This is a genomic window from Pseudomonas sp. Leaf59 (assembly GCF_920984685.1).
Taxonomy (GTDB): domain Bacteria; phylum Pseudomonadota; class Gammaproteobacteria; order Pseudomonadales; family Pseudomonadaceae; genus Aquipseudomonas.
This window is the reverse complement of the sequence record NZ_CAKLBR010000005.1, coordinates 226,609-335,671: the sequence shown is the minus strand read 5'-3', so window position 1 is coordinate 335,671 and position 109,063 is coordinate 226,609. Positions and strand designations below refer to the sequence as shown.

Genomic DNA, 109,063 nt, shown 5'->3' with positions numbered 1-109,063 from the left:
GTGGATGAGTCGGTGCTGATCTACAACGGGGAGCGGCCGCACTTATCCCTGAAATACAAAACGCCCGATGCGGTGCATCAGGCGTTTTGAGACTGAAACAGGTGTAAACCTATTTCAGGACTAGACACAGGCATGAAAAAGCCCGCAGCGACGGCGGGCTTTTTCCTACAGGCAGGTAGCTGACCTCAGATAGGTCGGCTGCCGTACTTGTTATCCGGTTTTTTCGGCGGATCCGCTACGACATTGGGCTCGACCTCGACCACTTTGCCGCCTTTGGCGAGGAACTCTTCCATCGCACGGGCCAGGGCATCGCGCTCTTTGTTCTTGGCTTCAACGCTCGGCAACTCGTCTACCGACACGGCAGCCTTGGCTTTGCCTTTGGCCTTGGGCGCCGCATCATCGCCACCGCCATCATCGGCCTCGTCGGCAACGTCTTCAGCCGCTGCCTCAAGACCTTCTTCGGTGTCGTCTTCATCACCTACTTCGAGGTCGTCTTGTTCCAGATCATCGTCGCTCATGTTCTACCTCATGACTTGCGAAAAGCAGATTAGTTATAGCCCAGCTTTATCCTCTGTCGAGGTCGCCGGAAAAAAATCACATCCACCGGATAACCAGTGGCTTACGCCTCGTCACCGTACAACGTGGCGAGGACTTTTCGAGCACCGCCTTGATCACGGTGCTCGCCCAGATAAACACCTTGCCAGGTCCCCATCGCCAAGCGGCCGGCGCTTACCGGCAGACTCAACTGGCAGCCCAGCAGACTGGCCTTGAAGTGCGCAGGCAGATCATCCGGTCCTTCGTCATTGTGTTCGAACCCGGAACGACCTTGCGGCACCAGCGAGTTGAAAAACCGTTCGAAGTCACGACGTACCGCCGGGTCGGCATTCTCGTTGACCGTCAACGAGGCCGAGGTGTGCTGCAGCCACAGATGCAACAGGCCCACGCGACACGACTTCAGCTCAGGCAAGCCGGCAAGCAGCTCGTCGGTCACCAGGTGAAAGCCCCGAGGCTTGGCCCGCAGGGTAATCAGGGTCTGTTGCCACATACAGTTCTCCGCCCATCGGCGCGCATTCTAGCGCGCTCTGGGAAAAAACAAAGTGCCGAATACGCCTACATGCCTGTAAGACTTTCGCACCCTTGAAAGCACCGAGTGCGCCCCATTACAAACTCGGCGCAAAAACCGGTACAGCATGTTATGACTGACAAACGCCAGACAAAAAAATGCCCGGCAAGCCGGGCAGTTTTTTTCGCATGCTTACAAGTTGTAACCACGCTCGTTGTGTTGCGCCAGGTCAAGGCCCACCGCCTCTTCTTCTTCGGTAACCCGCAGGCCCATGACCATGTCGAGTACCTTGAGGATGACGAAGGTCACAATGGCTGTGTAGATCACCGTGAAACCGACGCCTTTGCACTGAATCCAGACCTGTGCAGCGATGTCGGTCACAGTGCCGAAGCCGCCCAATGCAGGGGCTGCGAATACACCGGTGAGGATCGCACCAACGATACCGCCGATACCGTGCACGCCGAAGGCGTCCAGGGAGTCGTCGTAGCCCAGTTTGCGCTTGAGCGTGGTGGCGCAGAAGAAGCAGATGACACCGGCCGCCAGGCCGATGATCAGCGCGCCCATCGGGCCCACGGTACCGGCAGCCGGCGTAACGGCAACCAGACCGGCGACAACACCCGAGGCAATACCCAGTGCGCTTGGCTTACCGTGCGCGATCCACTCGGCGAACATCCAGCCCAGCGCCGCGGCAGCGGTAGCGATCTGGGTCACCAGCATCGCCATGCCAGCGGTGCCATTGGCCGCAGCCGCGGAACCGGCGTTGAAACCGAACCAGCCGATCCACAGCATCGCCGCGCCCACCAGCGTGTAACCCAGGTTGTGCGGAGCCATCGGGGTGGTCGGGAAACCTTTACGCTTGCCGAGCACGATGCACGCCACCAGGCCAGCCACACCGGCGTTGATGTGCACCACGGTGCCGCCGGCGAAGTCCAGCACGCCCCAGTCCCACAGCAGGCCGCCATTACCACTCCAGACCATGTGCGCAATCGGCGCATAGACCAGGGTGAACCAGATGGCCATGAAGATCAGCATCGCGGAGAATTTCATGCGCTCGGCGAATGCACCGACGATCAGCGCCGGGGTGATGATGGCGAAGGTCATCTGGAAGGTGATGAACACTGCTTCGGGGAACAGCGCCGCAGGCCCGGTGATGCTGGCCGGGGTCACGCCCGCCAGGAACGCCTTGCCCATGCCGCCGAAGAAGGAGTTGAAGTTGACCACGCCCTGTTCCATACCGGTGGTATCGAACGCGATGCTGTAGCCGTAGACGACCCACAGGATGCTGATCAGGCCAGTGATGGCAAAGCACTGCATCATCACCGACAGAATATTTTTGGAGCGGACCATGCCGCCGTAGAACAGCGCAAGGCCCGGGATGGTCATGAACAGCACCAGGGCGGTGGCGGTCAGCATCCAGGCGGTGTCGCCGGAGTTGAGGACTGGAGCCGCCACTTCGTCTGCCGCCATGGCCAGGCTTGGCATTACGATGGACAACAGGGCTCCGAGCCCTGCGAGTTTACGCAGAGTCATATTGTTTTCTCCTGGGGCGTTGGGGTTTGGCGGCTTAGATTGCGTCGGTATCGGTTTCGCCGGTACGGATGCGAATAGCCTGTTCCAGATTGACCACGAAGATCTTGCCGTCACCGATCTTGCCGGTGTTGGCGGCCTTGGTTATCGCTTCGATAACCCGGTCAAGATCCTTGTCGTCAATGGCGACATCAATCTTCACCTTCGGCAGGAAATCCACCACGTATTCCGCGCCGCGATACAGCTCGGTGTGACCCTTCTGCCGACCGAAGCCTTTGACCTCAGTAACGGTAATGCCCTGCACGCCGATCTCGGACAATGACTCGCGGACATCGTCCAACTTGAACGGCTTGATGATGGCAGTGACTAGCTTCATGAAAACTCTCTCCCGAATTGGTGGACTTGCCCCAGGAAAACAAACCCGACTCAAGTCTAAGCGCAGTGCCTGGCTTTGTAACGCATCGTTGCCTCGGCATTCACCGTTGCAACGCAAGCAAACCACTGGTGACGAAACCTGTACCCCTGATCCATCGGCGCACTGCATTCGTCACAACGACTGCATCAGTGCATGGGTCATGATCGACTAAGCAGAAACCTTGCCAGCTCCGTAAAAACCACTTAAATCAGCCATTTGCCCGTTTATGCCGCAACGCACGTGAGCCTGGCGGTCGCAATGCGCACAAAAACAGTGCGCAGCCGCCCGGCGCGATGCGCGAAAAGCGTGCGTCTGCGCGTTTGAAAAAGACTATAGACGCTGCGTGATACACTGCCGGCCAACAGTTATTCCGGAATATTTCCCATGCTCGCGCCCAAAGACTTCCTCGACGCCCTGAGCGGCCACGCCTCTCGCCTGTTCAGCGGCGACACCCCGCTGCCCCGCAATGAAATCGAAAGCCAGTTCAAGGCATTGCTGCAAAGTGGCTTCAGCAAACTCGACCTGGTAAGCCGCGAAGAATTTGACAGCCAGATGGTGGTATTGGCCCGCACGCGTGCGCGGTTGGAGAGCCTGGAGGCGAAGGTGGCGGAGCTGGAGGCGCGGCTGACACCCACTGCCGCTGAATAACCGCGAAAATTGCGGGAGGGCTGGCTCCCAATATCGGCGTGTCATACACCCCATAGACGCCTGACACACTGCCATCGGGAGCCAGCCCCTCCCACATTTATCCTGTGTCGTGCACCGGATACGTTCTGTAAAACCTCCTCGCCTCGCTCTGTCCAGTCTCGTCTACCCTTGAAAAACCCGCACAAAGCGGCCATCCATTTCAAGGAACGAGCATGTCCCTCGCCATCGTCCACAGCCGCGCCCAGGTTGGCGTCGAAGCGCCTGCCGTCACCGTCGAGGTGCATATGGCCAATGGTTTGCCGTCCCTGACGCTGGTGGGGTTGCCCGAAACCGCCGTCAAGGAAAGCAAGGACCGCGTACGCAGCGCCATTCTCAATTCGGCCCTGCAATACCCGTCGCGCCGCATCACCCTCAACCTCGCGCCCGCCGACCTGCCCAAGGACGGCGGGCGTTTTGATTTAGCGATTGCGCTGGGCATTCTGGCGGCCAGTGTGCAGGTGCCGACGTTGATGCTCGATGACGTGGAGTGCCTCGGGGAATTGGCGTTGTCCGGCGAGGTGCGCGCCGTCAAAGGCGTGCTGCCGGCGGCGCTGGCTGCGCGCAAGGCCGGGCGCACCTTGATAGTGCCGCGGGCGAATGCCGAGGAGGCCTGCCTGGCATCGGGGTTGAAGGTCATAGCGGTGGATCACCTGTTGCAGGTGGTCGCGCACCTGAATGGGCATGTGCCGATTGAGCCCTACAAGTCAGACGGCTTGCAGTACCTGAACAAGCCGTATCCGGACCTGAGCGAAGTGCAGGGCCAGCTCTCGGCCAAGCGCGCCTTGCTGATCGCGGCGGCGGGCGCGCATAACCTGCTGCTCAGCGGCCCGCCCGGCACCGGCAAGACCTTGCTCGCCAGTCGCCTGCCCGGTCTGTTACCCCCGCTGAGTGAGCAGGAGGCGCTGGAAGTCGCGGCGATTCAATCGGTCGTCAGCCTGGCGCCCTTGAGCCATTGGCCCAATCGCCCGTTTCGCCAACCCCATCACTCTGCATCCGGCCCGGCGCTGGTGGGCGGCGGGTCAAAACCGCAACCGGGTGAAATCACCCTGGCGCACCATGGCGTGCTGTTCCTTGATGAATTGCCGGAGTTTGATCGCAAGGTGCTGGAGGTGCTGCGCGAACCTTTGGAGTCGGGACACATCGTGATCTCCCGTGCCCGCGACCGCGTGAGCTTCCCGGCGCGCTTTCAACTGGTGGCGGCGATGAACCCGTGCCCCTGCGGGTATATGGGTGAGCCCAGTGGTCGCTGTCGCTGTACGCCGGAACAGGTTCAGCGCTATCGCAACAAGCTCTCCGGACCGTTGCTGGACCGGATCGACCTGCACCTGACAGTGGCACGGGAGACCACAGCGCTCAACCCCATTCAACACGGCGGTGACACAACAGCCACCGCCTCGGCGCGAGTAGCCGAGGCCCGTGAGCGTCAACAGCAACGCCAGGGGTGTGCAAATGCCTTTCTGGACCTGCCGGGATTGCGCGAGCATTGCACGCTGGCAAAGGTCGACGAGCGCTGGCTGGAGACGGCCTGCGAACGGCTGACGTTGTCCCTGCGTGCGGCGCATCGGCTGCTCAAGGTGGCGCGCACGCTGGCGGACCTGGAACAACAAGACGCCATCGCGCGTCACCATCTGCAAGAGGCACTGCAATACCGCCCGGCAGCACTCACTTGAGCCTTGGCGCAGGCTCAACTGTGGGAGCGGGCTTGCCCGCGGAGACGTCGGCCCAGCCAACATTGACGTTGACTGATCCACCGCTGTCGCGGGCAAGCCCGCTCCTACAGGGGGCATTAGGGCAAGCCCCCTCCCACAGTTGATTGTGTCTGTAAGGTCTTAGCGGAACCGGTCCACTTCATGGCGCAAGCCTGCCGCCAACGTCTCCAGCTCCTTGGCGGTAATCGCCAGGTTCGACACCACTTCGCGCTGCTCGCTGTTGGCCATCGCAATGCTCTGCAGATTGCTGCTGAGCAGCGTCGCAGTGCTGCTCTGCTCTTGGGTAGCCGTGGTGATGGCGGCAAACTGCTGACCGGCCGAGCGGCTTTGCTCGTCGATACGCGCCAGGGCCGAGGCCACGTCGGCGTTGCGCGACAGGCCTTCCTGCATCAGGACATTGCCTTGTTCCATGGTGCTGATGGCGTTACCGGTTTCCTGCTGGATGCTCTGGATCATCACGGAAATTTCATCGGTGGCCTGGCGGGTGCGCGAGGCCAGGTTGCGCACCTCGTCGGCGACCACGGCGAAGCCACGGCCTTGCTCACCGGCGCGGGCAGCTTCGATGGCCGCGTTGAGCGCCAGCAGGTTGGTCTGTTCGGCGATGGCGGTGATCACACCGACAATGCCGCCGATTTCCTCGGAGCGCTGGCCGAGGGTATTGATCACCGTGGCGGTGCTGTTCAGGGCGGTGGCGATATGTTCCAGAGACGACGACGCCTCTTGCATCGAGGTACGGCCGATGCGGGTTTGCTGGGCGTTTTCCTGGGCGAGACGCTCGGTGTTGCCCATGTTGTCGGCGATGTTCAGGGAGGTGGCGCTGAACTCCTCCACCGCGCCGGCCATGCTGGTGATCTCACCCGACTGCTGCTCCATGCCTTCATAGGCACTGCCCGACAACCCGGACAACGCCTGGGCACGGCTGTTGACCTCTTCGGCCGCCTTGCGGATCTGCGACACCATGGTCGACAGCGCTTCGCCCATCTGGTTGAAGCTGCGCGCCAACTGGCCGATCTCGTCATGGCTGGAGACGTTGAGGCGTGCGCTCAAATCGCCCGCACCCAAGGCTTCGGCCTGACGCACCAGGTCGCTCAGCGGCGCCAGCTTGCTGCGCAACAGCCACACGATTGCGCCCACCGCCAGCAACATCGCCAGCACACTGCCGATCACCAGCCGCATGCCGACTTCCCAGGTCACGGCACGAATTTCGGCTTTCGGCATGCTCGCCACCACGGCCCAGGGGCCGCCTTCGAAGGGCACCGACACGCTGTAGAAATCTTCGTTTTTGTCACTCCAGAAGCGGCCGGCGCCAGGCTTTTTCGCCAGGTCCAGCATCACCGGCACGGCTTGATCCGGCGCCTGCACGCCAGCGGGCGGCACCAGCCAGTGCTTCTGTTCGTCGAGCAGGGCCAGGGAACCGGTCTGGCCGATGCGGAAGCGCTTGAGGTTTTCGAACTGCGCGGCCTGCGCATCGGTGTAGTCAAAGCCGATGAACAGCACGGCGATGACCTTGCCGCTGCTGTCGCGCACCGGGCTGTACTGAGTCATGTAGGAGCGGTCGAACAACACGGCGCGGCCGATATAGACCTGGCCATTGAGCACTCGCTGATAGGCCGGGCCCTGGCGGTCCAGCACGGTGCCGATGGCGCGGCTGCCGTCCTGCTTGGTCAGGGAGGTGCTGACGCGGATGAAGTCGTCGCCGCTGCGCACGAACACCGTGGCCACACCGCCGGACATCTGCTTGAACTCATCCACTTCCGTGAAGTTGTTGTTGAGCACATCGCTGCCCAGCAACAGGCTCGGGGTCTGCACGCCGCCCACGGCGATCATCTGATCGGCGCGCACGCTCAACCCGGCGCTGAAGCGCTGTTCAAACAGGCCGGTGAGGCGCTGCGTGCTCTCGCGCAGGGTGCTGTGGAAGGTATTGAGCTGATCGGCGAGCAATCGCGCCTCGCTGGCCAGATGCTCCTCGCGGGTGGCAAGGTTGGCGGAGTCGAGAGAACGCAAGGCGAAAACGGTACTGCCGCCGATGGCGACAGCCAGAATCACGGCCAATGCGAGACCTAACTGTGAGGCAATCCGGGCGCGAGGTTGAGACATGACAGCTCCTGACCGAGGCCAGGATCATCCTGATCTCATAGCGATGCTCGGCAAATTATCTAGTGGGAAACGTCGGGGTGAAGGTCCGACACACCTACTTCGGCGGGGTTTGCCAATACTTGAGAGAATCAAGGGGCATTACGCAAACGATTGCATTCATCTCTTTTTACAATTGCGCGCAAAGCACCGAGAATCCCCCTTCGCCATCCTTCCGCCTTTTCGAGTGTGATGATCATGCAGCCTGCGGCACGTACCGAACTCTGGGCCATTCTGCGGTTGTCAGGGCCGTTGATCGCCTCACAGCTGGCGCACATGCTGATGGTGCTGACCGACACCTTGATGATGGCCCGCCTGAGCCCGGAAGCCCTGGCCGGTGGTGGCCTGGGCGCGGCGACTTATTCGTTCGTGGCGATTTTCTGCATCGGCGTGATTGCGGCGGTGGGCACGCTGGTCGCCATTCGTCATGGTGCAGGGGATATCGAAGGCGCCACCCGCCTGACCCAGGCCGGGCTGTGGCTCGCCTGGTTGATGGCTCTGGCGGCGGCCTTGCTGTTGTGGAACCTCAAGCCGGTGCTGCTGATGTTCGGCCAGACCGAAACCAACGTGCATTCGGCGGGGCAGTTCCTGACCCTGCTGCCGTTCGCCCTGCCCGGCTACCTGAGCTTCATGGCCTTGCGCGGCTTCACCAGCGCCATCGGCAAGGCGACGCCCGTGATGGTGATCAGCCTGGGCGGCACGGTGGTCAACTACCTGCTCAACCATGCATTGATCGAAGGCATGTTCGGCCTGCCCAAGCTCGGCCTGATGGGCATCGGCCTGGTGACTGCCATTGTCGCCAATGGCATGGCGCTGGCCCTGATGGCGTACATCCGCAGCAACCGCGTCTATGCCGCCTACCCGCTGAGCACCGGCCTGCTGCGCCTCAATACCCATTACCTGCGCGAGCTATGGCGCCTGGGCCTGCCGATTGGCGGCACCTATGCGGTGGAGGTCGGGCTGTTCGCCTTTGCGGCGCTGTGCATGGGCACCATGGGCAGCACGCAGTTGGCGGCGCATCAGATTGCCCTGCAGATCGTCTCGGTGGCGTTCATGGTACCGGCGGGTATGTCCTACGCGGTGACCATGCGCATCGGCCAGCACTACGGCGCCGGGCAATTGCTGAAGGTGCGTACGGCCGGGCGCGTAGGCATGGGCTTTGGCGGCGTGGTGATGCTGGGGTTTGCCGGGGTTTTGTGGCTGTATTCCGACCCGCTGATTGGTCTGTTTCTCGACCACAACGACCCGGCGTTCCACGATGTGATCGTACTGGCCGTCAGCCTGCTGGCCGTGGCGGCCTGGTTCGAACTGTTCGACGGTGTGCAAACCATCGCCATGGGCTGCATCCGTGGGCTCAAGGACGCCAAGACCACCTTTCTGGTGGGGCTCGGTTGCTACTGGCTGATCGGCGCACCGTCGGCGTGGTTGATGGCGTTCACCTTTGGCTGGGGGCCGACAGGGGTGTGGTGGGGGCTGGCGCTGGGATTGGCGTGTGCGGCGGTGAGCCTGACTTGGGCGTTTGAAGCGAAGATCAAGCGGATGATTCGGCAGGCGGCACTGCCTGGTTAAAACGGTGGGAAGCGGCTTGCTCTCTCCCACCGTTTATGGGGTTTGCACGTCAGCCCAGTTGCGCCTGCTGGCCCTTGCCGTGAGTCAAATACTGCACCAACTCCGGCAACGGTAACGGCTTGCTGATCAGGTAGCCCTGGGCCTGGTCGCAGCCGAACAGGCGCAGCAACGCCAGTTGCTCCGGCGTTTCCACGCCTTCGGCCACCACTTCCAGGTTGAGGTTGTGGGCCAGGTTGATCATGGCGTGGACCAGCTTGCGGTTCTCTTCGCGCTCTTCCATGCCGCCGACAAAGCTCTTGTCGACCTTCAGCAAGGCAATCGGCAGGCTGTTGAGGTGCACGAACGACGAAAAGCCAGTGCCAAAGTCGTCCAGGGAAAACCGCACGCCGAGGCGGCCGAGGGCGTCCATGGTCTGCTTGACCAGGTCGCTGCGGCGCATCACGGCGGTTTCGGTCAGCTCGAATTCCAGCCATTGCGCTTCCACGCCACGCTCGGTGATCAGCCGACTGAGGGTGGACAGCAACTGGCTGTCCTGGAACTGGCGAAACGACAGGTTGACCGCCATGTGCAGCGGCGGCAGGCCGCGTTCGCGCAGGTCCTGCATGTCGCGCAGGGCGCGGGAGATCACCCAGTAACCCAGCGGCACGATCAGGCCGCTCTGTTCGGCCAGGGGCACGAATTCGCTGGGCGCCAGCAGCCCGCGCTCGCCGTGGCGCCAGCGCACCAGGGCTTCGAGGCCGACGATACGGCCGTCGCCCAGGTCCAGGCGCGGCTGGTAATGCAGTTCCAGCTCGTCACGGCGCAAGGCGCGGCGCAGTTCGCTTTCGAGGTCGGCAAGGCTGCGCGCATTACGGTTGATGCGCTCGTTGAAGATATGAAAGGTGCAGCCCTGGGTGCTCTTGGCTTGCTGCATGGCGATGTGCGCATGCCACATCAACGGGTCGGCGCCAGCGCGCGCGCGGGCATGGGCCACGCCCAGGCTGCAGCCGATCAGCAGGCTTTCACCGTCTACCCAGTAAGGCTCGGCCATGACCTCGGTGATGCGCTCGGCCATCCATTCGGCGCGCTGAGGGGCGCGGCGGGTGTCGATCAACAGGGCGAATTCGTCGCTGCCCAGGCGTGCCAACTGGTCGCCGGCTTCGAGTTGGCTCTTGAGCCGTGAGACCACTTGCAGGATCAGCCGGTCGCCGGCCTGATGGCCGAGGGCGTCGTTGGCATGGCGGAAGTTGTCGAGGTCCAGATGACCGAGAGCCAGGCCGCGTCCTTCATTGTCGGCCAGCCGCGCCGCCAACAGGGTCTGGAAGCCCTGGCGGTTGGCGATCCCGGTGAGCGGGTCCTGCTCGGCCAGACGCTGCAGCGTGTGTTCGAGCACGCCACGTTCACGCACATGGCGCAGGCAACGGCGCACCGTGCCGGCGTCCAGTGCATCGCGCACCAGCCAGTCACTGACCCCCAGCGGCGAAACCAGCGGCTCCTGCTCCAGCAACAATACGCACGGCAGGCTGCAGCGGCCTGGCCCGGGTTGCAGGCCGGGGGTGGTCAACAACACGGCGCTGTGGTCGTCATCGAACAGACGGCTCACCGAGTCCCAGTTGGGCGCGCTGATCAACACAGCTGCGTCGCCCATCGGCGCCAGGCACTCGCGCAACAAGGCTGCCCACTCAGGCGCATCGGACAGCAGCAGCAAACGCAAGGGTTCGACAGGCGTAGCCAAGCTAGCTCCCTAGACTCTGCAAAATTTCGTTGGCGGCGGGCATTATGACGTGCGGCCTGATAATCACCAATGATAGGGGTTATCAAATACGCAAGTTGTCAGAAAAAGTCCTGAAAACGCGTCACATCCTGCGGCAAAGTAACAAAACCGGCAAATTTAGATCGAGTGGTACGTCACACCGTCGATCCAGAGCAGCAGAATCTTGCCAGCCTGTTAAAATGCCCGCCCTTTTGAACAACGACTTCCCGAATTCTGTATGTCCCGACTCAATCCCCGGCAGCAAGAAGCCGTGAACTACGTCGGCGGCCCTCTATTGGTGCTCGCCGGCGCGGGCTCCGGCAAGACCAGCGTGATCACCCGCAAGATCGCGCACCTGATCCAGAACTGCGGCATCCGTGCCCAGTACATCGTCGCCATGACCTTTACCAACAAGGCGGCGCGGGAAATGAAAGAGCGCGTCGGCACCCTGCTCAAGGGTGGCGAAGGCCGTGGGCTCACCGTGTGTACGTTCCACAACCTGGGGCTGAACATCATCCGCAAGGAGCATGCGCGGCTGGGCTATAAGCCGGGCTTTTCGATCTTCGACGAGACGGACGTCAAGTCGCTGATGACCGACATCATGCAGAAGGAATACGCGGGCGACGACGGCGTCGACGAGATCAAGAACATGATCGGGTCGTGGAAAAACGACCTGATCCTGCCTGCCGAGGCGCTGGAAGCGGCGCGCAATCCCAAGGAGCAGACCGCCGCCATCGTCTACACCCACTACCAGCGCACGCTCAAGGCGTTCAACGCGGTGGACTTCGACGACTTGATCCTGCTGCCGGTAAAGCTGTTCCAGGAACACAAGGACATCCTCGAAAAGTGGCAGAACAAGGTGCGCTACCTGCTGGTGGACGAATACCAGGACACCAACGCCAGCCAGTACTTGCTGGTGAAGCTGCTGATCGGCACGCGCAACCAGTTCACCGTGGTCGGCGACGATGACCAGTCGATCTACGCCTGGCGCGGCGCCCGCCCGGAAAACCTGATGCTGCTCAAGGACGACTACCCGTCGTTGAAAGTCGTCATGCTGGAGCAGAACTACCGCTCCACCAGCCGCATCCTGCGGTGCGCCAACGTGCTGATCTCCAACAACCCTCACGCGTTTGAAAAACAGCTGTGGAGCGAGATGGGCCATGGCGACGAGATCCGCGTGATCCGCTGCCGCAACGAAGACGCCGAAGCCGAGCGCGTGGCGGTTGAACTGCTCACGCTGCACCTGCGGACCGACCGGCCCTACAGCGATTTCGCCATCCTGTATCGCGGCAACTACCAGGCCAAACTGATCGAGTTGAAGCTGCAGCACCATCAGATTCCCTATCGCCTGTCGGGCGGCAACAGCTTCTTCGGGCGCCAGGAAGTCAAAGACCTGATGGCCTACTTCCGGCTGATCGTGAACCCCGATGACGACAACGCCTTCCTGCGGGTGATCAACGTCCCACGCCGGGAAATCGGCTCGACTACACTGGAAAAGCTCGGTAACTACGCCACCGAACGCAAGATCTCGATGTACGCCGCCACCGATGAAATCGGCCTGGGCGAGCACCTGGACACGCGCTTCACCGATCGCCTGGCGCGCTTCAAGCGCTTCATGGACAAGGTGCGTGAACAATGCGCCGGCGAAGACCCGATCAGCGCCCTGCGCAGCATGGTCATGGACATCGATTACGAGAACTGGCTGCGTACCAACAGCTCCAGCGACAAGGCCGCGGATTACCGCATGGGCAACGTCTGGTTCCTGATCGACGCGCTGAAGAACACCCTGGAAAAAGACGAAGACGGCGAAATGACCGTCGAGGACGCCATCGGCAAGCTGGTGCTGCGCGACATGCTCGAGCGCCAGCAGGAAGAGGAAGACGGCGCCGAAGGCGTGCAGATGATGACCTTGCATGCCTCCAAAGGCCTGGAATTTCCCTACGTGTTCATCATGGGCATGGAGGAGGAAATCCTCCCGCACCGTTCCAGCATCGAAGCCGACACCATTGAGGAAGAACGCCGACTGGCCTATGTGGGCATTACCCGCGCACGTCAGACGCTGGCCTTCACCTTTGCCGCCAAGCGCAAGCAATACGGCGAAATCATCGATTGCGCCCCCAGCCGGTTCCTGGACGAACTGCCGCCGGACGATCTGGCCTGGGAAGGCAACGACGACACCCCGACCGAGGTCAAGGCCGTTCGCGGCAACACTGCCCTGGCCGACATACGCGCGATGTTAAAGCGCTAGAATCGACTACTTTTTAATCTACTTTCGGCGCAGACCGCGCCATTAGAGGAAGCTTTCCGTGGAAGCACTGCACAAGAAAATTCGCGAAGAAGGCATCGTGCTTTCCGATCAGGTTCTCAAGGTCGACGCCTTCTTGAACCACCAGATCGATCCGGCGCTGATGAAACTGATCGGCGACGAGTTCGCCGCGCTGTTCAAGGATTCGGGCATTACCAAGATCGTCACCATCGAAGCCTCGGGCATCGCGCCGGCGATCATGACCGGCCTGAACCTCGGCGTGCCGGTGATTTTCGCCCGCAAGCAGCAGTCCCTGACCCTGACTGAAAATCTGCTGTCGGCGACCGTGTATTCCTTCACCAAGAAGACCGAAAGCACCGTGGCCATTTCGCCGCGCCACTTGACCAGCAGCGACCGCGTACTGGTGATCGATGACTTTTTGGCCAATGGCAAGGCCTCCCAGGCACTGATCTCGATCATCAAGCAGGCCGGCGCGACCGTTGCCGGGCTGGGCATCGTGATCGAGAAGTCGTTCCAGGGCGGCCGTGCGGAACTCGATGCGCAGGGTTATCGGGTTGAATCGCTGGCGCGGGTGAAATCCCTGGCCGGTGGTGTCGTCACCTTCATCTGAGCCAACACCGCTCTAAAAAGTGGGAGGGGGTTTGCTCCCGATAGCAGAGTGTCAGTCACCGAATGTACGACTGATACACCGCCATCGGGAGCAAGCCCCCTCGCACATTTGGTTTTGTGTGAGTCTTTCAGTGTGCCGTGGCCTGGAGGCCCGCGAGCAGCAGGCGCTGATACAGGTCTTCTTTTAACCCCTCGGGCTTGTTCAGGCGCATCCGCTCCAGGTGCCTGGGAAAGGCCTGCGGCTCCGGCGCATCCAGCGCCGCACGGCCCAACTCAAGAATCTCCGTCAGCTTGAATTTGCTCTTGAGCCAATTCAGCGCGCGCAACAGATCCCGTTCTTCGTCGGTAAAATCCGTGCCCAGCGGGTACTCAGGGAACAACCGGCCATGCTGTGCCTGAATCGCTTTCAAGCGCTCCGGCGTGTTGTCACGAAAGCGCGGATCCAGCTGGAAATCCCTGGGCAACTTGCCGGCCTTTTGCGCGCGCTCGATCAGGTCACCCTGGAACCGTGAGTCGGTGATATTGAGCAGCGCCTCGATCACCTGGGCATCGGTCTGACCCCGCAGGTCGGCGATACCGTACTCGGTGATGACGATATCGCGCAGGTGCCGAGGAATGGTGCAGTGGCCATATTCCCAGACGATATTGGAGCTGACCTCCCCCGCCGACTCGCGCCAGCTGCGCAGGATCAGGATCGAGCGTGCACCTTCCAGCGCATGCCCTTGGGCGACGAAGTTGTACTGCCCGCCGACGCCGCTGAGTACCCGGCCGTCTTCAAGCTGGTCAGCCACGCCGGCGCCGAGCAGGGTCACCATGATCGCGCTGTTGATGAACCGCGCATCCAGGCGTTGCAAGCGCTTGAGTTCTTCCTGGCCATACAGTTCGTTGATGTAGCTGATGCGCGTCATGTTGAATTCAAGGCGCTTGGCGTGCGTCATTTCCTGCAGGCGCTGGTAAAAACTGCGCGGGCCCAGGAAGAAGCCGCCGTGAACCGACACACCGTCGGGCTGCGCCGCATCATCGAGCAGGCCGGCGTTGGCCTGCTCCTGAGTCGCCACATCCGGGTAGACCTTGCGCCGTATGATCCCGGCATCCGCCAGCACCAGCAGGCCGTTGACGAACATTTCGCTGCAGCCGTAGAGGCCACGGACGAAGGGATCGACACCGCCTTCACGGCTGATCAGGCGTGCCCACTGGTACACATTCAGGTCGGTAAGCAGCAGACGGTAGGCCTCGTTATCGGCCTGGCGCGCGAGCAAGGCGGCGGTCAATGCGTCGCCCATGGAGCCGATGCCGATCTGCAGCGTGCCGCCATCGCGCACCAGGGTGCTGGCATGCACGCCGATAAAGTGGTCCTGGAAGCCCACCGGCATATTGGGCGTGGAGAACAGCGTGGTGTTGTCTTTCTCGTCGAGCAGGTAATCGAAGGCGTCCATGCCCAGCTCGGCATCGCCGGGCATGTAGGGCAAATCGCTGTGCACTTGGCCGACGACGAGAATGGTTTCCCCGGCTTCGCGGCGCTTGGCGATCATTGGCAACAGGTCGAGGGAAATATCCGGGTTGCAGCTCAGACTCAGGCGGTCGGGATGCTCAGGGCTGCTGGCGACCAGTTGCGCCACCAGGTTCAGCCCGGCGGCATTGATATCGCGCGCCGCGTGGCTGTAGTTGCTGCTGACGTAATCCTGCTGCGCGGCCGCACTGTGCAGCAGGCTGCCGGGCTGCATGAAAAACTGCTGCACGCGGATGTTCTTCGGCAGGCTGTCCTTGTTCAGGTCAGCGAGGAAATCCAGCTCGGGGTAATCGCCAAACACGCGCTCGATGAAGGGTTCGAGGAAGCGTTTCTGCAAGCCGTCGCCCATCGTCGGGCGGCCCAGGCTGAGTGCGGTGTAGACAGTCAAGGCGCGGTCCGGCAGCGTGGCGATGCGCCGGTAAAGCGCATTGACGAACTGATTGGGTTTGCCCAGACCCAGGGGGATGCCCAGGTGGATATGCGCCGGCAACCGCGCCAGTACGTCGTCAACTGCTTGCTCGATTGAACACAACTGCACCATCCGACCCTCCTGACATTCCATGATGTGGGGTTGGACCGAGATTGCCGGGTCTTTGCTGCAATGAACAGCATCGAAACACAAATGACGCTCACAAAAAAGCCACGGCGCAGCGGCTTTTTGACGAAGATCGGACTATTTCAGCCCAGACATTTTCTCGATGGCGCCCTTGAGTTCGTTATCCGAGCAATCCCCGCAGGTGCCCTTGGGCGGCATGGCATTGATACCGGTGATGGCTTTGGCAAGCAAGCCATCAAGACCTCCCTGCTCCTGGGCGCGTTTACCCCAGTCTGCCGCATCGCCAATTTTCGGCGCGTTCAACAGGCCGGCGCTGTGACATGCGGTGCAATGCTGGGCGATCACCTCATCCGGCGTTCTCGCACTGGCGCCGCCCGCTGTTACGGCAACGTCCGTGCCTGTGCAGGCCTTACCCTGAACGCACACCTGGCCTACAGGCTCCAGGCGCTTGGCAATGTCGTCGTCGGTTGCCGCCTGGGCGCTGAACGCCCACAGGGCCAATAAAGTGGCTGGTGCAGCCAGCATTCTGCTGATCCGGTTCACGCGTTCACCCTCATGGTGGCTGTTCACGCCTGCGGCCAGGGTTTCGCAGGCAGCGCGCCTCGTTGCTTAAAAATTCGCGGGGGTGGCTGCGCTGATCAGTCGCGCCGGCACGTCGAACGGGTTGCGAAAACGATGAGGTCTGCTGCTCTCGAAGTAGTAGCTATCGCCCGCTTCGAGCACAAACGTTTCAAGACCGACCACCAACTCCAGACGCCCTTCCACCAGGATCCCGGTTTCTTCGCCTTCGTGGGTGAGCATTTCTTCGCCCGTGTCGGCGCCCGGCGGGTAGATCTCGTTGAGAAACGCAATCGCCCGGCTGGGGTGCGCCCGGCCGACCAGCTTCATGGTGACGGCGCCGTCGGAAATGTCGATCAGCTCGTGGGCCTTGTAGACGATCTGCGTGGGGACTTCCTGGAGAATCTCCTCGGAAAAGAACTCGACCATGGACATGGGGATGCCGCCCAGCACCTTGCGCAAGGAGCTGATCGAGGGGCTGACGCTGTTTTTTTCGATCATCGAAATGGTGCTATTGGTGACACCCGCGCGCTTGGCAAGCTCACGCTGGGAAAGACCTTTGAGTTTACGGATGGATTGCAGTCGTTCGCCGACGTCCAATGCTGGTGCCTCCTGGGATTCAGGCTTTGTTGTAGTTGAGCGTTATCATGGCGACAGCGTTCAGTATTTACAACACTTGGGCCTGAATCCCGGACGGCCGTCTCGCTCGCTTGCGATCAAGCGCCGCAATAGAGCCTTGGCACGCGGCGCAGATTGCAGAAGATCTGATAGGGGATGGTCTCGGCGGCAGCGGCTACGTCACTGGCAAGAATGTGTTTGCCCCATAGCTCCACGGTGGAACCCAGGCCGGCGTGCGGGATATCCGTGAGATCGACGCACAGCATGTCCATGGACACACGCCCCAACAACTGGCTGCGCTGGCCCGCCACCAGCACCGGCGTGCCGGTAGGTGCATGGCGCGGGTAACCATCGGCGTAACCCATGGCAACCACGCCGACGCGCATCGGCCTGGGCGTGATGAACCTGGCGCCGTAACCCACCGGCTCGCCGGCCGGCAGTTCACGCACGCAAATCACCTTCGACTCCAGGGTCATCACCGGCTGCAGGCGCGCGGCGATGGCCTGGTCTTCGCCAAACGGGGTGGCGCCGTACAGCATGATGCCGGGGCGTACCCAGTCGCTGGACACCTGTGGCCAGCCCATCACCGACGGTGAATTGCGCAGGCTGACCTCGGCCGACAAGCCCTGGCGCGCCGCCTCGAACACCGCCACCTGTTCATCACTGCGCACGCAGTCGAGTTCATCGGCACGGGCGAAGTGGCTCATGAGTACGATCTTCGCCGCCTTGCCACTGGCCAGCAGGCGCTGATAAGCCGACGGGTAATCCTCGGGATGCAGGCCGACGCGGTGCATGCCCGAGTCGAGCTTGAGCCAGACGGTCAGCGGTTTGCTCAAGGGGGCCTGTTCGATGGCCTCCAGTTGCCACAGCGAATGCACCACGCACCAGAAATCATGCTCGATGATCAGCGGCAGTTCGTCGGCTTCGAAAAACCCTTCCAGCAGCAGCACCGGCGCACGAATGCCGGCCGCTCGCAGCTCCAGCGCTTCCTCGATGCACGCCACGGCAAACCCGTCGGCTTCGGCTTCCAGCGCCTGGGCCACGCGCACGGCGCCGTGGCCATAGGCGTCGGCCTTGACCACCGCAAGGGCCTTGGCTCCCGCGACCTCACGGGCCAATTGGTAGTTGTGGCGCAGGGCCTGGAGATCAATGAGGGCACGGGCAGGACGCATGGCGGCGGGCTTCTATCCAGTAGGCGGCAAGGTGAAAAAAACCGGCACCGACTGAACGCGTCGGCGCCGGATCGGTAGTTATGGCAACGCAGCCACGACGGACAGCTCTACCAGAATGTCCGGTTCGCACAGCCTGGCCTCAACCGTAGCGCGAGCCGGGGCGACACCCTTGGGCAGCCACTGGTCCCACACCGCGTTCATGCCGGCAAAATCAGCGTCGATGTCTTTGAGGTAGATGGTCACCGACAGCAACCGGGTTTTGTCGGTACCGGCGAGGTCCAGCAAACGCTCGATGTTGACCAGGGTTTCGCGGGTCTGCTGTTCGATACCGGCGCTCATGTCGTCGCCGACCTGCCCCGCCAGATAGACAGTGCCGCTGTGGACCACAATCTGACTCATGCGCTCATTGGTGAGCTGGCGCTGGATGGACATGTTTTGCGGACTCCTGGTGACTACCGTAACGGGAAATATCGAGGCCTTCGGCGCTGATCTGCGGAGTTTTACGCGCGATCAGGTCGGCCAGCAAGCGACCGGAGCCACAGGCCATGGTCCAGCCGAGGGTGCCATGGCCGGTATTGAGGAACAGGTTCCTGAACGGGGTGGCACCCACAATCGGCGTGCCATCCGGCGTGGTCGGGCGCAGGCCGGTCCAAAAATTCGCCTGGGCCAGATCGCCGCCCTGAGGATAAAGGTCGTTGACGATCATCTCCAGGGTTTCGCGTCGACGCGGGTTCAGCGACAGGTCAAAACCGGCTATTTCGGCCATGCCGCCGACGCGGATGCGGTTGTCGAAACGGGTGATCGCAACCTTGTAGGTCTCGTCGAGAATGGTCGACGTTGGCGCCATCGCCGGGTTGGTGATCGGCACGGTCAACGAGTAACCCTTGAGCGGGTACACCGGCGCCTTGATGCCCAGCGGTTTGAGCAGCTTGGGCGAGTAACTGCCCAAAGCCAGTACGTAGCGGTCGGCGGTTTCCAGCTTGCCGTCGACCCACACGCCATTGACGCGGTCGCCGGCCCAGTCGAGGCGCTGGATATCCTGTTCGAAGCGGAACTCCACACCCAACTGCCTGCACATGTCAGCCAGGCGCGTGGTGAACAGCTGGCAATCGCCGGTCTGGTCGTTCGGCAGGCGCAGGGCGCCGGCAAGAATATCAGTGACACTGGCCAGGGCCGGCTCAACGCGGGCGATGCCGGCGCGGTCGAGCAACTCGAACGGCACACCCGACGCCTGCAGCACGGCGATGTCCTTGGCAGCGCCGTCGAGCTGCGCCTGGGTGCGGAACAACTGCGTCGTCCCCAGGCTGCGGCCTTCGTAGGCAATGCCGGTTTCGGCGCGCAATTCGTCGAGGCAATCGCGGCTGTACTCGGACAGGCGCACCATGCGCTCTTTGTTCACCGCATAGCGGCTGGCCGTGCAGTTGCGCAGCATCTGCGCCATCCACAGGTATTGGTCGATATCGGCAGTGGCCTTGATCGCCAGCGGCGCGTGGCGTTGCAGCAACCACTTGATCGCCTTGAGCGGCACACCCGGCGCGGCCCATGGCGAGGCATAACCTGGCGACACCTGGCCGGCGTTGGCGAAGCTGGTTTCCATGGCAGCGGCAGGCTGACGGTCGACCACAACCACCTCATAGCCGGCCCGTGCCAAATAGTAGGCACTGGTCACACCAATGACGCCGCTACCCAAAACCAGAACGCGCATTTTTTATCCTCATCGCGGGCTCAGCCGCTGACGTGTGTTATTGGAGCAATGATGGGCGCAGTGTAAAAAAGAATCTCCAGTGCATTTCACTATATAAGTGCCTATATTTGGCGACAATTCTCGGCAAAAACCCTTTTCACAGAGGCGTATCCCCTATGCGTACCAACACCCAGACCAAGCGGGAGCTGGACAAGATCGACCGCAATATCCTGCGCATCCTGCAAGCCGATGGGCGTATTTCGTTCACGGAGCTGGGGGAAAAGGTCGGGCTGTCGACCACGCCCTGTACCGAGCGGGTGCGGCGCCTGGAGCGGGAGGGGATCATCATGGGCTATAACGCGCGGCTCAATCCGCAGCATTTGAAGGGGAGTTTGCTGGTATTTGTCGAGATCAGCCTGGATTACAAGTCGGGCGACACCTTTGAGGAGTTCCGCCGCGCGGTGCTGAAACTGCCCCATGTGCTGGAGTGCCACTTGGTGTCAGGCGACTTCGATTACCTGGTGAAAGCGCGGATTTCCGAGATGGCGTCGTACCGCAAATTGCTCGGCGACATCCTGCTCAAGCTGCCCCATGTGCGCGAATCCAAGAGCTATATCGTGATGGAAGAGGTGAAGGAGAGCCTGAACCTGCCGATTCCGGACTAACCGCGCGCATTCAATTGCTAGACCAGCACCTGGCGAGTGCTGGCCATGTAGGCGTGAATCTGCTTTTCCACCCGTGGATGGATCAACTCCACCGGCCGCCGCCCATTGGGGCAAGGCAGGGTTTTGGTTGTGCCAAACAGCCTGCAAATCAGCGGGCGCTCGTCATACACGGTGCAGCCGTTGGGGCCCAGGTGCACACAGTTCAGCTCATCCATTGCCGCGTCCTGTTCGGCAGCCGTCTTGCGCGGCAGGCGTGACATTTCCTCGGGCGAGGTGGTCACCGGCCCACAGCAATCATGGCAGCCGGGGACGCACTCGAACGAAGGAATCTGCTTGCGCAGTGCGCTGATTTTCTGGCTGTTGCAACTCATCGAAACCCATACCAAACGGCGAACAGGCGTGGATTCTGCCGCAAAACGCCGCCCACAGACAGCTCCGCCCGACCGTTGTATCCTGCGTCAAATTTTTCACACAGGGAGGCTCCCATGACCACCAGCGCCCGGCACACCACGTCCTACTACGCCGCCAGCAGCGTGCCGCAGCCCGATTACCCGGCGCTTGCAGGCGACGCGAGCGCCGACGTGTGCGTGATCGGCGGCGGTTATTCGGGGCTCAACACGGCGCTGGAGCTGGCCGAGCGCGGCTTCAGCGTGGTGTTGCTGGAAGCGCGCAAAATCGGCTGGGGCGCCAGCGGGCGCAACGGCGGTCAGCTGATTCGCGGCGTCGGCCATGGCCTGGACCAGTTCGCCAATGTGATCGGCAGCGACGGCGTGCGCCAGATGAAACTCATGGGTCTGGAAGCGGTGGAAATCGTGCGTGAACGCGTCGAGCGCTTTCAGATCCCCTGCGATCTCACCTGGGGCTATTGCGACCTGGCCAACAAGCCCCGCGACCTGCAAGGCCTGGCCGAAGACGCCGAAGAACTGCGCAGCCTCGGCTATCGCCACGAAGTGCGCCTGCTGCAAGCCTCAGAGATGGGCAGTGTGATCGGCTCCGAGCGCTATGTAGGCGGCATGATCGACATGGGTTCCGGCCACCTGCACCCGTTGAACCTGGCGCTGGGCGAAGCGAACGCCGCGCAGCAACTGGGGGTGCGACTGTTCGAACAATCCGAGGTCACGGGCATCGACTACGGCCCCGAGGTCACCGTGCACACCGCCCACGGCCAGGTACGCGCCAAGACCCTGGTGCTGGCCTGCAACGCCTACCTGAACGGGCTCAACCCGCACTTGAGCGGCAAGGTGCTGCCCGCCGGCAGCTACATCATCGCCACCGAACCGTTGGACGAGGCGCAGGCTGCCAGGCTGTTGCCGCAGAACATGGCTGTATGCGATCAACGGGTGACAGTGGATTACTTCCGCCTGTCTGCCGACCGCCGCCTGCTGTTCGGCGGTGCCTGCCACTATTCCGGGCGTGATCCCCAGGATATCGGTGCCTACATGCGGCCCAAGATGCTGAAGGTGTTCCCGCAACTGGCCAACGTGAAGATCGACTACCAATGGGGCGGCATGATTGGCATCGGCGCCAACCGTCTGCCGCAGATCGGCCGGCTGGCGGACCAACCCAATGTGTATTACGCCCAGGCCTACGCGGGGCACGGCCTCAATGCCACGCACCTGGCCGGCAGGCTGCTGGCCGAAGCCATCAGCGGCCAGCAACAGGGGCGCTTCGACCTGTTCGCCCAGGTGCCGCACATGACCTTCCCCGGCGGCAAGCATTTGCGCTCACCGCTGCTGGCCCTTGGCATGCTCTGGCATCGTCTCAAAGAACTGGTGTGATCAGTCGCGCCAGAACGGCTTGAGTCCTTCCTCGCGCGCCTGTTCTTCGGTCAGGCCGATGTCACGCAACTGCTCGCGGGTCAGCGTCAGCAGGGCCTTGCGGGTATGGCGACGCAGCCAGAACAAATCCCAGCGCTCGCGGGCAGGCGCCGACCGCACGCGCCGCTGCCCGGCTTCCAGTTCCTGACCCTGTAGCGCCAGCCGCACATCACAGATCCCGTTCATATTGCTGCCCCTTTGTTGGCTCGCTGCCTTGAGTGACAAGCATGGGCCTTGCGGCAAAACCAATACAGATCCAACACAGCTTTATTAAATCCATACAGACGCTGCCTATTTGTGGCTGAATCCTGTATTTTTCGCCTATCTGTATTGGTCCCCGGGAATGGCCGTCATGACGCTTTACGTCAATCTTGCCGAATTGCTCGGCACTCGGATCAAACAGGGCTTCTACCGCCCCGGCGACCGTCTTCCTTCAGTGCGGGCTTTGAGCGTGGAGCACGGCGTCAGCCTGAGCACCGTGCAACAGGCTTATCGCGTGCTGGAAGACAGCGGCCTGGCGACGCCCAGGCCCAAGTCGGGCTACTTCGTACCGGTGAGCCGTGAGCTGCCGGCGCTGCCCGAAGTGGGCCGCCCGGCGCAGCGGCCGGTTGAGATCTCACAGTGGGATCAGGTGCTGGAACTGATCCGCGCAGTGCCGCGCAAGGATGTCATACAGCTAGGTCGCGGCATGCCGGATGTATTGTCGCCCACCCTCAAACCGCTGCTGCGCAGCCTCGCCCGCGTGAGTCGGCGCCAGGACCTGCCGGGCCTGTATTACGACACGATCCTCGGCTGTATGGAGCTGCGTGAGCAAATTGCGCGGCTGTCACTGGATTCCGGCTGCCAGTTGACCGCCGACGACATTGTGATCACCACCGGCTGCCACGAAGCGCTGTCGGCCAGCATCCACGCGATTTGCGAACCCGGCGATATCGTGGCGGTGGACTCGCCCAGCTTTCACGGCGCCATGCAGACCCTCAAGGGCCTGGGCATGAAAGCCCTGGAAATTCCCACCGACCCGCTCACCGGTATCAGCCTGGAAGCGCTTGAGCTGGCCCTGGAACAGTGGCCGATCAAAGTCATTCAACTGACCCCAAACTGCAACAACCCGCTGGGCTACATCATGCCCGAGGCACGCAAGCGCGCACTGCTGACCCTGGCCCAGCGCTTTGACGTCGCGATCATCGAAGACGACGTGTATGGCGAACTGGCCTATAGCTACCCGCGCCCGCGCACCATCAAGTCCTTCGACGAAGACGGTCGCGTGCTGCTGTGCAGTTCGTTCTCCAAAACCCTGGCGCCGGGCCTGCGTATTGGCTGGGTGGCGCCGGGCCGTTACCTGGAGCGGGTGCTGCACATGAAATACATCAGCACAGGTTCTACCGCCACCCAGCCGCAGATTGCGATTGCCGAATTTCTCAAGGGCGGGTATTTCGAACCGCACGTGCGGCGCATGCGCGCGCAATATCAGCGCCAGCGCGACCTGATGCTCGACTGGGTCAGCCGCTATTTCCCCGCTGGCACCCGCGCCAGCCGGCCGCAGGGCAGCTTCATGCTGTGGATAGAGTTGCCGGAGGGCTTCGACACCTTGAAGCTCAACCGCGTCCTCGTCGAACAAGGCGTGCAGGTAGCGGTGGGCAGCATCTTTTCTGCGTCGGGCAAGTACCGCAATTGCCTGCGCATGAACTACGCTGCCAGGCCGACGCCGCAGATTGAAGAAGCCGTGCGCAAGGTCGGCGCCGCCGCGATCACCCTGCTGGCCGAGGCGGCGCACTGACCTTTCCCGTAAACTCGCCGTCAGATGTCGACAACCGCCCTGATCTGGAAACCACGCCCTTGATGATTCGACGGCTTTTACCGTTTTGCCTGTTGGGCGCCCTGGCGCTGGGCGGTTGCGCCACCACGAGTGCACCGCGTATCCCCAGCGACGCGCTGCCCGCCGCGCAATCATCATTCGGCCGCTCGATCCAGGCTCAGGCGGCGCCGCATCAGGGTCAGTCGGGCTTTCGGCTGCTGCCCAACAGCAGCGAAGCCTTCATGGCCCGCGCCGAGCTGATCCGCAATGCCCAGAGCAGCCTCGACCTGCAGTACTACATCGTTCACGACGGCATCAGCACGCGCATGCTGGTGGATGAGCTGCTCAAGGCCGCCGACCGTGGCGTGCGCATCCGCATTCTGCTGGATGACACCACCAGCGATGGCCTCGATCAGATCATCGCCACCCTCGCCGCCCATCCCAAAATCGACATTCGCCTGTTCAACCCGCTGCACCTGGGGCGCAGCACCGGCGTCACCCGGGCCATGGGCCGCCTGTTCAACCTGTCGCTGCAACACCGGCGCATGCACAACAAGCTATGGCTGGCGGACAACAGCGTGGCCATCGTGGGCGGTCGCAATCTGGGGGACGAGTACTTCGACGCCGAGCCGAACCTGAATTTCACCGACATCGACATGCTCAGCGTTGGACCTGTGGCCGAGCAACTGGGCCACAGTTTCGATCAGTACTGGAACAGCGCCCTGAGCAAACCCATCGATGAGTTTGTCTCCAACGTGCCCACCAAAGGTGACCTGGCGGTTGCGCGCAAGCGGCTGGAGGCCTCGCTGGCCGAGTCACGCCAGCAGAATCACGTGCTGTACAACCGCTTGCGCACCTACCAGACCCAGCCGCGCATGGACATCTGGCGGCGCGAACTGATCTGGGCCTGGAACCAGGCGCTGTGGGACGCGCCGAGCAAGGTCCTGGCCAAGGCCGACCCGGACCCGCGCCTGCTGCTGACCACTCAATTGGCGCCGGAGCTGGAGGGCGTCAAGCAAGAGCTGATGATGATCTCGGCGTACTTCGTGCCCGGCCAGCCGGGCCTGGTGTACCTGACCGGACGCGCCGACGCCGGCGTGTCGGTGAGCCTGCTGACCAACTCGCTGGAAGCCACCGACGTGCCGGCCGTGCACGGCGGCTACGCGCCCTATCGCAAGGCGTTGCTGGAACACGGCGTGAAACTCTATGAACTGCGTCGCCAGCCCGGCGACCCCAGTGCCGGCAGCGGGCCGCACCTGTTCCGGCGCGGCAGTTTCCGGGGCTCGGACTCCAGCCTGCACAGCAAGGCGATGATCTTTGATCGGGAGAAGTCGTTTATCGGCTCATTCAACTTCGACCCGCGCTCGGTGCTGTGGAACACCGAAGTGGGCGTACTGGTCGACAGCCCGGAGCTGGCCGAACACGTGCGCAACCTGGCGCTGCAAGGCATGGCGCCAGCGTTGAGTTATGAGGCGCAACTGCAGGGTGGCAACGTGGTGTGGGTGACCGAGGATAACGGCCAGATGCACACCCTGACCCGCGAGCCGGGCAACTGGTGGCGGCGCTTCAATGCCTGGTTTGCCACCAGCGTTGGCCTGGAACGCATGCTCTAAAAGCAATACAGATCAGGCGGGTTGGGCGGTGCCGAATGCGCCTTGGCGCAGCAAAAGTATGACCAACCCCAGCGCCCCTGCCGCCATCAGCAACGGCAGCGCATGCCCACTGATCCACTGGCTGCCCGCACCGGCCACCAGCGGCCCGATCAGGCAACCGATGCCCCACAACTGGGCCACGTGGGCGTTGGCACGCACCAGCGCATCATCGCGATAGCGTTCGCCGATCAGGATCAGCGACAGCGTAAACAACCCACCCGCACTCGCACCAAACAGCACCCACACCGGCCAGATCAGCGGCGTATGCATCACCAAGGGAATCGCCAGGCTCGATGCCAGCAACAGCACCGCACAACTCAGGAACAAGGTGCGCCGTGGCAGGTAATCCGCCAGGGCGCCGATGGGCAATTGCAGCAGCGCATCGCCGACCACCACCGTGCTGACCATCGCCAGCGCGACCTCGGCGGTGAAGCCTTGCTGCAGGCAATACACCGGCAGCAGCGTCAGAATCATCGCCTCGAACGCGGCGAACAGCGCCACCGCCCAGGCAATCGCAGGCAGGCTCAGGCAGAAGCGCCACAAGTCGCCGAAGGTCACGCTGAAAGCATCCGCCGTCGGCGCGCCGGAGCGGCCCAGCAGTGACAGCGGCGCCACCAGCAGCAGGCCCACGCCCACCCAGAAACCATAGTCATGCCCGGTGCCGATCACGCCCAACAGCAGCGGCCCCGACAATTGGCTCAGCGCATAACTGCAGCCATACAGCGCCACCAGCCGGCCGCGCCACTGCTCCACCACCAGTTGGTTGATCCAGCTTTCGCCGAGGATAAACACGATGGTCAGGATCACCCCGATCATCAGCCGCAACACCAGCCATACCGGGTAGCTGGGCAGAATCGCCAGCAGGCCGATGGACACGGCCCCTGCCCACAGGCACAGGCGCATCAGGTTGGCCGTGCCGAGCCACGCCGCCAGCCGGCTGGACACCTTGGCGCCAAGCAGCACGCCAAACGCCGGCATCGCCGCCATCACGCCAATGGCGAAACTGCCGTAGCCCCAGCCTTCAAGGCGCAGGGACACCAGCGGCATGCTCACGCCCAACGCCAGGCCGACGCTGAGTACCGAGGCCAACACGGCGAAGTAGGTCGCCCAACGCATTGCCATGCTCCAGTGGATAATTCTTGAGTACACACAAAACAGTGCGGGAGGGGGCTTGTCCCCCGATAGCGGTGAATCAGCCAGCACTCGTGGTGCCTGACACACTGCTATCGGGGGCAAGCCCCCTCCCACATTTCTACTGCTGTGCTGGTTAGAGCTTGATCCAGGTCGACTTCAGTTCGGTGTATTTGTCGAACGCATGCAGCGACTTGTCGCGACCATTACCCGACTGCTTGAAACCACCAAACGGCGCGGTCATGTCGCCGCCGTCGTACTGGTTGACCCACACACTGCCCGCACGCAGCGCCTTGGCGGTCAGGTGAGCCTTGGAGATATCGGCGGTCCACACCGCGGCGGCCAGGCCGTAGACGGTATCGTTGGCGATCCTGACCGCCTCTTCAGCACTGTCGAAGGTGATCACCGACAACACCGGGCCGAAGATCTCTTCCTGGGCGATTTTCATGGCATTGGTCACGCCATCGAAGATCGTCGGCTCGACGTAGGTGCCACCGGTTTCCTCAAGGATCCGCTTGCCGCCAACGACCAGCTTGGCGCCGTCCGCATGGCCGGCTTCGATGTACGACAGCACGGTGTTCATCTGCTGGGTGTCCACCAGCGCGCCGACAGTGGTGGCCGGGTCCAGCGGGTTGCCTGGCTTCCAGCCTTTGAGGGCTTCGATCACCAGGGGCAGGAAGCTGTCCTTGATTGAACGCTCGACCAGCAGGCGCGAACCGGCGGTGCAGACTTCGCCCTGGTTGAAGGCGATGGCGCTGGCGGCGGATTTGGCGGCGGCCTGCAGGTCCGGCGCATCGGCGAACACGATGTTCGGGCTCTTGCCGCCGGCTTCCAGCCACACGCGCTTCATGTTCGATTCGCCGGAGCGGATCAACAGTTGCTTGGCAATCTTCGTCGAACCGGTGAACACCAAGGTGTCGACGTCCATGTGCAGCGCCAGCGCATTCCCCACGGTGTGGCCGTAGCCCGGCAGCACGTTGAACACGCCTTTGGGAATACCGGCTTCAACGGCCAGGGCGGCGATGCGGATGGCGGTCAGCGGGGATTTTTCGGACGGCTTGAGGATCACCGAGTTACCGGTGGACAGCGCAGGGCCGAGTTTCCAGCAGGCCATCATCAGCGGAAAGTTCCACGGCACAATAGCGCCAACCACGCCGACCGGCTCGCGGGTGACCAGACCCAATTGATCGTGCGGGGTGGCGGCGACTTCATCGTAGATCTTGTCGATCGCCTCGCCACTCCAGCTCAGCGCATTGGCGGCGCCGGGCACGTCGATGTTCAGGGAGTCGCTGATCGGCTTGCCCATGTCCAGGGTCTCAAGCAGCGCCAGCTCTTCGGCATTGGCCTTGAGCAGCGCGGCGAAGCGGATCATGGTGGCTTTGCGCTTGGCCGGCGCCAAGCGCGACCAGACACCGGAATTGAAGGTAGCGCGGGCGTTTTCGACGGCGCGCTGGGCGTCGGCGACGTCGCAGCTGGCGATAGTGGCCAGCAGGCGGCCGTCGACCGGGCTGATGCATTCGAAGGTGTCACCGGAAACGGCATCGGTGTATTCGCCATTGATGTAGGCGCGACCTTCAATCCTCAGGTCCTTGGCGCGTTGTTCCCAGTCGGCACGGGTCAGGGTGGTCATGCGAGTGTCCTCCTCTTATGAATACAAGGGCCGGGCTATGCCCGGCGGCCTTAAAGAATGCGTGCCCGGCCAGCCTGCTGTTCGGCTCAAGGCAGCTGCCACCCTAAACCAGCGGCTGGTGATGTTTCAATATATTTGACATAACGCCGGAAAACGCCCTTGCGATGTTCATTTTAATAAACATAGACTTTGGGCTCTCCTACCGCAGGCCAGACGGGACACGCACATGAGCATCCAGGATATCGTCGACTTCAGCCAAGCCAGCACCGCCCCCGAACGCTATCGCCCTGCCGCCGAAAAAATCCTCAAAGGCGATCCCGAACAGACTCTCTACAACCACTACAACAGTCCGTGCGGCCAGATGAGCGCCGGGGTGTGGGAAGGTGAAGTCGGGCAGTGGAAGGTCAACTACACCGAGCACGAGTACTGCGAGATTGTGCAGGGTGTGTCGGTATTGCGCGATGGCGACGGCAACGCCAAAACCCTGCGCGCCGGCGACCGCTTCGTCATACCGGCCGGCTTCAGCGGCACCTGGGAAGTGCTGGAGGCGTGCCGCAAGATCTACGTGGTGTTCGAACAGAAAGCCTGATCAGGCAAATCCCAGGCAAAAAAAAGCCCGACTCGTGAGAGACGGGCTTTTTTCACAAGGAGGAAAACCAATTACTTGATTTTGCCTTCTTTGTAGATCACGTGCTTGCGAACGCGCGGGTCGAACATTTTCTTTTCGAGCTTGTCCGGGGTAGTACGCTTGTTCTTGTCGGTAGTGTAGAAGTGACCAGTACCGGCGCTAGAGATCATTCGAATCAATTCACGCATGATAGAGCTCCTTAGATCTTGCCGGCGGCGCGGATTTCGGCCAGCACGACAGTGATGCCACGCTTGTCGATGATACGCATGCCTTTGGCAGATACACGCAGGCGAACAAAACGTTTCTCTTCTTCAACCCAGAAGCGGTGATGCTGCAGGTTCGGCAGGAAACGACGACGGGTTTTGTTATTTGCGTGGGAAATGTTATTCCCAGTCACCGGACCCTTACCGGTAACTTGACAGACTCTCGACATGCCTCAGCCCTCTAAAACCACATGCCCAACCCGGCATGGGTTGGCCGCTTAATCTCTCAGTCATTTGGCGCCAGGCGCCGCGTTTCTTTAAGGGTCTTACCGGCTACACCTACAGTGAAGGAACCGGGCCCCTAGAAAAGAGCGCTGCTTTATACCAGAAAGACCCTGGCGCAACAACAGCCCGTATGTTTTTACCGGAGTAAATCTGCGCCGTTGTCGCCTGAACCGTTGCCAGGAGGGGCCGCTGTCACAGCCGACCGCTCGTCGCACAGAATGATTTTCAGCGCTCGCGCGCACCGCAAAGGGCAGCGCGAAACCGTCTGAGGCGCCATCAAAACAGCATTTGCGGCAAAAGCACAGGCAAAAATGGGCTAGTCATTTACTCATCAGACCACTACGGTAGGACTTTTCCAGACTGCACTCGCAGATGGGCCTTCGATCTGCAAAGGAAACCGACTATGCGCCTCGCTGCCCTACCGCTCCTGCTAGCCCCTTTCTTCATCGCCCCGCTGGCGTCTGCTGCCACCAACCTGAGCGTATGCACCGAGGCCAGTCCCGAAGGGTTCGATGTGGTGCAGTACAACTCGCTGACCACCACCAATGCCTCGGCCGATGTGCTGATGAACCGCCTGGTGGACTATGACGCAGCCAGCGGCAAGCTGGTGCCGAGCCTGGCGGACAGCTGGGACGTCTCGCCGGACGGCCTGACCTACACCTTCAAGCTGCACCCTGACGTGAAATTCCATCGCACCGCATATTTCACGCCGAGCCGCACCCTCACGGCGGAAGACGTGCGCTTCAGCTTCGAACGCATGCTCGATCCGGCCAGACCATGGCACAAGATCGCCCAGAGCGGCTTCCCCCACGCGCAATCCCTGCAGTTGCCCACGCTGGTCAAGAAGATCGATGCCCTCGACCCGCTGACGGTGCGCTTTACCCTGGATCACGCCGACTCGACCTTCCTTGCGGCGCTGAGCATGGGCTTTGCCTCGATCTACCCGGCCGAATACGCCGACAAACTGCTCAAGGCCGGCACCCCGGAGAAGCTCAACAGCCAGCCCATCGGCACCGGCCCATTCATCTTCACGCGCTTCCAGAAGGACGCCGTGGTGCGTTACAAGGCCAACCCGGAGTACTTCGCCGGTAAACCGGCGGTGGACAACCTGATCTTTGCCATTACCCCGGACGCCAACGTGCGCCTGCAGAAACTGCACCGTGACGAATGCCAGATCGCCCTGTCGCCCAAGCCGCTGGATGTGGGCGAAGCCGAGAAAGACCCGGCGCTCAAGGTGGAAAAAACCGCAGCGTTCATGACCGCTTTCGTTGCCATCAACAGCCAGCATCCACCGCTGGACAAACCGGAAGTGCGCCAGGCCATCAACTTGGCCTTCGACAAGGACAGCTACCTTAAAGCGGTGTTTGAAGGCACTGCCGAAGCAGCCAACGGTCCGTTCCCGCCCAACACTTGGAGCTACGCCAAGGATTTGCCGGGTTATCCACAGGACCTCACCAAGGCCAGGGCCCTGCTGGCGCGTGCCGGGCTCAAGGACGGCTTCAAAACCACTATCTGGACGCGCCCCACCGGTAGCCTGCTGAACCCCAACCCTAATCTGGGCGCACAACTGTTGCAGGCGGACCTGGCCAAGGTCGGCATTCAGGCCGAAATCCGCGTGATCGAATGGGGCGAACTGATCCGCCGCGCCAAGGCCGGAGAGCATGACCTGCTGTTCATGGGCTGGGCCGGTGACAATGGCGACCCGGATAACTTCCTGACCCCGCAATTTTCCTGCGCGGCAGTCAAATCCGGCACCAACTTCGCCCGCTATTGCGACCCTGCGCTGGACAAACTCATCAGCGCCGGCAAGACCACCAGCGAGCAAGGGGTGCGCAGCAAGCTGTATCAGCAGGCCCAGGCGCAGATCCAGCAGCAGGCGCTGTGGTTGCCGTTGGCACATCCGACAGCGTTTGCCCTGACGCGCAAGAATGTCGAGGGGTACCAGGTGAGTCCGTTTGGCCGGCAGGATTTCTCCAGGGTCAACGTCAAACCGTAATCGCTGCAGCGGGTGGCATTACATCCACCCGTACTCCGCCATCGACAATGGATCACCGTCACCCACAATGATGTGATCCAGCACCCGCACATCCACCATTTCCAGGGCATCTTGCAAGGTCCTGGTCAATTTTCGATCAGCCGCGCTGGGCTCGACACTGCCCGAAGGATGGTTGTGACACAGGATCAACGCCGCCGCGTTGTAGGCCAGTGCACGCTTGACCACCTGCCGGGGATAAACCTGCGCCTTGTCGATGGTGCCTTGGGACAAGGCCTCGAAACCCAGCACGCGGTGCCTTGAATCGAGAAACAGGCAGCCAAAAATCTCGTGAGGCTCATGACGCAGCAGCGCCTTGAGGTAATCACGCACGGCTTCGGGGCTTTCCAGCACCGAATAATGACGCAAACCCTCGGCCATGTGGCGCCGGGCGATTTCCAGCACCGCCTGCAGTTGGGCGTATTTTGCCGGGCCCAGGCCCAATTGCTGATTAAACAGGGTCTGACTGGCCTCCAGCAGCGGGCGCAGGCCGCCAAAGCGCGTCAACAAATGGCGCGCCAGGTCCACCGCGCTCAGGCCGCAAACCCCGGTACGCAGGAAGATTGCCAGCAATTCGGCGTCGGACAGGCTCGCCGCGCCCCATTCCAGAAGCCTCTCTCGCGGCCGTTCAGCGGCTGGCCAATCGCGAATACTCATGTCACGTCCCTCTCCATATGCACCCTGCGCGCCGCTGTTGCCAGACGGGCGCTGTGTTATCGTAGGCCCTCTTTTTTGCCTGCGATTTCACCTGGGGAGCAGGCATCGCAGGCGTCACTGAACTGGCTTCACTGAACTGGAAAGGCAAACCAATGCAGCGTCTGTATCGGAAACGCATCGTTCTCGGCGTCGGCGGCGGCATTGCCGCCTACAAGAGCGCAGAGCTGGTTCGCAGGCTCCTGGACCAGGGCGCCGAAGTGCGCGTGGTCATGACCCGCGGCGGCAGCGAATTCATCACGCCGCTGACCATGCAGGCCCTGTCCGGCCACCCGGTTCACCTGGACCTGCTGGACCCGGCCGCCGAAGCCGCCATGGGTCATATCGAACTGGCCAAATGGGCCGACCTGGTGCTGATCGCCCCGGCCACCGCTGACCTGATCGCCCGCCTGGCCCAGGGCATTGCCGATGACCTGCTGACCACCCTGGTACTGGCCACCGACGCCACCGTCGCCATCGCCCCGGCGATGAACCAGGCCATGTGGCGCGACCCGGCCACCCAGGCCAACACCCAACTCCTGCAAAGCCGTGGCCTGAAGGTGTTCGGCCCGGCGTCCGGCAGCCAGGCCTGCGGCGACGTCGGCATGGGCCGCATGCTCGAAGCCAACGACCTGGCGCTGTGCGCCGCCGAGTGCTTCCAGCACCTGGCCCTGACCGGCAAACACGTGCTGATCACCGCCGGCCCGACCCAGGAAAACATCGACCCGGTGCGCTACATCACCAACCATAGCTCAGGGAAAATGGGCTTTGCGCTGGCAGAAGCGGCGGTCGAGGCAGGCGCACGCGTCACCCTGATCACCGGTCCGGTGCATTTGCCGACCCCCGATCGCGTCACGCGAATCGACGTAGTCAGCGCCCGGGACATGCTGGCGGCCTGTGAAGCCGCGATTCCGTGCGACCTGTTTATCGCCTCGGCAGCGGTTGCGGATTACCGCCCGGAAGTCATCGCCCCGCAAAAGCTCAAGAAAGACCCTACGAGCGGTGACGGCCTGCTCCTGCAAATGGTGCGCAACCCGGACATCCTGGCCACCATCGCCACCCGCCCGGACCGCCCTTTCAGCGTCGGCTTCGCCGCCGAGACCGAGCACCTGCTCGACTACGCCGCTCGCAAACTGAAAGACAAAAACCTCGACCTGATCGTTGCCAATGATGTCGCCAACCCCAGCATCGGCTTCAACAGCGAGGAAAACGCCTGCAGCGTGATTGACCGCGAGCTGCATGCCACCCTTTTCGCCCAGACCAGCAAGGGCAAAATTGCCCGCCAACTGATCTCTTTTATCGCCCAACGGCTGAACCAGGTTTAATCTCCATGCACGCTTTGCAAGCCAAGATCCTCGATCCCCGCATCGGCACCGACTTCCCGCTGCCCGCCTACGCCACTCCCGGTTCAGCCGGCCTGGACCTGCGCGCCATGCTCAAGCAGGACACTGTTCTCGAGCCTGGCCAGACCATCCTGATTCCTACCGGCCTGTCGATCTACGTAGGCGACCCAGGCCTGGCCGCGCTGATCCTGCCGCGCTCGGGTCTTGGCCACAAACACGGCATCGTGCTGGGCAACCTGGTGGGCCTGATCGACTCCGACTACCAGGGCGAACTGATGGTGTCGTGCTGGAACCGCGGCCAGACCGCGTTCAACATCGCCGTAGGCGAGCGCATCGCCCAACTGGTGCTGGTACCGGTGGTGCAGGCGCAATTCGAACTGGTCGAGGAATTTGACGAAACACAACGCGGCGCAGGTGGTTTTGGGCATTCCGGCAGCCACTGACTAAGCTGAACCTGGCCGGATGCGTTTATCCGGCCAGACGCCACCGCATGGCTTTTCAGGAAGAAGAATGCGCGGTTTTAATCAGCGAGATTTTCACAGCAAAATCAAAGCATTACGCTTTAACAAGGCAGGCACCGACGCGCCGATGGCCTTTTTGCACTACGAACTCCCCGCCGAAAACGCCGTCATACCCTTCAGTTTGAGCCTGCCGGTCAGTCAGTTAAAGGCCAGCCTTGCCCCTTTCCAATGGAGATTCCCCCCGCGATGAGTACCGCACCCCGCGTCGCCCCGACCTTTCCCGACAGCATCTTCCGCGCCTACGACATTCGTGGCGTTGTGCCCAAGACCCTGACCGCCGAAACCGCCTATTGGATCGGCCGCGCCATCGGCGCCCAGAGCCTGGCCCAGGGCGAGCCGAACGTGTCGGTAGGCCGCGATGGACGCTTGTCCGGCCCGGAGCTGGTGGAGCAGCTGATCCAGGGCCTGGCCGACAGCGGCTGTCATGTGAGTGACGTCGGCCTGGTGCCCACGCCAGCGCTGTACTACGCGGCCAACGTACTGGCCGGCAAATCCGGCGTGATGCTGACCGGCAGCCACAACCCGTCCGACTACAACGGCTTCAAGATTGTCATTGCCGGCGACACCCTGGCCAACGAACAGATCCAGGCCCTGCACACGCGCCTGAAGACCAATGACCTGACCAGCGGCCAGGGCAGCATCACCCGGGTCGACATCCTGCAGCGCTACTCCGATGAAATCACCCGTGACGTCAAACTCGCACGCCGCCTCAAGGTGGTGGTGGACTGCGGCAACGGCGCGGCCGGCGTAATCGCCCCGCAACTGCTCGAAGCGTTGAACTGCGAAGTGATCCCGCTGTTCTGCGACGTCGATGGCCACTTCCCCAACCATCACCCGGACCCGGGCAAGCCTGAAAACCTGGTGGACCTGATCGCCAAGGTCAAGGAAGTCGGCGCCGATGTGGGCCTGGCCTTTGACGGTGACGGCGACCGTGTCGGTGTGGTGACTGAAACCGGTGAGATCGTGTTTCCAGACCGCCTGCTGATGCTGTTCGCCCGCGACGTGGTGGCGCGCAACCCTGGCGCCGAGATCATCTTCGACGTCAAATGCACCCGCCGCCTGACGCCGTTGATCAAGGAATACGGCGGTCGTCCGCTAATGTGGAAGACCGGTCATTCGTTGATCAAAAAGAAAATGAAGGAAACCGGCGCTCTGCTCGCCGGCGAAATGAGTGGCCATGTGTTCTTCAAGGAGCGCTGGTTCGGATTCGACGACGGCATCTACAGTGCTGCGCGTCTGCTGGAGATCCTCAGCAAGGAAAAATCCACCTGCGAAGAGCTGTTTCAGACCTTCCCGAATGATATTTCCACGCCAGAGATCAATATCCATGTGACCGAGGAGAGCAAATTCAGCATCATTGACACATTGCACGATGCACAATGGGGCGAAGGTGCCAACCTGACCACCATTGATGGTGTGCGAGTCGATTACGCCAAAGGCTGGGGCCTGGTTCGCGCGTCCAACACCACGCCGGTGCTGGTCCTGCGTTTCGAGGCGGATACCGAGGCTGAGTTGCAGCGCATCAAGGACGTGTTCCACGCCCAGTTGAAACGTGTTGCCCCTGATCTCCAATTACCGTTCTGATTTTTTGCCCGGAGCCCTGAATGACCCTCGAACGCGAAGCCGCTGCCAATACCGCCAAGGTCCTGTCCGAAGCGTTGCCCTACATTCGACGCTACGTCGGCAAGACGCTGGTGATCAAATACGGCGGCAATGCCATGGAAAGCGAGGAGCTGAAAACCGGCTTTGCCCGCGACATCGTGATGATGAAGGCCGTGGGCATCAACCCGGTGGTGGTACACGGCGGCGGCCCGCAGATCGGCGACCTGCTCAAGCGCTTGTCGATCGAGAGTCATTTCATTGATGGCATGCGCGTCACTGACGCGCAGACCATGGACGTGGTGGAGATGGTCCTTGGCGGCCAGGTCAACAAGGACATCGTCAACCTGATCAACCGCCACGGCGGCAGCGCCATCGGCCTGACGGGTAAAGACGCGGAGCTGATCCGGGCAAAAAAAATGACCGTGACCCGGCAGACGCCGGAGATGACTCAGCCGGAAATCATCGACATCGGCCAGGTGGGCGAAGTGATCGGCATCAACACCGATTTGCTGAACCTGCTGGTCAAGGGCGATTTTATCCCGGTGATCGCGCCCATCGGCGTGGGCGCAAACGGTGAGTCCTACAACATCAACGCCGACCTGGTGGCGGGCAAGGTGGCTGAAGCGTTGAAGGCTGAAAAGCTGATGCTGCTGACCAACATCGCCGGCTTGATGGACAAGGAAGGCAAGGTACTGACCGGCCTGACCACGCAACAGGTGGACGATTTGATCGCCGACGGCACCATCTACGGCGGCATGCTGCCGAAGATTCGTTGTGCGCTGGAAGCCGTGCAGGGCGGCGTTGGCAGCTCGCTGATCCTGGATGGCCGCGTGCCGAATGCGATCCTGCTGGAAATCTTCACCGATACCGGTGTGGGCACCCTGATCAGTAATCGCAAGCGTCCCTGAACAACGCCGTAATAAAAATGTGGGAGGGGGCTTGCTCCCGATGGAGATGGGTCAGTCACTGAAGATGTTGACTGATACACCGCCATCGGGAGCAAGCCCCCTCCCACATTGTCTTTCTGATACAGAGCTATCGGTGTCAGACGCCGAATTGCTCGCGGTATGCACGCACCGCCGGCAAATGCTGCTTGAGCTGCGGATCATCTTCCAGGAACTGCAACACCTGGTTCAGCGACACGATGCTCACCACCGGAATACCGAAATCGCGCTCCACTTCCTGGATGGCCGACAACTCGCCGTTGCCGCGCTCCTGGCGGTTCAGCGCGATGAGCACGCCGGCGGCTTTGGCGCCGTCCTGGGAAGCGATGATCTGCATCACTTCGCGGATTGCGGTGCCGGCGGTGATCACGTCGTCGATGATCAGCACATCGCCGGTCAGCGGCGCGCCCACCAGGCTGCCACCTTCACCGTGGGCTTTGGCTTCCTTGCGGTTGAAACACCAAGGCAGATCCTGTCCGTGGTGTTCGGCGAGGGCCACAGCGGTCGCGGCGGCCAGGGGGATGCCCTTGTAGGCCGGGCCGAACAGCACGTCAAAGGAAATCCCGCTTTCAACGATGGCCGCCGCATAGAAACGACCCAACTGAGCCAGGGCCGAACCCGAGTTGAACAAGCCTGCATTGAAGAAGTAGGGGCTTGTGCGCCCGGACTTCAGGGTGAACTCACCGAAGCGCAAAACGCCGCGATCGATGGCAAAACGAATGAAATCGCGTTGATACGCCTGCATGAAAAAAGCCTCAGATACCACGGATTTAGCTAATTAGGTAGACGGCGTGTATCATACACGCACGCGATTTTTGGGGCCATTTATGCGGATCATCAGTGTGAACGTCAATGGTATTCAGGCTGCAGTCGAGCGTGGTTTGCTCAGTTGGCTGCAAGCACAGAATGCCGACGTCATCTGCCTGCAGGACACCCGCGCCTCCGCCTTTGAACTGGACGACCCAGCCTTCCAACTGGATGGCTACTTCCTTTATGCCTGCGATGCCGAAGTGCCCACCCAAGGTGGCGTGGCTTTGTACTCGCGGTTGCAACCCAAGGCGGTCATCAGCGGCCTGGGCTTTGAGACAGCCGACCGCTACGGGCGCTACCTGCAAGCCGATTTCGACAAGGTCAGCATCGCGACCTTGCTGCTCCCTTCGGGGCAGAACGGCGATGAAGACTTGAACCAGAAGTTCAAGCTAATGGACGATTTCGCCCGTTACCTGGATAAACAGCGGCGTAAACGTCGCGAGTACATTTATTGTGGCTCGCTGTACGTGGCGCAACAGAAGCTGGATATCAAGAACTGGCGCGACAGCCAGCAATCCCCGGGTTTCCTGGCGCCGGAACGGGCCTGGATGGACGAGATTGTCGGCAACATGGGCTATGTGGATGCCCTGCGCGAAGTCAGCCGTGAAGGCGATCAGTACAGCTGGTGGCCGGACAACGAACAGGCCGAGATGCTCAACCTGGGCTGGCGTTTCGATTACCAGTTGCTGACCCCGGGGCTGCGCCGGTTCGTTCGCAGCGCACGCCTGCCCCGTCAGCCGCGCTTCTCGCAGCACGCGCCGCTGATCGTGGACTACGACTGGACCCTGACCATCTGAGGTCTTTTCCAGGCACAAAAAAACCGACATCGCTGTCGGTTTTTTTGTAGGCGCTCATTATTTGACCAGTCGCCAGGTCAAGGGATAGCGATAAGCGATGCCCTTGTTGGCCTTGATCGAACCGATGATCGTCAGCACCACGCTGGCGATGGCCAGGGCGGTCATCAGGAAAAACCCGATGACTGCAAACGCCAGCACGATGCAGACGATCCAGGCGATGGCCACGGTGATCTGGAAATTCAAGGCTTCCTTGCCCTGATCATCAATGAACGGGTCCACTTCCTTCTTCATCTGCCACAGGATCAGCGGCCCCACGACGCTGCCGAAGGGGAAAACGAACCCCAGAAACGCCGCGAGATGGCACAACATTGCTGCTTGGCGCACTTCGTACGAAGGCGTGGGCACCGGTAGTTGCTGGTCATTCATGGCGCTTCTCCTTGAGGCGGATTTCAGTCAGCCAGGGCGGCGTTCTGCAGTGCGAAAATCTCGGTCATGCCTTTCTGGGCCAGGGCCAGCATGGCATTCAGTTCGGCCGGCTGGAATGGCGCGCCTTCAGCGGTGCCCTGTACTTCGATAAAGCCACCGGTACTGGTCATCACCACGTTGAGGTCGGTCTCGGCGGCCGAGTCTTCCAGGTAGTCCAGGTCCAGCACAGGCTCGCCCTGGTACATGCCCACCGACACGGCGGCGATCATCTGCTTGAGCGGGTCACCGCCCTTGAGGCCACCGCGCTTCTTGATGACTTTGAGCGCATCCACCAGGGCCACCATGGCGCCGGTGATGGACGCGGTGCGCGTACCGCCGTCGGCCTGGATCACGTCGCAGTCGACGTACAGGGTCACATCGCCCAGCTTGGACATGTCCAGGGCCGCGCGCAGGGAGCGGCCGATCAGGCGCTGGATTTCCAGGGTACGGCCGCCCTGCTTGCCACGGCTGGCTTCACGCTGGTTACGCTCGCCGGTAGCGCGCGGCAGCATGCCGTACTCGGCGGTCAACCAGCCCTGGCCCTGGCCCTTGAGGAAACGCGGCACGCCGTTCTCGACGCTGACGGTGCAGATCACCTTGGTATCGCCAAACTCGACCAGTACGGATCCCTCGGCGTGTTTGGTGTAGTTGCGGGTGATGCGGATCGAGCGGAGCTGATCGGCAGCGCGACCACTTGGACGTTTCATAGGGAATTCCTGTACTGAGGACGAAAAACTGCCGAGCATTATAGAGCCGCGAACCGATTCGGGGCACTTCTTAAAATCCGGTTACGAATGCTCGGGTTTGGGCGCATCCGCCCCACTGCGCTACAATCCTGCGCCTTCTTAACCATCAGCCCGTGTGTGCGGGCTGCAACGCGAGGTACCTCCATGGTGCACAGCATGACCGCCTTCGCCCGCGTCGAACAAGCCGGCGCCCAGGGCACCCTGAGCTGGGAGCTGCGCTCGGTCAACAGCCGCTACCTGGAGCCGCACCTGCGTCTGCCGGAATCGTTCCGCGACCTCGAAGGCGCCGTGCGTGAAGCCCTGCGCCAGGGCATCTCCCGGGGCAAGCTGGAATGCACCCTGCGTTTTACCGAAGAAACCACCGGCAAGCCGCTGCAAGTGGACCGCGAGCGCGCCGCGCAACTGGTCGCCGCCGCCGAAACCATCGCCGGCCTGATCAAGCAGCCGGCGGCATTGAACCCGCTTGAAGTATTGGCCTGGCCCGGCGTGCTGGTGGCCGACGCCAGCGACCCGCAGGCCCTCAACGCCCAAGCCCTCGCGCTGTTCACCCAGGGCTTGAAGGAGCTCAAGGCCGGCCGCGAACGCGAAGGCGCCGAGCTGGCGCGGTTGATCAGCGAGCGCCTGACCTCCATCGAAGCCGACGTGATCATCCTGCGCGAGTTGGTGCCGCAGATGCTCGCCACCCAGCGCCAGAAGGTGCTCGACCGCTTCACCGACATGAAGGCCGACCTCGACCCCGTGCGCCTGGAGCAGGAAATGGTGCTGCTGGCGCAGAAAAGCGACGTCGCCGAAGAACTCGACCGTCTCAGCACCCACATCCTCGAAGTGCGCCGCGTGCTCAAGTCCGGTGGCGCCGCCGGTCGGCGCCTGGACTTCCTGATGCAGGAACTCAACCGCGAAGCCAATACACTCGGCTCCAAGGCGTTTGACCCGCGCAGCACCACCGCCGCGGTCAACCTCAAAGTGTTGATCGAGCAGATGCGCGAACAAGTACAGAATATTGAGTAAGGCAACCTTCATGACCCACAGCACCGGCACCCTTTACATCATTTCCGCGCCTTCGGGCGCGGGCAAGAGCAGCCTGGTCAAAGCCTTGACCGACGCTGACCAGCAGATCCGCATTTCGGTCTCGCACACCACCCGCGCCATGCGCCCGGGCGAAGTGAACGGCGTGCACTATCACTTCGTCGAGCGTACCGAGTTCGTCAGGATGATCGAACACGGCGACTTTCTGGAGCGCGCCGAAGTGTTCGGCAACCTCTACGGCACCTCGCAAAGTCACCTGCAGCAGACCCTGGACGAAGGCCATGACCTGATCCTGGAAATCGACTGGCAGGGCGCCGAGCAAGTACGCCAATTGATGCCCAAGGCACGTTCGATCTTCATTCTGCCGCCCTCGCTCGAAGCCTTGCACCAGCGCCTGACCAACCGTGGCCAGGACAGCGACGCGATCATCGAAGGCCGCATGCGCGAAGCCGTCAGCGAAATGAGCCACTACGTCGACTACGACTACCTGATCATCAATGACGATTTTGCCCACGCGCTGGACGACTTGAAGGCGATTTTCCGTGCCAATCAGCTCCAGCAAAAGCGCCAGCAGCAACGTTTCGGCAAGTTACTGGCCGAACTGCTCGGCTGATTGACGCTTCCCAAAACCGCCGCAAGGGCCTTACATTGGCACTTGCAGCGGTTTTGCGAAGGTGTCGCGAAAATCAGCGCTTCCCTAAACGCTGGTGTTTTTTTAAACTGCTCAGTCCGCTCGCCCAGCCGGGCAGCGCGCATCTTGCATTCGCTCCGAGGAATACCATGGCCCGCGTAACCGTTGAAGACTGCCTAGAACACGTGGATAACCGTTTTGAGCTGGTCATGCTCTCTACCAAGCGTGCCCGTCAACTGGCCACTGGCGGCAAAGAGCCTCTGGTCCAGTGGGAAAACGACAAGCCCACCGTTGTAGCCCTGCGCGAAATCGCCGAAGGCCTGATGAGCTACGAGTTCATCGCCAACGCCGAAATCGTTGAAGACGAACCGCTGTTCGCAGCGTTCGAGGACGAGTCCAACGAGGCCGTCTAAGCCTATGCCTGGTCGACGTAGCACGGCGCGGGGTCACAGCCTTCGGCAGGAGTTCACACTTTGCCGAGCATAGACGCCCTCGCCGATCGCTTATCGGCCTACCTCGGTCCAGACCAGGTCAACCTGGTCCGCCGGGCGTATTTCTACGCCGAACAAGCCCACGACGGCCAGCGCCGCCGCAGTGGCGAGGCGTATGTCACCCATCCTCTTGCGGTGGCCAATATTCTTGCCGACATGCACATGGACCATCAGAGCCTGATGGCCGCGATGCTGCATGACGTGATCGAAGACACCGGCATTGCCAAGGAAGCGCTCAATGCGCAATTTGGCGAAACCGTGGCCGAACTGGTCGACGGGGTCAGCAAACTGACCCAGATGAACTTCGAGACCAAGGCCGAAGCCCAGGCGGAGAACTTCCAGAAAATGGCCATGGCCATGGCCCGCGACATTCGGGTCATCCTGGTGAAGCTGGCCGACCGGCTGCACAACATGCGCACGCTGGAAGTGCTGTCCGGCGAAAAACGCCGGCGCATCGCCAAGGAAACCCTGGAAATCTACGCGCCCATCGCCAACCGGCTGGGCATGCACGCCATTCGTATCGAATTCGAAGACCTCGGCTTCAAGGCCATGCACCCGATGCGTTCGGCACGCATCTACCAGGCGGTCAAGCGCGCCCGGGGCAACCGCAAGGAAATCGTCAACAAGATCGAAGAGTCCCTCAGCCATTGCCTGGCAATCGACGAAATTGAGGGCGAGGTCAGCGGGCGGCAAAAGCACATCTACGGCATCTACAAGAAGATGCGCGGCAAGCGTCGGGCCTTCAACGAGATCATGGACGTGTACGCGTTCCGCATCATCGTTGACAAGGTCGACACCTGCTACCGCGTGCTCGGCGCTGTACATAATTTGTACAAACCCCTGCCGGGCCGCTTCAAGGACTACATCGCAATTCCCAAGGCCAACGGCTACCAATCGCTGCATACCACGTTGTTCGGTATGCATGGCGTGCCGATCGAGATCCAGATCCGCACCCGCGAAATGGAAGAAATGGCCAACAACGGCATCGCCGCCCACTGGCTGTACAAATCCAGCGGCGACGAGCAGCCCAAAGGCACCCATGCCCGCGCCCGCCAGTGGGTCAAGGGCGTGCTCGAAATGCAGCAACGTGCCGGCAACTCCCTGGAATTCATCGAAAGCGTGAAGATCGACCTGTTCCCGGATGAGGTCTACGTGTTCACGCCCAAAGGCCGCATCATGGAGCTGCCCAAAGGCTCCACGGCGGTCGATTTTGCCTACGCGGTGCACACCGACGTCGGCAACAGTTGCATTGCCTGTCGGATCAATCGCCGTCTCGCGCCGCTGTCCGAGCCGCTGCAAAGTGGCTCCACGGTGGAGATCGTCAGCGCACCGGGCGCCCGACCGAACCCGGCGTGGCTCAATTTCGTGGTCACCGGCAAGGCACGTACCCACATCCGCCATGCGCTGAAACTGCAGCGCCGTTCCGAATCGATCAGCCTGGGCGAACGCCTGCTGAACAAGGTGCTCAACGGTTTCGACAGCGCCCTGGACAAGATCGCGCAGGAGCGTGTGAAAGCGATGCTCCACGAGTATCGCCAGGAAACCATCGAAGACCTGCTGGAAGACATCGGCCTGGGCAATCGCATGGCCTATGTGGTGGCGCGTCGTCTGCTCGGCGAAGGCGAACAACTGCCGAGTCCGGAAGGCCCGCTGGCGATTCGCGGCACCGAGGGCCTGGTGCTCAGCTATGCCAAGTGCTGCACACCGATCCCCGGCGACCCGATTGTCGGGCATCTGTCGGCAGGCAAGGGCATGGTGGTGCACCTGGACAACTGCCGCAACATCACCGAAATCCGCCACAACCCGGAAAAATGCATCCAGCTCTCGTGGGCCAAGGATGTCACCGGCGAATTCAACGTCGAGCTGCGCGTGGAGCTGGAACACCAGCGTGGCCTGATCGCCCTGCTGGCCAGCAGCGTCAACGCGGCCGACGGCAATATCGAAAAAATCAGCATGGACGAGCGCGATGGCCGCATCAGCGTGGTCCAGCTGGTGGTCAGCGTGCACGACCGCGTGCACCTGGCCCGCGTGATCAAAAAGCTGCGCGCTTTGATCGGGGTTATCCGCATCACCCGTATGCGTGCCTAACCCACCTCTAACAAGGAGTCACACATGACCAAGACCGTAATCACCAGCGACAAAGCCCCGGCCGCCATCGGTACCTACTCCCAGGCGATCAAGGCGGGCAATACCGTCTACATGTCGGGTCAGATCCCGCTGGACCCAAAGACCATGGAACTGGTTGAAGGCTTCGAAGCACAGACCGTACAGGTGTTCGAAAACCTCAAGTCCGTGGCCGAAGCTGCAGGCGGTTCGTTCAAGGACATCGTCAAACTGAACATCTTCCTTACCGACCTGAGCCACTTCGCCAAGGTCAACGAGATCATGGGCAAATATTTCGAACAGCCCTACCCGGCACGCGCGGCCATCGGCGTTGCTGCTCTGCCAAAGGGCGCGCAGGTCGAAATGGACGCGATCCTGGTCATCGAATAAAACACCCGGCGCAGCCTTCTCAAGAGGCCGCGCCGACTTTGTTTCAGAAGGATTTCATGATGCGCAAAGCGCTTGTAGCCTCTTCGTTGCTCGCCCTGTTGCTCGGCGGCTGTGCCAGCAACCCTGCCGACCGGGATGTAAGCGGCACCTGGATCAATCAGGTCGCCATCGACGCGGCAGCCAAGGGCGGTCCTTTGCGTGAAGCATTGCAACGCTTTGGCCCGAACCTCGAATGGGAGGTCAACACCAAGGCCGCGCAGGCGCGTTATTACAACGGCTTTGAAGTGGCCGAAGGCAAGCTGACCGGCGAGAAATCCGGCGCCTGGAGCGTGGACTTCTACGGCAGCTCCGCCACCGAACTCAAGCGCAAAGGCCGGCAACTGCTGCAAGTGGCCAATGACAACGAGCCCGAGCAGCTGTTTGCCCGCGCCAAGGACCCTGCGCCGGAAGGCGCGCCACTGGGCGCCAACTTCGAACGCGCCCTGTACGGGGCCTATATGGGCGGCGACTGGAAAATCACCGACGGCTTCGGCGACGGCGCCACGGTGCAGTTCCAGGCGGACGGCAAGGTCGCCGGCTTGCCCGGCGTAGATCGCTACTCGCTGTGCCTGGCAGGCGACTGCGCCTCGATGAGCGGCGGCTACGACAGCATCTGGCTACAACTGAACGGCCAGGGCAACCCGTGGATTTTTGCGCGCAAGGGCAAGCAGCTGGAGATTTTTCAGGCGGTGAATACTGCACAGGCGGACGAAGTGCCGTCGTTTACCCCTGGCCCTCGTCAATGGTTGCTTGAAAAGTAACAAGCACCAAAGCTCGGATCAACATGTGGGAGGGGGCTTGCTCCCGATAGCGGTGTATCAGTCACAGATGGTTTGACTGACACACTGCCATCGGAAGCAAGCCCCCTCCCACATTTTTTGACCGTGTTTTTCAGCCTTTGAGGATCGCGGCATAACCTTCACGATAAGTCGGGTAGGTCGGCTCCCATCCCAACGCCTTGACCCGCTTATTGCTGCACCGCTTGCTGCCCGCGCGCCGCACACTGGCGTCCTCGGACCACTCGGTCACTCCCAGATACTCACGCAACCAGCCCACCACATCGGCCAGCGGCGCAGGCTCGTTGTCCACGCCGATATAGACCTTGTCCAGCGAACCGCCCTGCTCCACATGGCGCAATAAAAACGCCAGCAAACCGGCCGCGTCGTCCGCGTGGATGCGGTTGCCATATAAAGGTGGATCGGTCGCCACGCGATAACCTTTGCGCACCTGAGTCAGCAGCCACTCACGGCCCGGGCCATAAATGCCGGTCAAGCGCACGACGCTCGCCGGGATGGCGCTGTTGAGTGCCACCTGCTCGGCTTCCAGCATCACCTGACCGGAATAGCCCTGCGCCTGGGTGTCGGACGTTTCGTCGACCCACTCACCATGCTGCTGACCGTAAACGCTGCTGCTGGAGACAAACAGCAGATGCCTGGGCTGCTGGCCATAGTCATCCAGCCACTCCAGCACATGCTGCAAACCGTGCACGTAAGCCGCACGATAGCCGGCCTCGTCGTGGTCGGTCGCGGCGGCGCAGTACACCAGGTAATCCACCCCGCCAATCGGCCAGGTGTCCGGACAATCCTTTTTGAACAGATCGCCGGCGATGCCAATGACGCCCTCGGGCAGGCGCGAAATATCGCGCCGCAGGCCATGAACCTCCCATCCCGAGGCCAGCAATTGGCTAGCCAGCCGACTACCCACATCGCCGCAACCGGCAATCACAACAGAAGGCGCAGACATCACAAAACTCCATTCTCAAAGGCGCAGGTTAGCTGCGCTCGGGGTTCAGCGGCCAGTAAAAATAGAAATAAAGTAACACTGGCACTTTAGTTAACAAGAATTACTTGCAATAATGACCGCCCATTTGTCCTCGGCCCGCGACGGGTCTGGAAGGACGATCACTCCATTTTTTCTTCTCATCAGGTCCGGCCAGCATGACACGTATTACAACCCCCGCTTCGCCAACCAAGCTGCACAGCCCATCCCGCGCCTGGCGCGCGATTGCTGCGTTGCTGTTCAGCGTAATGCTGGCACCGACCGCCGCATTCGCTGATGCCAGCGCTCCCGCAGCGCCCGCCGCTGCCGAGCAAAATGCCGCGAACCCGGCCGCACCCGCGCCGGCAGCAACCGACCCTGCTGCGCCAGCCCCCGCCGATGGCACCGGCGTCGTACTGGAAGAAGACAACACCCTGGGCATGGCCCACGACCTGTCCCCATGGGGCATGTACCAGAACGCCGACGTAGTGGTGAAGGCCGTGATGATCGGCCTGGCCATCGCCTCCATCATTACCTGGACCATCTGGATCGCCAAAGGCTTCGAGCTGCTGGGTGCCAAACGTCGTCTGCGCACTGAAATCGTCCACCTGAAAAAAGCCACCACCCTCAAGGAAGCCAGTGAAACGGCGACCAAAAAGGGCACCCTGGCCAACACGCTGGTGCACGACGCGCTCGAAGAAATGCGCCTGTCAGCCAACGCCCGCGAAAAAGAAGGCATCAAGGAACGCGTGGCCTTCCGCCTCGAGCGCCTGGTAGCCGCCTGCGGCCGCAACATGAGCAGCGGCACCGGCGTGCTGGCGACCATCGGTTCCACCGCGCCCTTCGTCGGCCTGTTCGGCACCGTGTGGGGCATCATGAACAGCTTCATCGGCATCGCCAAAACCCAGACCACCAACCTCGCCGTCGTTGCCCCCGGCATCGCCGAAGCCCTGCTGGCCACGGCCCTGGGCCTGGTTGCGGCAATCCCTGCGGTGGTGATCTACAACGTCTTCGCCCGTTCGATTGCCGGCTACAAGGCCCAGGTATCGGACGCATCGGCAGAAGTCCTGCTGCTGGTCAGCCGCGACCTCGATCACCTGCCTCCCGAGCGCAGCTCGCAACCGCAGATGGTAAAAGTGGGGTAATCGGCCATGGGCCTGCATTTGAATCAAGGCGACGACGAGCTCGTCGAAAACCACGAAATCAACGTCACGCCGTTTATCGACGTGATGCTGGTGCTGCTGATCATCTTCATGGTCGCGGCGCCTCTGGCCACCGTGGATATCAAGGTTGACCTCCCCGCGTCCAGCGCCAAGCCGGCACCGCGTCCGGAGAAGCCGATTTTCCTCAGCGTCAAGGCAGACCAGCGTCTGTTCCTGGGCGAAGAAGAGGTCAAGCCTGAGTCCCTGGGTCCGGTGCTCGACGCCAAGACCCAGGGCAAGAAAGACACGACGATCTTCTTCCAGGCCGACAAGGGCGTGGACTACGGCGACTTGATGAGCGTGATGGATGCCCTGCGGGCAGCCGGCTACCTCAAGGTAGGTCTGGTCGGACTTGAGACGGCAGCCAAAAAATGATCACGACGCGCCACAAACTGACGCGTTATGGCACCAGCCTCGCCGTCGTACTGGGCGTGCATGCCGTCGCGATTGCCATCGCGCTCCATTGGTCGGCCCCGCGTACGGTGGTGCTGCCGCCAGCAGCCATGGTCATCGACCTGGCGCCTGCGCCTGCGCCGCCGCCACCACCGGCACCGCCAAAAGTGGTAACGCCGCCACCGGCACCGGTGGAAGAACCGCCGCTGCCGAAACTGGCCGAAGCGCCCAAGCCGACCATCCAGGTGCCCAAGCCGGTCAAGCCCAAACCCAAACCGCAGCCGCCCAAGCCGGTGGAGAAAAAGCCCGAGCCGCCCAAGGAGAAACCTTCCGATCAGCCGCCGAGTGACGCGCCGCAGAACAACGCCCCGGTTGAAAAATCGGCGCAGCCGACACCCGGCCCATCGCCGCAACAGTTGGCGGCCAAGGCTTCCTGGGAAGGCACGCTGCTGGCGCATTTGCAGAAGTACAAGAAGTACCCGCCAGGCGCCCAGGCCCGTGGCAAGGAAGGCCTGAACCGCTTGCGCTTCGTGGTCGATGGCGAAGGCAACGTGCTGTCCTATGAGTTGGTAGGCCGCTCCGGCAACGCCGATCTGGACCGCGCGACCCTGGACATGATCCGTCGTGCCCAGCCGCTGCCCAAACCGCCGGCCGACATGTTGAAAGGCGGTAGCGTCGAAATCGTCGCGCCGTTTGTCTACAACATCGAAAAGCGTCGCCGGTAAGCGATGCTTCTGTGGGAGGGGGCTTGCTCCCTCCCACATTGTTTTTCAGCACATCTCTGACAGTCCTCGCTCAATCCCCAACAAACTTCTGATAACGTGCGTCTATCGATTGCAGTCGGTATGCTTGGCCCGCAACTTCATGGACGCCCGCTATGACTCTTACAGAATTACGCTACATCGTGACCCTCGCCCAGGAGCAACACTTCGGCCATGCGGCCGAGCGTTGCCACGTCAGCCAGCCGACGCTGTCGGTGGGCGTGAAAAAGCTTGAAGACGAACTCGGTGTGCTGATTTTCGAGCGCAGCAAAAGCGCCGTGCGCCTCACGCCGGTAGGCGAAGGCATCGTCGCCCAGGCCCAGAAGGTGCTGGAGCAGGCGCAAAGCATTCGCGAACTGGCCCAGGCCGGCAAGAACCAGCTGACCGCACCGCTCAAGGTCGGCGCCATCTACACCGTCGGCCCGTACCTGTTCCCCCACCTGATTCCGCAACTGCACCGCGTCGCGCCGCAGATGCCGCTGTACATCGAAGAAAACTTCACCCACGTGCTGCGCGACAAACTGCGCAACGGCGAGCTGGACGCGATCATCATCGCCCTGCCGTTCAATGAAGCCGATGTACTGACCCTGCCGCTCTACGACGAGCCGTTCTACGTGCTGATGCCGGCTTCCCACCCCTGGACGCAGAAGGCCACCATCGACGCCGGCCTGCTCAACGACAAGAGCCTGCTGCTGCTCGGCGAAGGCCACTGCTTCCGCGATCAGGTGCTCGAAGCCTGCCCGACCCTGACCAAGGGCAACGACGGCGCCAAGCACACCACGGTTGAATCCAGCTCCCTGGAGACCATTCGCCATATGGTTGCGTCCGGCCTGGGTATCTCGATTCTGCCGCTGTCGGCGGTGGACAGCCATCACTACGCCCCCGGCGTGATCGAAGTGCGTCCACTCACGCCGCCGGTGCCGTTCCGCACCGTGGCGATCGCCTGGCGTGCCAGCTTTCCACGGCCAAAAGCCATTGAGATCCTCGCCGACTCGATCCGCCTGTGTTCGGTGGCCAAGCCGCCCGCGGCGAGCTAAGCAGACGTATGACTGAGCTGTCGCAGGTGTCGGTGACGGCACTCAAGGGTGTCGGTGAGGCCATGGCCGAGAAACTGGCCAAGGTCGGCCTGGAAAACCTCCAGGATGTGCTGTTCCACCTGCCCCTGCGTTATCAGGACCGCACCCGCGTCGTGCCCATCGGCCACCTGCGCCCCGGGCAGGACGCGGTGGTCGAAGGCACCGTCAGCGGCGCCGATGTGGTGATGGGCAAGCGCCGCAGCCTGGTGGTGCGCCTGCAGGACGGCACTGGCGGCCTGAGCCTGCGCTTCTATCACTTCAGCAATGCACAAAAGGAAGGCCTCAAGCGCGGCACCCGCGTGCGCTGCTACGGCGAAGCGCGCCCTGGCGCCTCCGGGCTGGAAATCTATCACCCGGAATACCGCGCCATTACCGGCGACGAACCACCGCCGGTGGACACCACCCTCACGCCCATCTACCCGCTCACCGAAGGCCTCACCCAACAGCGCCTGCGCCAGTTGTGCATGCAGACGCTGACGATGCTAGGTCCCCAGAGCCTGCCCGACTGGCTGCCCCTGGAGCTGGCCCGCGACTATCAACTGGCGCCATTGGCCGATGCGATTCGCTACCTGCATCACCCACCGGCCGATGCCGATGTCGACGAACTCGCCCTCGGCCACCACTGGGCCCAGCATCGCCTGGCCTTTGAAGAACTGCTGACCCACCAACTGTCCCAGCAACGCCTGCGCGAAAGCATGCGCTCCCTGCGCGCGCCAGCGATGCCCAAGGCCACGCGTCTGCCTGCACAATACCTGGCCAACCTGGGCTTTGCGCCGACCGGTGCGCAACAGCGCGTGGGCAATGAAATCGCCTACGACCTCAGCCAGCACGAACCCATGCTGCGCCTGATCCAGGGTGACGTGGGCGCGGGCAAAACCGTGGTTGCCGCCCTCGCCGCCCTGCAGGCGCTGGAAGCCGGTTATCAGGTGGCGCTGATGGCGCCCACCGAGATCCTCGCCGAACAACACTTCATTACCTTCAAGCGCTGGCTCGAACCCCTGGGCCTGGAAGTTGCCTGGCTGGCCGGCAAGCTCAAGGGCAAGGTGCGCGCAGCCGCGCTGGAGCAGATTGCCAATGGCGCCCCGATGGTGGTCGGCACCCACGCGCTGTTCCAGGACGAAGTGCAGTTCAAGAACCTCGCCCTGGTAATCATCGACGAACAACACCGCTTCGGCGTGCAGCAACGCCTGGCACTGCGTCAGAAAGGCGTGGGCGGGCGCATGAACCCGCACCAGTTGATCATGACCGCCACGCCGATTCCACGCACGCTGGCCATGAGCGCCTACGCCGACCTCGACACCTCGATCCTCGACGAACTGCCGCCCGGCCGTACGCCGGTCAACACCGTGCTGGTCACCGACACGCGGCGCGTCGAAGTGATCGAACGCGTGCGCGGCGCCTGCGCTGAAGGGCGCCAGGCCTATTGGGTGTGCACGCTGATTGAAGAGTCCGAAGAGCTGACCTGCCAGGCCGCCGAAACCACCTTCGAGGACCTCACCAGCGCCCTCGGTGAGCTCAAGGTCGGGCTGATCCACGGGCGCATGAAGCCTGTGGAAAAGGCCGCGGTCATGGCCGAGTTCAAGGCCGGCAACCTGCAACTGCTGGTCGCCACCACCGTGATCGAGGTGGGTGTGGACGTGCCTAACGCCAGCCTGATGATCATCGAAAACCCCGAGCGCCTGGGCCTGGCGCAACTGCACCAGCTGCGCGGACGCGTGGGCCGGGGCAGCGCCGCCAGCCATTGCGTGCTGCTGTACCACCCGCCGCTGTCGCAGATCGGCCGCCAGCGCCTGGGGATCATGCGCGAGACCAACGACGGTTTTGTGATTGCCGAAAAAGACCTCGAACTGCGCGGTCCCGGCGAAATGCTCGGCACCCGCCAGACCGGCCTGCTGCAATTCAAGGTCGCCGACCTGATGCGCGACGCCGACTTGCTGCCCGCCGTGCGCGATGCGGCGCAAGCGCTGCTGGAGCGCTGGCCCGAGCACGTCAGCCCGCTGCTGGATCGCTGGTTGCGGCATGGGCAGCAATACGGCCAAGTGTGACGGCTGGCGCAGTTATCCAACCCTCACCCGTAACAAGCTGGTTATACTTCGGTGACTGTACGAATTTGGATCAGGCCATGTCAGAAGTCGCCCTCGCCTCCGCCCCACTGACCGCCCCGTCGGTTATTCAGGCGCTGCTCGCAAAACTCGCCATCCCCTACACGGAAGTCGCCGAACACGCGGGCCTGAACCCAGCGCGAAAGGTCCAGGCAGTCTTGTTGGAAGACGCGGTAGGCGCCCTGATGGTGCTGTTCCCCCAGAACCAGTTGCTCGACCTCAACCGCCTCGCCGAACTCACCGGCCGGCGCCTTACGGCCGTAGCGCCGGACCGCGTCAAACGCATGCTCAGCAAACACGACCTGAACCTGCTGCCGGGCCTGCCGCCACTGACCAGTTCGCCGTGCCTGTATGAAGGCAGCCTGCTGAATGAGCCCAGCCTGCTGGTGCATTCGGGCGAAGCCGGTCTGCTGCTGGACATCCCCACCGACGCCTTCAAGACCCTGCTGACCAAAGCCAGCGCCGCGCAGTTCGGCGAGCCGCTGCGCAATATCCGTCCCAACCTCGACCGCCCCAATGACGACCGCGAGGAAATCACCCAGGCGATGCAGGCGTTCACCGCCCGCCGTATCCAGCAACGCCTGGAAGCGACCATCGAAATCCCGCCGCTGGCCGACACCGCGCAGAAGATCATCAAGCTGCGTGTCGACCCCAATGCAACCATTGATGACATCACCGGCGTAGTCGAAACCGACCCGGCCCTCGCCGCCCAGGTCGTCAGCTGGGCCGCGTCGCCGTACTACGCCTCGCCGGGCAAGATTCGCTCGGTGGAAGACGCCATCGTGCGCGTGCTGGGCTTTGACCTGGTGATCAACCTGGCGCTGGGCCTGGCCCTGGGCAAGACCCTCAGCCTGCCCAAGGACAACCCACACCAGGCCACGCCGTACTGGCACCAGTCGATCTACACCGCCGCCGTCATCGAAGGCCTGACCCGCGCCATGCCGCGCGCCCAGCGACCGGAAGCCGGCCTGACGTATCTGGCCGGCCTGCTGCACAACTTCGGTTACCTGCTGCTGGCGCACGTGTTCCCGCCGCATTTCTCACTGATCTGCCGGCACCTGGAAGTCAACCCGCACCTATGCCACAGCTATGTGGAGCAACACTTGCTGGGCATCAGCCGCGAACAGATCGGCGCTTGGCTGATGCGCTTCTGGGACATGCCGGACGAACTGTCCACCGCGCTGCGCTTCCAGCACGATCCAGCCTATGACGGTCAGTACGCCGAATACCCGAACCTGGTGTGCCTGGCCGTGCGCCTGCTGCGCAGCCGGGGCGTAGGCTCCGGGCCGGATGAGGCGATTCCGGATGCGCTGCTGGCACGGCTCGGGCTGAGCCGCGAAAAGGCGGAAGAGGTGGTGGGCAAGGTGCTGGATGCCGAGGTGCTGCTGCGCGAACTGGCGTCCCAGTTCAGCCAGGGATAACTCTGACGACTGTCAGACAGCTATCGCAGGCAAGCCAGCTCCTACAGTCAACCGGGTTCCAACTTTGGAATGCGGTCCCCTGTGGGAGCTGGCTTGCCTGCGATGAACTCAACTCGGTCTATCCAAAGCCCTACTTCTTTTTCTTCGGCTTCAAATACTTGGTCAGCCCCTGAAACCAGATCACCAGCGCCGGGTTGCCCTTGATCTGGATCGACTTGTCCTGAATCCCCGTCATGAACGCCAGTTGCTTGTTCTTTGCCTGCATCGTGGCGAAGCCGTAGGCGGCATCCTTGAACGCAATCGCAAACGCCGGCGCGGGGTGCACGCCCGAGCGGCTGGTGATGCGCTGGTCTTTGACGATGAAGTGACGGGCAACCTTGCCGTCGAGGGTTTGCAACTGGAAGGCCAGGTCTTTATCGCCCAGCTGTTGCTGGAAGGCAGGATTGGTGCGGCTGGCTTTGCCCATCATCAGGCCCAGCACCCACAACAGAAGACGAAATTTCATGCACACGGCCTCGGTGTAATTATTGAGTGGCCGCAGCAGTTTAACGAATTGCCAAAAGAACGCCACCGATCTGCCGCAATAGCGGAAGATCGGCTGGCGTTTGACGCTTATAGCAGCATGTTGCTTAAACAGCCGGGCAAGGCACTGGTGCCCAATCGGCCAGGTTCGGATCGCGGCATGTGCCTTCAATCTGGGTTTTACCGGCGTTGGCCACCTGCTTGCTTTCAGCCTGCTTGGTCTGCACGGACTGGATGCTCTTCTCGGTGGTCACGGCTTCCTTCGGCACCACCGGCAGCGGAGGACGCTTGGTCACGGCTTTGCCGCCGGTTTTTTTCTTGCCTGAGGCCGCCGCAGGGGCCGTCGTATCGGCGGTCGCCACCGTCACCACGTCGTTACGCTGCACTCCCACTTGCTGCAGGTCTTTTTCGTAGGCCTGGGTGTAGTTGTTCAGGTCTTCACTGGCCTTGCCGTTGACCGCAACGATCAGGTCATTGGATTCCTTCAGGCCCGAGACGATTTCCGCCAGGCGCTTGCGGCCTTCGGTGTCGTTGACGGTCTTGGCCTTGCGGTCGGCCACCAGCTTGGTGAATGCGCTCTGGTAGCACTGTTGCGAAGCCTTGGCATAGGCGGTGCTGCGGTCGATGTCGGCGGCGCTTTTGTTGAAGTCGGTCGAGTACGACGCGATGCGCTGGTTGTCATCGCTGATCTGCTTCTGGCGCTCGGTGTAGTAACCCGCTGCGCCCCCGGCCAGGGCGCCACCCGCTGCGCCGATGGCGGCGTTACGACCACGCTTTTCCTTGTCGCCGGTCAGGGCGCCCAGCAGTGCACCGCCGGCGGCGCCGATGGCTGCACCGGTAACGACTGACCGCGTCATATTCGAGTCGGTGGCACGCAAGTGCTGCACCGGCTCGTAGCAGTTGGGGTAGTACTCGACCTTGGTGGTGGACGCGACTTTGCCGGCCGGCGACGTGGCGCAACCGGTGAGGACTGTGCTGAAACCGGCCGCGATCAGCAGCAGGTGACGCTTGGAGACCGCCTTACGGGAAAAAAGCATAGGTTGTGTTCTCTTTTAAGTTTGACATGCCCAGCACGGCCCAACGCCGTCTGAGTCCCTTCCAAGCTCGCGGCAACCAACGGTCAAGACCGCTGACCGCTCGCTGCGAGCAATTCCTTCAAGATCGTCGCCGGATCGGCCCGCTGTTGCTTGCGGTAGTTGCCGACATGGCGAACGAACAGTGTCGCGCGCGTCACCAGGCTCTTGCCGAGCACTGGCTTGCGATCCAACTCTTCCTTGATCCGTTGAAACTGCGCCTGGATCACCGCATCGGTGTAGCGCGTGCCGGTCGCCAGGTTATCGATGTAGATCGCCACCGCGCCGTCGAGGGCGCTGCGGCCGTTGGTGATCGCCATGGCCAACAGCTCGGCGCTGGCGGTGTCCTTGTTGTCCAGCGCCTGCTGACGGCTCTTCTGCAGGTTGGCCAGGCGGATGTTGTAGTTGCCGATGGTCTCGGCCACCAGCGCCGCCGACTGAATCAGGTTGCCCGCCGCTTCCTCGCGTTGCTGGGCGATCAGCGAGACGTTGCGCTTGAGCTCTTCATTGACCAGCCCCAGCTCGGCTTGCAGCTTGGGATCGACGCTGGTGGCGATGATGCTGTCCAGGCGCTTGGTCGGGTCCTGGGCGTCGTCGATGGCGTCGGTCAGCGAAGCCAGTCGGCCTTCTTTCTGCCACTGCGCAAACAGTTCCTTGTAGCGAGAACGCGGCGCCGACAGCGCGCCAATCGCCACGCGAAAACCCGTGGTCTCGTTGCTTTGCTCGGTGCCGTCGGCGGCAAACAGCGGGTATTCGCGGCGCATGCCGGTAAACAGCGTGCCCTCGCCTTCCAGGTAGTTGCCGCCCTTGACCACAAAGCCGCCATAGGTACCTTGGCGGCGGCCGGCGTGCACCAGTTGGAAGGATTCCTGGACCATTTCTGCCGCGTTGCCGATCACATCGAACAGACCGATGGGGTTGGGCAACTTTGTGCCGATGGGCATCAGCCGCGCAGCCTGGCCGGTGCCGCCGGCAACCTGATTGAACACCGCCCAATCGGCCAGCGGGCCATCGCTTTCGCTGCCTTCCAGGCGACGCGGAAACAGCCGCCCTTCCAGGTCCTGGCGACTCACCGCCTGGCCACCGCGTGCGGCGAACTCCCATTCCACTTCGGTCGGCAGCCGCACAAAGCCCAGGCCGCCGTCCTCGGCGGAGGTGCCGCGACCGCTCACCGGCAGCAGGTCTCGGTGGTATTTCATCAGCCAGGCGCTGTACACTGCCGAGAAGCGCTCGGCCTCAAAGCGCGACAGCTTCACCTTGGGCAAACGCCCGGCCATGCCGCTGGGCGCATCGCACGCAGGCGCCGGCTCGCCACTGGCCAGGGACTGCGCCTGGGCCATGACCTGGGCGTATTGGCGCGCGGTCACTTCGTACTTGCCGATGAAGTAGAGCATCGGCTTGAGCGGGGTCTTGGCGTCGGTCTTGGGCATCAAGGGCGCGATGACCTTGTTCCAACCCTGCGGCAAATCCTTGAGGGTGAACTGGCCGTTGATGAAGTCGCGGCGGTAGCCGGAGATAAACGACTGCTGGTAGCCGGCCTCGCCTTCGGCAAAGGGATAGCCGAGGCTGATCTCGCGGTCGTCCAGGGTGCCCTGGGCCAGCACGTAGGCGTAGCGGAACACCATGTTGCCGTCGCAGGGCAGCGGCAGGCTGACGTCGTCCGGCAACGGTTTTGGATTGTCGAGCTTGTCGCTTGCCTCATCGGCCCAGGCCAGCGAGGCCAGGCTCAGCGCCACGCAGGCGCCCAGTAACTTATACATCTCTGATTCCTTCAGAAGCCTGGATACGTGCCACTCGCCAACCGCCACAGGCCGCCGCCACGGCGCTTACGCCGAGCACGGCCACCAGTGCCAAGCCGTAATGCCGCGCCAGCAAGTAGCTGGCATGCTCGCCCGGCACCTGCACGAACAACCGATTCAAACCTGTCTCGGCCAGGCCATACAGCCCGGCACTGAGTACGGCGGCAATGCCTGCGCTGTACAGCGCCTGCACCATCACAAACAACAACAGCGCGGCGGTGGAAAACCCCAACAGGCGCAGTACCGACAGTTCGCGCCGCTTACGCGCCACCGCCGCCAACGCACCGGCAAGAATCGCCGCAAACGCACCCGCCAGGGCCAACCCGGCGATGATCCAGAATACGATCGACAGGTTGCGGCTTAACGACTGCACCTGGGCAATGGTGTTCGCCTGTGTCGATACCAACAGGTTCTGCCCGGCGAAATACACCCGCAGCGACTCCACATCGGCGAGGCTGCGCGCGTACAGGCGGAACGCCGGATACACCCGCTGCTCGACTGCACTCACCTCATCACCCGGCCAACCCAATGCCGGCACCGCGCGGCCATCGCGGTAATCTTCCGCCGCTTCGAGCAAGGTCAGGTCGGCGAACAGACCGTCACGGGTGAATGCCTCCAGCGGCAACACCGCCAGCACCTGCACCCGTGTGCGCTGTTCTTCCACACGCCCCGCTACCTGACGTGCGAAGCGAGTTTCCAACAGATCCCCCGGCCGCGCCGCGAGCCTTTCGGCAGCGGTATGGCTCAACACGATCTGGCCCACACCTTTCGGGATTGGCAAACCATCCAACAATGGATCACCCGCTGCGGTCGGCAGCATTTCCAGCACCAGCGCGCCCACCTGCGCCGTCGCCGCAATCTGCCGCGTACGCGGGATGGCAAATGAAACATCGGGGCGCTGGCCGAGTTGCTCGATCAATGCGCTGCTGAATCGACCGCCACCCAGCGGAATAATTTCACGGGTGGAGGGGTCCGTCTCCAGGCGTTCGGTCAAACTGCTGACCAGTCCAAATTTCAGGCCGAACAACACGAGCAACGGCGCGATCACCGCCACCAGCGCCAGCACTGAACAGGCCGACAGCCAGGCGTCCCTGCGGTAGTCCTGCCAGGCGAGCGAGGCCACCAGAGCGATGCGCATCAGCAGGCCTCCCCGAGGGTTGCGGTGACGCCGCCATCGGCATCGCGCCGGCAACTGATGCGCCGCACCGGCAAGCCGCTGGCGCGGGCCAGCGGTTCGTCATGGGTGGCGATCACGCAGGCGGCGCGCTGTTCACGGGCCCGGTCCAGCAGCGCCTGCATCACCCGCTCGGCGTTCAGCGGGTCGAGCGAAGCGGTCGGCTCGTCCGCCAGCACCAATTGCGGCGCATGGGCCAGGGCGCGGGCGCAGCTCACCCGTTGGCGCTGGCCCACCGACAGCGCGGCCGGCGGCTTGCCCATCTGGTCGCTGATGCCCAGTTGCTCGGCCAACCGCGCCACGCTGCCGTCGTCCTCGAGCCCCAGCAGTTGCCGGGGCAAGGCGATATTGCCGCGCACATCGAGAAACCCGAGCAGGCCGCCGGTTTGCAGCACATAGCCCAGGTGACGGCTGCGCAGCGCGGCCAGTGCCGATTGCCGATCGGCGCGCCACAACCCGCCGATGTCCTGTTGATAAAATTGAAACTGGCCCACCTGGTCCGGCGCCAGCACCAGCGCCAGCAGGTCCAGCAAGGTGCTTTTGCCACAGCCACTGGGGCCCACAATCGCCACCTGCTCACCGGCGCGCAACGCCAGCGCCGGAATCAACAGGCTGTAGCGCTGGCTGCCGACGCCCCGGCTCTTGTGCACCGCGCAAAGGTTCAACATCACGGCAGCGTCGACAAAGGCACGCGGTACAACGCGTCGCCCGGCTCGGCATCGCCGAATCGAACCCAGTTCGCCACGTCATTGTGGAAGGTTTCGTAGAGGCGGATTTTCGAATCCAGCTCGTCGATAAAGTCTTCCTGCTCGGCCACGCTCAACGACAACCACAGGTCCTGAGTCATGTTCAGCGACTTGCTGCGATACGGCAGGCCCTCAAGGTATTCACCCAGAATGCCGCCGTCGGCCAGGTTGCCGCCCTTGCGCAAGGCTTGCGGGTCGCGGCTCATGTAGGCCGAAGCACTGGCGATTTCCTGGAAGAAGTCCCTGGGCGAGGTTTGGGTCTTGCGTGCGGCATCGACGATCAGTTTCAGCGACTGCTGCAAGTCGTTGAGCTGCAACTTGGTCAGCATCACGCACACCTGGAACGCCGGCAGCGCCGGGTTGGTGAGGTCACGGTCGGCGGTCCAGGCGCTCACCAGTTGCGGTGCCTGGCTCGCGGCCTTGCGGCCAAGGAAATCCATGTGCATCGCATAACCGACCGCTGCCGACTTGTCCGCCAGACTCGGCGCAGCGCTCAACAACGGCACCGGCTGCGGCGTGTTGCTGCGCACTTGGTGCACCAGGTTGGCGAACACCGTGCCGATCTCATCGACCCGCTCGCCCAGTTTGCGCACATCACCACCGGGCACCGGCGTATACAGGTCGCCGATCTGCGGGTTGGCGTCGGCTGTAAGGATGCGGTACTGGCTCTCGGCACCGGCATGGGTTTTCTTGCCAACATCGGTGCGCAGGTGCAGGGCGTAGACCTTGATCTGCTTGCCCAACGCGGCCTGGCGCACTTCGGCTTCGTTCATCTGGGTGGCGGCGAACGGATCGTTCTTGCGCAGCGCGCCCGCATCGGTCACCAGCAGGATGATGCGCCCGCCGTAACCGGACCAGTCCATGCCTTCCACTGCCTGCATCACCCCGGCAAACGCGTCTTCGTTGAACGAATGGCTCGACACAGTGGAGGCCTTGACCTGGCGCGCCATGTCGAGAAACCGCTGCGGGTCGCGGCCCTGATCGAGGCTGATCAGGGTCTTGGCCACGTATTCCAGGCCAGGGGTTTTCTTGATGCTGTTGCGAAAGCCCACCAGGCCAAAGCTGACGCTGTCCAGCTCGCCGCGCTCGGCGATGCGGGTTTGCAACTCGTGCACCACGTCGCGAATCTGGTCGATGTAGGGCTGCATCGACACGGTCGTATCCACCACCATCACCACCGCGGTGCGGAAAGCATCGGCCTTGATTGCAGGCGCGGCGGGCCTCGCCACGGCGCTGCTGCCGGGGTCGATGGACGCCACGTTGAGCAACTGCACCGGCTGGCCGTTTTCGTCGAAGCTCTCTTTGGAATCGAAGATCGGTAACAGGTAGAACTGGTTCTGCGGCACGGCGCTGGCGGCCGGTTCAAGAGCCAGCACCTGTTGATTGTCGTCGCTGTTTTTCTGCGCCCTGGCCAGTGCATTTTTCGCGGCGGACGGGTCCGCCAGCAGCTTTTCCACCTCGCCGGGCTGGCGCAGGAACATCACCGGCGCACGGCCCGAACGTTCGGTGAACTTGAGCACCAGGCTCTGTTTCCAGTCGCTGACCTGGGAGGCCGGCAACCAACCGTCGCTGCGTCCATCGGTGGCGGCGCCAACGCGCACCCAGGGCTGGCCGCCGGCCGTCTTGCGCTGGTACACGTAGAGCACGGAGAATGCCGGGAGCGCCTTGCCGGACGCACCGCCGGCGTCGCTTGCAAGCGTTGCCCCGGGCTTGCTGAGCACGCGCTGGAACAGGGTTTTCTTGCCGGCCATCAACAGCGGGCGCTGGCCGCCATCCACCTCGGCCACCGCCGCAGGTGCCGTGACGGCCTCGGGCACTGCGGCCGCTGGCGGCGTAGCCGGCTCATCGTTGCCGCTCAACCACCAGAAGCTCGCGCCGCCAATGGCCAGCGCCACGGCAACCGCCACGGCGGCCAGGGCCAACACCGGCCCACGGCGCTGCTCGGACACCGCGCGATGCTGGGTCGGCGTCACCACCGGCTGACGCACCGCTTGCGGCTGCGGCTTGGCAGTCGGGATCTCGATGGATTCGGGCGTGATGCCCGCCAGGTCGAAACTCATCGGCATCGGCAACGGCCGCACCAGGGTGGCCTCCGGGGAATCCATCGGCAGTTGATCGAGCGCAACCAGCAACGCCGCCGCATCCGCGAACCGCTCGGCCGGGTCCTTGGCCAGCAGCTTGCGCAGCACACCCTGATAACGCCCGTGGTGCACCGGCAATTCCGGCAGCGGTTCGGTGAGGTGCGCCAGCGCCGTGGAGAGTGCGTCGGTGCCGTTGTAGGGCAGCTTGCCAACGAGGATTTCGTAGAGCACTACGCCCAGCGCGTACAGGTCGGCGCGGCCATCGATCTCCTGGCCCCGCGCCTGCTCCGGGCTCATGTAGCTCGGCGTGCCCACGGCAAACCCGGCCTGGGTGAACTGGGTGCGGTCGTCGAGGGACTTGGCGATGCCGAAGTCCGACAATACCGCTGTGCCATCGGCGCGAAACAGGATATTCGCCGGCTTGACGTCGCGGTGCACCAGACCCTGGGCATGGGCATACCCCAGCGCCGAGGCAATCTGGCGGATCAGCGTCACCCCCTGCTCCGGCGTCATGCCGGCGGCGATGCGCTCCTTGAGCGTGCCGTTGGGCAGGTATTCCATGGCCATGTAATACAGCTCACCGACATTGCCGATGTCATGGATGGTCACCGTGTGCGGGTGCGACAGCCGCGCCAGGGTCTTGCCCTCGCGCAGGAAGCGCTCGCAGAAACTCGGGTCGGCCGCCAGTGCCGCCGCCATCACTTTCAGGGCGACCTTGCGCTCCAGCGAACGCTGGGTCGCCAGGTACACGCTGGCCATGGCGCCTTCGCCGATCTCGCCGTCGATGTCGTAACCCGGGATCAGGATGTTCATGCCGATACCTTCACGACGATGGCGGTGATGTTGTCCGGCGCGCCCCGGTTGAGCCCCAGGTGCACCAGGCTGCGCACGATTTCATCGGGTGCGTTGTGGCCGAGTACTTCGCGGATTTCGTGGTCTTCGACGGTCTTGGTCAGGCCGTCGCTGCACAACAGGTAACTGTCGCCGGGAGCGATCAGCAGCTCCACCGCCGCCAGGTTCAACTGGGCCTCCACGCCCACGGCGCGGGTGACGATATTGGCGCGCGGGTGCGTGCGGGCATCGGCTTCGCTGAGCAGGCCGCTGTCCTGCAGGTCCTGCACGTAGCTGTGGTCGCGGGAGATGCTGTCGAGCACGCCGTCGCGCAGGCGATACAGGCGACTGTCGCCGGCCCACAGGCACACGCCGCGCAGGCCACGGGCGGCGAGCAGCACCACGGTGCTGCCCATCAGGCTGACGCCACGGTTGACGGTTTCTTCGCGCACGGCCGTGTTGATGCGGACCAAGTCGTTGCGCAGCGCCGCTGTGTATTCGTCGAGGGACCGGCCCATCGCCACACTGCGCAGGCTGTCGACGATCAGGCTGCTGACATAGTCCCCCGCCGCGTGCCCGCCCATGCCGTCGGCCACCACCCACAGGCGGTTTTCCGGCAGGTCCAGGCACGCGTCTTCATTGACCTGGCGCACCATGCCCACATGGCTTTTGCTCGCGGATTTGTACGTCGACCCCATCTACACCACACCTTATTGTCCGAGCAAAAACTGCGCAAAATCGTCGGTGGCAGGCAAGCCCTGGCACCGTAATAAACCGGGGGCGATCCGCTGCGAACCACGGCCCCACCACAGGCTGGCACCCTCGCAGGCCTGTTCGGCCAGCGCGGCCAGTCGCCCGTGGGGCGAGGCGGCGGCCACCCGTTGCAGGCCGGCGAAACGGCTGCCGACCGCACGCGGTTCGGTCGCCGGCACGCCAAGCCGGTCGAGCCCGGCATTGAAACCTTCGAAGGTGGCGCCGGCATCCAGGGTGCTCAGCAACAGTTCTTCGGCCTGTTCGAACCAGGCATCCGGCCCACCCACCAGCAAGGCCGGGTTGGTGTCGTGATCGAGCAAGGCCACCACCGCCAGCGGGAAATAGCGCCCCACCCGATCAATGCTGGGCATCACCACACCCGCCGCTGCATCCGGCCCGCACACGCCCGGCGCCAGCACAAAGCGCCACAGCGGGCTCACCAGGTAGACGTTGAGCCAGTCGCCGCCCAGGCTGTTCTGGCTCGCGAGCAGGCCCGCCGCCAGCCAGCTATCCCACGGGCCGACAAAACTCTGGGGCAAGGCGCGGCTGACAAAATCGCCACGGCTGGCCAACTTGCCGTAGAAGCCCAGGGTGGTCATAGCCGCTCCGGCAGGCTGAAGCCACTGAGTACGCGGCTTTTGAACGGGTTGAACGCACTGTTGGCACGCAGTTCGTAGGCGATGCTCGCACCGTCCACCCGCAGGCGCAGGTTGAAACGGTCCGGCGAGTTGCCGGCGGTAAGGTCCGATTGCTCCAGCAGGCGGAACCACGCCCACGGGCCGTCCAGCGTCACACCGGAGCGGCCACTGGCCGACGGCGGCATGATGGAAATGCGCACCACGCCAATGCTGCCGGGGTTCGGCCATTGCATCGCCACCGGGCGACTCGGACCGTGGTCGTAGCTCAATTGCTGGCCGTCGAGGTCGAGCAGGAATTGGGTGATCGTAGGGTCCATCGACACCGGCTTGAGTTCAAAGCGCACGATGGGCTGGGTGCCCCCCGCTCTAAAGAACGCGTCACGAATCGCCGCCGCACGCTGGAAGGTTTGCAGCACGCCCGGGGCAATCCCGAGTTTCTGCGCCGCGCCCGGCTGCCAGCGCCAGGTCTGGCTCGACGTGTCCACATAAGGCTGCAGGTACTTGCGAAAGTAGTTGTCCATCACCCCGCCCACGCCGAAGAACTGGCCGAAGTCATCCAGGGTCGCGTCGCGCGCGCTGCCCGGCGACATCGGATAGCGCCCGGCCAACGACTGGCGGTACACATTGACCACTTCGCTGGCCCAGGCCGCGTTCAGTTGATTACGCACCCCACCCATCATGCTGTTGGTAGTGGAGTTGACCACCGACTTGACCATGCCCTGCACCAGCGGCGGCTGGCGTTCGGCATTCAGGCTGACCCGCGTGGCCGCAGCAGCGGCCTGGTTTTTGGCCTCGCCGAGCAGCGCATCGCCGCTGGCGCCGACCATCGCACTGACCTGCACATACAGCGCGTTCATGTCCGCGAGCAGGCCGTCGATGGCAGCGGGTTCGCCTTCGTTCTTGCTGACGATGCTGTTGAGTTCAGCAAAATGCGCGGTTACCGGATCATCCACTGCCGCCGGGGTATTGGCGGTCGGTTGTTCCTGGCCGAGCAGGCTGCCCAGGCGCTCCTTGAGCTTGTCGACGCCGCCTTCCACCGGCACGCCCTTGGCCACCAGTTGACGCTCTTCGGCTTGCAGATCGGTTTCCCTGGCCACCGCCACCAGCAGTTTTTTCAGTGGCGATGTCGGCCCGGAGATCACCCGCAGCACATCGGCCGCCTGGGCCACGCTGGTGATCGGCACGAAGTCGATGTCCGCGAGCAACGCATCCCACTGGCGCTGGTAATCCTGGAAGTACAGACGGCGCACATCGGCGGCCAGGCTCACCACATTCTGTTGATCGGCCGGTTCATTGCCCAGTACCCATTGCTCTTCCGCCAGGGTGCCGGTCTGGTTGAGGCTGCTCAGCAGGAACGCCTGGCGATAACCCTTGGCGGTAAAAAAGCCGCTCAATGGCTCGCCCAACGGCTTGCCGCTCTTGCGGCTGAACACCAGCGCGGCATCCCGCCCGGCCGCCTCGTTGAGGCGAAAGTCAGGGATGCCGTCGGGCAGTTTCTGGCGCTTGACCCGGTCATACACGCGCTGGGCCACCGGCAGTTGCTGCAACTGGCGACGCAAGTCGTCGATCAGGCGCGGGTCCAGTCGCGCATTCGGCGGATGGCGGTCGAACAGCGCCTGCAAATGCCCGGCCAGCGCCTGGCGCTGATCGGCCGGCAGGTCCCGTGGCAGGTTGCGGTCCCAGTCCAGCGCGATCCAGGCCTTGATGAAGTCCGGATCGTAATGCTCGCTGTCAGCCAGCATCAGGTAGGCCTTGAGGCCTTCGTACAGGAAGTCCGAATTGCCGCCGCCGTGCAGTTGCTCTTCGATGCGCGTCACCAGACGGGGCGCAAACACGGCGATCAACAGCTTGCGGTAGACACTGGCGGATTCGGCTCCGAGCATGTCGCCCTGATACAGCCCCAAGCCTTCGGACCAACTGGGCGAGTCGCCCGCCAGGTTCTTCACCGCATTGAGCAGCGGCAGTACGGCGAGCACGTCACGCTGTGCCGGACTGAGGTTCTGCACGGTCTGGCCCAGGGGCTCGACCTTCTGGTCGACCTGGGCGATATAGGCCTGGTTGGCGCGATAACTCACCCACCACACAGCGCTGACCACAACGACCAGCGCCACGGTGGCCGCGAGAACGCCGCGCGCCAGCCATTTGCGCCGCCGCTCGACCTTCGGGTTCACGCCAACCAGTCCACGCTCGGCAAACGCCACGGCGGTAAAGAGTTTTTCGATGAAGTAGCTGCGCCCGGTGCCGCTCTGACGTGCCAGGTGCTGGCGGTCCAGGTTCATGCTCTGGGCCATCGCACCGATCAGGCGATCGATCGGGCTGCCTTCCTGAGTGCCGCTGGTGAAGTAAACGCCGCGCAACAGCACGCGCTCTTCGAACGCATTGGGCTTGAACACGCCTTCGAGGAAGCTTTGCAGGCAATCCTTCAGCGCACCGAACTGCTGTGGGAAGCCGTAGATCAGGTCGCGCCGCGCCGGGTCGCGCTCCTGTTGCAGGCGCTCCACCAGACGCTCGTTGAGACGCTGTTCCAGGCCGGCAAATTCGCTCTGCAGATGGGCCAGCGGGCTGTCGCTGTTTTTCCCCTCGTCCAGGGCAAAGGTCATGCCCCACACCTGGGCGCGTTCTTCCTTGCTCAGGTTGTCGAAGAACTCCATGAAGCCCGGCACCAGGTCGAGCTTGGTCAGCATCAGGTAGATCGGGAAGCGCACGCCCAACTGGGTGTACAGCTCCTGGATACGCAGACGGATTGCCGCGGCGTGGGCGGCGCGCTCGGCGTCGGTTCCGAGCAGCAAATCCGACAGACTGATGGCGATGAACGCACCGTCGATGGGGCGACGCGAGCGCTGTTTTTTCAGCAGGTCGAGAAAGCCCAGCCAGGCGGCCTTGTCCACCGTCGAGTTGCTGTCCTGGGTGGTGTAGCGGCCGGCGGTGTCGAGCAGTACCGCCTGATCGGTAAACCACCAGTCGCAATTGCGCGTGCCGCCGACCCCACGTACCGCACCGGCGCCGAGCTGGGCGGCCAGCGGAAAATGCAGGCCGGAATTGACCAGCGCGGTGGTCTTGCCCGACCCCGGCGGCCCGATGATCACGTACCACGGCAGCTCGTAGAGGTTGCGCCGCTCATCACCGCCCAGCTTGGCTTTTTTCAGCAACGCCAGGGCTTCGTCCATGCGCTGGCGCAGGGTCGACAATTCTTCGGCAGTGGCCACGCTGTTAGGGTCCGCCGGGGTGTCGGCAGCGAGGCTGCGCAGCACTTCGGCAGCCTGGCGGCGGGCCTGGATGATGCGCCACACGCGGTAGGCGACCCACACCGCAAACACCAGGATGATCAGCGCCCAGCGCCGGCCTTCGGGCACCAGCACGTCGAGCAACGGTCCGACGAACCAGATGATCAGGCTCAGGGCGATCAGGCCCAGCAGCGGGATCACCCAGCGAATCATGAAACTGAAAAACGCCTTCACTCGACGCCCTCCGCCAATACGGTGATTTCAACCCGGCGATTGCGGGCACGGCCTTCTGCGGTCGCGTTGGTCGCCAGCGGTTCGGTGTCACTGCGGCCTTCGGCACTGAAGCGCTCGGCCTGGCCGGTCTTGGCGGCGAGAATCTCCAGCACCGACTTGGCCCGTGCTTCGGACAAGGCCCAGTTGGACGGGAAGCGCAGCGTGGCAATCGGGCGGTTGTCGCTGTGGCCGGTAACACGCACCTGGCCCTTGACCTTGCGGATGGCGTCAGCGATGCGCAGCATCAACGGCTGGTAGTTGTCGACGATACTCGCGCTGGCCGAGGCGAACAGCTCGTCACCCTTGATCGTCACCACGGAGCGGTCGACCTTGTCCTCCACCGCAACGCGACCGGCCTTGATGTCTTCGGCCAGAAAGCCCGCCAGGCGCGGCCGTTCGATGACTTTGGGCTGCGCCACCGGACGGTCGATGGCCTGCACCGGGATCTCGCCCAGGGCGTGGATGTTCTTGAACACTGGCTCTGCGTCCGAGGCCAGCTTCAGGCGCAAGCCGAACAGCAAGGCCAGCAGCAGCGCCAGGCCAATGGCCACGGCGATCCACGGCGGCATGAACTGCGCCAGGCGATCGCGCGCCACGGTCACGCCGCGCCAGTGCGGCGACAGCTCGCGCTCATGCTCGCCACGGGCACTGCGAATCGCTGCGGCGGTGCGCTCACGTAGCGCTTCGAGCTGGCTGCGACCGTCGTTCATCACGCGGTAGCGACCTTCGAAACCCAGACACAGACACAAGTACAGCAGCTCCAGCAGGTACAGGCGTTCCCGTGGGCTTTGCAGGCAATGGTCGAGCAACTGGAAAACCTTTTCGCCGCCCCAGGCTTCGTTGTGCACGGTGATCAGCAAACTCTGTTTGCCCCAGTCGCTGGTGCTGCCCCACGGCGTGCTGAGCACGGCTTCATCGAGGGCGGTGCACAGCGCGTAACGCGCCAGCAGCACTTCGTTGCGCGGGGTGCCGGCGGCTTCAGCGCGCTCTTCGAACTGGCGCAGGTAGGCCAGCAACTGCGCGCGCAGACTGGCCGGCGCCGGGTGGGCGATCGTGTTGCGCAGGCGCGTCAGCAGCGCCAACAGCGGGCCGGCAGCACTTTCCAGTGGGTTGAGGCCCTGGCTTTTACCGGTGAGGATCGGCGCCGCCGGCATTGCCAACGGGGCAGGCTCGGCACGCGCAGGTTCCGGCGCGCGGCCTCCCGGGCGCGGCATGAACTGGGTGCGGTCATCGTCATTGGGATGCATCGCGGTTTATCCTCGAATCGCCCAGAAGGCCAGGTTCAAGCCCGGGAACTGCCCGGCGATATGAAAGGCGAACCCACCGGAATTACCCAGTTGCTGCCAGTGTTCGCTGCCACGGTCCAGCTCGTAGTAGGTGGAGCCTGCGTGGTACGGCAGTTGGCGCGGCGCCACCGGCAGGGGCAGCAGGCCGATGCCCGGCAGTTGCAGGTTGACCAGGTCGCGGATGTGCTCCACCGAACCGACCTTGCTCTGCTGGCCGAAGCGCGCGCGCAGGGTTTCGCCGGGCACATCGGCGCGCACCACGAGGATGAAGCTGGCGCTGTCGAGCAGGGTCTTGTCCGCCAGCATGGCAACATGCACGCCGTAGGCTTTCTCGACAATCGGGATCGGCGTGGCCTTGCTGTCGATCAGCATCGACAGCGCTTCACGCAGCGCCGCCATTACCGGGGCGAAGCTCAGAGCCAGGTCGTCGTGCTGGTAGTGCGGGTATTCCTGGGGACGTCGACCCGAGGTGGCAAAGGTGGAGAATTCACCGGCCAGACTCACCAGTTCGCTGAAGAACCGCTCCGGGTGCAGCGGGCTCAGTTGGGTCAGGTGCTGGATCAGCGGCTGCGCACGGTTGACCAGTTGCAGCAGCATGAAATCGGCAATCTCCGAGGCGCCGCCAGCGCCCGAAGCCACCACGCGTCCGGCCAGGGCTTCGCCGCGCTGGTGCAGCAGGCCGAGCAATTCACTGCGAAACGCGCTCAGCGGTTTGCTGGCGGCCACGTCCAGCACCGGCGGGATGTAGGTGTCGTCGAGCACCAAGGCGCGGTCGGCGCGTTTTTCCTTGATGCGCACCAGGCCCACGGCGGCGTAGTCGCTGATGCCATCTTCGGCGATGAGCAGGCGCAAGGCTCGCGCGCCCACCGCCACGGGTGTGCGGTTTTCGAACGGTGCGTTATCGTCGCGCACTTCGCGCACCTGGCTCACGTAACGCGCTGCTTCCAGCGCTTCGCCCGCCTCCACCGTGTCCCGCGCACCGGCACGCTTGAGCGGCAAGGCCAGGTACACCAGGCCGTCGCGCAGGTTGTCGTCGATGTTCAGCGGGCTTGGCGCCAGGTCATCCTGAGGAATATTGAACGGCGTGCCATCGGGCAACAGGCCCCGCGCCGAGACAATCGCCAGCTTGCCCTGGGCCAGCAGGCCCTGGTCGATCAGCAGCTCGGAAAAGCCCCAGGCGCCGGCAGACAGCGGGCGGCTGCGAGCATCGATCAGGTTCTCGAGGTAACGGTCATGCTGCTGGAAGTGCTGCGTTCCGATGAACATGCCTTCCGACCAGACCACGCGATTGTTCCAGGACATGGGAGCTCCGATGATTTCTTATTGGGCAGGGCTGGAGGGGGGAGCCACGACGTCGGCGCGCACGGCACGTACATCGAGGCTGATCTGGTATTCGGTATTCTGGCGCGGCGGCACGTTGATCACCGTGCGCCATTGCGCGCGGTCCAGTTCGCGATAGCCCACCAGCAGGCAGACCTGGCGCGTGGCGGGGTCGAGGTTGCGCCGGATGCTCAGTTGCTGGCCGGGCTGCACCATCACTTCGTCCTGGTCCAGCAGGTCGAGGCCGAGGGTGGACTGCGCGCGGTCGGCCAGGGCGAAGTAGTCGGAGCGGGCGAAGGTGGCGGCGTTTTTCAGTTCGAAAATGCGCACCCGTACCGGCGCGGCCTGGCCATTGGCGCCGGGGTTGAGCCCGGCAATGGCGTGAAAATGCAACGTGATGGCGGCGCTGTTCGCGTCGGCTTCAGCCGCGCTTTCGGGCCTGGCCGCATCCTTCGCACACGCCGTCAGCAGCAGCGCGGTGGCGGCTGCGAGTAAAAACCTGAAAATCATCCTGTGTCCTCAATGACGTACTTGGCTATCCGTTGAATCCTGGGTCGCGTCGGGGTCAGCGACGCTGTCGTGCGCTGTGCTCCTCGTAGGCCCGGCTGAACTCGCGGCCGAACAGGTCCTGGAAATCTTCCTGGGCCTCGCGGGAAATATTGCTGTAGAGCTCGGTGAACTGCTGCCAGTACTGGGCCTGACGCGAACCATTGAAAAGACTCGACAGCCCGCCGGGCTTGCCCATGCGCTCTTCCAACTGCGCCGGCTCAAAGCGCGCCAGCAAGTGCTTGATCGCCGCTTCCACGCCGGCCATCACCGCCAACTGGTGCGCGCGCAGGTCATCGAAACTCTCGCGCACGGCCACATCCGGCGCCATGAACGCCTGGTTGCCATGACGCAGCAACAGCAGTAACGCTTCGTCGGCATTCGGGGCAAATTTCAACGGATTGTTTTCGGCGGGCTGGATCATGGTCTGCTGCATGCGGAACTCGCCCTTGAGGCTCGCGCGGGCACGCAACACGTCTATCAGGCCTTCGACCATCAGCCGGTAGCTGCGGCCGATGCTCTCCATCTGGGCGCTGGCGGCGGCGTTGTCCAGGCGCAGCGCGTCAAGGCCGGCACCGCGCAGGAAGGCTTGCAGAAGGTCGGGCTGGGGCGGAGTTTCGGCCACGGGGAGCACAGGCTCGACCACAGGTGGCGCCGCGATAATGGGTGCGCGGGGCGGCACATCGCCGAGCAGGTCCCAGTCTTCGGGAATCACTGCAGCCGACGCCCCTGCCGGTTCGACAAGCGGCGCAACGACGGGCGCGGGTGGGCGGAAATCGTGTTGCTCGGACGGCACATGATCGGCCAGGGTCGGCGGTGGTACGGCGGCGGGGGAGAGAAAGTCGAACAGGTCCGGCAGGGTGTCCATCGACGAGGCGCCCTGAAACTGCGGTGCAATCGCAGGCGTGGCCTTGGGCGTGTTCGCGACGGCGCCCATCAGCGACTCGAAGCTGTTCGGCGAGTCACCGGCAAAGGCTTGGCTTTCAATGGCTTGCACATTGAAATCGATGCGCGCCTGGATTTCGTAATCACCAATGCGGATCAACTCGCCGTCCTGTAACGGCTCGCTGTTACCGCGCCGCATACGAATGCCGGCGTTAACCAACTCCACACCATTGGTGCTGTTATCGGTTAAATAATAACGGCCATCCTTGTATTGAATAACGCAATGTTGTGAAGAGACCAGGCGCTCTGGATCGGGCAATACCCAGTCATTTTCCGAACTGCGGCCGATCGCCATCGAGCCCTGATTAATGGACTTTTCGGGGCACTGCCCAGGGGTGATCTTGTGATAACTAGTGATAGTCAAACACAGCGACATCTTGCCTCCTTGCTGATACTTCGCCGCGCAGTCGATTCCCGGGGCAGCGTTTCCCGAGATTCACCTTCAGGTCGCGCAACCGACCTTCGGAACCTGCTTTTGTCAGCATGATCGCTGATCTTAACCGGGCTCTGTGACAAAAATCCTGCGGGGGTGCTTCACTCGACCCGCCAGTCGCGCAAGTTGTTAAACACCGCACATCTGTCACAGAGGGCGAATAGCTTACCTTGACAAGGCGTAACTACTACACCAAAAATGCACAACTTCTTGCATAGATGTGATGTCACATTAGTGGCATTCGATTTATATGACAAAGAAACCATGCAAAGTTCCTCGCGCAACTAATGCATGAATTGCTCGCCTTCCAGCGGGCTGATAGGGAGATCAATTTCAGTGGATGTGCCGTTGCTGCTCACCGCCGTTTCCGCGAACTCGCCGTGTGGCGAAGACATGGAATATGACGCGCAATTTCTCCAACTGGAACGTGATGCCAAGGGCCAGCCCGAGCGCAGCATGGGCGATTCCATCCTGCCCGCCGAACCCCCGGAATGGCGTAGCATCCAGCAGCAAAGTCTCGACTTGCTGCAGCGCAGCAAAGACCTGCGCATCACCCACTTTCTGCTGCAAAGCGCCCTCGCCCTCCAGGGTGTCTCGGGGCTGGCCGACGTCCTCACGCTGATCGATGCGCTGCTGCGCCAATACTGGGCCGAGCTGCATCCGCGCCTGGATGCCGACGACGACAACGACCCGACCGTGCGCATCAACGCGCTCTCCGGCCTGGCCAGCGACACCACCGTCCGCCTGCTGCGCGAAAGCATCCTCACGCGCTCGCGCACCTTCGGCCCGGTGACCCTGCGCGCCGCGCTCAATGCCAGCGGCCTGCTGAGCTTCCCCGATGAGCAACTCGGCGCGCAGCAACTCAACGCTGCGTTCCTCGACAGCGATCCCGACCAGCTGCAAGCCACCCGCGACGCCCTGAACGCGGCGCGTGCCGCCTGCGAAGCCATCGAACAACAGGTCAACGATCAGGTCGGTTCCGCCCAGGGCGTGGACCTCAGCGCCTTGAAGCAGCCGCTCAAACAGGCGTTACACCTGCTCAATCAAGCGGTGCCCGGCACCGACAGCAGCCGCGAACCCGAGGCCGTCAGTGACGACAATGCCCCCTCGGTCGACTTCGCCGCAGCCCCGGCCGCACCGCGTCCGGCTGGCGATATCGCCAGTCGCGATGACGTGCTGCGCAGCCTCGACAAGATCCTTGCGTATTACACCCGGCACGAGCCTTCGAGCCCGCTGCCGGTGCTGTTGAATCGCGCAAAGAATCTGGTGCACGCCGATTTCGCGGCCATCGTGCGCAATCTGATTCCCGACGGCATGTCCCAATTTGAAAACCTGCGCGGCCCGGACGGCGAGTAAGCCGCTTGACTGAGCAGTAACAACACCGTCGCTCAAGCGACCAGGAGCAGCAACGTGGCGAAGCAAAGTTCTCAGAAGTTCATCGCGCGCAACCGCGCGCCTCGGGTGCAGATCGAGTACGACGTCGAGCTTTACGGCGCCGAGAAAAAGGTCCAGCTGCCCTTCGTGATGGGCGTGATGGCCGACCTCGCCGGCAAGCCTGCCGAGCCTCTGGCGGCAGTCGCCGACCGCAAGTTCCTTGAAGTGGACGTCGACAACTTCGACTCGCGCCTCAAGGCCATGCAGCCGCGCGTAGCGTTCCATGTCCCCAACGAACTGACCGGCGAAGGCAACCTGAGCCTGGACATCACCTTCGAAAGCATGGACGACTTCAGCCCCGCCGCCGTGGCGCGCAAGGTCGACTCGCTGAACCAGCTGCTCGAAGCGCGCACCCAACTGGCCAACCTGCTGACCTACATGGACGGCAAGACCGGCGCTGAAGAAATCATCATGAAGGCGATCAAGGACCCGGCACTGCTCCAGGCACTTGCCAGCGCGCCGAAGCCTGCAGGGGATCAGTAATCATGACCGACACTACCGTTCGCGAAGGCGCGCTCAACCTGGGCGCCACCGAAGAAACCAGCGAGTTCGCATCCCTGCTGATGCAGGAATTCAAGCCCAAGACCGAGCGTGCCCGCGAAGCCGTGGAAACCGCCGTGCGCACCCTGGCCGAACAGGCCCTGGCGCAAACCGATCTGGTGTCCAACGACGCGATCAAGTCGATCGAATCGATCATCGCCGCCATCGACGCCAAGCTCACCGCCCAGGTCAACCAGATCATCCACCACCAGGACTTCCAACAACTGGAAAGCGCCTGGCGTGGTCTGCACTACCTGGTCAACAACACCGAGAGCGATGAGCAGCTGAAGATTCGCGTGCTCAACATCTCCAAGCCCGAACTGCACAAGACCTTGAAGAAATTCAAGGGCACCGCGTGGGACCAGAGCCCGATTTTCAAGAAGATGTACGAAGAGGAATACGGTCAGTTCGGCGGCGAACCTTATGGCTGCCTGGTAGGCGACTACTACTTCGACCAGTCGCCACCGGACGTGGAGCTGCTGGGCGAGCTGTCGAAAGTCTGCGCCGCCATGCACTCGCCATTCATCGCTGCGGCCTCGCCGACCGTGATGGGCATGGGCTCGTGGCAGGAGCTGTCGAACCCGCGCGACCTGACCAAGATCTTCACCACCCCGGAATACGCCGGCTGGCGCTCGCTGCGTGAATCGGAAGACTCGCGCTACATCGGCCTGACCATGCCGCGCTTCCTCGCGCGCCTGCCGTACGGCGCCAAGACCGACCCGGTGGAGGCCTTCGCCTTCGAAGAAAACACCGACGGCGCCGACAGCTCCAAGTACACCTGGGCCAACGCCGCGTACGCGATGGCGGTGAACATCAACCGTTCGTTCAAACACTACGGCTGGTGCTCGCGCATCCGTGGCATCGAGTCCGGCGGCGAAGTGGAAAACCTGCCGGCGCACACGTTCCCGACTGACGACGGTGGCGTGGACATGAAGTGCCCGACCGAAATCGCCATCAGCGACCGCCGTGAAGCGGAACTGGCCAAAAACGGTTTCATGCCGCTGCTGCACAAGAAAAATACCGACTTCGCCGCATTCATCGGCGCCCAGTCGCTGCAAAAACCGGCCGAATACGACGACCCGGACGCCACCGCCAACGCCAACCTCGCCGCGCGCCTGCCGTACCTGTTCGCCACCTGCCGTTTCGCGCACTACTTGAAGTGCATCGTGCGCGACAAGGTCGGCTCCTTCAAAGAGAAGGACGAGATGCAGCGCTGGTTGCAGGACTGGATTCTCAACTACGTCGACGGCGACCCTGCGCACTCCACCGAAACCACCAAGGCCCAGCACCCGTTGGCTGCCGCCGAAGTGATCGTGGAAGACGTCGAGGGCAACCCGGGTTACTACAACTCCAGGTTCTACCTGCGCCCGCACTACCAGCTTGAAGGGCTGACGGTGTCGTTGCGCCTGGTCTCGAAGCTGCCTTCGGCGAAAAGCGCTTGACCCAACGTTGAGCTAGCTCTTCTGTGGGAGGGGGCTTGCTCCCGATGGCATCACCTCGATCGGCCTGACAGACCGAGTTGCCTGCATCGGGGGCAAGCCACCTCCCACAGAGAAGCACTGCCCCTTTCGGGGCATAACAAATTCAGTGGCCTGGGCCACACAGGGAGAAAACATGGCTGTTGATATTTTCATCAAGATCGGCGACATCAAGGGCGAGTCCATGGACAAGGCCCACAAGGACGAAATCGACGTGCTGAACTGGAGCTGGGGCATGGCTCAGTCCGGCAACATGCACGTGGGCGGTGGCGGAGGCGCCGGCAAGGTGAATATCCAGGACCTGTCGCTGACCAAGTACGTCGACAAGGCGTCACCTAACCTGATGATGCACTGCGCCAGCGGCAAGCACATCGACAAGGTCAAGCTGACCGTGCGCAAGGCCGGTGGCGAGAGCCAGGTCGAGTACATGGTGATCAACCTGGAAGAAGTGCTGGTCACGTCCCTGAGCACCGGCGGTTCGGGCAGCGATGATCGCCTGACCGAGAACGTCACGCTGAACTTCGCCCAGGTGCTGGTCGACTACCAGCCACAGAAAGCCGACGGCACCAAAGACGGCGGCCCGATCAAGTTCGGCTGGAACATCCGGTCCAACACCAAGCGTTGATACAACACACCCCCGTCGTTACGCGCCGGGGGTGACCATATCGACCTGTGGAACCGAGGCCGAACCAAAGGCTTCTTCGATGGCGACTTTCTCTCCAAACAGGTCTGGTTCTGGGAATTGCAATGATCGCTAAAACGTTAAAATCAATGCTGTTCGCCAACCTGTTGATCAGCTTGAGCGCGTGCGCCGAGCCCGCTCCGAGCCCGCTCGACGCACCTGCTCGCACGCAGGGGGTATTCGCCGGTCAGGCCATCCAGCTCGTTGACGCCAAGGGGCAATGTGCGGTGCTCAAGCCCGACCAGACTCATCTGGCACTGGGAATGGAATGGCCGTGCTACTTCAACCTGAATCCAAAAGGTGAATTACGGGTAGAGACGTTCAGGGGTGTGCCGATTTTTCTGGTCGAGCGTAGCGTGCCAGAGCCTCCACCGAGCCGAGACTGCCTGACCCAATCCCAGGCCGTACGCTTGATCAACGGTCGCCTGGAAGCATCAACGGTCAACCCAAGCGCCATGTGCGGCTATGGTCAGGAAGACCAGAAAATGTTTACGGCCCTCTTCCGGTGGTAGCCGAAATCGCTCCCCGCGACCGTCTGCAACCGTCCCTGCTGGACCGGCTGACCGACGACGACCCGACCAACCCCAAGGAGAGCGCCGACAAACGCGTGCTGTCCCTGACCCAATTGAAAGCCTCGGTGCTGCGCGACCTGGCGTGGCTGCTCAACACCACTTCGCTGCTCGATGCCGATGCCACCCTGCACACACCGGCCGGCACTTCCGTGGTCAATTACGGCCTGCCGGCGCTGGCGGGCAACAGCGTTTCCAGTGTGGACATCAAGGCGCTCGAAGCATTGATCTACCAGGCCATCGCCACCTTCGAACCGCGCATCCTGCGTCACACCCTGCGGGTCAAGGCCCGTGTCGGCCAGGACGAGATGAATCACAACGCCCTGAGTTTCGAGATCGAAGGCGACCTGTGGGCGCAGCCGGTGCCGTTGCGCCTGCTGCTGCAAACCGACCTCGATCTTGAATCCGGCCATGTGCGTGTGGTCAACGCCGACCAGCGGAGACGCCCATGAACCCGCGCCTGCTGGAGCTGTACAACCAGGAACTGCACCACGTGCGCGAAAGCGCCGCCGAGTTCGCCCGGGAATACCCGAAGATCGCCAGTCGGCTGACGTTGTCCGGTATGGACTGCGCCGACCCGTACGTCGAACGCCTGCTCGAAGGCTTTGCCTACCTCACGGCCCGCGTGCAGCTCAAGCTCGACGCCGAGTACCCGACCTTCACCCACAACCTGTTGGAAATCGCTTACCCCCACTATCTGGCACCAACGCCGTCGATGACCGTGGTGCAGCTGCAGACCGACCCCGACGAAGGCTCTCTGGCCAGCGGCTTTCCCCTGCCTCGCGACACCGTATTGCGCGCCGCACTGGGCCGCGAAACCCAGACCTGCTGCGAGTACCGCACTGCGCACCCGGTGACGTTGTGGCCGCTGCAGGTGAGTAACGCCGAGTACTTCGGCAACCCCGCCGCCGTACTCGGCCGCCTGGCTGCCAGCGAGCCGAAAGCCAAGGCCGGCCTGCGTCTGACCCTGCGCACCGGCGCCGAGCTGCCGTTCAACAGCCTCGACCTGGACAACCTGCCGCTGTACCTCAGCGGTGCCGACGAGCAACCGTTCCGCCTCTACGAACAATTGCTCGGCGATGCCTGCGCCGTGTTTGCGCGCAAGCCGGGTGGCGACTGGGTCGAGCGCCTGCCCAAAGACGCGCTGCGCTCGCGAGGCTTTGACGATGCCGACGCGGCGATGCCGGTGGTGGCGCGTGCGTTCCAGGGCTATCGCCTGCTGCAAGAGTATTTCGCCCTGCCCCATCGCTTTCTGTTCGTCGAGTTCGCCGAACTGAGCCGCGCGGTCAAACGCTGCGACGGCCAGGAGCTGGAGCTGATCGTGCTGTTCGACCGCCACGAGCCGGGCCTGGAAGGCAGTGTCGGTGCGGCGCAGTTCCTGCCGTTCTGCACGCCGGCGATCAACCTGTTCCCCAAGCGCGTGGACCGCATCCATTTGTCCGACCGCGTCAACGAACACCACGTGATCGCCGACCGCACGCGGCCGATGGACTTCGAGATTCACTCCTTGAGCGGCATCACCGGCCACGGTACCGGGCCGGAGCAACCGTTCCTGCCGTTTTACGCGGTGCGCGATCCGTCGCGCTACGGCCGTGATCAGGCGTACTACACGGTGCGCCGCGAGCCCCGTGTATTGTCCAGCGACCAGCGCCGCAACGGCCCGCGCTCCACCTACGTGGGCAGCGAAACCTTCGTCAGCCTGGTGGACAGCCTCCAGGCGCCTTATGGCCACGACTTGCGTCAACTGGGCGTGACCGCGCTGTGCACCAACCGCGACCTGCCGCTGTTCATGAGCGTGGGCAACGGCAAAACTGACTTCACCCTCGCCGACAGCGCGCCGGTGTTGGCCGTGCGTTGCGTGGCCGGGCCAAGCCGTCCGCGCGCCAGCCACGCCCACGACGCCAAGGCGTGGCGGCTGATCAGCCAGCTGTCGCTCAATTATCTGTCGCTGAGCGAGCAAGGCCAGGGCGCCGGCGCCCTGCGCGAACTCCTGCGCCTGTATGGCGACAGCAACGACGCCGCCCTGCCATTGCAGATCGAAGGCCTGCGCGAGGTCAGCAGCAAAGCCGTGACCCGGCGCCTGCCGATGCCCGGCCCGATTGTGTTCGGGCGCGGCCTGGAGATCACCCTGGAATTCGATGAAAACGCGTTTCGCGGCACCGGCGTGTTCCTGCTCGGTGCGGTGCTCGAACGCTTCCTGGCACGCTACGTGTCGATCAACAGTTTTACCGAGACGGTGATCCGTACCACCGAACGCGGCGAGATCATGCGATGGAAAGCCACGCCCGGACGGCGTCCGACCCTGTGAGTACCCTGGAGGCGATGCACCAGGCGCCCTGGGAATATGACTTCTTCCAGGCGCTGCGGCGTATCGAGTGCGAATCGCCGGACCTGCCGCGCCTGGGCCATTCCCTGCGCCTGGCGGACGACCCGCTGCGCCTCGGGCAACAGGCCGATTGCACCTTCGCCCCGGCCACTTTGGCCTCGGTCGACCCCGGCGGCGACGGCAAACCGGCACGGCTCGAACAGTTCTTCTTCGGCCTTGGCGGCCCCAACGGCCCGCTGCCGCTGCACATCACCGAGTACGTACGCGAGCGTCAGCGCAACAACGCCGACAGCACCAGCAAGCAGTTCCTGGATGTGTTCCATCATCGTCTGCTGAGCCTGTTTTACCGGGCCTGGGCCGAGGCGCGGCCGACGGTCAGCCACGACCGCCCGGACGATGACTACTGGTCCGCGCGCCTGGCGGCGTTAAGCGGACGAGGCATGCCGAGCCTGCTGAATCAGGGGCTGATCCCCGACACCGCCAAGCTGCATTACAGCGGCCACCTGTCAGCGCAAACCCGCTACCCGGACGGCTTGAAAGCCATCCTCAGCGAGTATTTCGGCCTGCCGGTGGAAATCGAGGAATACGTCGGCCAATGGCTGGAACTGCCCGAGCGCAGCCGCGTGGGTGTCAGCGCCAACCAGTTGGGCGTGGATTTCTGCCTGGGCAGTCATGTGTGGGACCGCCAGCATAAATTCCGCATCCGCCTGGGCCCGCTCACGCTCCAGGACTACATGGGCATGCTGCCAGGCGGTCAGCCGTTCAACCAACTGGTGGCGTGGGTGGCCGAGTACCTGGGCCATGAACTGGATTGGGACCTGAACCTGATTCTGCAACAACCCGAAGTCCCGGCGCTGCAACTCAACGGCCAGTTCCGCCTGGGCTTCAATACCTGGCTCGGCCAACCCGAGCGGGACGCCAACGACCTAATCCTGGCCCGGCATTACGCCGATCACGCCACCACCTCAAGGAATCCAGAGCATGGGTGAAATCAGTCGCGCCGCGCTGTTCGGCAAACTCAACAGCGTGGCCTACAAGGCCATCGAAGCCGCCACCGTGTTCTGCAAGCTGCGGGGCAACCCCTATGTGGAACTGGCCCACTGGTTCCACCAGTTGCTGCAACTGCAGGACTCGGACCTGCACCGCATCATCCGCCAGTTCAACGTGGAACCGGCGCGCCTGGCCCGTGACCTCACCGAAGCCCTGGACCGTCTGCCGCGCGGCTCGACGTCGATCACCGACCTGTCCTCCCACGTGGAAGAAGCCGTGGAACGCGGTTGGGTGTACGGCAGCCTGATGTTTGGCGAAAGCCAGGTGCGTACCGGGTATCTGTTGCTCGGCATCTTGAAGACACCGAGCCTGCGTCACGCACTGCTGGGCTTGTCCGCCGAGTTCGACAAGATCAAACCCGAAGCCCTGAGCGAGCGCTTTGACGACTACGTCGGCGACTCGCCGGAAAACACCTTGAGCGCCAGCGACGGTTTCAATCCCGGCGTGCCCGGCGAAGCCAGTGGTGCCATGGCGCCCAGCGCGATGGGCAAGCAGGAAGCGCTCAAGCGCTTCACCGTCGACCTCACCGACCAGGCGCGCAGCGGCAAGCTCGACCCGATTGTTGGCCGTGATGAAGAGATCCGCCAGTTGGTGGACATCCTCATGCGCCGGCGCCAGAACAACCCGATCCTCACCGGTGAAGCCGGCGTGGGCAAGACCGCCGTGGTCGAAGGGTTTGCCCTGCGTATCGTTGCCGGTGACGTGCCGCCGGCGCTCAAGGACGTGGAACTGCGCAGCCTCGATGTGGGCCTGCTGCAAGCCGGCGCCAGCATGAAAGGCGAGTTCGAACAGCGCCTGCGCCAGGTCATCGAAGACGTGCAGGCCTCGCCCAAACCGATCATTCTGTTCATCGACGAAGCCCACACCCTGGTGGGTGCCGGGGGTGCCGCCGGTACGGGCGATGCGGCCAATCTGCTCAAGCCTGCACTGGCCCGTGGCACCTTGCGTACCGTGGCCGCCACCACCTGGGCCGAGTACAAAAAGCACATCGAGAAAGACCCGGCCCTGACCCGCCGCTTCCAGGTGGTCCAGGTGGCCGAGCCGTCGGAAGACAAGGCGCTGCTGATGATGCGCGGCGTCGCATCGACCATGGAGAAACACCATCAGGTGCAGGTGCTCGACGAAGCCCTGGAAGCCTCGGTGAAGCTGTCGCATCGCTACATCCCTGCTCGCCAGTTGCCGGACAAGTCCGTGAGCCTGCTGGACACCGCCTGCGCCCGCGTCGCCATCAGCCTGCACGCGGTGCCGGCCGAAGTGGACGATAGCCGCCGCCGTATCGAAGCGCTGGAAACCGAGCTGCAGATCATCGCCCGCGAACATGCCATCGGCATCGACATTGGTGCGCGCCAGAGCAACAGCGAAACGTTGCTGACCGCAGAGCGTGATCGCCTGGCGACGCTGGAAAGCCGCTGGGCCGAAGAAAAAGCGCTGGTGGACGAGTTGCTCGCCACCCGCGCGACCTTGCGCGAAAAGGCCGGTGTGGTGGACAGCGGCAACGACCAATTGCGCGCGCAACTGGTCGACCTGCAACAGCGCCTGACCGCCCTGCAAGGCGAAACCCCGCTGATTCTGCCGACCGTGGATTACCAGGCCGTGGCCTCGGTGGTCGCCGACTGGACCGGCATCCCGGTGGGCCGCATGGCGCGCAACGAACTGGAGACGGTGCTCAACCTCGACCAGCACCTGAAGAAACGCATCATTGGCCAGGACCATGCGCTGCAGATGATCGCCAAACGCATCCAAACGTCTCGCGCCGGCCTCGACAACCCGAGCAAGCCGATTGGCGTGTTCATGCTCGCCGGCACCTCCGGCGTGGGCAAGACCGAAACCGCCCTGGCCCTGGCTGAAGCCATGTACGGCGGCGAGCAGAACGTGATCACCATCAACATGAGCGAGTTCCAGGAAGCCCACACGGTGTCGACGCTCAAGGGCGCGCCACCGGGTTATATCGGCTACGGCGAAGGCGGCGTGCTGACCGAAGCGGTGCGGCGCAAACCCTACAGCGTCGTGCTGTTGGACGAGGTCGAAAAAGCCCACCCGGACGTGCATGAAATCTTCTTCCAGGTGTTCGACAAGGGGGTGATGGAGGACGGCGAAGGCCGCGTGATCGACTTCAAGAACACCCTGATCCTGCTGACCACCAACGCCGGCACCGAGCTGATTTCCCGGGTGTGCAAGGACCCGGCGAACATCCCCGAGCCCGAGGAAATCGCCAAGGCCCTGCGCCAACCGCTGCTGGAGATTTTCCCGCCGGCGCTGCTGGGCCGGCTGGTGACCATTCCCTACTACCCGCTGAGCGACGAGATGCTCAAGGCGATCACCCGCCTGCAACTGAACCGCATCAAAAAGCGCGTGGAGAATACCCACAAGGTCGCCTTCGACTACGACGACGCGGTGGTCGACCTGATCGTGTCGCGCTGCACCGAAACCGAAAGCGGCGGGCGCATGATCGACACTATCCTCACCAATACGTTGCTGCCGGACATGAGCCGTGAGTTCCTCACGCGCATCCTTGAAGGCAAGGCGCTGGCGGGGGTGCGGATCAGCAGTCGGGATAACGAATTGCACTATCAGTTTGGCTGACAGAGTGCGGTTAAAACTGTGGGAGGGGGCTTGCTCCCGATAGCGGTGAATCAGTCACTCCATGTATCAACTGACGCACTGCAATCGGGAGCAAGCCCCCTCCCATACTTGATCCGGTTTCTTCAGTTATTCAGTTATTACAGGACAACCGATGCTATTCAACCAAGCCTCACGCCTGGCCAGGATCACCAGCCCCCTCGGGCCGGATGTGCTGCTGCTCAATGAAATGGGCGGCGGTGAAGAGCTGGGAAGGCTGTTCAACTATGAGCTGCAACTGACGTCACTGGACGCCAACATCGACCTCAACCAGTTGCTCGGCAAACCGATGAGCGTGGGCGTGCAACTGGCGGACGGCGGTGAGCGACACTTCCACGGCATCGTCGCGCGCTGCAGCCAGAACATCGACCAGGGCCAGTTCGCCAGTTACCAGGTGACGTTGCGCCCATGGCTCTGGTTGCTGAGCCGTACCTCGGACTGTCGGATTTTCCAGAACCTGAGCATCCCGCAGATCATCAAGCAGGTGTTTCGCGACCTGGGTTTTTCCGACTTCGAAGACGCCCTGAGCCGGCCGTACCGCGAGTGGGAATACTGCGTGCAGTACCGCGAGACCAGCTTTGATTTCGTCAGCCGCCTGATGGAACAGGAAGGGATCTACTACTTCTTCCGCCATGAACAGGACCGCCACGTGCTGGTGCTGGCCGACGCCTATGGCGCCCACACCACGGTGCCCGGCTACGCATCAATTCCGTACTACCCCAAAGACGAGCAGCAGCGCGAGCGCGACCACATGCACAACTGGCACCTCGCCCAGGAAGTGCAGCCGGGCTCGCTGGAGCTTAACGACTACGACTTCCAGCGCCCCAGCGCCAGCATCGACGTGCGTTCGGCGATGCCACGCCCGCACGCCGCCGGCGACTATCCGTTGTACGACTACCCCGGCACTTACGTGCAAAGCGCCGATGGCGAACACTACGCGCGCACCCGCATCGAGGCGCTGCAAACCCTGCACGAGCAGATCGAGTTCGCCGGCAATGCCCGGGGCCTGGGGTCAGGCCATCTGTTCAGCCTCACCGGCTTCAGCCGCCAGGACCAGAACCGCGAATACCTGATCGTCGGCTGCCGCTATTACATCACCCAGGAAAGCCTGGAAAGCGGCGGCGGCTCGGGTTCGGCGCAATTCGAAAGCAGCCTGACCTGCATCGCCGCCCAGCAAAGCTTCCGCCCGCTGGCCAACACCCATCGGCCCATCGTCAAAGGCCCGCAGACGGCGCTGGTGGTCGGCCCCAAGGGCGAGGAAATCTGGACCGACCAGTACGGCCGCGTGAAGGTGCATTTCTACTGGGACCGTCATGACCAGTCCAACGAGAACAGCTCGTGCTGGATTCGTGTGTCGCAGTCCTGGGCCGGCAAGAACTGGGGCTCGATGCAGGTTCCACGCATCGGCCAGGAAGTGATCGTGAGCTTTCTGGAAGGTGACCCGGACCGCCCGATCATCACCGGGCGGGTGTACAACGCCGAGCAGACGGTGCCTTACGACCTGCCGGAGAATGCCACCCAGAGCGGCATGAAAAGCCGTTCGAGCAAGGGCGGCACACCGGCCAACTTCAATGAAATCCGCATGGAGGACAAGAAGGGGCTGGAGCAGTTGTATATCCATGCCGAGCGCAATCAGGACATGGTGGTGGAGGTGGACGAGAGCCACTCGGTGGGGCATGACCGCAACAAGAGCATCGGCCACAACGAGACAGTGACCATCGGCAACAACCGACTGCGCATCGTCAAACAGGAAGACATTCTTTCGGTCGGCCAAAAGAAGACCGACAGCATTAGCCAGAGCTACGTGATCGAAGTGGGTGAAAACCTGCGTCTGGTCTGCGGCGAAAGCGTCCTGGAGCTGAACGCCAGCGGTCAGATCAACCTCACCGGCGTGCAAATCAGCTTCTACGCCAGCGGCGACGCAGAGTTCAACACCGGCGGCGTGCTGCACCTGAACAACGGCGGCGGCGCTGGCGCAACACCTGATGGCCAGGGCGTTAAAGCCGCTATCGATGCCAATATCAAAGCCGCCTTCCCCGCCCCCAAAAGCTCCTGACGAGACTGCTTGCCATGACGTACCGCATCAACGAATTCCAGTTTCAACTGCCGGCCGCCGAGTTGCAGGACGCGACGATCAACATCCTCAAGTTCCCCGAGCTGGGCACCTCCCTGATCGTCAGCCGCAGCTTGCTGGCCGATGGCGAAACCCTGCACAGCAACTTCAACGATCAACTCCAGCGCCTGGAAAAACAGGTGCAGGATTTGCGTTATCAGCCGGGCGTCGACGTGCGCCTGGGTGCGGCGCAGGAAGTCGAAGGCATCGAACTGCGCAGCCAGTTCAACAAGGGCAATGACAAGGTGTTCCAGTATCAACTGGCACTGGTGATTCCGGGCACGCGCAAGATGCTTGCCTTGAGTTATGTGAAGGCGGACGCGCTTGGGGATGCTGAGGCGGCGCATTGGGCATTGATCAAGAGTTCGCTGTCGTTCGACGTGCCACAGTGACGAAACCTCTGGATGTCTGACGCTCTGCTATGGGCCGCACGGTTGGGGGATGGCTTGTCCCATACCTCTGTGATGGCCGATATCCTTGGCGGCGTGCTCGAAGTCGCCGCTAACGTGGCGATCACGGCGTTGGCCACGGCTGCCGTAGTAGCGGCCACCGGGATCACCGTCGCGACAGGTGGGCTTGGCGCGTGCGTATTGGGCGCCGTCGTCGGCGTTATTGTCGGCGTCGCCATGAGCAAGACCGGAGCTGACAAAGGGCTGAGCGCCATGTGCGAGGGTATCGGCAACGCGCTGTTCCCTCCCGCAGTCATGGCAACGATCATCAGCGGGTCGACAAATACCCTGATCAACTCAATACCTGCGGCGCGAGCTGCCGGGGCCATACCCTCCCACGTCGCCCCGGCGGGCACCGAAAACCAAGCGCCTGACCCCGCGTCTGACGATGCAGAAGAACCAGGCTACCTGGATATGGCCAAAGGTTTTTTCTCCCAGATGTGGCGCCCCACTGTCGCCACACCCGCACCAGGTGCCGTTCCCAAACCCCTGGATCTGGTGACCTGCACCAAACATCCACCGATGCCACCGCAGTTTCTTGCAGAAGGATCTGAAAAGGTTACGGTCAACGGCCAGCCGGCTGTGCGCAGCGGCGACCGCAGCACGTGTGATGCCACGGTTGTGTCAGCGGGACCTATTTCGCCAAACGTGACCATCGGCGGTGGTTCAGTGGTGGTACGCGAGATTCGCAGCGGCAAGACGCCGGGAGTGGGCCTGGCAGTGACCGCACTGATGATGCTCAAGGGTGGCAAGGGCAAATTTCTAAGTAATCTGCCCTGCATGCTGCTGGCGGGCGTCAACTCATTTGTCGTCAGTCAGGCCATGGGCGCCTTGGCCAATGCGGCCATGGGCTCATCCAACCCGGTGCATGCCAGCACCGGGGCCAAGGTGCTGGGCGGCCCGCAAGAGCTGGACTTTGCCCTGCCCGGCATCATGCCGATCGATTGGCAGCGGTTCTACAACAGCCGGGACGAACGCCGCGATGGTCTGTTCGGGTCTGGCTGGAGCGTTTCCTACGAGGTCAGCGTCCAGCGTCTCCCCCACCCTGAGGGGGGTGAGCAACTGCTATACATCGACGAGCAGGGCCGGCGCATAAACATGGGGTTCATTCCCTTGGGCGGCGCGGTGTTCAGTGCTGACGAAGGGCTGAGCGTGCGACGCCACCTCAGTGGCCAACTGCTGATCGAAAGTGCTGATGGCTTGTATCGACTGTTTGAACCAGCGCCGCAGGATACTTCGCTGCTACGCCTGAGCCAGCTGGGCGATCGCAATGACAACCGTATTTACCTGGACTATGACGACAACGGACGGCTGCGGCAGCTGCGAGACACCTTCGATCTGGTTAAGGTCGAACTGAATTACGACGCCACCTGGCCAAGCCGTGTCAGTCATATCGAGCGGCTGTACCCTGATCAGCGCCGTGAAGTACTGATGCATTACGCCTACGACAGCTGCGGCGACCTGGCAGCCGTGCGACAGTCCGACGGGCAGGTGAAACGCCGGTTTGTCTATGACTCCGGCCGGCGCATGACCGAGCATCAATTACCTACCGGGCTGCGCTGTTTCTACCAGTGGGCGTGGGTGGATGAGCGCGAATGGCGCGTGGTTCGGCACTGGACGGATAGCGGCGACACCTACAGATTCGACTATGAGCTGGACAACGGTATCACCCGTATCATCGACGGGTTGGAGCGCGTCAGCACCCGCCACTGGGATGCACGGCACCAGATCATCAAGTCCATCGATGCTCTGGGAAGTACCTGGGCGTTCCAATGGAATGCTGAAAGCCAACTGCTGGGCGCGACCGACCCAAGCGGTGGGCAATACCAGTTCAGCTACGATGAAGCCGGTAATCTGAGCGAGACCACCGACCCACTGGGGCGCAGTGAGTCAACCCTTTGGCTGGAACATTGGGCGCTGCCGCTGGTGGAGACCGACGCCGCCGGCAACGCCTGGCAGTACCGGTATGACTCACGTGGCAATTGCATCGGCGAAACCGATCCGCTGGGCCACGTGACGACTTATCGTCACGACGCTCACGGACAAGTCCTGGAAATTATCGACGCGCGCGGTGCAAGCAAGAGCTTGCGCTGGACGCCTTTGGGTCAACTCAGCGAGCACACCGACTGTTCGGGCCTGACGACCCGCTTGAGTTACTGCAAGCGTGGGCTGCTGCTCAGCAGTACCGATGCCCTTGGCGAGCGCACGAGCTTCGCTTATGACGATCAGGGGCGACTGACCAGCAAACAGTTGCCAGATGGCCGCAGTGAGCACTATCAGCGTGACGCCAGTGGGCAATTGGTCGGCTACAGCGACCCCGCCGGGCACACCACGCACTTCCAACACTCGCCAAGCGGACGGTTGCGCCAGCGTACGGACGCCCACGGCCGCCGTGTGGAGCTGAGTCATGATGCCTACGGTCGCCTGCTGAACCTGACCAACGAGAACGGCGAGCGCTATCGCTTCGACTGGGACGCCGGTGATCGACTGACCCTGGAGCAGCGCCTGGACGGCACGCTCAAGCGCTATGCCTACGATCCGCTGGATAATGTCACTTGCGTGGAGACGGTTGCTTCAACTGGTGCCGAAGGCTCCATCACTCACGACCTGGAGCGAGACGCTGCCGGGCGACTGATCACGAAAACCACCGCAGACGGGCGCACAGAATATAGCTATGACGAACAGGATCAGGTCACAGCCATCCACTTCACCGGCCATGACGGCGGGCAACAAAGCCTGGAGTTCGGGTATGACGCCCTCGGCCAGCTGATTTTTGAACAGAGTACCGGCGGCCGCCTGGAACACCACTACGACGAGCTGGGCAACCTGATACAGACGCAGCTTCCCGATGGACGCTGGCTCAACCGATTGCGCTACGGAAGTGGGCACCTGCATCAGATAAACCTGGATGGCCAGGTGATCAGTGATTTCGAGCGCGACCGGCTGCACCGCGAAGTGCTGCGTACCCAGGGACGTGTCAGCACCCGCAGCGAGTACGATCGTTGCGGTCGGATTCGTGTTCGCCAGCGTCGGCAACAGGGGCAGTCGGTACTGCTGCCAGCGGTACAAACCCGATACGGCTATGACACCAGCGATCAATTGGTGGAACGCGTCGCCAGCCAGCCAGGCGCAACGCACCGCCAACTTCTGCATTACGACGCTACCGGACGCATTCTCGCCAGCCAGGACAACCTTCAGGGCCAGCGGGAAGTCTTCGCCTTTGATCCAGCCGCCAATTTATTGGACGGCACGGGACGCGTGGCCCACAACCAGTTACTGAGCTATCGCGACAAGCGCTACCGTTACGATGGTTTTGGCCGGGTAGTTGAAAAACGCAGCGCTCGGCGCGGCTCCCAGCGCTTGAGCTATGACGCAGAGCAACGCCTGGCCCAGGTACACAATGACGATGGTTCTGTGGTCAAGATGACTTACGACCCGCTGGGTCGACGCATCGCCAAGACCACCTTCGACCGCCAGGGTACGCAGCAGAGCCAGACCCGTTTCACTTGGGATGCGATGCAACTGCTGCAGGAGCACCAAGGCCCGCAGACCAGTCTCTATCTCTATGCCGATGAGGGTTATGAGCCCCTGGCCAGGATTGATGGTCTGGGTGACCAGCAAAAGGTGCGCTACTACCACAACGACCTCAACGGTCTGCCAGAGCAACTCTCGGAAAGCGACGGCCATGAGGTATGGAAGGCGAGTTACGAAGTCTGGGGCAATACCGTCGAGGAAGTACGCGAACTCTATTTCGTCGAAGAGCAGAACCTACGGTTCCAGGGCCAGTACCTGGACCGGGAGACTGGACTGCACTACAACACCCTGCGCTTTTATGACCCCGATATCGGGCGCTTCACTACACCCGATCCAATTGGTCTGGCAGGCGGACTTAATCTCTACCAATACGCGCCCAACCCGGTCAGCTGGATCGACCCCTTGGGCCTGATGAAATGCTCAAGCCCACCCAAAGGCCGCAAGGTCAATCGCACGGTGTATCGATTCGAGGAGCCTGGACGCATCGGTACGACCTGGCAGGCACATAAGTGGAATGTGGAGTCCCGACACCGATACACGGCCAAGGGACTGGGTGGCGTGTATGGCGCCAACTCGCGCAAGACCGCATTGGGCGAAGTCACCCATTGGGGTGTGGACCTGTCCTCACGAGTACTGGTCAGCAAAAAGGTGCAGTTAAACAACGTGCTGGACCTGACGCGCGCCGACGTGCGCAAACAATTAGGTGTATCACTCAAAAGCATTACGGGTGACAAATACACCGAAACTCACCAGATCGGCAGTTGGGCGAAAGCCAATGGCTATGATGGGATTCTTGCCCCATCCGCGCGAAACCCGACCGGCAGCAACTTAATATCATTTGCAGGGTTCTGATCATGCCACTTGAAGATGAATACCCCGGCGATGCCGATTGGCAAAGTACGGTAGAGCTGTACAAGGAAGACTATCTCGACGAAGACGCGCACACCCTTGCGCAAGCACTGGGCGGCGACCTGGACTTGGCCGTTGTGCTGCGTGGCAGGCGTGGGCTCAAGGAAGGGCTGTGGTGGATCGAGCGCAAAGTTCCTGCCCTCGACAACGTACGGCCTGTCGACTGCCTTGAGGATCCGCGGCTGATCAAGCGCCTGCGAACAGCTTTGATGAGCATGCCGTAACCACACGGGGGCAGCTGACTGACGATGGAAAGTCTCGATAGAATTGACACGTCCCTGGACACCGCGCATGTCTGACGCACTGTGGGCGGCCCGAATGGGCGATGCGCTGTCCCACACCTCGATGATGGCGGACATCCTCGGCGGGGTGCTGGAGGTGGCGGCCAATATCGCGATCACCGCCGTAGCGACCGCCGCCGTGGTTGCGGCCACTGGCATTACCGTGGCCACCGGCGGCCTCGGCTGCTTTTTGCTGGGCGCGGTGGTGGGCACGATTGTCGGGCTGGCCATGAGCAAGACCGGAGCCGACAAAGGCTTAACGAATTTATGCGATAGCTTCAGCAACGCCCTGTTTCCACCCACGGTGCAGGCCAACATTCTCACCGGCTCCACCGACACCCTGACCAACAACATTCCGGCCGCGCGAGCAGCAGGAGCAATCAGCTCCCATGTCGCGCCGGCCGGTACCGAGCTGGAAGAGCCCGAAACGGAGCCAGAAGCCAGCTACCTGGACATGGCCGAGGGTTTCTTCTCACAGATGTGGCGTCCGACTGTCGCTACACCGGCGCCCGGCGCTGTGCCCAAGCCACTGGACCTGGTGGTGTGCATGAAGCACCCGCCAATGCCGCCGCAGTTTCTGGCCGAGGGTTCGGACAAAGTCACGATCAATGGTCAGCCGGCGGTACGCAGCGGTGACCGCAGTACGTGCGATGCCACCGTGGTGTCCTCCGGGCTGATCTCGTCGAACGTGACCATTGGCGGCGGCTCGGTGGTGGTGCGCGAGATTCGCAGCGGCAAGACGCCGGGCGTGGGGCTGGCGGTGACGGCGCTGTTGATGCTCAAGGGCGGCAAGGGCAAGTTCTTCAGCAAGCTGCCGTGCATGCTGATCAGCGGTGCGACGTCGATGGCCGTCAGCAGCGCGATGGGTGCGATGGCGAATGCGGCGATGGGCTCGTCGAACCCCGTCCACGCCGCCACTGGCGCGAAAGTGCTGGGCGATGTCGAGGAACTGGACTTCGTGCTGCCCGGCATCCTGCCAATTACCTGGCAACGGGTCTACAACAGCCGCGATGAACGCGCGGGCAGCTTGTTGGGTGCTGGCTGGAGCGTGGCTTATGAAGTGTGCGTCGAAATTCTGCCCCATCCTGAGGGTGGTGAAACGCTGATCTACACCGACGAGCAGGGCCGAGCAATCGACATGGGCTCGATTCCTTTGGGCGGCGCGGTATTCAGCGCCGGTGAAGGGCTCGCGGTGCGCCGCCATCTCAATGGGCAGTTGCTGATCGAAAGCGACGATGGCCTGTACCGGTTGTTCGAGCCGTCTGCCAACCCCGCGCGGCTGCGTCTGAGCCAACTCGGCGACCGCAATGACAACCGTATTCATATCGACTACGACGAAGCTGGGCATCTGCTACGACTGCGCGATACGTTCGATCTGGTGCAGGTTGAGCTGGTTCGTGAACAGGGCCAATTGGCGCGCATCGAACGTTTGTATCCCGATCAGCGTCGTGAAGTGCTGGTCAGCTACGGCTATGACATGGCCGGGAGCCTGGCTGAAGTACGCGACGCGACCGGCCAGGTACAGCGGCGTTTTGCCTACGACAACGGCCTGCGGATGGTGGAGCATCAACTGCCCACCGGGTTGCGCTGTTTTTATGAGTGGGCCTGTGTTGAAAACCTGGAATGGCGTGTGGTCCGGCATTGGACCGATGAGGGCGACGCTTACCAGTTCGACTATGACTTGCAGGCTGGTCTCACGCGTATCACCGACGGTTTGCAGCGGGTCAGCACCCGTTTGTGGAACACGCAGCACCAGATCATTCAGTACAGCGACAACCTCGGCCAGACTTGGCTGTTTGAGTGGAACGACGAACGCCAATTGCTCAGCGCCACCGATCCGCAAGGCGGGCGCTATGAATACAGCTATGACGAGACCGGTAACCTGATCGGCGAGAGCGACCCGTTGGGGCGCAGTGATTCGACGTTGTGGCTGGAGCATTGGGCCTTGCCACTGGTGGAAACCGACGCGGCCGACAACAGCTGGCAGTATCGCTACGACGCGCGTGGCAACTGCGTCGCCGAAACCGATCCGCTGGGCCACGTCACCCGCTACCGCTATGACGACCACGGCCAGCCGGTGGAAATCATCGACGCCACCGGCAAGAGCAAAAAGCTGCGCTGGAACCCGTTCGGGCAGTTGGTGGAACACGTTGATTGCTCGGGCTATCCAACCCGCTTTGGCTACGACACGCGCGGCAACTTGCAGGTGATCACCGACGCCCTCGGCGAGCGCACCTTGTTCAGCTATGACGCCCAGGGCCGCCTGCTCAGCAGCCAACTGCCGGACGGACGCACCGAGCAATACCAGCGCGACGTCAGCGGGCAACTGCTGGGTTACACCGACCCGGCCGGGCACACCACGCTTTATCAGCACAACCGTCGCGGCCAGGTCCGCCAGCGTACCGACGCCCACGGCCGACAGGTGCAGTTCGGCTATGACAGCTATGGGCGGCTGCAAGCGCTGATCAACGAGAACGGTGAGCGCTACCGATTCGCCTGGGATGCCGGGGATCGGCTGACAGAACAGCAGGATCTCGACGGCAGCGCCAAGCGTTACAGCTACGACCCACTGAATAATGTGATTGCGGTGACCGCTGTTCCCGCCCCGCAGGGCAGTGGCCTGGCGGTAGTCCCGCAAACCCCGCCAGCTCCTATCGTGCATGAGCTGGAACGCGACTCGGTTGGCCGACTGATCGCCAAGACCACCGACGATGGCCGTACCGAGTACGCCTACGATGCGGTCGATCAGCTCACGGCGGTCACCTTCACGGATCTGCAAGGCAACGCCCAAACCCTGGGCTTCGCCTACGACGCCCTCGGCCAACTGCTGGTCGAACAGCGTTCAGCCGGCAACCTGCAACACCACTACGACGAACTCGGCAACCTGATCCAGAGCCAACTGCCCGACGGTCGCTGGCTCAATCGCCTGTACTACGGCAGCGGCCATCTGCACCAGATCAACCTTGACGGCCAGGTGATCAGCGACTTCGAGCGCGACCGCCTGCACCGCGAGGTACTGCGCACACAGGGCCAGCTCAGCACCCGCAGCGAATACGACCGCAGCGGCCGACTGCGCTCACGCCAGCGCCGTCACGCCAACCAGCCGTCCCTGCTGCCCGCTGCGGCGCAAAAACAGTTCGACTATGACCCTGCCGACAACCTGATCGGCAAACTCGACCAGCAACCCGCCGCACAACATCGCCAACTGCTGCATTACGACGCCACCGGCCGCATCATCGCCAGCCAGGACAGCCTGCACGGCCAGCGCGAAACCTTCGCCTACGACGCCGCCGCCAACCTGCTCGACGGCCCGCAGGCAGGTGCCGGACTGGTGGTGCATAACAAACTGCTGACCTATCAGGACAAGCGTTATCGCTACGATGCGTTTGGCCGGATGATCGAGAAACGCAGCGCCAAGCGCGGTGTGCAGCGGTTTGCATATGACGCTGAAAGCCGGCTGATAGAAGTGCGCAACGAAGATGGCCGCGTGGTCAGGATGACCTATGACCCGCTGGGGCGCAGGATTGAAAAAACCGAGCACGGCAGTGATGGGTATCCGTTGGGGGAGACGCGATTTACGTGGGATGGCCTGCGGTTGTTGCAGGAGCATAAACACAGCCAGACGAGTCTTTATGTTTATGAAGATGACGGCGGATATGAGCCTCTGGCTCGTGTCGATGGCGTTGGGTCGCTGCAAAAAATTCGCTATTACCACAACGACCTGAATGGGTTGCCGGAACAGCTGACCGAGGCGGAGGGCCATGAGGTCTGGTGCGCAACGTATCGGGTGTGGGGCAACACGCTGGAGGAAGTGCGCGAACCTTATTACATTGAGGAGCAGAACCTGCGGTTCCAGGGGCAGTACCTGGACCGGGAGACGGGGCTGCATTTCAATACGTTCAGGTTTTATGATCCGGATGTGGGAAGGTTTACTACGCCGGATCCGATTGGGTTGGCGGGGGGGATCAATACCTACCTCTATGCCGACAATCCCTTTGGCTGGATCGATCCATTAGGTCTCACGTGTGGAGACAGTGGAAAAGTCCACGGCAACAGCCATTCGAGCAAAAATCCTAATCACGTCTACGTTATCGTTGATACAAAAACAGGACGAATGATGAAGCCGGGGATCAGCGGGCGTCCGCTAAATAAAAATGGTACATCACCGCGTGCCAACCAACAGGTCAATGCGCTGAACAAGCCTCAAGCTGGGCGCTACAAGGCAGTGATCGTCGAAAAAAACAAGACACGACTTCAAGCCAAAGCTACTGAGCAAAAGATCACGGACAAACATGCGGCGAGAAATAACGGCGACATGCCTTCACCGATCCACAAAAACCCGTTACCACAGGTTGACACAAGAGATGGCTACCTTAAATTGTACGGCATGCCTGATAACCGTTAGTTTTTCGAAGTGAGCACCGCAATGAATTTGAACATGCTTACTCTGCAAGAAAGTGATGCGTCCGCTCTGACAGACGGTGTTCGCATACGCCAACTGAGTCATCATATTACTCAGATATTCATGACATTACTGCCCAAGGTCGAAATAAACGGCAGCAGTAAAATAGTTGTTTCACTTGGCCCACGCGGCGACGAAGATCTATTTGATAACGTCCTAGGCGTGACAAACATTTTTATAGAGGACTTTGATTTCAAAAAATTTCTCTCTCTGGACCGCCTCAACCAGGACAAAAAACTACTGGAAGAGTTACGACTGGCACTTGTTGCTATTGCAATACGGAAAGATAGTAACAGCGCATCTTTGGAGATCATAAACTCAACTGCTGAAGCGGTGTCAGAACTGCAGTTTGAGCTAGAAACTCCGATTAAAAAGCTGTCAAAAATCAGCAAAGACAAAAAACGCAAAATAAATATTTACAGACTGCTTAATGCGCAAGTGGGTGAAGGCTGGTATTACGAAGAAAACAGCCCGACAGCGAATAAAATCTGGATGCATGAACTTCCCGGCTTTATTGACCGAAGCGACCTCTTTAAAAGTTCGGAAATCAATGAAAACTCTTACCAAATCAAAAATCGCTTTGGCAAAGTAGTTTTTGAAATCGCGCTCTAATGAAGACCAAAGGTATTTCGACGAAAAATTGATTGACCCATATTTTGATGACAATAAAAAACCTTCCACACCATCACCCAAGTTTGTTGATTAGCAGTTAAGCGAGGTGGACATTTAGAATTTATAGTTAAATAAATTCATCCCCTTTAACCCTTAACCGACTTGCAAGGCAACGGCCAAGCCCTGGGTTTCGCCTACGACGCTGTCGGTCAGTTGCTTGGCGAACAGAGTGCCGGCGGCAACCTGCAACACCACTACGACGAACTCGGCAACCTGATCCAGAGCCAACTGCTGTTTTTACGCAGCAAAAATGGGCACCCGACCCAGTCGGCTTGCCCATTTTTTTCCGTACCACCCCGCCTCCCTTCGAGGCAGTACTGCCCCTTACGGATTAACGCTGTCCTTCAACGACTTGCCCGGCTTGAACGCAACGGTGTTGCTCGCCTTGATTTTCACCGGCTCGCCGGTCTGCGGGTTTTTGCCGGTGCGGGCGCCGCGGTGGCGTTGCAGGAAGGTGCCGAAACCAACGAGGGTGACGCTGTCCTTGCGGTGCAGGGCGCCGGTGATTTCTTCGAGGACGGCGTTGAGCACACGGTTGGCCTGTTCTTTGGTCAGGTCCGCTTTTTCAGCGATGGCGGCTGCGAGTTCTGGTTTACGCATAGATGAAGCCTCTTTGACGGTTTTTTGTTGTTATGTCCGTGCCACTCTCTGGCGGAACGGCGCCCAAAGCGCCGCAGGCTCTACTCTGCGGCAGACGGGAGTGAGGATGGCATGCCCACAGACGCCGCGCCAGCCTCGCGGCGACCTTTCTCTAGGCAAAAACGTGCTTATTCCGACAGAACGACAGGCATTTACGCCAGCAAAGGCGGGAGTTCCTTGTTGAGCGCCAGTTTTTCCATCACGGCGCTGCCGGTCAGCGCGTAACCCAGCAGGCGGCCGCTGGCGTCGCGGCACAGGGCCTTGATGTTGGCGCCCTCGCCTTCGACACTCCACACGCCTTCGGTACCCCGTGGCGGTGGCGACACCACCAGTGGGCAAACCGGGGTTTTCACCGTAACCGGCATCGGCCCATAACTGACCGCCGTGGCATTGCCGGCCAGGGTCTGGGCCAGGGCGCGGGCGCAGGTCATGAGGGGCATCACGTACAGCAGGTTCAGGCCATCGACCTCGGCGCAGTCGCCCAGGGCATAGATATTGCCATGGGAGGTCTTGAGGTGGCGGTCCACCATGATTCCACGGTTGATCTGCAGGCCGGCGGCGGCGGCGAGGTCGACGCGCGGGCGCAGGCCGATGGCCGATACCACCAGGTCGCACGGGATCACCTTGCCGTCCGACAAGTGGGCCTCAAGACCATCCGCCGTGCGTTGCAGGCGGTTGAGCACCGGGCCCAGGTGGAAACGCGCGCCCAGGCCTTCCAGGCCGGCCTGTACCGCAGCGGCCGCCGCAGGGTGCAGCAGAGTCGGCATGACTTGTTCGCACGGCGCCACCAGGTCGATTTCATAGCCGCCGAGGATCAGGTCGTTGGCGAATTCACAGCCAATCAGGCCGGCGCCGAGCACCAGCACTCGACGTTTGCCCGCAGCGGCGGCGCGAAAGCGGGCGTAGTCTTCGAGGTCGTTGATCGGAAAAATCAGCTCAGCCGCATCGCCTTCAACCGGCACGCGTACGGTTTCGGCGCCCCAGGCCAGGATCAGGTCGCGGTAGGTCACCGCTTCCTCGCCGATCCACAGGCGTTTGTGGCCGGGGTCAATGCCGCTGATGCGGGTGTGGGTGCGCACTTCGGCCTTGAGTTGCTCGGCCATGGCGCCCGGTTCAGCCATGCTCAGGCCATCGGCTTCCTTGTTCTTGCCAAAGCCGGTGGAGAGCATGGGCTTGGAGTAGGAGCGCCCGTCATCTGCGGTGATCAGCAGCAACGGGGTTTCGCTGTCGAGCTTGCGAAACTCCCGGGCCACGTTGTAACCGGCCAGTCCTGTGCCGATGATCACGACAGGTGCGTTCATTCCTTTCTCCTTGTAGTACGTTTCTGAAAACAGTAATTAACCGATTTCGATCATTTCGAAATCCATTTTGCCTACGCCGCAATCCGGGCACAGCCAGTCTTCCGGGACGTCTTCCCAGCGGGTGCCCGGCAGGATTCCATCATCCGGCCAGCCGTCGGCTTCGTTGTAGATCAGGCCACAGACAATACATTGCCACTTCTTCATCACTTGCTTCCTCAGGGTCCAGGCATCTTGGCCGGCGGTCGATAGACCAGCGTTGCCGCGCGGCTCAGGGCGTTTTGTACTGATCGGGACCGGCAGATGCAAGCACGATCGACGCATGGGGCCGGTTCAGCCCGGCAAAAGGTCAGGACGCCATGATAAGCTCGGCGCCTCTTTTACTGCCCATACTGACTCGCCGTGCCGCACTCAACCGCGCTTTCCGATGCTTGCCAATGGCTGCCCCAGAGCCTTCTGCGCCCGACACCCGCGCCCCTGATCCTCGATTGGCTGTTCGACGAAGGCTCGCTCACGCGGCGGCTGACAGGGTTGTCCAACGACACGTTCAGCGTGACGCCGCTGGTCGAAGGCTGGCAAGCGCTGCGGGACGACGAATGCGCGGCGCTGGGCCTGCCGCCAGCCACGCTCGGCTGGGTGCGGGAGGTGTACCTGCGCGGGCACGGCCAGCCGTGGGTATTTGCCCGCAGCGTAGCGTCGCGCAGTGCGTTGCAGGGTGACGGCTTGCACATGGACGCGCTGGGCAGCCGCTCGCTGGGTGAGTTGTTGTTCTGTGACCACGCGTTTACCCGCCAGGCCATTGAGGTCTGCCATTACCCACGCCAGTGGCTGCCCACGCCGGACCAGGCCGACAGGCTGTGGGCACGCCGCTCGCGCTTTGATCGCGGGGCATTGAGCGTGCTGGTGGCGGAAACCTTCCTGCCGGGCTTCTGGCAGGCGCTGCATGACCATCCGGAGAGTTGCTGATGTATCAACGTGTGCTCAAGTCCCTGAATCGCCTGAACCCCAGGGCCTGGGATTTCATTCAGTTGACGCGCATGGACAAGCCCATCGGCATCTACCTGCTGCTGTGGCCGACACTGTGGGCGCTGTGGATCGCCGGCAAGGGCGCGCCGTCGCTGCTCAATATCGTGATTTTCGTGCTTGGCGTGGTGCTCACCCGTGCGGGCGGCTGCGTGATCAACGACTGGGCCGACCGCAAGGTCGACGGCCACGTGAAACGCACCGAACAACGCCCGCTGGTCAGCGGCAGGATCAGCTCGAAAGAGGCACTGGTGTTTTTTGCGCTGCTGATGGGCATCAGTTTCCTGCTGGTGCTGCTGACCAATGCCAGCACCATCCTGCTGTCCCTCGGCGGCCTGGCGCTGGCGGCAAGCTATCCGTTCATGAAGCGCTACACCTATTACCCGCAGGTGGTGCTGGGCGCGGCGTTTTCCTGGGGCATGCCGATGGCGTTTACCGCCGAAACCGGCCACCTGCCGGCCACCGCCTGGCTGCTGTATATCGCCAACCTGCTGTGGACGGTGGGGTATGACACCTATTACGCAATGACCGACCGCGACGACGATGTGAGGATCGGGGTGAAATCCACGGCGATTCTGTTTGGCGATGCCGATCGGGTGATCATTCTCACCCTGCAGGGCCTGTCGCTGGTGTGCCTGTTGCTGGCCGGCGCGCGGTTCGAACTGGGCGGCTGGTTCCAGTTGGGGCTGCTGGCGGCGGCGGGCTGTTTTGTGTGGGAATTCTGGTACACGCGGGACAGGGACCGCATGAAATGCTTCAAGGCGTTTTTGCACAACCACTGGGCGGGGTTGGCGATTTTTGTGGGGATTGTGCTGGATTACGCGGTTCGCTGAGGTGTTTGCGGCGACGGTTCGGAGGCCATCGGGAGCAAGCCTCCTTCCACATTTGAATGCATTCACAGATCAAAATGTGGGAGGGGGCTTGCTCCCGATGCGCTCACCAGCGGCGCAGTCTCAAGGTTTGATGACGTGCCAGACGCCACCCTTGCCATCACCAGTCTTTTCCCCGGCCTTGGTGTCACCCTTGAACGTGTACACCGGCTTGCCCTTGTAGGCCCACTGGCTGGTCTGATCGTCACGGGTGATGACGGTCCAGTCGCCGGCCTTGGTGTCGGTGGATTCCGCCTTCAGCGGCGGCCAGTTGATTGCGCACTGGTCCTTGCACGCGGATTTGCCATCGGCATCCTTGTCGAAGGTGTAGAGGGTCAGGCCCTTGTGGTCCACCAGCAGACCGTCTTTGGTCATTGCAGGCTCTGCTGCGGATGCCAGGCCAGGCAGCGCCAGTGCAGCCGATACCAGCAGGGCTTTCCAGGAAACAGTGCGGTACGTCATCGGAACCTTCCTCTTGTGGTTGTCAGGATTCGGACCCAAAGGGTAGTCCAGAGTGCCGTGAATTGCCCAGGCGAAGAAATTACTGTCACACGACTGCAATAATTCCGTTATCTAATGCGGCGCAAGACAGTTAAATGACAAGAGGATTTTCGAGCATGGTTGGCAGGAGCATTCTGATCGTCGACGACGAAGCGCCCATCCGCGAGATGATCGCCGTTGCGTTGGAAATGGCCGGCTACGACTGCCTGGAGGCGGAAAACTCCCAGCAGGCCCATGCCATTATCGTCGACCGCAAGCCGGACCTGATCCTGCTGGACTGGATGCTGCCCGGTACCTCCGGCATCGAACTGGCCCGCCGCCTCAAGCGTGACGAGCTGACCGGTGACATCCCGATCATCATGCTCACCGCCAAGGGCGAAGAGGACAACAAGATCCAGGGCCTGGAAGTGGGCGCGGATGACTACATCACCAAGCCGTTTTCCCCACGCGAGCTGGTCGCGCGCCTGAAGGCCGTACTGCGTCGCGCCGGGCCGACCGATGGTGAAGCGCCAATCGAAGTCGGCGGCCTTATCCTGGACCCGATCAGCCACCGTGTGACCATCGACGGCACACCGGCGGAGATGGGGCCCACCGAATACCGCCTGCTGCAGTTCTTCATGACGCACCAGGAACGTGCCTACACCCGTGGCCAGTTGCTGGACCAGGTGTGGGGCGGCAATGTGTACGTGGAAGAGCGTACCGTGGACGTGCATATCCGCCGCCTGCGCAAAGCCTTGGGCGATGCCTACGAGAATCTGGTACAAACCGTGCGCGGTACCGGCTATCGGTTTTCCACCAAGGGCTGAGCCCCGCCTCTGACTTAAGCGCCTGACTTAAGCGCCTGACTTAACCGCTGACAAGGACGCATGTTCAAGTGAATCAAAACTGGCATGGCACCCTGATCCGCCACATGCTGCTGCTGATCACCGCCTGCCTGCTGGTGGGCCTGATCAGCGGTTATTACGGCTGGAGCCTGGCGGTGGGTATCGCCCTGTATCTGGGCTGGACCCTCAAGCAATTGCTGCGTCTGCACGAATGGCTGCGCCAGCACAAACCCGACGAAGCGCCCCCCGACGGCTACGGCCTGTGGGGTGAGGTGTTCGACAGCATCTACCACCTGCAACGCCGCGACCAACGGGTGCGCGGGCGCCTGCAGGCGGTGATCGACCGAGTGCAGGAGTCCACCGCCGCGCTCAAGGATGCGGTGATCATGCTCGACAGCGACGGCAACCTGGAATGGTGGAACCGCGCCGCCGAGACCCTGCTGGGCCTCAAGACGCCCCAGGACAGCGGTCAGCCGGTCACCAACCTGGTGCGCCACCCGCGCTTCAAGGAATATTTCGAGCAGGACAACTTCGAAGAAGCCTTGGAAATCCCCTCGCCCACCAACGACCGGGTGCGCATCCAGCTGTACCTGACGCGTTACGGCAACAATGAACACCTGATGCTGGTGCGCGATGTCACGCGCATCCACCAGATGGAACAGATGCGCAAGGACTTCGTTGCCAACGTTTCCCACGAACTGCGCACGCCGTTGACGGTGATCTGCGGCTACCTGGAGACGCTGCTGGACAACGTCGACGGGATCAACCCGCGCTGGACCCGCGCCTTGCAACAGATGCAGCAGCAGGGTTCGCGCATGCAGACCCTGCTCAACGATTTGCTGTTGCTGGCCAAGCTGGAAGCCACCGACTACCCCTCGGATAACCATCCGGTGGTGGTGAAAAGCCTGTTGCACACCATCAAGAACGACGCCCAGGCCCTCTCCGGCGAGCGCGGGCAGCAGATCAGCCTGGAAGCCGACCCGTCGATCCTGCTCAAGGGCAGCGAAGGCGAGTTGCGCAGTGCATTTTCCAACCTGGTGTTCAACGCCGTGAAGTACACCCAGGACAAGGGCAACATCCGCGTCCGCTGGTGGGCCGACGAACACGGCGCGCACCTGAGCGTGCAGGACTCCGGCATCGGCATCGACGCCAAGCACCTGCCGCGCCTGACCGAGCGTTTCTACCGCGTCGACTCCAGCCGCAACTCCAATACCGGCGGCACCGGCCTGGGCCTGGCCATCGTCAAGCATGTGCTGCTGCGCCATCGCGCACGCCTGGAAATCAGCAGCGTGCTGGGGCATGGCAGTACGTTCACCTGCCATTTTCCGCCAACGCAGGTGACGCGTTCGCCCCTGGTCGACGAAGACCTGTAACCCAAGAACACTGTAGATCCCCTGTGGGAGGGGGCTTGCTCCCGATAGCGGTGGATCAGCCAGCCTGTGTGGCTCTGACCCACCGCTATCGGGAGCAAGCCCCCTCCCACATTGGAATTGTGTTGACCTGGAAGCGGTATTCCAGAGCCCGCGCGCCAGCGGGTACTAGGCAAGCGCCCCGCCAGCCGCTACATTGGCCGCCTTGCGCCTGCCTTTCGGGGCCTGCCTGCCATCCCTAATTGAACACACGGAACCCGCAAAACCCCATCATGGACCCTTCCCCTGGTATCACCTTCGCCACACTCTTCGCCGATTTCGGCATGATTCTTTTTGCTCTGGTCCTGGTACTGCTCAACGGTTTCTTCGTTGCCGCGGAATTTGCCATGGTCAAGCTGCGCTCCACCCGGGTGGAGGCCATCGCCCACACCAACGGCTGGCGCGGGCAGATCCTGCGCACCGTGCACAGCCAGCTCGACGCCTACCTGTCGGCCTGCCAGTTGGGTATCACCCTCGCCTCCCTCGGCCTGGGCTGGGTCGGTGAGCCGGCGTTTGCGCATATCCTCGAGCCCTTGCTGGGTGCCGCAGGCGTCGAATCGCCGGAAGTGATCAAGGGTGTGTCGTTCTTTGCCGCCTTCTTTGTGATTTCCTACCTGCACATCGTGGTCGGCGAGCTGGCGCCCAAATCCTGGGCGATTCGCAAGCCCGAGCTGCTGTCGCTGTGGACGGCAGTGCCGCTCTACCTGTTCTACTGGGCGATGTACCCGGCGATCTACCTGCTCAACGCCAGCGCCAACGCTATCTTGCGTATCGCAGGCCAGGGCGAGCCTGGCCCGCACCATGAGCACCATTACAGCCGTGAAGAACTCAAGCTGATCCTGCACTCCAGCCGTGGCCAGGACCCAAGCGACCAAGGCATGCGCGTACTGGCCTCGGCCGTGGAGATGGGCGAGCTGGAAGTGGTCGACTGGGCCAACTCCCGGGAAGACCTGGTAACCCTGGACTTCAATGCCCCGCTCAAGGAAATCCTCGCGCTGTTTCGCCGCCACAAATTCAGCCGCTACCCGGTGTATGACGCCGAGCGCAATGAATTCGTCGGCCTGCTGCACATCAAGGACCTGCTGCTGGAGCTGGCGGCGCTCGATCACATCCCCGAGTCATTCAACCTGGCCGAGCTGACGCGTCCGCTGGAGCGCGTGTCGCGACACATGCCGTTGTCGCAGTTGCTGGAGCAGTTCCGCAAGGGCGGCGCGCACTTTGCCCTGGTGGAAGAAGCCGACGGCAACATTATCGGCTACCTCACCATGGAGGATGTGCTGGAAGTGCTGGTGGGCGATATCCAGGATGAACACCGCAAGGCCGAGCGCGGCATCCTGGCCTACCAGCCGGGCAAACTGCTGGTGCGCGGCGACACCCCGCTGTTCAAGGTCGAACGCCTGCTGGGCGTGGACCTGGACCACATCGAAGCCGAAACCCTGGCCGGCCTGATCTACGACACCTTGAAACGGGTGCCGGAAGAAGAAGAAGTGCTGGAGGTGGAAGGCCTGCGGATCATCATCAAGAAGATGAAAGGGCCGAAGATCGTGCTGGCCAAGGTTGTGATGCTGGATTGAATCTTGTGTAGCGAGGGGCGAGCGGGCTTGCCCTAATGCCGTTCAGTTAAGCGCAGATTCCCTGTGGCGAGCAGGCTTGTCCTGCGTTGGGCTGCGCAGCAGCCCCAAGACCACACTGTGCAGTATCAGGTACACCGCGTTTTCCTTGATTGGGGGCGCTTCGCACCCCAACGCGGGGCAAGCCCGCTCGCCACAATAAGCCCACAAAATTTCCTTAACTGAACGGCATTAGGGCTTGCCACAGAGAGGTGGTCGGCTGGAAATACTCATGCGCGGCGCTTGATGATGAGAGAGACCAAGCCCCTCCCACATGGGAAGATCAGGCACCCGGCACAAAATGCTTCTGCGCCGTGCCGCGCGCGATCAGGCGGGAGATGTAGTCGAGCTTCTGCGCATCCTGGTCGATGAACCGGAAGGTCAGTTGCAGCCAGTCGCTGTCGGGCCTGGGCTCGAAGGCGGCGATGGCGTGCAGGTAGCCGTTGAGGCGCGCGACTTCGGCGTTGTCGCCCTGCTCAAGGTCGAGCACGGCGCTTTCCAGCACCTGGGGCAGTACTTCGCCGCGACGCACCACCAGCAGCGCCTCCTTGATGCTCAGGGCCTTGATCACGCACTGCTGGGTGCCGCTGGACAGACGCAACTGGCCCTGGCCACGACCGCTGGCAGGCGAAGCAGCCGGGGCGGACGGCGGTGGGATGTTGAGCAGGCCTTTGCTCGGCGCCGCCACCGGAGCCGCCCGGACGGCTTCGGGCTTGCCGCCGGTGAGGGCGCTCAGGGAATCGTTGCCGAAGGCCGAGCTCATCCTGGTCGGTGCGCTGGCGATCAGCGCGTCGAGGCGGCCTACCTTGTGCAGCGCCTGGCGCACCTTGCTCAGCAACTGCTCGTTGGTGAACGGCTTGCTGACGTAGCCGGAAACACCGGCCTGGATCGCCTGCACCACGTTTTCCTTGTCGCCACGGCTGGTCACCATCACGAAGGGCATGGCCTTCAGGTGTTCCTGTTCGCGGCACCAGGTCAGCAACTCCAGGCCGGACATCTCCGGCATTTCCCAGTCGCACAAAACCAGGTCGTAGGCTTCGCGCATCAGGATGGATTGCGCCTTTTTGCCGTTTACCGCGTCTTCAAGCTTGATCCCCGGGAAGTAATTGCGCAGGCACTTCTTCACCAGGTCGCGAATAAACGAGGCGTCATCCACCACCAATACACTGACTTTACTCATCGACCCTTCATCCTTTAAAAACCTTGGCTGGCAGCACGCCTGACTGATGGCATTTTGCCAAAACTCTGCAATTACGTTCGGACTTTATTTCGCCTTTGGCGCAATAACATTCAACTGGCCCCAAACGAAAACGCCCGGCCAATGGCCGGGCGTTAATTTCACGGGCAACCTTACTTATCGTCAGGTTCGCCCGGAACATTAGGCATTTGATCGGCAGTGCCCTCAACTTCGGCTTTCATGCGCTTGAGGCCCATGTGCCGTACGTCGGTGCCGCGCACCAGATAAATCACCAGTTCAGAGATATTGCGCGCGTGATCGCCGATGCGTTCCAGCGAGCGCAGCACCCAGATAATGTTCAGGACCCGCGAGATAGAGCGTGGGTCTTCCATCATGTAGGTGGCCAGCTCGCGCAGGGCCGTCTTGTATTCGCGGTCGATGATCTTGTCGTACTGCGCCACCGACAGCGCCAGATCGGCATCGAAGCGGGCAAATGCGTCGAGGGCATCGCGCACCATGTTGCGCACCTGATCGCCAATGTGGCGCACTTCCACGTAGCCGCGCGGCGCTTCGCCTTCTTCGCACAGCTGGATGGCCCGGCGCGCGATCTTGGTGGCTTCGTCGCCGATGCGCTCAAGGTCGATCACCGACTTGGAAATGCTGATGATCAGACGCAGGTCGGAGGCCGCCGGCTGGCGACGGGCGAGAATGCGCAGGCATTCCTCGTCGATATTGCGTTCCATCTGGTTGATCTGGTCGTCGATCTCGCGCACTTGCTGGGCCAGGCCCGAGTCGGCCTCGATCAGCGCGGTGACCGCATCGTTGACTTGCTTCTCTACCAGCCCGCCCATCGCCAGGAGGTGGCTGCGCACTTCCTCAAGCTCGGCGTTGAACTGCGCGGAGATGTGATGGGTGAGGCCTTCTTTGCTAATCATGGGTTTGCTCCGCAAACGCTGTAAGCCACAAGCTACAAGTTGATAGGTGTCGTTGCATTGAACTGCTCTTACTTGCCGCTTGAAGCTTGCGGCTCGCAGCTGCTCCAACTAGCCATACCGCCCCGTAATATAGTCCTCGGTCTGCTTCTTCGCCGGATTGGTGAACAGGGTGTCGGTGTCGCCGAATTCCACCAGCTTGCCCATGTACATGAACGCGGTGTAGTCGGAAACCCGTGCCGCCTGCTGCATGTTGTGGGTCACGATGACGATGGTGAATTTGGATTTGAGTTCGTAGATCAGCTCTTCGACTTTCAGCGTGGAGATCGGGTCGAGGGCCGAGCAGGGTTCGTCGAGCAGCAGCACTTCCGGCTCCACGGCGATGGTACGTGCGATCACCAGACGCTGCTGCTGGCCGCCGGACAAGCCGAGTGCCGATTCGTGCAGGCGGTCCTTGACCTCGTCCCACAGTGCCGCGCCCTTGAGCGCCCACTCCACCGCTTCGTCGAGGACGCGCTTCTTGTTGATGCCCTGGATGCGCAGGCCGTACACCACGTTTTCGTAGATGGTCTTGGGAAACGGGTTGGGCTTCTGGAACACCATGCCGACGCGACGACGCAGCTCGGCCACGTCTTCGCCCTTGCGATAGATGTTGGTGCCGTAGAGGTTGATCGCGCCTTCCACACGGCAGCCGTCCACCAGGTCGTTCATGCGGTTGAAGGTGCGCAGCAGCGTGGACTTGCCGCAGCCGGACGGGCCGATGAAGGCGGTCACGCGCTGCTTGGGGATGTTCATGCTGACGTCGAACAGCGCCTGCTTTTCACCGTAGTACAGGCTCAGGCCAGGCACTTCGATGGCCACGGTTTCCTGGGCCAGGCTCAGGCTCTGCTTGTCGCGACCCAGGGCGGACATGTTGATGCCGTGGGATTGGGTTTCATGTTGCATGGTCTCACTCCGTTCGTAGCTGCCAGCGTCTAGCTGCAAGCTGCAAGATTTGAGCAAAAGCGGCTTGTAGCTTGCCGCTTGTGGCTAATGGCTTTAGCTGTCCAACGCTTTGTACTTCTCGCGCAGGTGGTTACGGATCCACACCGCCGACAGGTTGAGCGTGGCGATCACCAGCACCAGCAACAGCGCAGTGGCGTACACCAGGGGGCGAGCCGCTTCGACGTTGGGGCTCTGGAAGCCAACGTCGTAGATATGAAAGCCCAGGTGCATGATCTTCTGGTCCAGGTGCAGGTACGGGTAGTTGCCGTCCACCGGCAGCGACGGCGCCAGTTTCACTACGCCCACCAGCATCAGCGGCGCCACTTCGCCAGCGGCGCGGGCCACGGCGAGGATCATGCCGGTCATCATGGCCGGGCTGGCCATTGGCAGCACGATCTTCCACAGCGTTTCCGCCTTGGTTGCACCCAGCGCCAGGGAGCCTTCACGCACGGTGCGCGGTATGCGCGCCAAGCCTTCTTCGGTGGCCACGATCACCACCGGCACTGCCAGCAGCGCCAGGGTCAGCGAGGCCCACAGCAGGCCCGGCGTGCCGAAGGTGGGTGCCGGCAGGGCTTCGGCGAAGAACAGGCGGTCCACCGAGCCACCCAGCACATACACGAAGAAGCCCAGGCCGAACACGCCATAGACGATGGCCGGGACGCCCGCCAGGTTGTTCACGGCGATGCGGATAACCCGCGTCAGGGTGTTCTGCTTGGCATATTCGCGCAGGTACACCGCCGCCAGTACGCCGAACGGCGTCACGATCATCGCCATGATCAGCGTCATCATCACGGTGCCGAAAATCGCCGGGAAGATCCCGCCTTCGGTGTTGGCTTCCCGTGGGTCATCGCTCAGAAATTCCCAGACCTTGCTGAAGTAGAAGCCGATCTTGGTCAGCGTGCCCATCGCGTTCGGCTGGTAGGCGTGCACCACCTTACCGATGCCGATTTCAATTTCCTTGCCATTGCCGTCGCGCGCCGTCAGCGCATCGCGGTTGAACTGGGCATGCAGGTCGGCCAGACGCGCCTCGATATCCTGATAACGCGCGTTCAGCTCAGCGCGGTCAGTCTCCATGTCGGCCTGGGCGGCGGCGTCGAGCTTGCCTTCCAGTTCCAGCTTGCGACCGTGCAGGCGGATGCGTTCGAGACCGGCGTTGATCGCACCAATGTCGGATTTCTCCAGCGTCTTGAGCTGGGCGGCCAGCGCGTTCACACGGTCGACGCGGGCTTGCAGCTCCGGCCACGCAGCCTCGCCCTCGGCGATCACCTTGCCGTCCTGTTTGACGTTGACCAGGGTGCCGTAGAAATTGCCCCACTCACGACGCTCGATGGTCATGAGGTTCTTCGGCGTGGTCTGGTCCTTCAACCATTCGCCGACAATCCAGGTGAAGTCATTGCCGTTGAGGTCACGGTTGCCGACCTTGATCAGCTCACGGGTCATGAACTCCGGGCCCGCATCGGGCACCGGCAGGCCCGCGCTTTTCAGGCGTTCACGCGGTACTTCTTCCTTCTGCACCACTTCGCCGATGACAATATGGTTTTCCTGGCCCGGCACGTTGTAGCTGGCCTGGATCAGGTCGGCCGGCCAGAAGTGGCCCAGGCCACGCACCGCAATCACGGCCAGCAAACCCAGGGTCATGATGACCGCGATGGACACCGCGCCACCGCTGATCCAGACGCCGGGGGCGCCGCTCTTGAACCATCCGTTCAGGGAGTTCTGTTTCACAGACTTCTACCTTTCTTAAAGCGACGAGTATTTCTTGCGCAGACGCTGACGGATCAGCTCGGCGAGGGTGTTCATGACGAAGGTGAACAGCAGCAGCACCAGCGCCGAGAGGAACAGCACGCGGTAGTGACTGCCGCCGACTTCCGACTCCGGCATTTCTACCGCGACGTTGGCCGCCAGCGTGCGCAGGCCTTCGAACAGGTTCATCTCCATCACCGGGGTGTTGCCGGTGGCCATCAGCACGATCATGGTCTCACCCACGGCGCGGCCCATGCCGATCATCAGCGCCGAGAAAATCCCCGGGCTGGCGGTCAGGATCACCACGCGGGTCATGGTCTGCCACGGCGTGGCGCCCAGCGCCAGCGAGCCCAGGGTCAGGCCGCGCGGCACGCTGAACACGGCGTCTTCGGCGATGGAGTAGATGTTCGGGATCACCGCAAAACCCATCGCCAGGCCCACCACCAGCGCGTTGCGCTGGTCGTAGGTAATGCCCAGGTCGTGGGAGATCCACATGCGCATGTCACCGCCGAAGAACCAGGTTTCCAGGTACGGGCTCATGTACAGCGACAGCCAGCCCACAAACAGGATCACCGGGATCAGGATCGCGCTTTCCCAGCCATCGGGAACCCGCAGGCGGATCGACTCAGGCAGGCGGCTGAACACGAAACCGGCCACCAGGATGCCAATCGGCAGCAGCATCAGCAGGCTGAAAATCCCCGGCAGATGCCCCTCCACATACGGCGCGAGAAACAGACCGGCGAAGAAGCCAAGGATCACCGTCGGCATGGCTTCCATCAACTCGATCACCGGCTTGACCTTGCGGCGCAGGCTCGGCGCCATGAAGTAGGCGGTGTAGATCGCTGCGGCCACCGCCAGCGGCGCGGCCAGCAGCATGGCGTAGAACGCTGCCTTCAGGGTGCCGAAGGTCAGCGGTGCGAGGCTCATCTTGGGTTCGAAATCGGTATTGGCGGCGGTCGATTGCCAGACGTATTTGGGCTCGTCGTAGTTCTCGTACCAGACCTTGCTCCACAGCGCGCTCCATGAAACCTCGGGGTGCGGGTTGTCGAGTAGCAACGGTTGCAGCTTGCCACCGGCCTCGACGATCACCCGGTTGGCCCGAGGCGACAGGCCGTACACGCCCTGGCCGTCGACCACCGGATCGACCAGCAGGGTGCGGTGCGCGGTGCTGTGGAATACGCCGAACTGGCCGGACGCATCCAGTGCGGTGAAGCCCTTGCGACGCTCTTCGGCGCTGATTTCCACAATGGGCGAGGTGCCCATCTGGAACGTGCGGATCTGCTTCAGGCGCCGCTCGCCATCCGGGTCGCGGGCCATGAACCACTGGGCCAGGCCACCCTTGGAGTTACCGACGATCAGCGAGATACCGCCTACCAGCTGAGTGCTGGCGGTGATTTCGGCGTTGCCGTCTTCGAGCAATTTGTAGCGACCGTTGAGGTTTTTGTCGCGCAGGCTGAACACATCGGCCAGGGCGCGGCCGTTGATCACGTACAGCCATTGCTGGCGCGGGTCGATGAAGATCGCCTTCACCGGCTCGGTCATCTGCGGCAGCTCGATGCGCTTCTGCTCGCTGGTGACTTCGCCGGTCATCATGTTTTCTTCGCGGCTCAGGGACAGCACGTTCAGGAACGAGCCGGCGGAGCCGGCCAGCACTAGCGTGGAGTCGGTGGCGTTGAGGGCCACGTGCTCCAGCGGGCGACCGGCGTCATCCAATACGATCGGCGTTTCGCCGTACGGGTATTCGATGGCAGGGCTGATGGTTTTCTTGCCGTCCGGGTAGGACACCTTATAGGTGTGGCGGAACACCAGAGACTGACCGTTGGACAGGCCGAGCACCACCAGCGGGCTGCCGGGCTGGTCTTCACCGATGGATGCCACGCTGGCACCGGCCGGCAGCGGCAGGTCGACACGCTTGAGTTCTGCGCCGGTGGTGATGTCAAAGAACAGCGCCTGGCCTTTGTCGGAAACCCGCATGGCCACCTGGTTCTGTTCCTCAAGGGAAATCATCAGCGGCTTGCCCGCGTCCTGGATCCAGGCCGGGGTGAGTGCGTCTTCTCTGGTCAGCGAGGCGCCCTGGAACAGCGGTGCCACTACATAGGCAAGAAAGAAGAAAATCAGCGTGATGGCGCCGAGGACGGCGAGACCGCCGACCAACACGTACCAGCGGGTCAGGCGGTCCTTGAGCGCGCGAATGCGGCGCTTGCGTTGCAGCTCAGGCGTATTGAAATCAATGCGCTTGGGGGGGGAAGTCGTCGTCATGGTGGAATTGGCCAGATCATTCATGCGCACACCCTAGCGGTCCTGTATGACAGAAAGATGACAATGCGGTGAC

The 109,063-nt window shown here is 62.4% G+C and carries 94 protein-coding genes and 1 pseudogene; 49 read left to right on the top strand and 46 right to left on the bottom strand.

Annotated features, from left to right (window positions below; all coding sequences use genetic code 11):
• Positions 1-185 precede the first annotated feature (185 nt).
• The 4 genes from sutA to glnK form a co-directional block, all read right to left on the bottom strand.
• Complete coding sequence (gene sutA / locus LUB09_RS08430; protein ID WP_057006382.1) at positions 186-518, bottom strand: transcriptional regulator SutA; 333 nt, start codon at positions 516-518, stop codon at positions 186-188.
• A gap of 101 nt (positions 519-619) precedes the next feature.
• Positions 620-1,045 (bottom strand): secondary thiamine-phosphate synthase enzyme YjbQ, encoded by a 426-nt coding sequence (locus tag LUB09_RS08425; protein ID WP_209986325.1) that lies wholly within the window; start codon positions 1,043-1,045, stop codon positions 620-622.
• Positions 1,046-1,255: 210 nt separating this feature from the next.
• On the bottom strand, positions 1,256-2,593 hold the full coding sequence (locus tag LUB09_RS08420) for an ammonium transporter (protein ID WP_057006380.1): 1,338 nt from the start codon (positions 2,591-2,593) through the stop codon (positions 1,256-1,258).
• A gap of 34 nt (positions 2,594-2,627) precedes the next feature.
• Positions 2,628-2,966 carry a P-II family nitrogen regulator gene (glnK, locus tag LUB09_RS08415; RefSeq protein ID WP_002555808.1) on the bottom strand — a complete coding sequence of 113 codons (339 nt, stop codon included), beginning with the start codon at positions 2,964-2,966 and terminating at the stop codon, positions 2,628-2,630.
• Between the two features lie 423 nt (positions 2,967-3,389).
• On the opposite strand from glnK, the gene LUB09_RS08410 reads away from it, so the two are divergent.
• Both LUB09_RS08410 and LUB09_RS08405 read left to right on the top strand, forming a co-directional pair.
• Positions 3,390-3,653, top strand: a complete 264-nt coding sequence (locus LUB09_RS08410; RefSeq protein WP_209986328.1) for an accessory factor UbiK family protein — start codon at positions 3,390-3,392, stop codon at positions 3,651-3,653.
• Between the two features lie 212 nt (positions 3,654-3,865).
• Positions 3,866-5,362 (top strand): YifB family Mg chelatase-like AAA ATPase, encoded by a 1,497-nt coding sequence (locus LUB09_RS08405; protein ID WP_231422320.1) that lies wholly within the window; start codon positions 3,866-3,868, stop codon positions 5,360-5,362.
• Between the two features lie 159 nt (positions 5,363-5,521).
• Here the strand turns inward: LUB09_RS08405 and LUB09_RS08400 are convergent, their stop codons facing one another.
• Positions 5,522-7,498, bottom strand: a complete 1,977-nt coding sequence (locus tag LUB09_RS08400; protein WP_231422319.1) for a methyl-accepting chemotaxis protein — start codon at positions 7,496-7,498, stop codon at positions 5,522-5,524.
• Between the two features lie 228 nt (positions 7,499-7,726).
• Between LUB09_RS08400 and LUB09_RS08395 the strand changes: the two genes are divergently transcribed.
• Positions 7,727-9,103 carry a NorM family multidrug efflux MATE transporter gene (locus tag LUB09_RS08395; protein WP_231422318.1) on the top strand — a complete coding sequence of 459 codons (1,377 nt, stop codon included), beginning with the start codon at positions 7,727-7,729 and terminating at the stop codon, positions 9,101-9,103.
• A gap of 49 nt (positions 9,104-9,152) precedes the next feature.
• Here LUB09_RS08395 and LUB09_RS08390 read toward each other — a convergent pair whose 3' ends face one another.
• Positions 9,153-10,817: a putative bifunctional diguanylate cyclase/phosphodiesterase gene (locus tag LUB09_RS08390; protein ID WP_209986389.1), complete on the bottom strand. Its 1,665-nt coding sequence runs from the start codon at positions 10,815-10,817 to the stop codon at positions 9,153-9,155.
• A gap of 256 nt (positions 10,818-11,073) precedes the next feature.
• On the opposite strand from LUB09_RS08390, the gene rep reads away from it, so the two are divergent.
• Both rep and LUB09_RS08380 read left to right on the top strand, forming a co-directional pair.
• The gene (gene rep, locus LUB09_RS08385; protein WP_209986392.1) at positions 11,074-13,083 is read left to right on the top strand and encodes a DNA helicase Rep; all 2,010 of its coding nucleotides are present in this window, start codon (positions 11,074-11,076) and stop codon (positions 13,081-13,083) included.
• A gap of 58 nt (positions 13,084-13,141) precedes the next feature.
• On the top strand, positions 13,142-13,711 hold the full coding sequence (locus LUB09_RS08380) for a xanthine phosphoribosyltransferase (protein ID WP_003176890.1): 570 nt from the start codon (positions 13,142-13,144) through the stop codon (positions 13,709-13,711).
• A 127-nt stretch (positions 13,712-13,838) separates the two neighbouring features.
• On the opposite strand, the gene LUB09_RS08375 is transcribed toward LUB09_RS08380, so the two are convergent.
• The 6 genes from LUB09_RS08375 to dadA form a co-directional block, all read right to left on the bottom strand.
• Entirely contained in the window at positions 13,839-15,761 is a 1,923-nt protein-coding gene (locus LUB09_RS08375; RefSeq protein WP_231422317.1) for an acetyl-CoA hydrolase/transferase C-terminal domain-containing protein, read from the bottom strand.
• A 132-nt stretch (positions 15,762-15,893) separates the two neighbouring features.
• Entirely contained in the window at positions 15,894-16,301 is a 408-nt protein-coding gene (locus LUB09_RS08370; RefSeq protein ID WP_231422316.1) for a c-type cytochrome, read from the bottom strand.
• 84 nt (positions 16,302-16,385) lie between these two features.
• The gene (locus LUB09_RS08365) at positions 16,386-16,934 is read right to left on the bottom strand and encodes a cupin domain-containing protein (RefSeq protein ID WP_209986400.1); all 549 of its coding nucleotides are present in this window, start codon (positions 16,932-16,934) and stop codon (positions 16,386-16,388) included.
• 116 nt (positions 16,935-17,050) lie between these two features.
• The gene (alr, locus tag LUB09_RS08360) at positions 17,051-18,124 is read right to left on the bottom strand and encodes an alanine racemase (RefSeq protein WP_231422315.1); all 1,074 of its coding nucleotides are present in this window, start codon (positions 18,122-18,124) and stop codon (positions 17,051-17,053) included.
• Positions 18,125-18,202: 78 nt separating this feature from the next.
• Entirely contained in the window at positions 18,203-18,556 is a 354-nt protein-coding gene (locus LUB09_RS08355; RefSeq protein WP_231422314.1) for a RidA family protein, read from the bottom strand.
• Positions 18,528-19,829 carry a D-amino acid dehydrogenase gene (gene dadA, locus LUB09_RS08350; protein ID WP_231422313.1) on the bottom strand — a complete coding sequence of 434 codons (1,302 nt, stop codon included), beginning with the start codon at positions 19,827-19,829 and terminating at the stop codon, positions 18,528-18,530. The genes LUB09_RS08355 and dadA overlap by 29 nt, the downstream gene beginning before the upstream one ends.
• 155 nt (positions 19,830-19,984) lie before the next feature.
• Here dadA and LUB09_RS08345 point away from each other — a divergent pair, with 155 nt between their 5' ends.
• Positions 19,985-20,473: an Lrp/AsnC ligand binding domain-containing protein gene (locus LUB09_RS08345; protein WP_003206849.1), complete on the top strand. Its 489-nt coding sequence runs from the start codon at positions 19,985-19,987 to the stop codon at positions 20,471-20,473.
• A gap of 17 nt (positions 20,474-20,490) precedes the next feature.
• On the opposite strand, the gene LUB09_RS08340 is transcribed toward LUB09_RS08345, so the two are convergent.
• On the bottom strand, positions 20,491-20,844 hold the full coding sequence (locus LUB09_RS08340) for a YkgJ family cysteine cluster protein (RefSeq protein WP_209986414.1): 354 nt from the start codon (positions 20,842-20,844) through the stop codon (positions 20,491-20,493).
• 114 nt (positions 20,845-20,958) lie between these two features.
• Between LUB09_RS08340 and LUB09_RS08335 the strand changes: the two genes are divergently transcribed.
• Positions 20,959-22,251: an NAD(P)/FAD-dependent oxidoreductase gene (locus tag LUB09_RS08335; RefSeq protein ID WP_209986418.1), complete on the top strand. Its 1,293-nt coding sequence runs from the start codon at positions 20,959-20,961 to the stop codon at positions 22,249-22,251.
• On the opposite strand, the gene LUB09_RS08330 is transcribed toward LUB09_RS08335, so the two are convergent.
• The gene (locus tag LUB09_RS08330) at positions 22,252-22,476 is read right to left on the bottom strand and encodes a DUF1127 domain-containing protein (protein WP_209986423.1); all 225 of its coding nucleotides are present in this window, start codon (positions 22,474-22,476) and stop codon (positions 22,252-22,254) included.
• A 166-nt stretch (positions 22,477-22,642) separates the two neighbouring features.
• Here LUB09_RS08330 and LUB09_RS08325 point away from each other — a divergent pair, with 166 nt between their 5' ends.
• Positions 22,643-24,067 carry an aminotransferase-like domain-containing protein gene (locus LUB09_RS08325; RefSeq protein WP_231422312.1) on the top strand — a complete coding sequence of 475 codons (1,425 nt, stop codon included), beginning with the start codon at positions 22,643-22,645 and terminating at the stop codon, positions 24,065-24,067.
• A gap of 62 nt (positions 24,068-24,129) precedes the next feature.
• Positions 24,130-25,698: a phospholipase D family protein gene (locus LUB09_RS08320; protein WP_231422311.1), complete on the top strand. Its 1,569-nt coding sequence runs from the start codon at positions 24,130-24,132 to the stop codon at positions 25,696-25,698.
• A gap of 12 nt (positions 25,699-25,710) precedes the next feature.
• Here LUB09_RS08320 and LUB09_RS08315 read toward each other — a convergent pair whose 3' ends face one another.
• Positions 25,711-26,853 (bottom strand): MFS transporter, encoded by a 1,143-nt coding sequence (locus LUB09_RS08315; RefSeq protein ID WP_231422310.1) that lies wholly within the window; start codon positions 26,851-26,853, stop codon positions 25,711-25,713.
• Between the two features lie 151 nt (positions 26,854-27,004).
• Positions 27,005-28,498 (bottom strand): aldehyde dehydrogenase, encoded by a 1,494-nt coding sequence (locus LUB09_RS08310; protein WP_231422309.1) that lies wholly within the window; start codon positions 28,496-28,498, stop codon positions 27,005-27,007.
• A gap of 226 nt (positions 28,499-28,724) precedes the next feature.
• On the opposite strand from LUB09_RS08310, the gene LUB09_RS08305 reads away from it, so the two are divergent.
• Positions 28,725-29,087: a cupin domain-containing protein gene (locus LUB09_RS08305; RefSeq protein ID WP_209986437.1), complete on the top strand. Its 363-nt coding sequence runs from the start codon at positions 28,725-28,727 to the stop codon at positions 29,085-29,087.
• 71 nt (positions 29,088-29,158) lie between these two features.
• Here the strand turns inward: LUB09_RS08305 and rpmG are convergent, their stop codons facing one another.
• Together rpmG and rpmB are read right to left on the bottom strand one after the other, a co-directional pair.
• Positions 29,159-29,314: a 50S ribosomal protein L33 gene (rpmG, locus tag LUB09_RS08300; RefSeq protein WP_003176906.1), complete on the bottom strand. Its 156-nt coding sequence runs from the start codon at positions 29,312-29,314 to the stop codon at positions 29,159-29,161.
• Between the two features lie 11 nt (positions 29,315-29,325).
• Positions 29,326-29,559, bottom strand: a complete 234-nt coding sequence (rpmB, locus tag LUB09_RS08295) for a 50S ribosomal protein L28 (protein ID WP_003176907.1) — start codon at positions 29,557-29,559, stop codon at positions 29,326-29,328.
• 458 nt (positions 29,560-30,017) lie between these two features.
• On the opposite strand from rpmB, the gene LUB09_RS08290 reads away from it, so the two are divergent.
• Positions 30,018-31,610: an ABC transporter substrate-binding protein gene (locus tag LUB09_RS08290; RefSeq protein ID WP_231422308.1), complete on the top strand. Its 1,593-nt coding sequence runs from the start codon at positions 30,018-30,020 to the stop codon at positions 31,608-31,610.
• Between the two features lie 18 nt (positions 31,611-31,628).
• On the opposite strand, the gene radC is transcribed toward LUB09_RS08290, so the two are convergent.
• Positions 31,629-32,303 (bottom strand): RadC family protein, encoded by a 675-nt coding sequence (gene radC / locus LUB09_RS08285; protein WP_209986444.1) that lies wholly within the window; start codon positions 32,301-32,303, stop codon positions 31,629-31,631.
• A gap of 152 nt (positions 32,304-32,455) precedes the next feature.
• On the opposite strand from radC, the gene coaBC reads away from it, so the two are divergent.
• The 5 genes and pseudogenes from coaBC to argB all read left to right on the top strand — a co-directional run bounded on the left by coaBC (position 32,456) and on the right by argB (position 36,713).
• Entirely contained in the window at positions 32,456-33,664 is a 1,209-nt protein-coding gene (coaBC, locus tag LUB09_RS08280) for a bifunctional phosphopantothenoylcysteine decarboxylase/phosphopantothenate--cysteine ligase CoaBC (RefSeq protein WP_057006359.1), read from the top strand.
• 5 nt (positions 33,665-33,669) lie between these two features.
• Positions 33,670-34,125 carry a dUTP diphosphatase gene (gene dut, locus LUB09_RS08275; RefSeq protein WP_209986446.1) on the top strand — a complete coding sequence of 152 codons (456 nt, stop codon included), beginning with the start codon at positions 33,670-33,672 and terminating at the stop codon, positions 34,123-34,125.
• Positions 34,126-34,192: 67 nt separating this feature from the next.
• Positions 34,193-34,393 carry a hypothetical protein gene (locus tag LUB09_RS08270; protein ID WP_209986449.1) on the top strand — a complete coding sequence of 67 codons (201 nt, stop codon included), beginning with the start codon at positions 34,193-34,195 and terminating at the stop codon, positions 34,391-34,393.
• Positions 34,372-35,787 (top strand): annotated as a pseudogene (locus tag LUB09_RS08265) (phosphomannomutase/phosphoglucomutase); the annotation flags it as partial. The gene LUB09_RS08270 and the pseudogene LUB09_RS08265, both read left to right, overlap by 22 nt.
• 20 nt (positions 35,788-35,807) lie before the next feature.
• Positions 35,808-36,713, top strand: coding sequence for an acetylglutamate kinase (gene argB, locus LUB09_RS08260; RefSeq protein WP_209986455.1), 906 nt, complete (start codon positions 35,808-35,810; stop codon positions 36,711-36,713).
• A 136-nt stretch (positions 36,714-36,849) separates the two neighbouring features.
• On the opposite strand, the gene pyrE is transcribed toward argB, so the two are convergent.
• On the bottom strand, positions 36,850-37,494 hold the full coding sequence (gene pyrE / locus LUB09_RS08255) for an orotate phosphoribosyltransferase (protein ID WP_003195489.1): 645 nt from the start codon (positions 37,492-37,494) through the stop codon (positions 36,850-36,852).
• An 82-nt stretch (positions 37,495-37,576) separates the two neighbouring features.
• On the opposite strand from pyrE, the gene LUB09_RS08250 reads away from it, so the two are divergent.
• A complete protein-coding gene (locus LUB09_RS08250; protein WP_003195493.1) occupies positions 37,577-38,356 on the top strand; it encodes an exodeoxyribonuclease III in 780 nt (259 codons plus the stop codon).
• Positions 38,357-38,413: 57 nt separating this feature from the next.
• Here LUB09_RS08250 and LUB09_RS08245 read toward each other — a convergent pair whose 3' ends face one another.
• Together LUB09_RS08245 and rph are read right to left on the bottom strand one after the other, a co-directional pair.
• Complete coding sequence (locus LUB09_RS08245) at positions 38,414-38,782, bottom strand: DUF4870 domain-containing protein (RefSeq protein ID WP_209986459.1); 369 nt, start codon at positions 38,780-38,782, stop codon at positions 38,414-38,416.
• 23 nt (positions 38,783-38,805) lie between these two features.
• On the bottom strand, positions 38,806-39,528 hold the full coding sequence (gene rph / locus LUB09_RS08240; protein ID WP_003176917.1) for a ribonuclease PH: 723 nt from the start codon (positions 39,526-39,528) through the stop codon (positions 38,806-38,808).
• A 183-nt stretch (positions 39,529-39,711) separates the two neighbouring features.
• Here rph and LUB09_RS08235 point away from each other — a divergent pair, with 183 nt between their 5' ends.
• From LUB09_RS08235 to LUB09_RS08210, 6 genes are all read left to right on the top strand, one after another.
• Positions 39,712-40,575 carry a YicC/YloC family endoribonuclease gene (locus LUB09_RS08235; protein WP_209986461.1) on the top strand — a complete coding sequence of 288 codons (864 nt, stop codon included), beginning with the start codon at positions 39,712-39,714 and terminating at the stop codon, positions 40,573-40,575.
• 10 nt (positions 40,576-40,585) lie between these two features.
• Complete coding sequence (gene gmk, locus LUB09_RS08230; protein WP_209986464.1) at positions 40,586-41,206, top strand: guanylate kinase; 621 nt, start codon at positions 40,586-40,588, stop codon at positions 41,204-41,206.
• Between the two features lie 167 nt (positions 41,207-41,373).
• On the top strand, positions 41,374-41,637 hold the full coding sequence (rpoZ, locus tag LUB09_RS08225; RefSeq protein ID WP_003176920.1) for a DNA-directed RNA polymerase subunit omega: 264 nt from the start codon (positions 41,374-41,376) through the stop codon (positions 41,635-41,637).
• A 60-nt stretch (positions 41,638-41,697) separates the two neighbouring features.
• The gene (gene spoT, locus LUB09_RS08220; RefSeq protein WP_231422307.1) at positions 41,698-43,803 is read left to right on the top strand and encodes a bifunctional GTP diphosphokinase/guanosine-3',5'-bis pyrophosphate 3'-pyrophosphohydrolase; all 2,106 of its coding nucleotides are present in this window, start codon (positions 41,698-41,700) and stop codon (positions 43,801-43,803) included.
• Between the two features lie 24 nt (positions 43,804-43,827).
• A complete protein-coding gene (locus LUB09_RS08215; RefSeq protein WP_003176922.1) occupies positions 43,828-44,208 on the top strand; it encodes a RidA family protein in 381 nt (126 codons plus the stop codon).
• Between the two features lie 59 nt (positions 44,209-44,267).
• Positions 44,268-45,008 (top strand): hypothetical protein, encoded by a 741-nt coding sequence (locus LUB09_RS08210; RefSeq protein ID WP_231422306.1) that lies wholly within the window; start codon positions 44,268-44,270, stop codon positions 45,006-45,008.
• Between the two features lie 130 nt (positions 45,009-45,138).
• Here the strand turns inward: LUB09_RS08210 and LUB09_RS08205 are convergent, their stop codons facing one another.
• Entirely contained in the window at positions 45,139-45,990 is an 852-nt protein-coding gene (locus LUB09_RS08205; RefSeq protein WP_209986471.1) for an SDR family oxidoreductase, read from the bottom strand.
• 194 nt (positions 45,991-46,184) lie between these two features.
• Between LUB09_RS08205 and exbB the strand changes: the two genes are divergently transcribed.
• The 6 genes from exbB (at position 46,185) to LUB09_RS08175 (ending at position 52,960) form a co-directional block, all read left to right on the top strand.
• Positions 46,185-47,150: a tonB-system energizer ExbB gene (exbB, locus tag LUB09_RS08200; protein WP_231422305.1), complete on the top strand. Its 966-nt coding sequence runs from the start codon at positions 46,185-46,187 to the stop codon at positions 47,148-47,150.
• Positions 47,151-47,156: 6 nt separating this feature from the next.
• The gene (gene exbD, locus LUB09_RS08195) at positions 47,157-47,582 is read left to right on the top strand and encodes a TonB system transport protein ExbD (protein WP_003231649.1); all 426 of its coding nucleotides are present in this window, start codon (positions 47,157-47,159) and stop codon (positions 47,580-47,582) included.
• A complete protein-coding gene (locus tag LUB09_RS08190; RefSeq protein WP_209986476.1) occupies positions 47,579-48,325 on the top strand; it encodes an energy transducer TonB family protein in 747 nt (248 codons plus the stop codon). The genes exbD and LUB09_RS08190 overlap by 4 nt, the downstream gene beginning before the upstream one ends.
• A gap of 152 nt (positions 48,326-48,477) precedes the next feature.
• Positions 48,478-49,398, top strand: a complete 921-nt coding sequence (locus LUB09_RS08185; protein WP_057006348.1) for a hydrogen peroxide-inducible genes activator — start codon at positions 48,478-48,480, stop codon at positions 49,396-49,398.
• A gap of 8 nt (positions 49,399-49,406) precedes the next feature.
• A complete protein-coding gene (recG, locus tag LUB09_RS08180; protein WP_209986479.1) occupies positions 49,407-51,482 on the top strand; it encodes an ATP-dependent DNA helicase RecG in 2,076 nt (691 codons plus the stop codon).
• A gap of 77 nt (positions 51,483-51,559) precedes the next feature.
• Positions 51,560-52,960 carry an aminoacyl-tRNA deacylase and HDOD domain-containing protein gene (locus LUB09_RS08175; RefSeq protein ID WP_231422304.1) on the top strand — a complete coding sequence of 467 codons (1,401 nt, stop codon included), beginning with the start codon at positions 51,560-51,562 and terminating at the stop codon, positions 52,958-52,960.
• A gap of 130 nt (positions 52,961-53,090) precedes the next feature.
• Here LUB09_RS08175 and LUB09_RS08170 read toward each other — a convergent pair whose 3' ends face one another.
• The 13 genes from LUB09_RS08170 to tagH all read right to left on the bottom strand — a co-directional run bounded on the left by LUB09_RS08170 (position 53,091) and on the right by tagH (position 70,547).
• Positions 53,091-53,465: a hypothetical protein gene (locus LUB09_RS08170; RefSeq protein WP_003195530.1), complete on the bottom strand. Its 375-nt coding sequence runs from the start codon at positions 53,463-53,465 to the stop codon at positions 53,091-53,093.
• Positions 53,466-53,589: 124 nt separating this feature from the next.
• Positions 53,590-54,519, bottom strand: coding sequence for a type VI secretion system-associated lipoprotein TagQ (gene tagQ / locus LUB09_RS08165; RefSeq protein ID WP_231422303.1), 930 nt, complete (start codon positions 54,517-54,519; stop codon positions 53,590-53,592).
• An 83-nt stretch (positions 54,520-54,602) separates the two neighbouring features.
• Positions 54,603-56,315 (bottom strand): formylglycine-generating enzyme family protein, encoded by a 1,713-nt coding sequence (locus tag LUB09_RS08160; protein ID WP_231422302.1) that lies wholly within the window; start codon positions 56,313-56,315, stop codon positions 54,603-54,605.
• A complete protein-coding gene (locus LUB09_RS08155; protein WP_231422301.1) occupies positions 56,308-57,492 on the bottom strand; it encodes an ABC transporter permease in 1,185 nt (394 codons plus the stop codon). Before LUB09_RS08155 ends, LUB09_RS08160 begins: the two co-directional genes overlap by 8 nt.
• A complete protein-coding gene (locus LUB09_RS08150) occupies positions 57,492-58,196 on the bottom strand; it encodes an ABC transporter ATP-binding protein (protein WP_231422300.1) in 705 nt (234 codons plus the stop codon). Before LUB09_RS08150 ends, LUB09_RS08155 begins: the two co-directional genes overlap by 1 nt.
• Positions 58,196-61,168, bottom strand: a complete 2,973-nt coding sequence (locus LUB09_RS08145; RefSeq protein WP_231422299.1) for a serine/threonine-protein kinase — start codon at positions 61,166-61,168, stop codon at positions 58,196-58,198. The genes LUB09_RS08150 and LUB09_RS08145 overlap by 1 nt, the downstream gene beginning before the upstream one ends.
• The gene (locus tag LUB09_RS08140; RefSeq protein ID WP_231422298.1) at positions 61,165-61,884 is read right to left on the bottom strand and encodes a PP2C family protein-serine/threonine phosphatase; all 720 of its coding nucleotides are present in this window, start codon (positions 61,882-61,884) and stop codon (positions 61,165-61,167) included. The genes LUB09_RS08145 and LUB09_RS08140 overlap by 4 nt, the downstream gene beginning before the upstream one ends.
• A gap of 12 nt (positions 61,885-61,896) precedes the next feature.
• Positions 61,897-62,538 carry a type VI secretion system-associated protein TagF gene (gene tagF, locus LUB09_RS08135; RefSeq protein ID WP_231422297.1) on the bottom strand — a complete coding sequence of 214 codons (642 nt, stop codon included), beginning with the start codon at positions 62,536-62,538 and terminating at the stop codon, positions 61,897-61,899.
• Positions 62,535-66,035, bottom strand: a complete 3,501-nt coding sequence (gene tssM, locus LUB09_RS08130; protein WP_231422296.1) for a type VI secretion system membrane subunit TssM — start codon at positions 66,033-66,035, stop codon at positions 62,535-62,537. The genes tagF and tssM overlap by 4 nt, the downstream gene beginning before the upstream one ends.
• The gene (locus LUB09_RS08125; RefSeq protein WP_231422295.1) at positions 66,032-67,321 is read right to left on the bottom strand and encodes a DotU family type VI secretion system protein; all 1,290 of its coding nucleotides are present in this window, start codon (positions 67,319-67,321) and stop codon (positions 66,032-66,034) included. The genes tssM and LUB09_RS08125 overlap by 4 nt, the downstream gene beginning before the upstream one ends.
• 6 nt (positions 67,322-67,327) lie before the next feature.
• Positions 67,328-68,662, bottom strand: coding sequence for a type VI secretion system baseplate subunit TssK (tssK, locus tag LUB09_RS08120; RefSeq protein ID WP_231422294.1), 1,335 nt, complete (start codon positions 68,660-68,662; stop codon positions 67,328-67,330).
• A gap of 18 nt (positions 68,663-68,680) precedes the next feature.
• The gene (gene tssJ, locus LUB09_RS08115) at positions 68,681-69,190 is read right to left on the bottom strand and encodes a type VI secretion system lipoprotein TssJ (RefSeq protein ID WP_231422293.1); all 510 of its coding nucleotides are present in this window, start codon (positions 69,188-69,190) and stop codon (positions 68,681-68,683) included.
• Between the two features lie 55 nt (positions 69,191-69,245).
• Positions 69,246-70,547 (bottom strand): type VI secretion system-associated FHA domain protein TagH, encoded by a 1,302-nt coding sequence (gene tagH, locus LUB09_RS08110; protein WP_231422292.1) that lies wholly within the window; start codon positions 70,545-70,547, stop codon positions 69,246-69,248.
• A 393-nt stretch (positions 70,548-70,940) separates the two neighbouring features.
• Here tagH and tssA point away from each other — a divergent pair, with 393 nt between their 5' ends.
• From tssA to LUB09_RS08030, 15 genes are all read left to right on the top strand, one after another.
• Positions 70,941-71,960 (top strand): type VI secretion system protein TssA, encoded by a 1,020-nt coding sequence (tssA, locus tag LUB09_RS08105; protein WP_231422291.1) that lies wholly within the window; start codon positions 70,941-70,943, stop codon positions 71,958-71,960.
• A 54-nt stretch (positions 71,961-72,014) separates the two neighbouring features.
• The gene (gene tssB / locus LUB09_RS08100; protein ID WP_003231688.1) at positions 72,015-72,521 is read left to right on the top strand and encodes a type VI secretion system contractile sheath small subunit; all 507 of its coding nucleotides are present in this window, start codon (positions 72,015-72,017) and stop codon (positions 72,519-72,521) included.
• Between the two features lie 2 nt (positions 72,522-72,523).
• Positions 72,524-74,020, top strand: a complete 1,497-nt coding sequence (gene tssC, locus LUB09_RS08095) for a type VI secretion system contractile sheath large subunit (RefSeq protein ID WP_057006334.1) — start codon at positions 72,524-72,526, stop codon at positions 74,018-74,020.
• Between the two features lie 172 nt (positions 74,021-74,192).
• Positions 74,193-74,681, top strand: coding sequence for an Hcp family type VI secretion system effector (locus LUB09_RS08090; protein ID WP_003231692.1), 489 nt, complete (start codon positions 74,193-74,195; stop codon positions 74,679-74,681).
• Between the two features lie 122 nt (positions 74,682-74,803).
• Positions 74,804-75,250, top strand: a complete 447-nt coding sequence (locus LUB09_RS08080; RefSeq protein WP_231422290.1) for a hypothetical protein — start codon at positions 74,804-74,806, stop codon at positions 75,248-75,250.
• Complete coding sequence (tssE, locus tag LUB09_RS08075) at positions 75,244-75,759, top strand: type VI secretion system baseplate subunit TssE (protein ID WP_231422289.1); 516 nt, start codon at positions 75,244-75,246, stop codon at positions 75,757-75,759. Before LUB09_RS08080 ends, tssE begins: the two co-directional genes overlap by 7 nt.
• A complete protein-coding gene (gene tssF, locus LUB09_RS08070) occupies positions 75,756-77,615 on the top strand; it encodes a type VI secretion system baseplate subunit TssF (protein ID WP_231422288.1) in 1,860 nt (619 codons plus the stop codon). The genes tssE and tssF overlap by 4 nt, the downstream gene beginning before the upstream one ends.
• Positions 77,579-78,622: a type VI secretion system baseplate subunit TssG gene (gene tssG / locus LUB09_RS08065; RefSeq protein WP_231422287.1), complete on the top strand. Its 1,044-nt coding sequence runs from the start codon at positions 77,579-77,581 to the stop codon at positions 78,620-78,622. The genes tssF and tssG overlap by 37 nt, the downstream gene beginning before the upstream one ends.
• Positions 78,615-81,266 carry a type VI secretion system ATPase TssH gene (gene tssH / locus LUB09_RS08060; protein WP_231422286.1) on the top strand — a complete coding sequence of 884 codons (2,652 nt, stop codon included), beginning with the start codon at positions 78,615-78,617 and terminating at the stop codon, positions 81,264-81,266. Before tssG ends, tssH begins: the two co-directional genes overlap by 8 nt.
• Before the next feature lie 151 nt (positions 81,267-81,417).
• A complete protein-coding gene (locus LUB09_RS08055; RefSeq protein ID WP_231422285.1) occupies positions 81,418-83,358 on the top strand; it encodes a type VI secretion system Vgr family protein in 1,941 nt (646 codons plus the stop codon).
• Between the two features lie 14 nt (positions 83,359-83,372).
• Positions 83,373-83,807 carry a DcrB-related protein gene (locus LUB09_RS08050; RefSeq protein WP_231422284.1) on the top strand — a complete coding sequence of 145 codons (435 nt, stop codon included), beginning with the start codon at positions 83,373-83,375 and terminating at the stop codon, positions 83,805-83,807.
• A 12-nt stretch (positions 83,808-83,819) separates the two neighbouring features.
• A complete protein-coding gene (locus LUB09_RS08045; protein WP_231422283.1) occupies positions 83,820-88,250 on the top strand; it encodes an RHS repeat-associated core domain-containing protein in 4,431 nt (1,476 codons plus the stop codon).
• Positions 88,251-88,252: 2 nt separating this feature from the next.
• On the top strand, positions 88,253-88,531 hold the full coding sequence (locus LUB09_RS08040) for a hypothetical protein (protein ID WP_231422282.1): 279 nt from the start codon (positions 88,253-88,255) through the stop codon (positions 88,529-88,531).
• Positions 88,532-88,598: 67 nt separating this feature from the next.
• Complete coding sequence (locus LUB09_RS08035) at positions 88,599-92,993, top strand: RHS repeat-associated core domain-containing protein (protein ID WP_231422281.1); 4,395 nt, start codon at positions 88,599-88,601, stop codon at positions 92,991-92,993.
• Between the two features lie 33 nt (positions 92,994-93,026).
• A complete protein-coding gene (locus LUB09_RS08030; protein ID WP_231422280.1) occupies positions 93,027-93,662 on the top strand; it encodes a hypothetical protein in 636 nt (211 codons plus the stop codon).
• A 153-nt stretch (positions 93,663-93,815) separates the two neighbouring features.
• On the opposite strand, the gene LUB09_RS23880 is transcribed toward LUB09_RS08030, so the two are convergent.
• The 4 genes from LUB09_RS23880 to LUB09_RS08015 form a co-directional block, all read right to left on the bottom strand.
• Positions 93,816-93,950 carry a hypothetical protein gene (locus LUB09_RS23880; RefSeq protein WP_269325482.1) on the bottom strand — a complete coding sequence of 45 codons (135 nt, stop codon included), beginning with the start codon at positions 93,948-93,950 and terminating at the stop codon, positions 93,816-93,818.
• Positions 93,951-94,046: 96 nt separating this feature from the next.
• Complete coding sequence (locus tag LUB09_RS08025) at positions 94,047-94,322, bottom strand: HU family DNA-binding protein (protein ID WP_003213368.1); 276 nt, start codon at positions 94,320-94,322, stop codon at positions 94,047-94,049.
• A gap of 191 nt (positions 94,323-94,513) precedes the next feature.
• Positions 94,514-95,662, bottom strand: a complete 1,149-nt coding sequence (locus LUB09_RS08020) for an NAD(P)/FAD-dependent oxidoreductase (protein ID WP_231422279.1) — start codon at positions 95,660-95,662, stop codon at positions 94,514-94,516.
• Between the two features lie 36 nt (positions 95,663-95,698).
• Positions 95,699-95,866: a rubredoxin gene (locus LUB09_RS08015; protein WP_105521282.1), complete on the bottom strand. Its 168-nt coding sequence runs from the start codon at positions 95,864-95,866 to the stop codon at positions 95,699-95,701.
• A 195-nt stretch (positions 95,867-96,061) separates the two neighbouring features.
• On the opposite strand from LUB09_RS08015, the gene LUB09_RS08010 reads away from it, so the two are divergent.
• The gene (locus LUB09_RS08010) at positions 96,062-96,625 is read left to right on the top strand and encodes a chorismate--pyruvate lyase family protein (protein WP_209986497.1); all 564 of its coding nucleotides are present in this window, start codon (positions 96,062-96,064) and stop codon (positions 96,623-96,625) included.
• Positions 96,625-97,515 (top strand): 4-hydroxybenzoate octaprenyltransferase, encoded by an 891-nt coding sequence (gene ubiA, locus LUB09_RS08005; RefSeq protein WP_209986500.1) that lies wholly within the window; start codon positions 96,625-96,627, stop codon positions 97,513-97,515. The genes LUB09_RS08010 and ubiA overlap by 1 nt, the downstream gene beginning before the upstream one ends.
• Before the next feature lie 120 nt (positions 97,516-97,635).
• Here the strand turns inward: ubiA and LUB09_RS08000 are convergent, their stop codons facing one another.
• Entirely contained in the window at positions 97,636-98,013 is a 378-nt protein-coding gene (locus tag LUB09_RS08000; protein ID WP_209986504.1) for a COG4315 family predicted lipoprotein, read from the bottom strand.
• A gap of 155 nt (positions 98,014-98,168) precedes the next feature.
• On the opposite strand from LUB09_RS08000, the gene phoB reads away from it, so the two are divergent.
• From phoB to LUB09_RS07985, 3 genes are all read left to right on the top strand, one after another.
• The gene (gene phoB, locus LUB09_RS07995; protein WP_003231714.1) at positions 98,169-98,858 is read left to right on the top strand and encodes a phosphate regulon transcriptional regulator PhoB; all 690 of its coding nucleotides are present in this window, start codon (positions 98,169-98,171) and stop codon (positions 98,856-98,858) included.
• Positions 98,859-98,962: 104 nt separating this feature from the next.
• Positions 98,963-100,249, top strand: a complete 1,287-nt coding sequence (phoR, locus tag LUB09_RS07990) for a phosphate regulon sensor histidine kinase PhoR (protein WP_231422327.1) — start codon at positions 98,963-98,965, stop codon at positions 100,247-100,249.
• Positions 100,250-100,518: 269 nt separating this feature from the next.
• Positions 100,519-101,859 carry a hemolysin family protein gene (locus LUB09_RS07985; protein ID WP_057006318.1) on the top strand — a complete coding sequence of 447 codons (1,341 nt, stop codon included), beginning with the start codon at positions 100,519-100,521 and terminating at the stop codon, positions 101,857-101,859.
• Between the two features lie 319 nt (positions 101,860-102,178).
• Here LUB09_RS07985 and LUB09_RS07980 read toward each other — a convergent pair whose 3' ends face one another.
• The 5 genes from LUB09_RS07980 to LUB09_RS07960 form a co-directional block, all read right to left on the bottom strand.
• Positions 102,179-103,075 (bottom strand): response regulator, encoded by an 897-nt coding sequence (locus tag LUB09_RS07980; RefSeq protein ID WP_209986509.1) that lies wholly within the window; start codon positions 103,073-103,075, stop codon positions 102,179-102,181.
• Positions 103,076-103,245: 170 nt separating this feature from the next.
• Positions 103,246-104,007, bottom strand: coding sequence for a phosphate signaling complex protein PhoU (gene phoU / locus LUB09_RS07975; protein ID WP_057006316.1), 762 nt, complete (start codon positions 104,005-104,007; stop codon positions 103,246-103,248).
• 108 nt (positions 104,008-104,115) lie between these two features.
• A complete protein-coding gene (gene pstB, locus LUB09_RS07970) occupies positions 104,116-104,949 on the bottom strand; it encodes a phosphate ABC transporter ATP-binding protein PstB (RefSeq protein ID WP_003231719.1) in 834 nt (277 codons plus the stop codon).
• A gap of 93 nt (positions 104,950-105,042) precedes the next feature.
• Entirely contained in the window at positions 105,043-106,713 is a 1,671-nt protein-coding gene (pstA, locus tag LUB09_RS07965; protein ID WP_209986513.1) for a phosphate ABC transporter permease PstA, read from the bottom strand.
• A gap of 15 nt (positions 106,714-106,728) precedes the next feature.
• On the bottom strand, positions 106,729-108,762 hold the full coding sequence (locus LUB09_RS07960) for an ABC transporter permease subunit (RefSeq protein ID WP_231422326.1): 2,034 nt from the start codon (positions 108,760-108,762) through the stop codon (positions 106,729-106,731).
• Positions 108,763-109,063: the final 301 nt, after the last annotated feature.

What these genes read in the sequence shown, in the direction of transcription:
- LUB09_RS08025 (WP_003213368.1), bottom strand. Translation starts at nt 94,322, where the DNA reads ATGCGTAAACCAGAACTCGCAGCCGCCATCGCTGAAAAAGCGGACCTG.
- LUB09_RS08250 (WP_003195493.1), top strand. Translation starts at nt 37,577, where the DNA reads ATGCGGATCATCAGTGTGAACGTCAATGGTATTCAGGCTGCAGTCGAG.
- LUB09_RS08375 (WP_231422317.1), bottom strand. Translation starts at nt 15,761, where the DNA reads ATGGTGCAGTTGTGTTCAATCGAGCAAGCAGTTGACGACGTACTGGCG.
- LUB09_RS08140 (WP_231422298.1), bottom strand. Translation starts at nt 61,884, where the DNA reads ATGGGGTCGACGTACAAATCCGCGAGCAAAAGCCATGTGGGCATGGTG.
- LUB09_RS08425 (WP_209986325.1), bottom strand. Translation starts at nt 1,045, where the DNA reads ATGTGGCAACAGACCCTGATTACCCTGCGGGCCAAGCCTCGGGGCTTT.
- dadA (WP_231422313.1), bottom strand. Translation starts at nt 19,829, where the DNA reads ATGCGCGTTCTGGTTTTGGGTAGCGGCGTCATTGGTGTGACCAGTGCC.
- LUB09_RS08145 (WP_231422299.1), bottom strand. Translation starts at nt 61,168, where the DNA reads ATGAACATCCTGATCCCGGGTTACGACATCGACGGCGAGATCGGCGAA.
- gmk (WP_209986464.1), top strand. Translation starts at nt 40,586, where the DNA reads ATGACCCACAGCACCGGCACCCTTTACATCATTTCCGCGCCTTCGGGC.
- LUB09_RS08055 (WP_231422285.1), top strand. Translation starts at nt 81,418, where the DNA reads ATGCTATTCAACCAAGCCTCACGCCTGGCCAGGATCACCAGCCCCCTC.
- LUB09_RS08000 (WP_209986504.1), bottom strand. Translation starts at nt 98,013, where the DNA reads ATGACGTACCGCACTGTTTCCTGGAAAGCCCTGCTGGTATCGGCTGCA.
- rep (WP_209986392.1), top strand. Translation starts at nt 11,074, where the DNA reads ATGTCCCGACTCAATCCCCGGCAGCAAGAAGCCGTGAACTACGTCGGC.
- exbD (WP_003231649.1), top strand. Translation starts at nt 47,157, where the DNA reads ATGGGCCTGCATTTGAATCAAGGCGACGACGAGCTCGTCGAAAACCAC.
- sutA (WP_057006382.1), bottom strand. Translation starts at nt 518, where the DNA reads ATGAGCGACGATGATCTGGAACAAGACGACCTCGAAGTAGGTGATGAA.
- LUB09_RS08125 (WP_231422295.1), bottom strand. Translation starts at nt 67,321, where the DNA reads ATGCATCCCAATGACGATGACCGCACCCAGTTCATGCCGCGCCCGGGA.
- LUB09_RS08270 (WP_209986449.1), top strand. Translation starts at nt 34,193, where the DNA reads ATGCGCGGTTTTAATCAGCGAGATTTTCACAGCAAAATCAAAGCATTA.
- LUB09_RS08215 (WP_003176922.1), top strand. Translation starts at nt 43,828, where the DNA reads ATGACCAAGACCGTAATCACCAGCGACAAAGCCCCGGCCGCCATCGGT.
- LUB09_RS08315 (WP_231422310.1), bottom strand. Translation starts at nt 26,853, where the DNA reads ATGCGTTGGGCGACCTACTTCGCCGTGTTGGCCTCGGTACTCAGCGTC.
- LUB09_RS07985 (WP_057006318.1), top strand. Translation starts at nt 100,519, where the DNA reads ATGGACCCTTCCCCTGGTATCACCTTCGCCACACTCTTCGCCGATTTC.
- LUB09_RS08290 (WP_231422308.1), top strand. Translation starts at nt 30,018, where the DNA reads ATGCGCCTCGCTGCCCTACCGCTCCTGCTAGCCCCTTTCTTCATCGCC.
- exbB (WP_231422305.1), top strand. Translation starts at nt 46,185, where the DNA reads ATGACACGTATTACAACCCCCGCTTCGCCAACCAAGCTGCACAGCCCA.
- LUB09_RS08185 (WP_057006348.1), top strand. Translation starts at nt 48,478, where the DNA reads ATGACTCTTACAGAATTACGCTACATCGTGACCCTCGCCCAGGAGCAA.
- LUB09_RS08235 (WP_209986461.1), top strand. Translation starts at nt 39,712, where the DNA reads ATGGTGCACAGCATGACCGCCTTCGCCCGCGTCGAACAAGCCGGCGCC.
- LUB09_RS08020 (WP_231422279.1), bottom strand. Translation starts at nt 95,662, where the DNA reads ATGAACGCACCTGTCGTGATCATCGGCACAGGACTGGCCGGTTACAAC.
- LUB09_RS08160 (WP_231422302.1), bottom strand. Translation starts at nt 56,315, where the DNA reads ATGTATAAGTTACTGGGCGCCTGCGTGGCGCTGAGCCTGGCCTCGCTG.
- tagF (WP_231422297.1), bottom strand. Translation starts at nt 62,538, where the DNA reads ATGACCACCCTGGGCTTCTACGGCAAGTTGGCCAGCCGTGGCGATTTT.
- LUB09_RS08340 (WP_209986414.1), bottom strand. Translation starts at nt 20,844, where the DNA reads ATGAGTTGCAACAGCCAGAAAATCAGCGCACTGCGCAAGCAGATTCCT.
- tssG (WP_231422287.1), top strand. Translation starts at nt 77,579, where the DNA reads ATGGAAAGCCACGCCCGGACGGCGTCCGACCCTGTGAGTACCCTGGAG.
- LUB09_RS08400 (WP_231422319.1), bottom strand. Translation starts at nt 7,498, where the DNA reads ATGTCTCAACCTCGCGCCCGGATTGCCTCACAGTTAGGTCTCGCATTG.
- LUB09_RS08175 (WP_231422304.1), top strand. Translation starts at nt 51,560, where the DNA reads ATGTCAGAAGTCGCCCTCGCCTCCGCCCCACTGACCGCCCCGTCGGTT.
- rpmB (WP_003176907.1), bottom strand. Translation starts at nt 29,559, where the DNA reads ATGTCGAGAGTCTGTCAAGTTACCGGTAAGGGTCCGGTGACTGGGAAT.
- LUB09_RS08420 (WP_057006380.1), bottom strand. Translation starts at nt 2,593, where the DNA reads ATGACTCTGCGTAAACTCGCAGGGCTCGGAGCCCTGTTGTCCATCGTA.
- tssF (WP_231422288.1), top strand. Translation starts at nt 75,756, where the DNA reads ATGAACCCGCGCCTGCTGGAGCTGTACAACCAGGAACTGCACCACGTG.
- LUB09_RS08050 (WP_231422284.1), top strand. Translation starts at nt 83,373, where the DNA reads ATGACGTACCGCATCAACGAATTCCAGTTTCAACTGCCGGCCGCCGAG.
- LUB09_RS08045 (WP_231422283.1), top strand. Translation starts at nt 83,820, where the DNA reads ATGTCTGACGCTCTGCTATGGGCCGCACGGTTGGGGGATGGCTTGTCC.
- tagQ (WP_231422303.1), bottom strand. Translation starts at nt 54,519, where the DNA reads ATGCTTTTTTCCCGTAAGGCGGTCTCCAAGCGTCACCTGCTGCTGATC.
- LUB09_RS07980 (WP_209986509.1), bottom strand. Translation starts at nt 103,075, where the DNA reads ATGAGTAAAGTCAGTGTATTGGTGGTGGATGACGCCTCGTTTATTCGC.
- LUB09_RS08030 (WP_231422280.1), top strand. Translation starts at nt 93,027, where the DNA reads ATGCTTACTCTGCAAGAAAGTGATGCGTCCGCTCTGACAGACGGTGTT.
- phoU (WP_057006316.1), bottom strand. Translation starts at nt 104,007, where the DNA reads ATGATTAGCAAAGAAGGCCTCACCCATCACATCTCCGCGCAGTTCAAC.
- coaBC (WP_057006359.1), top strand. Translation starts at nt 32,456, where the DNA reads ATGCAGCGTCTGTATCGGAAACGCATCGTTCTCGGCGTCGGCGGCGGC.
- tssJ (WP_231422293.1), bottom strand. Translation starts at nt 69,190, where the DNA reads ATGATTTTCAGGTTTTTACTCGCAGCCGCCACCGCGCTGCTGCTGACG.
- LUB09_RS08395 (WP_231422318.1), top strand. Translation starts at nt 7,727, where the DNA reads ATGATCATGCAGCCTGCGGCACGTACCGAACTCTGGGCCATTCTGCGG.
- recG (WP_209986479.1), top strand. Translation starts at nt 49,407, where the DNA reads ATGACTGAGCTGTCGCAGGTGTCGGTGACGGCACTCAAGGGTGTCGGT.
- rpmG (WP_003176906.1), bottom strand. Translation starts at nt 29,314, where the DNA reads ATGCGTGAATTGATTCGAATGATCTCTAGCGCCGGTACTGGTCACTTC.
- rph (WP_003176917.1), bottom strand. Translation starts at nt 39,528, where the DNA reads ATGAAACGTCCAAGTGGTCGCGCTGCCGATCAGCTCCGCTCGATCCGC.
- LUB09_RS08310 (WP_231422309.1), bottom strand. Translation starts at nt 28,498, where the DNA reads ATGACCACCCTGACCCGTGCCGACTGGGAACAACGCGCCAAGGACCTG.
- LUB09_RS08345 (WP_003206849.1), top strand. Translation starts at nt 19,985, where the DNA reads ATGCGTACCAACACCCAGACCAAGCGGGAGCTGGACAAGATCGACCGC.
- pstB (WP_003231719.1), bottom strand. Translation starts at nt 104,949, where the DNA reads ATGCAACATGAAACCCAATCCCACGGCATCAACATGTCCGCCCTGGGT.
- LUB09_RS08155 (WP_231422301.1), bottom strand. Translation starts at nt 57,492, where the DNA reads ATGCGCATCGCTCTGGTGGCCTCGCTCGCCTGGCAGGACTACCGCAGG.
- argB (WP_209986455.1), top strand. Translation starts at nt 35,808, where the DNA reads ATGACCCTCGAACGCGAAGCCGCTGCCAATACCGCCAAGGTCCTGTCC.
- LUB09_RS08090 (WP_003231692.1), top strand. Translation starts at nt 74,193, where the DNA reads ATGGCTGTTGATATTTTCATCAAGATCGGCGACATCAAGGGCGAGTCC.
- LUB09_RS08040 (WP_231422282.1), top strand. Translation starts at nt 88,253, where the DNA reads ATGCCACTTGAAGATGAATACCCCGGCGATGCCGATTGGCAAAGTACG.
- LUB09_RS08305 (WP_209986437.1), top strand. Translation starts at nt 28,725, where the DNA reads ATGAGCATCCAGGATATCGTCGACTTCAGCCAAGCCAGCACCGCCCCC.
- glnK (WP_002555808.1), bottom strand. Translation starts at nt 2,966, where the DNA reads ATGAAGCTAGTCACTGCCATCATCAAGCCGTTCAAGTTGGACGATGTC.
- LUB09_RS08245 (WP_209986459.1), bottom strand. Translation starts at nt 38,782, where the DNA reads ATGAATGACCAGCAACTACCGGTGCCCACGCCTTCGTACGAAGTGCGC.
- LUB09_RS08355 (WP_231422314.1), bottom strand. Translation starts at nt 18,556, where the DNA reads ATGTCCATCCAGCGCCAGCTCACCAATGAGCGCATGAGTCAGATTGTG.
- dut (WP_209986446.1), top strand. Translation starts at nt 33,670, where the DNA reads ATGCACGCTTTGCAAGCCAAGATCCTCGATCCCCGCATCGGCACCGAC.
- LUB09_RS08410 (WP_209986328.1), top strand. Translation starts at nt 3,390, where the DNA reads ATGCTCGCGCCCAAAGACTTCCTCGACGCCCTGAGCGGCCACGCCTCT.
- pyrE (WP_003195489.1), bottom strand. Translation starts at nt 37,494, where the DNA reads ATGCAGGCGTATCAACGCGATTTCATTCGTTTTGCCATCGATCGCGGC.
- alr (WP_231422315.1), bottom strand. Translation starts at nt 18,124, where the DNA reads ATGCGTCCTGCCCGTGCCCTCATTGATCTCCAGGCCCTGCGCCACAAC.
- LUB09_RS08190 (WP_209986476.1), top strand. Translation starts at nt 47,579, where the DNA reads ATGATCACGACGCGCCACAAACTGACGCGTTATGGCACCAGCCTCGCC.
- tssH (WP_231422286.1), top strand. Translation starts at nt 78,615, where the DNA reads ATGGGTGAAATCAGTCGCGCCGCGCTGTTCGGCAAACTCAACAGCGTG.
- LUB09_RS08150 (WP_231422300.1), bottom strand. Translation starts at nt 58,196, where the DNA reads ATGTTGAACCTTTGCGCGGTGCACAAGAGCCGGGGCGTCGGCAGCCAG.
- radC (WP_209986444.1), bottom strand. Translation starts at nt 32,303, where the DNA reads ATGAGTATTCGCGATTGGCCAGCCGCTGAACGGCCGCGAGAGAGGCTT.
- LUB09_RS08210 (WP_231422306.1), top strand. Translation starts at nt 44,268, where the DNA reads ATGCGCAAAGCGCTTGTAGCCTCTTCGTTGCTCGCCCTGTTGCTCGGC.
- LUB09_RS08170 (WP_003195530.1), bottom strand. Translation starts at nt 53,465, where the DNA reads ATGAAATTTCGTCTTCTGTTGTGGGTGCTGGGCCTGATGATGGGCAAA.
- LUB09_RS08335 (WP_209986418.1), top strand. Translation starts at nt 20,959, where the DNA reads ATGACCACCAGCGCCCGGCACACCACGTCCTACTACGCCGCCAGCAGC.
- LUB09_RS08035 (WP_231422281.1), top strand. Translation starts at nt 88,599, where the DNA reads ATGTCTGACGCACTGTGGGCGGCCCGAATGGGCGATGCGCTGTCCCAC.
- LUB09_RS08080 (WP_231422290.1), top strand. Translation starts at nt 74,804, where the DNA reads ATGATCGCTAAAACGTTAAAATCAATGCTGTTCGCCAACCTGTTGATC.
- phoR (WP_231422327.1), top strand. Translation starts at nt 98,963, where the DNA reads ATGCTGCTGCTGATCACCGCCTGCCTGCTGGTGGGCCTGATCAGCGGT.
- LUB09_RS08370 (WP_231422316.1), bottom strand. Translation starts at nt 16,301, where the DNA reads ATGCTGGCTGCACCAGCCACTTTATTGGCCCTGTGGGCGTTCAGCGCC.
- tssC (WP_057006334.1), top strand. Translation starts at nt 72,524, where the DNA reads ATGACCGACACTACCGTTCGCGAAGGCGCGCTCAACCTGGGCGCCACC.
- LUB09_RS08330 (WP_209986423.1), bottom strand. Translation starts at nt 22,476, where the DNA reads ATGAACGGGATCTGTGATGTGCGGCTGGCGCTACAGGGTCAGGAACTG.
- LUB09_RS08325 (WP_231422312.1), top strand. Translation starts at nt 22,643, where the DNA reads ATGACGCTTTACGTCAATCTTGCCGAATTGCTCGGCACTCGGATCAAA.
- tagH (WP_231422292.1), bottom strand. Translation starts at nt 70,547, where the DNA reads ATGTCGCTGTGTTTGACTATCACTAGTTATCACAAGATCACCCCTGGG.
- LUB09_RS08015 (WP_105521282.1), bottom strand. Translation starts at nt 95,866, where the DNA reads ATGAAGAAGTGGCAATGTATTGTCTGTGGCCTGATCTACAACGAAGCC.
- tssK (WP_231422294.1), bottom strand. Translation starts at nt 68,662, where the DNA reads ATGTCCTGGAACAATCGCGTGGTCTGGTCGGAAGGCATGTTCATCGGA.
- LUB09_RS08405 (WP_231422320.1), top strand. Translation starts at nt 3,866, where the DNA reads ATGTCCCTCGCCATCGTCCACAGCCGCGCCCAGGTTGGCGTCGAAGCG.
- LUB09_RS08320 (WP_231422311.1), top strand. Translation starts at nt 24,130, where the DNA reads ATGATTCGACGGCTTTTACCGTTTTGCCTGTTGGGCGCCCTGGCGCTG.
- ubiA (WP_209986500.1), top strand. Translation starts at nt 96,625, where the DNA reads ATGTATCAACGTGTGCTCAAGTCCCTGAATCGCCTGAACCCCAGGGCC.
- phoB (WP_003231714.1), top strand. Translation starts at nt 98,169, where the DNA reads ATGGTTGGCAGGAGCATTCTGATCGTCGACGACGAAGCGCCCATCCGC.
- LUB09_RS08205 (WP_209986471.1), bottom strand. Translation starts at nt 45,990, where the DNA reads ATGTCTGCGCCTTCTGTTGTGATTGCCGGTTGCGGCGATGTGGGTAGT.
- rpoZ (WP_003176920.1), top strand. Translation starts at nt 41,374, where the DNA reads ATGGCCCGCGTAACCGTTGAAGACTGCCTAGAACACGTGGATAACCGT.